Here is a 95,832-nt window from a genome sequence, read left to right on the forward strand (position 1 = left end):
CACCGTAATCGCAGCCTCTCCCAGCTCAATACTGGCCTTGCTGTCCTTAAAGTCGAAACGGGTGGTGATCTCCTTGATCACCTGATTCACGGCATTGGTCATCTCTTGCATATCGGTTTCACTTACAACGTCGAAACTTGGCATAACGGGTTCTCCGGTCTGGTATGTTCAAAGATCGGGCGGCGGTTAAATACTAAAACCTGCAGCTTCGCCCTTTTGATTTTGCATCGGCATATACATGCCTGATTGCGAAGAAAATGAAAATTCTGCCCTCTGATGCTTTGACAAGCAAACAGAGTGACCTAGGTTTGCGACAACCATGGAGGGAATTGTTGTCCGATTTTTTTAAATTTGGTAATTCAAAATCGGCGAACGACGCGGAGCAACCCGGTCAAGAGGACACCCAGAACGGAAAACTGCTCGCCCTGCTCTCCTCAGGCCGCCATTATCTTCTCGCCGCTATCGTCTTGTCCGTTGCCCTTGTCCTGCTGCTCATCGTCGGCAACAACTCCCATGCCAGTGTACGCCTGGCCAGTGCCCATGAGGAGTGGCTGCCGGCAGACACCACAACCATCGACAATACGGTCGAAAAGAAGCGCGTTATTCAGCTGCAATCAGGCGACCATGCTGTTGCCGGCTTGCAGCGCCTGGGTTTTGACCTGGCGACCTCCCGCAGAATGGTTGCTGTTGCACTACCTGTTTATAACCTGCGTGATATCCGGGCCGGCCAGAAATTCAAACGGATTGACTCTGCCGATGCCATTGACGTTTATTACAATATCAGTGGCGAAGAACGCCTCCACCTGCATCAGCAAAAAGATCAGGAGTGGCAGTGCACGAAGGAAGTACGGGAAGTCCTGACCCGGCAAAGGGTGGTTGCCGGCACCATTGACGACAGCCTGTTCGGAGCTGCAGATCAGGCTGGTATGGATCAGCGCACAACGATGAATCTGGTTGATATATTCGCATGGGATATCGACTTTGCCAGGGATATGCGCAGCGGTGACTCGTTCGATGTGGTCTATGAAGAGCACTTTGATGATGAAGGCAACATCCTGGACACCACCATCCTTGCCGCCGAGTTCGTCAATCAGGGTACCCACTATCGCGCCGTTCGCTATGTAGACAGCAGTGATAAAGCCGAATACTTCACGCCCGATGGCAAGAGCATGCGCAAGGCCTATCTGAAAGCGCCTGTTAAATTTTCACGCATCTCATCACGTTTCCAGACCCGCCGCCTGCATCCTGTGCTGGGCTATACCCGTGCCCACCGCGGTGTCGACTATGCCGCTCCCACCGGTACACCGATTCATGCCATCGGCGATGGCTATGTCAGTTTCGCCGGCTGGAAAAACGGTTTCGGACGCTTCATTCTGATTACCCATAACAATCGCAATCACGCTACAGCCTATGGTCACATGCATGGCTTTGCCCGTAACATCAAGGCCGGCGTCAGGGTGAAACAGGGACAGGTCATCGGTTATGTGGGAATGTCCGGCCTTGCAACCGGCCCTCACCTCCACTTTGAATTCAGGGTACGGGGCGTGGCCGTCAACCCGTTAACCGTCAAACATCCACCGGCACAACCGGTGGCCGGCAGAGAGTACCATCGATTCCAGCAGCAGGTCGCACCGCTGCTTACCGAGCTTGATGAACTTCAGGCACAAGCTACATGGGGCTGATATGAATCATCACATTACAAACCGACAGGCATGGCTGACAAAGGCGCGCGACGTTTTCGATATAGAAATTGCCGCGCTGACGGCACAACGTGATCATCTGGATGATGCATTTATCCAGGCCGTTGAGGTTATCCTCACCCTGCAGGGGCGCCTGGTTGTCGTCGGCATGGGCAAGTCGGGCATTATCGCCAAGAAAATTGCCGCCACCTTTGCCTCCACCGGCACGCCGGCATTTTTCGTACATGCGGCTGAAGCCCAACACGGCGATCTGGGCATGATTACCGGCGATGACGCCGTGCTCGCCCTCTCCCACAGCGGTGAAACGGCCGAGGTATGCGGGCTGCTGCAGGAAATCAGACGCAGAGGCGCCCATGTGATCGCCATGACCGGCAATCGAACCTCCACTCTGGCCAGATATGCCGACACGGTACTCCATATCGATGTGCAACAGGAGGCATGCCCGCTGAACCTTGCCCCCACAGCATCCACCACGACCACGCTGGCACTCGGTGATGCACTTGCCGTGGTCGTATTAAAAGAGCGGGGATTCCGTGAAGAGGATTTCGCGCGCGTACACCCGGCAGGCAGCCTTGGCCGCAAACTGTTGCGCGTACAGGATCTCATGCATCAGGGAGCCGAGCTGCCGATGGTGGCCGATGACGAGAGCCTGCGCAAAGCGATCATGGTGATCAGTGCCCATCGCCTCGGTATTACCGGCGTCACCCGTGAAGGCAGACTGGTTGGCTGTCTGAGTGATGGCGATCTGCGCCGCATCCTTGAATCGGGCCATATGGACCTGGACGCGACAGTCCATACACTGATGCATCCGAATCCGACCTGCATTGATGCCGACCGGCTGGCCAGCGAGGCTCTGAGGCTGATGGAAGAGAAAAAAGTTCTGGTACTGTTTACCCGCGATGATGAGGGCATGGTCAACGGGATCATCCACATGCATGATATCCTGCACGGAGGCGTTAAATGAGCACGCAACATGGTTATGATTTTCCGTTCGAGGCCGCACGCCAGATCCGCATGCTGATCCTTGATGTGGATGGCGTGATGACCGATGGCTCTATCATTATGGACGGTGCCGGCCATGAGCTTAAGGCATTCAACGTACGTGATGGCCATGGCATCAAGCTGTTGCAACGGGCAGGTATCGATGTCGCCATTATTACCGGCCGCACCTCCGAAGTGGTTGCAGCCCGGGCCCGAGATCTTGGCATTGAATATGTTCTGCAAGGCTGCCTGGATAAGGCGGCTGCACTTACGAATCTGCTTGCCCGCTGCGGCCTGACCGCGACTCAATGCGCCATGATGGGAGATGATGTACTCGACCTTCCCCCCATGTACAGCACCGGTTTAAGCCTGGCCCCCTCTGATGCACATGCGGCAGTACTGGGCTATGTCGACTGGATCTCTGACTACAATGGCGGACGCGGTGCCATCCGGCAGGCAGCCGAGGGCTTGATTCTGGCCACCGGTGCCTGGGATCAGGTGATTTTCAGCCGTTACAAGGTATCCCCGCAACAGTGCGGCTGGGATACGCCGCGCGCTGTGCAATGACCCGCGCGAAACCCGACACATCTGTATGAATACAATCGTATGGCGGTGGCTCAAATGGGGCAGCCTGCTGGTGGCAGCAGGCAGTGTTGCAGTGGCGGTATTTATGGTGACCACCGCAGGCCCCGGCAAACCGGCCGATGATAAAAGCAGCGGCAAACCGAACACCGAAGTTGACAGCCCCGTACTGGTGGAACGGAAAGATGGACGCGTCATCTGGCAGCTGCGGGCCAGTGAAGCAACCCAGCAGCTGGATGGCCAGATGCATCTGATCAAACCGCTGCTGCGCCTCTATACCGAAAGCGGTAAGGAGGTGCTGATCAATGGTGACCAGGCCTGGTTCAGCCCGGTCGCACGCGATATCAGGTTTCAGGATCACGTCACTGTTGTCTATGAAACGTGGACCCTGACAACCCGGAACCTGATCTATGACAGCACCCATGATCAGATCAAGGTCCCGGATCCGTTTGAGATTCATGGCAAAACTATCACTGCGAAAGGAAAAGATATGACCCTTAAGCGACAGAGTGAAGAGATTGAAGTCAACCAGGGCATCTGGATTGAGGATACCGATCCGCAATGGCAAGGAGTGACACCATGAGCCGTGCTACCATACTGGCAGATATGTCCCTGTCTTTCATCAGGGGCAAGCATTCGTTCAGGCTGCTCCCCCTGCTGCTGGCAGGCATCATCACATACATCCCTGCCCCCTTATGGGCCGCAAACAACACCGTCCAGATTGATGCTGAGCGGATGAATATGTTCCATAAAGACAATCGGGTTGAGTTTTTTGGCAAAGTCCACCTTGTCCGCGATACCATGGTTCTGGATTGTGATCACCTGACAGCCTACTACGTCGATAACAAGCTGACCCACGCCGATGCCGAAGGGCATGTTGTGATTGTCCAGGACAAGGTGCACGGTCACTCGAACAAGGCCAGGCTCGATCAGCTTAACGGCAAACTGACCCTTTCCGGCAAGGCCGTGCTGGACCAGGATGGTAACAGGATTGAGGGTGAAACCATTGTTCATGATATGAACCGGAAAGATACAGTGGTCACACCGGGCGAGAGCGGACGGATCCATATGCGCATTGAATCAGACGAGGGCAATAACAGTGTCATCGTTCCCGGCACAGGAGCCGGAAAATGAGTACCGTCCACCACCTTTCCGCCCGCGGACTTTGCAAAACCTACCGAAACAAGCAGGTGGTATCGTCCGTCGATATCGATATCTATTCAGGCGAGTGTATCGGCCTGCTTGGCCCTAACGGCGCCGGCAAAACCACCAGCTTTTATATGGTGTGTGGCCTGATCCCGGCTGATCACGGCCATGTGATGCTGGATGATCAGGATATCACCGGCAAACCCATGCACCTGCGGGCCAGAAGTGGTATCGGCTACCTGCCACAGGAGGCCAGTATTTTCCGAAAACTGACCGTCCGTGAAAACCTGCTCGCTATCTTTGAGACCCTGAATATGCCCTCCATCCGCATCGAGGAAGAGCTCGAATCGTTACTGGTGGATCTTGGTATTGAAGCAGTACAACACCAGAAGGCCTACACCCTCTCAGGTGGCCAGCGGCGACGTACCGAAATCGCCCGTGCTCTGGTCACCAAACCAAAATTTTTATTGCTCGACGAACCATTTGCCGGCGTTGATCCCATTGCAGTTGAGGATATTCAGGCCATCATTGCCGAGCTGCGTCGCAAAGGGATCGGCATATTGATTACAGACCATAACGTGCGCGATACCCTGGCTATTTGCGATCGCGCCTATCTGATGAGTGCCGGCCAGATCATCGTTCGTGGCAAGCCTGATGAGATTATATCGCACCCGGATGCACGCCGGCTGTATCTGGGAGAAAGTTTCTCCATGTAATTGAATCACCGCAGTGAACCCCATCCCGATAAGGAGCTTATGCAGCAGATGAACTTTGGAACCAAGGCCACAGAACCAGTGATTATCGCAGTAACCGGTGCATCAGGCTCCTGTTATGCTTTGCGACTCATTCAACGCCTGGCTGCTGCCGGCGTCCCACTGCATATTCTCCTCTCCGATGCGGCACGGGTGGTGCTCGATCAGGAGCTGGACCTGAAACTGCCCGCTGATCCGGCCGGGACGGCCGCCGCACTGGCTGAGCATGTGTCCGTCGATGCAGACAACATACACTGCTACGCAACCAGAGACTGGTTTTCTCCCGCAGCATCCGGCTCTGCCGGCATCCGCAGAATGATCATTATTCCCTGCTCGATGGGAACACTCGCTCATATTGCCAATGGTGCATCGGATAACCTGATTGAACGGGCTGCAGATGTTATGATCAAGGAGCGAGGACAACTGATTCTGGTGCCCAGAGAAACGCCGCTTTCGGCAATTCACCTGGAAAACATGCTGAAACTTGCCCGCCTTGGTGTAGAAATCATTCCTGCCATGCCGGGCTTTTATCATCGCCCGGAATCACTTGATGATATCATCGACTTTGTTGTCGATCGCGTACTCCATCATATTGAGATGCCCAATCCGGCCGCTAAAAAGTGGGGTATGGCATGACAATCAGCCGCATCCTGTTTCCGTTTATCATTGCTGCATCGATGTCCGGCTGTGTTGCACTCACCGCTGTCTCAGCCGTTCCCTCTGCCCTGATTGGCGTCGTCAGCGAACAGTTTGGTGGTCAGGAGGCCAGCTTCGCCTATTCCATGCGCAGAACGATTGCATCGATTCAGGCCTCTCTGCAATCGATGGAGCTGGATATTGATATTCTTGAACCGCAGGAGAATGGCGGTTACCTGATTGGATTCAGCAATGATAACCTGGATGGAAACATTACCCTGCGTCGTCAAACCGAACGGTTAACAACGCTGTACATCAAGGTGAGAACCAATACCAGAGAGGAGTCCGTCGAACGGGCCATCATTGATCTGGTTGAACAACGGTTGAAGTCACTTCCGGCCAAAGCCGAATTTGACAAACGATCGTATCAGCCCCTGATGAAAAAGCCGGCACCTGACTCAAGCCGCGTTGCCTGGTTCAGACCCGGTGCCAAACTTTCAGCGGATAAGAGTGGCAAACAGGACTGGCTGGTCGTCAAACTGCCTTCAGGAAAACTCGCATACCTGAAGGGCTCTATTACACAAAAATAACAGATACCCCCCCGGAGGAAACATGACAAACAATCAACAAGCCCTGGACGACATTGCAGGCAAGATTGCGGCAGGCGTTCGCATGCTCGGCGGCCTGAAACAGGGTGCAGAAGAGCAGGTTCGTAACATCGTTGAGTCAGCCCTGTCACAATTCGATGTGGTCACGCACGAGCGCATGCAGGTGCAGGAAGCCATGCTCAGAAAGGCCAGGGAAGAATTGACTGCCCTCGATGCACGCGTGCATGAGCTGGAAGCCCAGGTCAGAACGCTGATCAAATAAGTCAAACGGGTGTACGCATCGCGTTCACCCCACAGGCAGATAGACAAAAGCGTGCAAGGGAAATCCTCTGCTGCGCCATAACCTTCAAACAAGGCGGTGTAGATTGACTATCTGCGACCTGACTCAAGCGGCGGAATCCCGATTGATCCGCAATGCTGCCTTTAAGTGAGAGGCTGATGTTAAACCACATCCGCCTCACACGGGCATTACTAAGAAACCCGAAAGCCATCGGCACCCTCGTACCAAGCTCCCGTTATCTGGCAGCAAGCATGGTTGAGCTGTTACCCGTTGGTGATCAGGCCGCCATTGTGGAATTCGGAGGCGGTACAGGGCCCGTTACTCAGGCCATGCTCGCCTCCGGGTTCCCGCCAGAACAACTGTATGTGTTTGAGTTGTCCGATCAGCTCAGTGATCATCTGCGCCGCCGCTTCCCGAAGGTCAACATCATCCACGCATCCGCGGCGGAGATCACCTCGCTTGCCTGTCCTGTTGGCGGCATCATCTCCTCCCTGCCCTTGCGCAGCCTGCCTGAGACAACTGTCCGCGAGATTCTTGAAGCATCAGCAAACAAGCTGCAAGCGGGCGGTTGCTTCGTACAGTTCACCTATGACCTGATGCATTATCATCCGCTGTTTGACACCAATTTTCATCACCTGAGCAAAAAAGTGGTATGGGCGAACCTGCCCCCGGCACGTATTGATATTTTTCGAAAAAGAGCCGGCGCCGACTAAAACTGCCAGCCGTCTGTGCGACGATTTCACAGCGTGATGCTTCCGACTAAGGAATCGCCCATTTATTCAGTGCCTCCATGCAGGCCAGGGATGGACGCCACAATCCGGCAGCGCGCGCTGTTACGCAGCACTTATCAAAAGGGTACTAGTCGCCACCCTCAGAGTTGATCCACTTTGACATCGTGACAAACATTTGATTGATATTAAATGGCTTGGAGATGTGATCATTCATGCCCGCCAGCAAAACCTTCTCCTTATCACCCGCCATGGCATTCGCAGTGATTGCAATGACAGGCAACTTATCAAATCTGGCCTGATTCCTGATATGGCGGGTGGCGGTAAACCCATCCATGACCGGCATTTGGCAGTCCATCAACACACCATCAAAAGCCTGAGCAGAGAGCGCATCCAGCGCTTCCTGTCCATTATTGACCACCACCACCTTCATGCCTGCATGATTTAGCACATCCTCCAACAGACACTGGTTGATTTCATTGTCTTCAACGACAAGGATCCTTGCTCCATACAGGTGCGTAATCGCCTCAGGGATAGCTTTCGTCGTATCGGGCGGCGGCGAAATATTATGTTCGTGTTGCAGCTGCAATTTTACGGTGAAATGAAATGTACTGCCTCTGTCCTTTGCGCTCTCAAGCCATATTTTTCCCTGCATCATTTCAATCAATTGTTTGGAAATCGCCAGCCCCAGACCTGTTCCGCCATATTTACGAGTGGTCGAGTCATCACCCTGCGAAAATGGCTGGAACAGCCTGGACTGCTGGTCAGGAGTCATGCCGATACCGTTATCTTTTACGGTAAAATGCAGGATGACAAAATCGGAATCCTGATGTTCAAGTTCTGCCGAGATCACCAGTTCGCCACCTGCATCGGTAAACTTGATGGCATTGTTACCAAGATTCAGCAAAATCTGACGTAATCGCAACGGATCACCGATCAGCCGGGATGAGGGGATGTTGGCATCCATTTTCAGTCTGAGTGCCTGCCGCTTTTCAGAGGTACTGGGCTCCAGCAAAGCGACCACATTGTCAAACAGCTCATCCAAATCGAAGTCGATACTTTCCATGTGTAACATGCCAGATTCAATTTTGGATATATCCAGAATATCGTTGAGTATTCCAAGCAGGTTTTCAGCAGAGTGGTGTACTTTTTCAATATAGCTTCGCTGCCTGGGTGACAAATCAGTTTGTAGTGCCAGATAGGCCATCCCCATAATGCCACTCATCGGAGTACGAATCTCATGGCTCATATTGGCAAGGAAGTTACCTTTTGCCCGGGATGCTGCCTCTGCCGCATCCCGGGCTTTCGTCAGCTCAGCCCCGGATTGCTGCAAGGCTGAAATTTGTTGATGGATGATTTCCCTGCTATCACGGTTTTGTAGCAGCGTACCGATCAATTGGGAAAGCACAGTAAAGGAACCTGTATACTCCTCAGCGGGGATATCATATAGCCGATGATTCTGCATCGAGACAATACCGATCAATAATCCCTTTCGTCGATTGTCAGAATCGGAAAGCGGGCAAACCAGCAGCCGATAGATATCGAGTTGTAACAAATCTTCCTGATCACTGCACACCAATATTTTTTTGACGGTACTACTTTCCGTTGAATAACCATAGCTCACCAGCCACTCTGCAAAACGGGACCAGTTCACAGCCTCGTTCAGGGAGCTTGAAACTGCCACTGGCCGGTACGTGAGGTGACCGGCATCGTTGTACAACCAGAAGACCCCTGTCTCCAGCTCGAAGATATCCACCACTGCCTCGGCAGCAATCTCGGCAAACTCGGTGATATTTTTTTGTCCGAGCAACTGTTGGCTATATCGATAGATGGACTCAAACCTGGCCAGCTCACGTTCCAGCCTGTAACCGGTATTAATCAGCTTTTGTTCAGTCGAGGAAAAAATGGATTTGCGACGCAATGCCTCGTACTTTTTCTTTAACTCCAGGTACTCCAGTTCGCTTATCATGTTCCCTATCCGTTCATGATGTCATCAAGCTAAAGCGGATGCGCGCCATCTTTATCGGCGATACAGCGCGTAAATGGCGGTTGTGTAATTGTGATAGGTATTCGCACGTCCAAGCCTGGCGAACTCACCGAAGCCATAAATACCCAGCCACGGCGGCACTACACCTTCGTTTGAAAGAGGATGCTGCATGCAGTGCACCAGTTCATCCTTGATCACCTTGGAGAACAGGAAGCGGCCACGGGCCAGGCAATCCGCATGGAATACAGCCACCGGAGTTCGCCCCGCCCCCTGCTCCACGACCCACTCCATCATTTTGTTCATTTCGGAGAAAATCAGTTCCTCATCCCTGACCGTAAGGTATAACCTGGTACCTTCCGGGCAATCGGTGGTGTAATACATCACCCCATCGTCATCGCGCCGGGTCACCACCCGAAGAATATGATCATTTCCATACTCTTCTTTGAGGCTGTCCGGTAACTCCTCCGCCAATGCCCCCACAGGAATGGTATCACCGCAAGTCGCCGACACAGGTAATCCAAGCCGCTCGGTATAGAGCTCCCAGGCAGGTCGTCCGTTCAGCTCAATAATGCGATTCCCCTCCGAGCGCGTCACCACCATCGCTTCGCCAGTCGCCAGAAATCCGTGCGTTGCCCGCGTCACCACCTCCAGAGTCGGATCGGCAAAGCCGATGGCTAACGCTGAATGCTCAAAGACCCGATCATCCATGAACTGAAAACTGATCACCCCTTTCATATTATCCGCTGAGGTAGCTCCGAAAATGGTAACTTCGGGACTCAACTGCGACTCAAGCCCGGCAATACATTGATCGTTGGCAATATCGATCCCCGAAGCCATAAAATAGATCATATTGATCTCAGGATTTTGGGCATTGAGTTGACGTCCAAGCTCCTGACTTTTTTCATAGGAGTTGCTGCCAGTGATGCCATCGACATGCGCGACAGCGATCTCACCCGGCGCCCCGCGAACCGCCATGATTGCAACATCCTTCATCGATTCGCTAACGCCTTCCTTGCCTACAATGCCACAACATGACGCACCTGCTATGCGTGCGCCGGGAGCCATGGTGCGGGCCTGGTCCAGCAAATCCTGAAAGTTATGTCCCATGGATGAATAAATCACAACCAGATCACAATCAGTCTCCTGCCCCTCGCCAAAGGCAGCCTCCATACATTCCGTGATGGCCCGCTTCGAATTCACCATGCGTGTACTTGCAGAATAGAAACTTAACATATCGTGCTCCCTCTGTTTTCAGAGACCAACCGGAAAATCATATATCCTCGCCAATTTCACTCCGGGAAGCAGAGACTCGTGCGCAGGAATCCGTCGGGATGACGGGTAGTATTGAGTAAAATATTTCAGGTAAATGGCCATTTAAAATGAGCAGCAATTCATATGCCATCGAATGAGGATCAGGCCTGTTCACCCCGTCGCAGTCACGTCGATTCGTCCGATGTTTTTTTCCGGTGCGGCAAGAATTTGCGCATGTGGCATAGATGTTGCGCCCAACAGACCGCAGCAACAGAAGTACTGATGTGTCAGTGCTTCCTTGCGGGCCATGGCCGGATAGCCGGATTGAACGGCTTTACCGGCGCCCGGTGCGCTGCAGGATAATGCAGCGAGTCAAATCAGACGCGCAAGTGTTTGATTTGTAAGAAAAGGTAAAATAACCCGGGCATCATGCACGCGCCCATCGGGCGGTCCTTGACCGTCCAATCGGCTCCCTGCCTCCTTGTCACGCTTTTGCCTTGGTGAGGTGATATTTGCCAGGAGGGCAACAAATCAGCATTTCCCTATACGACCGCGCAGCTTTCTGTTTGCGAAATCAATACTGCCACCATTGATTCCGAGCTTCCCCCATGCTCATGCAAACTGGAGAGAATTCGCTGTCGTGTTTATATCTCCGTGATGACAGCATCTTCTGGCAGGCGTGACTTCGGCAACCGGACATTAAAATCGTCATCCCCCCTGTATCCCAGGGCCGCCAGCACGACACTCGTCATCCCCCGTGCATGCAAGTCAAGCTCCAGATCCAGTCGTACAGGATCAAACCCCTCGATGGGAGTTGCATCTATTTCAAGCGCAGCCGCCCCGAACAGCAGTGTGCCAAGTGCAAGGTATACCTGTTTCTCCATCCAGCACTGCATATCTTTGCGATCAAATCGGTGATGGTGAATATAGTAGTTTCTGCCTTTACTTTGTGCCGCCCTGGCCTCTTCTGTTGGTAAACGACCATCCACCACCTCCTGCTCCAGCAACCTGGCAACATGTGCATCATCCAGCGTGGTCCTGGCACAAAATACAATGACATGAGAAGCATTCAGAATTTTTGGGCCATTGGAGATATAGGCCCCTTCACTCGCAGCTCTGGCAACACGGGCCTTTGCCTCCGGGCTGGAAGCAATGATGAAATGCCAGGGCTGCGAGTTCACAGAGGAAGGAGAAAAACGCAGCAATATTTTAAGTTGCTCAATGAGTTCAGCCGGTATCTGACGATCCGGATCGTAGCCCTTGCAGGTATGCCGGGAAAGCGCAATATGAGAAATATCCATCATTCCTCCAATATCTGATTCAACCCTGATATCTTTTTAAATGCCCTCATGATAGTCAACCGGCGGAACACACTCTGCTCACCCTTGGCAGTACAGTCGAACTGTTCTGTTATAACGCCGTTGATCGTCTACAATCAGCTCATGTTAGCACGGTTATGCAGTGCATCCCTGCGCGGGCTGGATGCTGAGGCTGTTGATGTGGAGGTAGACCTCTCCAAAGGCCTACCCTGCTGGTCGCTTGTAGGTCTGGGTGAAGCGGCCGTCCGCGAGGCACGTGACAGGGTCAGGTCTGCACTGGTGAATTCAGGCTTTGAATTCCCGCTAAGGCGCATCACGGTAAACTTGTCACCAGCCGACAGGCGCAAGGATGGATCTCACTTCGACCTTCCCATTGCCATCGGCCTTCTGATTGCATCCGGACAACTGAATGTGCGGGATATCACCGCACTCCAGCAGCCGGCCCCGGCCCCCCTGCTTCCACTTCCTTTTATGCTTGGTGAACTGGCACTGGATGGGCGTCTGAATCCGGTATCCGGCGTCTTGCCGCTGATCATGTTTGCCCGCAAACATGGCTATCGCGACATTATCGTCCCGACGGGCAATATCGATGAAGCCACAGCGATTGATGATGTGAACATCTATCCTGCCGCAACGCTACTGGCCGTTGCCCGCCACCTGAGCGCACATACCATACTTGCAAAGGCGACTCTTAAGGAGACTCCTCCTCCCCCGATCATGACCGCCGATATGGCCGATGTACGAGGTCAGCAACAGGCCCGCCGGGTACTGGAGATTGCGGCAAGCGGCGCCCATCATCTGCTTATGACTGGCAGCCCGGGGGCAGGAAAAAGTATGCTGGCCCAGCGCCTTCCCGGCATTATGCCACCACTGACACGCGAGCAGGCCATGGATGTGACCCGCATCTATAGCATTGCAGGAGATTGCAGCCGCCCTCCGATGTGTCTGCAGCCACCGCTGCGACAACCCCATCACTCGGCCTCGGATGTTGCCATGATCGGTGGTGGCAGCAATCCCAGGCCCGGAGAGATATCCAAAGCACACTATGGCCTTCTCTTCCTTGATGAGCTGGCCGAACATCGACGTGTTGTGCTTGAGACACTGAGGCAACCTCTGGAGGACGGTAAGGTGCGCGTTGCCCGTGCCGCCGATTCGGTTGAGTTCCCGGCCCGGTTTCAGTTGATCGCGGCCATGAACCCGTGCCCGTGCGGATACCTGGGCCACCCCTCACGCCCCTGTCGCTGCAATGCATCACAAATTAACCGTTATCTCAGCCGAATCTCGGGCCCCCTACTTGATCGCTTCGATCTCAGAATTCATGTACCTCCGGTTGAACATGAGGAGTTAGCCCGCATGCAGCAAGGGGAGCCCTCATCGGCCATTGCCAAACGCGTGATGGCTGCACGTGACATTCAATACCGTCGTCTCGGTCAGGGAAAGGTCAATGGCCGAATGACGACGCGCGAAATCGAACACTATGCCCGTCCGGATGGAGAGGGTGCAAAGCTGCTGGATCAGGCAATGCGCCACTTTTCGCTATCCGCCCGCAGTTATCACCGCATCCTGAAGGTTGCCAGAACCATTGCCGACCTGGCTGCAAGCGAACAGATTAACAGAAACCATATCGCAGAAGCACTTCAATACCGAGGCGAAGCATTGTTTGAACAGCGCGCCATCTAGGGCTTGTTGCCCCCTTCTCCATCGCCGCATTTCACCCGGGATATCTGTCTGGCGTTGCTGATCTCATCAGGTATGATCGTGCCGGATGAGGGAGATGCTGATATGTTGCGATCCGGGCAAAAATCAGCTCGCAATGGCAAAAGCGTGGCAAAGAGGCAGATTGGACGACCAAAGGCCGCTCGCAGGGCGAGGCCGTGTGCCCGAATCATTTTGCCTTTGCTCACAAATCAGCACATTCTCAGGCATGCATCCGTGTAAGGAGGGGAAGCGATGTTTTTCAACCTGTTTAAACATAATCTGACCACTGTAGAGCTACAGGACCTGATCTCTAAATTTCTTATGCATATGGTCTGGGTTGACGGCAAGGCTGACCCCAAAGAGCTGGAAATCGTCGTAAGAGTTCTGACCCACGATTATCATACCGATCCGCGCATGGTCCGCAGGGAAATTGAAACATTCAATCCGAGAAAATCATCATTGAATGCGATTGCTGACAAGTTACGAACGAACCTTCCGGTCAGTGAACGCATCCAGTTACTGCGTGATATCTGGGCTATTGCCCTGACACACGCAGGGCCGCTTACCTATGAAAGAGAGCTGTTCTACCGGGCCGCCCGTCACCTTGGCATACCGGACAATGAATTTCTTGAGCGCTGTATCAAGGTGAAATCCAGTCACTGAATTTGCTGCATGATGCCGCTACGGAGATACTGACTGATTGCCACATGGTAAAGGCCGGCCTGCACAGGCAACAGCGTGAGGTTAACTGTACTTTTCATTATCATTCAACCACTTGCGTAATCAATTTGACTCCCTGCATCATGCAGATCACTGTTTGATTCACTTACACGGGCAATCCTGCATCAGCCCAAATGTCAGGCAGCCCATCATCAATCATAGCCCCCATCATGTCACAGGTGATACACGGCCCTGTGATTGTGAAAATATGCTGACCGCCCCCCTGCTCCGGCTGGCCATCATGATCTAATCCGGTCTTGGTTTTAACGCCGTCAGATCACATCATTCGCCTGTTCCGGATTGCCAGACGCTGATGCAGGTCATTACGCCTTTATCCACGCAGGAGGTACACCATGAATATAAAAACTGGAAAACGCATCGTAAGCCTGCTTGCGATATTCTGCTCCCTTCAATCTGCGACAGCCGATGAGATCGATAAAAGTATGGAAGTACTGATTGTGGATGACTCAAGTCTGATGCGAACGATCGATCGGAATCTGCTGGGCGAGATCGGTATCAAACATGTAACGGAGGCGGGCAACGCTGAATTCGCACTTGAGTCGCTTAAATCGCGGCACTATGACTTTGTACTGCTCAGCTGGCGACTGAATGGCACCAGTGGATTAAACGTGCTGAGTGCGATCAGAAATGATCCCGATACCCGATTGCTGCCGGTCATCGTAACCTTCGATACAAATGAAAATACCCCGGACAATATTGCTACTGGTACACAGGCAGGTGTAAACAACTACCTGACCAAACCATTTACCGCCAATGACCTGAGAGCAAAACTCGAACATACCTTTAATTTACGGTAAGGAGCGGTTGATTCAATTCAACGCTTTCGAACGAGCCATGGACGACTGTCACATTCCGGCAGGATGCCGTGATGGACGGCTTTGCCGCCACGAGGAGAGGCACACCATGATGCTGCGAGTCCAATCAGGCTTATATGAGCCCGTTTTAGTCCGTCACAACAAAATCACGTATCGGTTCTGACATCAGCAGAACGTCGATCGCCATGTTCATCGCATGAGAGCTGCATCGGACATCATTGGCGGCTATTCACAGAGCCTGTGGATAACCCGGTGGATAAACCTGTGAGAAGGCAATGTTTTATTACATATTTGTGACAGGTCATGATTTAGTCTAAATTTTATGCATAAAACTTTACCTTTATTTTAAAAGCATTTGAAACACTATATTAATGTTAATTATAGTTTAAGCCGTTAACCTTCCCGTCTTCAACAAGCTTCCCGGATGCGGTGGAAAATCGTGTAAATCCATGCTTGTATACAGCACACTATTTCGCTAAATGACTTCACCTCCGTCTCCAATGCCCCGCCGTTCTGCAGGCCAATACGAAACCCCAACACCGATATCCACTCAATATTTCACCGCTTTTGTTTGAGATCCCGCCACGCATCCACCATATTTGCAGTCATGAATTCAGCTTCAGAGCCATTTCATTACCCGATTCCTGCCGGACCTGTAACGATTGAACTGGAAATCAAGCGCAGTCGATTTGTCACAGATATTGCAGCTGCAGCCACAAGGGCAGAGGCAATGGCTTTTATCGATCACATCAAACTGACACATCCCGATGCCAGCCATCACTGCTGGGCATATATTGCGGGGCATCCGGAGAGTTCGAGTGAACGGGCTTCATCCGATGACGGTGAACCGCAGGGCACTGCCGGAAAACCGATGCTCCATGTCCTTCAACATAAAAACATTGGTGATATTGTCGTAGTCATCAGCCGATATTTTGGTGGCATCAAGCTTGGCAGCGGTGGACTGGTACGAGCCTATGGCAGTGCCGTACAACATGGCGTGGATGCTCTCCCACTCACCCGGCGTGTCACCACACGAGCCGCCATGATCCATATACCCTTCGCACTGGAAAACACGGTGCGCCGGCTTCTGCAAACGAAATCGATCAGCATCAAACAGGTCGACTATCAGACAGAGGTAATCTTTACTGTCGCAGTTCCCTGTGGAGATGAAACGTCACTACTGCAGGAAATGATCAATCAAACGAATGGAGCGGCAACGATCATCATGGCGAAGAAAGAGTAAACAGCGACGAAAAGGATCATCTGACTGCCCTCTAAGGAGATGCTGATTTATTGCCATCCTGGCAAAAATCAGTTCGCAAAGACAAAAGCGTCCATGGCCCGCTCGCAATCGCTGGATGAATCAGCGATTCCCTAACGGGTCAAGCGCCGGATCAATGCTTCATGGTGAGGATACAGCGCCAGCAGCTCATCCCCGGACGGCAATTCAAAATCAGCAAAATCAAAACCGGGAGCTACCGTGCACCCCACCAGAGCAAAACCATCTGCACTCACGGATGCTCCAAACCAGTGCCCCGTCTCAACCACATGCATCAATGAATCTCCCCGCTCCGGATTCCGGCCCAGCTTTTTTTCGCTGTAGACACCATCCGGAGTAATCACATGGACAGTCAACCCATCACCATCGTAAAAATGCCACAACTCATCCTGACGAATACGGTGCAGGGCTGAAAACTCATCGCCGGCAAGAAGGAAGTAGATACTGGTGCAAAAAGCACGTTCTCCATCAAAACGGGATGGCAACCCCGAGACAGGAATCTGTTCGCTGGCACGGTATATTTCCCTGTACCAGCCTCCCTCCGGATGCTTTTGCAGTTCAAGTACATCAATCCATGTCGCGGCCCTCGATAGTGCGCATGCCCTCTTGTCGCTCATCAATGGAAAATCCCGGACAAGGCCAGGCTTTGGCCATGTATGGCCGGCACAGGACAGCACAGGTCATCCATATGCATACACATCTGTACCTCCTCCACCCGGGCCATCAGGACTCGTGATGCTTTTCTTCAAGCTCAATCGTCATCGAGGGATTGTACTGCCCGTTCTTCAGGTTCACATATACCTTGCCACCAGTGGCCAGCACCCCGCCAAAACGGGAATCCGGATGCGTAATAATCTCATGCAATTCACGACCATCCCAGGCCAGCACAGTTGCCGGCGAACCATTATCCACAATCCATAACCAGTGACGCGAATCATCCCATGACAAATCTTCCGGATGGGTCAGCTGGTTATTCATCCAGGTATCCACCGTCGGCCTGGCACCATCATGCAGTTGCAAAATACGCCCGCTCTCCGACTCCGCCAGCAACAGGGAACCATCAGGTAAGCGTTCAATATCATGAATTCCTGCAAACTCAGTTGCTCCAAGCTGATGAGCCATGGCAACCGCATCAGCAGGATCCACCGGTAACCAGCCATTCTGACGATGAAAAACAGTCAGCTCGCGCTTCTCCAGATCAAGGCGATAAAGCGCCCCCGTTGACGATGCATCCGCCAGATATGCAAAGTGACCATCGGCGGAGAAAGCCATCGCACGATGATTAAAAGTGCCGGCAAAATGATATGTAGCCAGTGAATCATGACTGCTGGATGAGGCGACAGGGTCAACCGTCTGCTCAATTGGAAACTCATCCGGCTGTGCCATACGCCAGATCACTCCTTTCGGATCATCTTCGGCAATCCACAAGGAACCATCCGGGGCAAATATCACGCCATTGGCATTGCGCATCCCCTGCACCAGAATCTGGGTACGACTGCTGCTGAGTCGTATCGCAATCAGCCCGGCCTGTGCACTTTTGTCGCTACGCTCACCACTTGTATAAAGCCAGTCTCCAGCCGGAGACACCGCAATTTTGTTCGGTGTAATATGTTTCCATGCGCTCAGCGAATGAAAGCTCCAGCCAGTAGCCAGCTTCATTCCGGAACCATTGATCTGACAACCTGTCAGCATCACCATCATCAAAGCCAGAATTCGTAGATATTTCATCGGCTAAATGTGTACTGTTCATGCTATCCGGGCAAGTAAAAGTGCAGCGCCGGACAGCAGAAATCAGTTTCAACCCTCATCATCATGACAGCGCTTTCTGATCGTCCGGGGCATACCATAATCCGGCAGAAGTGCCGGGTGGCAGTCTTTACCGCTGTCAGGTATGCCCGCCGCAGTATGCTACCCCTGACACGGATACAGCCGTTTGTATGCAAAGGAAAGAAAAGCCATTTTACTTGCATCCCGAATGTACCAGCTCAGCGATCAACCACCGCTTAACTGGTCTCTCGAATCATCATATCAAGCAACCGCACAACCTCGGCTGAAAGCGGAGCGATCGATTCAACCGTGGCAATCGCTGCACTCTTCTTACCCGCGTTATATTGCTCCACCGCCTGGCGTCCCAGCGAGTGGACCTTCTCGTGCGGAGCCTCCAGCTGCCTGAAGACCTTGCTATCGCCATATTCGCGCTTACCCAGATCGTCATACCATTTACCCAGACGGCAATCATGATGACTGGCCACCGTGGCAAGATCGATGTTACCGCGATCAAGCACCATATTCACCAACCGCTTCTTCCAGAGAATATGATCGGATTTGGCCAGACGAAGAATAGCGCCTCGCAACTTCATCGTCGCGAATGACTGAATCTCGGAGGTAAGCTTTCCTTCGAGCGAGTCGGTATCCTGTAACGTTTGCTCGACAATCCGACGGGCACTGCTAACCATGCCGGCGGTCTCGGCAACCGATGCAGCCACTTCCTGAGCTGCATTCGACTGCTCATGCGTACCATGGGTAATTTGCTCCAGCTCGGCTGCAATATTGTGCAGAGCCTCTCCCATCTCATTCATGCGCTGGCGGACCACATTCATATCCTGTCGTCCAAGCCCGACCGCCTCCGTAATCGCCCGTGTGGCATGAGCAATGGCAGAAACATCCTGCTGAATCCGGTGAATTTTTTCGACGATGTTGGCAGTTGCCATTTTGGTCTGCTGGGAAAGCTGCTTTACTTCATGCGCCACAACGGCAAAGCCTTTACCGGCCTCTCCTGCTCTCGCCGCCTCAATGGTGGCATTCAGGGCCAGCAGATTTGTCTGATCGGATATTTTTTTTATCACCGTCAGAATACCGTCAATTTCTCTTGATGCTGCCGACAAAGCTTCAACACGTTGACCGGCTTCCTCAACCCGCTGATTAATATTTCCAATCGCCTCAACCGCATGCATCACCGCATTGGATGCTTCCTGACTCTGCCTGTTGGCATGATTGACACTCTCATTCACCTGATCAATGCGCTCACCGACATGAACGACATTGGAACTCATCATCTCACTGGTTTCCGCCATCGTCATCGCATGACTATCCAGTACGCTCACATCCTGTTGCAGATGTCCCATGGATATAGTGGTTTCAAACGCATTCATCGTCATGCCGACCATCTTGTCGAGCTGATCAAGCATTCGGGCCTCCAACTGGGCTGCCAGCTGATTTGCCTGTCTGGTCAACTCATCATCCCCACTGGCCCGACAGGTAAAGTCACCATCTGCCAGCCGTGAAAACAGTTCTAATAGTTGCACTTTATCCTGACCCGCCATGAACGCCTCCAGAAAGGGTTGTACGATTACAAAGGCGCAGCAAAAAGCGGGCCAGCAAGATCAAATTGCTTATTATAAATATCACATTTTTCGCCACCGGGAATCATCAGAGGATGTCTGCACACAATTTTCGCAACAATTGAAGCGCGCCACGGCGTGCTCTATACAATCGAGGATCTGACGAGCTCCCTTCAGCCCTTCAAATTCCAAAGAAAATGCGCGTATTTCCATGCAGAACAAAACCAGCCAGTGACCGAGCCTGCGCCACCCGATATGGAATCAGGGCACAAGCCCCGATGAACAGATCATCCACTCAGGCCCGGCGCATGAAAATGGTGAAATCATTATCGAGATAGTCATCAATCAACGTGCAATCCGGCGTGATTTCCCGACACCAGGCAAGCACTCTGTCCGGCTGATGGCTTTGCAGATCATGGGCATTCAGGTGGCGTGCATCCAGCAGGTTAAACGCGACCCCACGTCGACAGACCTCATACATGCGTGCGATCACACGCTTTGCATACGCACCGTCATCGAGCAGATTCTCATTCAATGCACCGGATAGAATCACCCAGTCAAACTGCTGCTCGGTGAAATCAATATCGAACAGATCACCGACAAAAAAGTGACCGTCCTCATGCAGAAGTTTTGCCTCAGCCAGCAAATCGGCTGAAAGATCAAGACCTGTGTAATCCAGCGGACAGCCCCGCTCCTCACTCCAGCGTTTGAAGTCGCCAAATCCACAGCCGACATCCAGTACTGAATCACCCGCAGCCATACCAATGGCGGCCAGGTGCTGAAATCTCAACTCCTGCACCTCACGACTACTCCAATAGAGTGCATTGGCATGGTAACCATGCCGCTTGAGACTATCCCGATGCTTATCGACGATACGTTTACGCTGTTCTTCTTTCATATGATGAGTACACCTTGGGAGATGCTGATGTATTGCCATCCTGGCAAAAATCAGTTCGCAAAGACAAAAGCGTTGTTTTGTCTTTGCTTACAAATCAGACACTTACGCATCTGATTTGACGAGCCATCCATGGCTCGCTCGGATGCGCCGACACATCAGCGCTTCCCTTGAGAAAAAATAGCTGCAAGTGGCAATGATAAGTTATCGTTCGGCAGTGAACACCATCTTTTATCGAATATCTACGATACAAAGACTGGCGTAATACAGAATAGAATTTACCCCGGAGCAGTCATGAGTCGACCCCTTAAAATTTTTATGCGCGGCAAACGTGTCACGGTTCTGCAAGAGATCCTTCGCAGAATGGGATATCAAATGGATGAACAGCCGGGCCTCTTTGGCGTTCACACCCGTGATGCGGTCAAGGCGTTTCAAAAGCAGCACAACCTTAAACCGACCGGCATGGTCGATGATGAGCTGTTTAAACTGATGCAGTTCGGACAGGCGGGTATCGCCGAGCCGCAAGCAACCGATCAAGCTGAGCACACAGATACGAATCAACCAATCAATCAGCCTCAGCTGGATGCCCTGATCCGGTTACTCATACGCAAAGGAGTCATCACTGATAGCGAACTGAGTGCGGAAATGGCCAAATCACTTCCCAGCGCCCTTTACTAGTACCTGTTATCCCTGATGCTGCGACCCGAATTTACCAGTGACCTGGCCAACAAACTGATGGATGGCGCCTGGATCAATCTGATCAGCGCCCATGGCCAGGGGCGCAGAAGAACCCTTGCCGATCTGCGCCGTCACCTCCCGGCTTCACTGCCGGTCGTATTGATCGATCTGAAGCTGCATGCAGAGCAGCTGCCGGTACTTCTGTCCAGGCAATCAGCCATCACCGGACCAATGCTGCTGGTCATTCACAATTTTCATCTGTTACAGAACCCCGACCTGATCGGGCAGCTGCAGGAGCTGAAAAAGATCCACGGGTTAAGCCTGCTCGTCACATCCGAGGTCAAGTGCGATCATTTCCCGCTGGATACCGAGGATCTGATGCTTCCGCCACTGCAGAGAACAGAAATCGCGAATGAACTGCAGCGACGTGGCATCGATGCGGATTCGGCACTGATCGAGCAGATCATCCGGGCCGATATGCCCTGCAGCGAACTTGAAAAAATCATGGCGCCCTGAAAATCAGGACGCCACCTTTAAGGTGATGCTGATTGATTGCCATCCTGGCAAAAATCAGTTCGCAGAGACAAAAGCGTGAAAAAAGGCAGCAAGCCGATTGGACGGCCAACGGCCGCCCGCAGGGCGGTCAGGATGGGCGAGTCATTCGTTCTTTGCTTACACATCAGGCACTTACGCGTCTGATTTGACCCGCTGCATCCTGCCGCTCACCGGGCGGCGGCAAAGCCGTCCAATCCGGCTATCCTGCCGGATTGTGGCATCCGTCCATGGCTCACTCGGAAGCGCCGGCACATCAGCGCCTCCTTACTTCATGCCTACTTGGTCAGTGAGATAAACAGCTCGGGCAAACGCTCCGGCAAACGATCAATATGATCGATAATGGTGTACTGGCGCCCGAAGATATCGGCCACATATTCATCCGCCTTCGGATCGAGATTAATGCAATAGCTGTAGATGCCATCCCGATCCAGTTCATTCACCGCCTGCCTTGCATCCTGAATCAGCAGTTGCTGATCATTCACATCAATATCGGCCGGCTCACCGTCAGTCAAAATCAGCATCAGCTTCTTGTCAGCCTGCTGTGCCTTCAGATAGTGCGCCGCATGCCGCATGGCTCCACCCATACGGGTGGAGTAACCAGCTTCCATCGCAGCCAGCCGAGCCTTGACATCATCATCCCAGTTCTCAGTAAAACCCTTGATGTGGTAATAGCGGACATCGTGACGGGTATTGGAATGGAAACCGCCAATAGCAAAGGAGTCACCGACCTGTTGAATCGACCAGGCAAGCAAAGATACCGCCTCCTGACTCAACTCAAGAATGGTCTGATTGCACCCCTGAGCCTGTTCACTCAGCGACTGCGACAGATCCAGCAACAGGGTGACCGCAATATTCCGCCCATCGGTACGGTGCGACATATTGATGCGCGGATCAGGCGCACAGCCCCCCTTGAAATCAATCAGTGAACGGATCGCCACATCCAGATCCAGCTCCGATCCGTCTTCCTGGTAGCGAATACGGACCTTGTCCTGCGGCTTGAGCATATCAAGCATGGCTTTCAAACGCCGGGCCAGCTGACTGTGTTTTGCCAACAACTGATCAATCTTGCCGGCATGGCCACGCGGATGCAGCGTTTCATAGACACTGACCCAGTCAGGACGATATGTCTTCGAATTATAATCCCACTCGTGATAACGCCGGGGCGGCAACCCCTTCAGCTCTTCCTCTTCGGACTTGCGCTTGTCGAGATGCTCAAACATCTCATCTTCATCACTCTCTTCGATGTAGATCCACAGGTGGCGGTTGTCATCCCGATAAGTCACTTCGGTATTTTCGAAATAGATCTTCGGTGAAAGATCACGCTGTCCGCGCGTGCGGGCAATAAAGGAGAGTGCAATCGAGGCAATATCGCGACTACTCGATTCGCCCTTTTCCATCGCCGCAAAAAAACGTCCGACAAATTCACGCACATCGGCGTTTTCATACTGGTAATCCGGATCAAGGATGGCACGGGAAACCATGGCAAGCCGGAGCCGGAAGATGGAAATCCCCTCCTCCTCGAGCTTCAGATCCTCTTCTTTCGGAATCGGATGCAGTGCCAGGAAGAGTTTGCGCAACCCTGGATAACGTTTGCAGGCCAGATAATCCACACGCGAGTCTTCGAATATCTCGACACTGACGCGCTGAAACGGACTCCAGTTATCGACAATCATCTTCTGGGACCAGCAACGATGGGCAGCCATATGGGCCAGCGCCGCGCGGTATCGATCAATGCCCTTGATGCCCTGATAGTCATCATAAACATCCGGCAGGCGGATACCGAGCTGATCAAAATACGGCATCGGCTTGCGCAACTCATCAAATGCCAGTGAATAAGGGACAAGATAATCTGAATCGTTCCACAATGCGCGCAGATAAGTATCGAGCTTGCGCTCGTTATCCACCAGCAATGTACCATGACGCTCACGCTGCATCACAGCCACAGCATCGGCCGATTGCAGGCAAAAGTAGTCTATCTGGCGATCAGGATGGTTGTTATAGTTTTTAATGCCGTATTCAATCCAGTTACGGAACCCCTCCAGTGACAGTGCACTTAACAAACGTGGTGCCTGCTGAAGCAGATCAGGAAGTCCCGGACTGGGAAAAGTGGTATGGTGACCATGCACAGAGCCGGAGGTTCGATCCATCATATCGCGAATCAATTCGATATAGCGCATGAAGAGCTCATGACTCTGCAGGCGGCGCGCCACCGCCCCGCTTGTTTGCAGGAATGGAACCATCGCCTTGAAATTGGTATGCGTCGACATGTAGTGGGCAAATTCGCGCAGATCAACCAGCACCCCCTCACCGAGCTGTGCTGCTACCCCGGGCGCCTCTTCCAGGTAAACCAGCAATGGTTCGGGACCACGCCCCATCTTGCCGATAAAACGGGCATTTTCTATATAACTGTTGATTCCCTCTTCTGACAGCAGGGCCCGCGCTTCTTTCATGCACTCATCGAAAACCCGGTCAACCTGGGCAAAATTACAGCCCAGCTTCTGCCAGTACATTTTCACAACCATGTTTCTTTCGAATGTTTCAGTTAACGCCATTACCGACTCCCGTTATCCGCCAGTACTGATATATTCAGTACATCCTCGCACCCCACAGAAGGGCCTGCCATGATCCGACACGCAAACATTTGGCCCTGAAAGCTGGCGCAAAATAAAGCGACATATTTTCAATTCATTGCCGTGCCTAGCGGGCAAACACTGTTCTGTGCGGTTCAGGGCAGCCAGTGCCACCCTGAACCATCCACTAAAGTTAAGCGAATGTGGCCGCAATCGCGTGATCGAGCGTATCGCGAATATCGGCATCATCGGTAATCGGACGCACAAGTGCCATACGGCAGGCGGCCTTTGCCTCAACCCCACCTCTGATCAGGGATGCAGCATAGGTCAGCAAACGAGTGGAGATTCCCTCATCAAGACCGTGACCTTTCAGGTTGCGGGCCGCAGTACCGATCGCAACAAGTTTTGCCGCCAGTTCAGGCTCGATACCGGTCTCTTTGGCAACAATGGAGGTTTCCACATCTGCGGTCGGATAATCAAACTCAAATGCGGCAAAACGCTGCTTGGTTGACTGCTTGAGATCTTTCATCAGGCTCTGATAACCGGGGTTATAGGAGATCACCAGCTGGAAATCAGGGTGGGCAGCAACCAGCTCCCCTTTTTTATCCAGTGGCAGGGTGCGACGGTGATCTGTTAACGGATGAATGACTACCGTGGTATCCTGGCGTGCTTCAACCACCTCATCGAGGTAGCAAATCGCACCAATACGGGCTGCCGTGGTCAACGGACCATCGAGCCAGCGGGTACCATTGGCATCAAGAAGATAACGCCCGACCAGATCCGAGGCTGTCATATCCTCATTGCAGGCCACAGTAATCAACGGCTTGCCCAACTTCCAGGCCATATGTTCAACAAAACGGGATTTACCACAGCCGGTTGGTCCCTTTACCATCACAGGAAGGCGGGCGGCGTAAGCTGCCTCGTACAGCTCCACCTCATCGCCCTGCGGCTGATAGAATGGCTCTTCAACTACTTTATACTGTTCCTTGTCGGTCATCATTCGTGAAATCCTCCTGCAGTCGTATGGTCGTATGATAAACGGTACATTCAAAAAATCATGCTTATAATAATTATGCGAATCATAGTCTCTGCTTATATCCAATCCGGCTAAGGAATCGCTGATTCATCCAGCGATTCCGTGCGGGCCATGGACGGACGCCACAATCCGGCAGGATAGCCGGATTGGACGGCTTTGCCGCCGCCGGGTGAGCTGCAGGATGCAGCGAATCAAATCAGACACATAAGTATCTGATGTGTAAGTACAGGAAAAATGACTCGGGCATCATGCCCTCGCCCTGCGGACGGACAAAAAAAATGCCCCCACCGAGGTGAGGGCATTTTCCATTGCATCATGCAGGCTTACTTGTGTACGCCCAGCTTGTCGCGCCAATCCGGGAAGAGCTTGTCCGCATCTTTCGGGAAAGACTCGAATGCGCGTGCAAACTCAGGGTGAGTCTTGGCGTACTCGATCGGATCAGCACCGGTCTTCCAGCACTCATATGCCTGACCAAGAGAGATACCACCGGCAGCAGGGCTGTCGATGTGGCCGAAGGAACCGCCACCACAGGTATTGATCACGTTGCCGTGGCCCAGGTTTTCGAAGAAGCCTGGCAGACGCAGTGCATTCATACCGCCGGAGATGATCGGAGCAGTCGGCTTCATGCCATACCACTTCTGGTAGAAGTATGGGCCCTGGCACTCGTCACGCTCCAGCATGTATGCCAGTACGGTTTCCTTAGCGTGGCCTTCCATCTTGCCGTAGCCCATGGTGCCGGTGTGGATACCGGAAGCGCCCATCAGACGGGACAGCTTCATGTAGCACAGCGGATCCATGCCCATTGGAGACTTGTAGGAGGTCACAGCGCCGTGACCAGCGCGGTGGAAGTGCAGGAAGGTGTCCGGGAATGCACGACGTGCAGTGGTCACACCAGCAGGACCGGTTACGAAGCCGTCGATCAGGAATGCAACGTGCTTTTCGTTACCATACTTGGCGAACTCGCCCAGAATGTACTCACCGCGCTTGATGCACTCACCATGGAAGTCGGCAGTCGCGTTGGCAGAGAACAGCTTGGCCTGGCCGGTTTCCTGCTGAGCACGATCCATTGCTTCAGCAACCTTAGGAATCACAACTTCCATCGGGCAGAATGGCTGGTTAGCCTGTGGCTCATCGTTCTTGATGAAGTCGCCACCGAGCCAGAAGTCATAGCATGCCTTGGCAAACGGCTCAGGACGCAGACCCAGCTTAGGCTTGATGATGGTACCGGCGATGTAACCGCCGTCCACTTCCGGACGACCCAGAACGCGCCACAGATCAGCAATACCTGCAGAAGGACCGTCGAACTTCTTGATCATCTGCTCAGGAACCAGGAAGTCCAGCATACGCAGACCAACATGGTCGCCCATGCCCTGGTTGTTGCCGAGGATCAGAGACCACATGTGAGATACGTTGTAGCAGCCATCGATCAGGTTCGGGTCGAACAGCTCAACAGGGTAAGCAATCTTCATCAGACCGCCGCCCTTGACAGGGTCGTCGCCGAATGCAGTTTCGTCTACTTCATAAACCAGTGCGTCAACGCCGCGGGTAAAGTCGTCAGTCGTGGATACTTCCACGTTGGTACCGGTAGAAGATTCAGCAGCAACATGTGCAGCAACTTCCAGGAAGCCATAGCCTTTTGCCGGAATCAGCTTGTATGCAACAAGCAGGTGCTTGCCGCCAGCAATCAGGTCCGCTTCATTCAGGCCCAGATTGGCGTAACGATTCGATTGATCCATTAGAGAGTACCCTCCAAATTTAGTGTGTAAACTAAGGAAGCTTGCGCCCCACTCCTTCGCGGCAGACATCTTAGACCTCTTCAGCGATGTTGGGAAGTTTAAAAGTTGCTTTCATAAAGTAAAATAAAAGGTTATGATGTGATACATAAATAATTCCTATGGGTGGAAAAATGAATATCACACTCAGACAATTAAGAATCCTCGAAGCAGTTGTAGAGCATAACAGCTATACCGATGCAGCCAAGGCACTGTTCATGTCTCAGCCGGCTATTTCGATGCAGATCAAACAAATGGAGCTACAAATCGATCTCCCTCTGTTCAATCGGGAGGGCAAACAGGTCATTCTAACCGAGGCAGGCCATGAGCTGCTTCACTACGCACAGAAAATCCGTCAACAACTGGAGGAAGCCGAGCTGGTACTGCAGGAGCTCAAGGGATTAAAACGGGGAAGACTGCACCTGACCATGGCATCAACAGCCAACTATTTTGCTCCCCAGCTGATTGCCGCATTCCACCGGGTCTACCCGGGTGCCCAGGTCACACTGGATGTAACCAATCGAACCGGACTACTTGAGGCGCTCGACAACAACAGCACAGACATGGTCATTATGGGAAGACCGCCTGTCGGTCACCAGCTGACATCAATCCGCTTTATGGATAACCCTCTGGTCATCATCGCTGCCCCCAGTCATCCGCTCACCCGGCAAACAAAAACGATTCCGCTCAAAGACCTTGCCGATGAACTGTTTATTGTTCGCGAACGGGACTCTGGTACCCGTATTGCTGCCGAGCGGTTTTTTGCCAGCCATGATATGCAGTTGAAAACGGCCATGGAAATGAACCGATCGGAAGCTATTAAACAGGCGGTCATGGCGGAACTCGGACTGGGTATCGTATCGTTACACACGATTGAGATGGAGCTGGCGCTTAAACGTCTGGTCGTACTGAAGGTCGAGGATTTTCCGATCATGCGCCACTGGTATATTGTCCATCGCGACAGTAAACGATTCTCCGCCATTCCCGAGGCATTCCTTAACTTTGTGGCCAGTGAGGCCTCCACCCTCCTGCAAATTCCCGCAGTCTAGGCCGGCCAGGACGGATACAATGACTTGTGCAGCGTAGCCGTGAGAGCAACAATCGACCGGCCTCTTCTGCACGACCAGTTTCCATGCCGCTGCTTTTACTTCAGATTTGCGCCATGCAGCGCGACGCTATATATATAGATGAAATTCACAGCAGCGGTTTCACCTTTGATGACAGGGTGGCCTCTGTATTTTCCGATATGATCAACCGGTCGGTCCCCGGCTATGCCCAGACCCTGCAGATGGTGGAGCTGTTATCCCATCAGTATGCACAGAATGGTTCCAACCTTTATGATCTTGGTTGCTCCCTCGGCGCTGCCACCCTGGCCCTGCGTCGTGGCAGTCGTGAGCGCCAGTGCAGGGTCATTGGCATTGATAACTCTGCCGCCATGATTGATCGCTGCAGGCAAATACTGGGTCATGAGGATATCGAGCTTCACTGCCAGGATATTCTGGCCACACCGATTGAAAATGCTTCTGTCGTGGTACTCAACTTTGTTCTGCAATTCATTGCGATTGAACAACGCCAGCAACTGCTGCAGGCCATTTGCACCGGACTCAGGCCCGGCGGCATTCTGATCCTTTCAGAAAAAATTTCTTTCCCTGATCCCCGCGAGAACCGTTTGCAGATTGAGTTGCATGAAGCATTTAAACGCGCCCATGGTTATTCCGAACTTGAAATCAGTCGCAAACGCACAGCACTTGAAGATGTTCTTATACCGGAACCACTCTCTACTCACCATCAGCGCCTTGCCGATGCAGGCTTCTGCTCATCGCATACATGGTTCCAGTGCTTTAACTTCAGCTCCATGATTGCCATCAAATCCGTATGAATACGCATTCCGCTCAAGCTGCCGGCTGGCTGCAGCCGTTAACTGCAACCACAGCTCTCACCCCTTATCACACAGGACTGGCGGAGGTGCTCACACGCGCCTTTACTGCATGCGAACAACATGGTGACTATGCTCGCTGGCAGCAGGCCATCGCTGCCTTGCCTGGCACCCGGCCCTCGTCGACTGAACTGGATACCGATGCCATTCGCATCGGTCTGAGCAGCGACCTCAACGATGAGGAGAGGACGAAGCTGGTCCAATCTTTACAGCAGCTGCATCCGTGGCGAAAAGGACCCTTTGACTATTTTGGCACCCGTATCGAAACAGAATGGCGATCTGACTGGAAGTGGGATCGCCTGAAAGATGCGATCACCCCGCTTCACGGGCGCACTGTTCTCGATATCGGCTGTGGCTCCGGCTATCATTGCTGGCGCATGCGGGGAGCTGGCGCAGAACATGTCATCGGCATCGACCCGACCATCCTGTTCCTGATGCAGTTTCGTGCAGCCCAACGCTATATACAGGATAGCCGTGTACAGTTCTGGCCCATTGGTATCGATGATTTACCTGCAGGCATGGCCTGCTTTGATACAGTTTTTTCGATGGGCATCCTCTATCACCGCCGATCACCGATTGACCACCTGCTGCAACTTAAGGATTTGTTGCGCAAAGGTGGAGAGCTGGTACTGGAAACACTTGTCGTAGAAGGAGATGAGCACCATTGCCTGCTTCCGGCTGACCGTTATGCAAAAATGCGTAACGTCTGGTTTCTTCCCTCCGTCGCCATGCTGGTACGCTGGCTTGAAAGAAGCGGATTCCGTGATATCCGCCTGGTTGACACCACCCCCACCACGACGGATGAGCAACGATCAACCGACTGGATGCGTTTTGAGTCGCTGGCAAACTACCTGGATCCGCATGACCCGACCCGCACCATCGAGGGCTATCCTGCGCCTCTGCGGGCAACAATGACTGCCATCAAATAACTGCCCGCTGCATGCATTATCGCCCTGGCTGGCCGATGCCATCAAGACGATTACAGCACGCTCCCGATGGTCGCGCATGCAAGCAGTGAATACATATGCATCGCCATTTTCAGCCCGGAAATGTTGGCAGCACGATTCGAATCACATCGAGAAGGCGTGCATGTGGCACAGGCTTAACCAGCCACCCGGCAGCACCGGCCTGCCTTGCACTGGCTCGCTCATGTTTCTCGGTTTCCGCCGTCAATATCAGAATCGGTACCCCCTCGAATCCGGGCAGCGCCTTGACCTTACGAATCAGTGTAATGCCGTTATCACCGGGCATATGCAGGTCGGTAATGATCAGGTCATACACCGCCACCGGATCCGCCTGCAACAATGCCATGGCATCCTCGGCGGACTCTGCAGTATCCACCTCAAAGCCCATGGAGGTCAGCATCACCTTCATGGTCATCAATATCGTCGGTGAATCTTCAACCACCAGTACCTTCATCTCGTCCACACTCCATCATAGCTGTGACCACCAGCCAGTTACGGCTCATGATCCCAGATACATCCTGTATACAATCACATCAACAAACAGCCTGGGAACACTGAAAGAATCAATCTCCCTAACCGCGAACCAGTTGAACCAGCTTCTCTCCCATCGCATGCAGCGGTATCTGCTCTTCTGCCGCCCCGATTTTCACTGCAGCTCCCGGCATTCCCCACACCACCGAACTATCCTTGTCCTGAGCGACGGTCCGGGCTCTTGCTGACCGCATATTTTTCAGCCCCGCAGCACCATCTTCGCCCATACCGGTCATCAATGCACCCACAGCCTTCGCACCAGCATGTTGCGCGACCGAATCAAACAACACATTCACTGACGGACAATGACCACTCACCTTATCCTGCCCGCCCAAACGGCAAACAAAGCCGGCGCCCTGCTTTTCGATATAGAAATGCTGATCACCGGCACCCACATAGATATGCCCCTTACAAATCTGTAACCCGTCACTTGCAGCCACCACTCGCATTGCGGTGGATTGATCCAGCCTGTCAATAAATGAGGCGGCAAACACCTTGGGGATATGCTGCACGATCAATACCGCCGACAGGTCAGCCGGCAAGGCCGCCACAACCTGGCGCAGTGCCTCGGTTCCGCCGGTGGATGCTCCGATGGCAATAATTTTATCGAGCATGGCATGGTGCGGCCTTGCCTCTGTCGGCGGCAGCTTCGAAGCCCGATTTACTGCAGCAGGCGATGCAGCCGATACTGCACCTTTGTCAGCATATTTGACCGCTGTTTCCCGTACCTGACGAATCAACTTATCTGCAAACACCCGGTCATCCCTGACAATCCCCTTCGCCGGCCGCAACAGCAGCGCTACCCACCCGGCACGGATCGCCTGTCTGCCGACATCACCTGATGGCAGCAACCGCTCAGACAGCAATACAACCGGCATGGGTGCAGCTCCGGCCAAATAGTTCAGGAAGCCCTCTGTCTGCTCTGTATCATGGTGATCTCCCAGCACCAACAGCTCCGGCTTGCGCACTTTTACCTGCATGCGGGCCATCATCGGATCACTGGCGACTCCAACCACCTCGATATGTTCCGCCTGACTCAATATATCTACCATCGCCATGCGCGCATTGGCATCGCCTTCAATCACCAAAACCCTGAGCACAGCCTTCCTTTTCTCTCCCTGATCAGGAGCCGATGCAAACCGATTAGCCAAGAGAAAACTCCATCACACAACTTAATTTATTGCGTAACTGTGGCCAGTTCACCGGCTTGCTGACAAAGTCCGAAGCCTCTACCGCCATGGCACAATCCAGTGCTGCCTGTCCTTCCAGAGCGGTAACAATAAAAATCGGCAGCGTATCGCCGCCGGGCAGCGAGCGAATCACCTCACAGGCAGCAAAACCGTCCATTTCCGGCATATCGCCATCCAGCATCAACAAGGCAGGTGAAAACTCGCGACAGGCCTCCACGGCCTGGGCACCATCCGATGCTGTCACCACACTGTAGCCATTCGCCTCGAAAAATTGTTTCAACAAAACACAAAACATCGGATCATCATCAGCCACAAGAACAGTGGCTCCTTTCTCAATCAGATTCATTCCACTTACCTGCCCTGATCTGTATCACCGTTACTCCCTCACAAAGGTTTATCATGGTTGCACTCATCCTGATGCGAGCCGATCAGGGAAGCGCGATTGCTTCGGTGTTGCCATGACCGGCCGCCAGATCGACTACGCAAACGCCTGATTGTGAGCCCCAATCACGATTTACCTCGGCCGACTGATTGTTCCGGAACCGCCTAGCGAACCTCATCCAGCCAGGCTGCCGAAAACGCCTGCTGCACCTCACTTACAGCCATCCGGAAGGCATTGAAGGTACCTGCAGCCGCTTCGATATCACCCTGCCTGCCATATATCTCAAGCTGATGACAAAGCTCCGCCAGCGGTTTGGCCATCACCGAGCTGCTCGCACCTTTCAACCGATGTGCATTGCGACGCAATGCCTCGGCGTCCTCACTGGCAAGGGCCGCTTCAATGGCAGCCACCTGTTTAGGCAACTCATCCATGTATGTATCAAGAATCATACCAATCCCGAAACCGAGATCTTCGCGCAGCTGACGCAGTGCTGCTTCATCAAGCACCGACAGATCTTCCCCGGCCTCATTTGCGGCCTGCTCCTGCGCCCTTACAACCGCCTCTGTTTTTATATGATCAGCTCCAATGATGACATCAGCATCCACCTCTTCCGGTAGTGGCAACCACTTTTCCAGCATCTCCTGCAGCGCTTTACCAGTCAGCGGCTTGGTTAAATGATCCACCATGCCGGCCTCAAATGTCTGGGCACGATCATCCAGCAATGCATGCGCAGTCAGTGCCACAATCGGAACCGGTACATCTCCGCCAAAAGCTTCCAGTGCACGAATTTCCCGCGTTGCTGCGATACCATCCATTTCGGGCATCTGCACATCCATCAGAATCAGGTCATAGTCATAGCGGCCGAACATATCGACCGCCTCCAGCCCATTGGCTGCCACATCGACATTGACCAGCCCCTGATGCGCCAGCAATCCGGTGGCAACCTGTTGGTTCACCGCATTATCCTCGGCCAGAAGAATGCGTTCATGTCGCAGGGCAAAATGACGCGGCTGCTCCGAAGCGGAAGCTGTTGTCCGCATCCCCATCACCGTCAGCAGGGTTTCAAACAACTGCCTCTGATACAGCGGCTTGTGAATAAATGCATCCAGTCCGTACTGCTGACAAAGACCGGGGTCAAAACTGACATCCAGCGATGATGTCAGTATCACTTTCAGAGAGGAAAGCGTATCCCGTTGCCGAATAACCCGGGCCAGGCTGAGGCCATCCATATGGTCCATCTGCTGATCAATCAGAATCAAATCAAAGCTTTGCTCCTGCAGCATATGCAGAGCATCGCTACCGCAATCGCCGGCCTCCACCTGCATGCCCCAGAGTGAAAACATATCGACCAGCATTTGGCGGCAACGGCTGCTTTCGTTGACCACAAGGATGCGCCAGCCTGAAAATTCATCCCGATAACAGTGCGGTCCATCTTCTACAGCCACCCCTTTGGCCAGCGTCAACTCAAAATAGAAACATGAGCCCTTGCCCGGCTCGCTCCTGACCGCGATCTCTCCGCCCATCAAGGCAACGAGACGCTTCACAATCGATAACCCCAAACCGGTACCACCATGTTTGCGGGTATCTGTACCATCTGCCTGGGTAAACTCATCAAAGAGCCTGGCCTGATCTTTGGCCGAAATGCCGGGGCCGGTATCACACACCTGAAACCGGACTGTCATCGCCGATTCTGTCTCGCTCACCAGATCAGCGGCGATCATAATTTCACCCGCTTCAGTGAATTTTACGGCATTGGATAACAGATTCATCATCACCTGTTGCAACCGGTGTGCATCCACCAGCAACAGGTTCGGCAGCAGGGGCAGCTCCCTGACAATCAGCTCCAGTTTCTCCTCACCCTTATGTAGTTTATTGGTAAACAGCTTGGCAACACGCTCTATGACTTCATTCGGACTGGTATCGGTCGGCTTCATCTCCATCAACCCCGCCTCAATCTTGGAGTAGTCAAGAATATCGTTGAGAATCGTCAATAACGCCTGGCCACTGTATTGAACGGATTTAAGGCTCTCCCGCTGCATCGGCTGCAACTCCGAAGAGAGCACCAGCTCGGTTAAGCCGAGCACGCCATTCAACGGCGTTCTGATTTCATGACTCATCGTGGCCAGGAACTGGCTCTTGGCAACACCGGCCTGCCTGGCCTCGATGACAGCCGCTTCCAGCTTGCTGTTCTGCGCCTCAAGTGTTGCTGCCAGCTTTGAAAGCTCTGAGGTCCGCTGCTCCACTTTACTTTCCAGCTCCACATTCATGCGCTGCAACTCTTTGCGGGATGAAGCCATATGAAACAGAAGCTGGCGCAATGCATTACCAAGGCGACCGATTTCATCGTTGCTCTTCACCGGAAAAACGACTGATTCATCACCGTAGCCAAGTCGAACGGCGACTTCGATCATCTGCTGGATCGGCCTGACCATACGCCGGGCTAGCAGATATGTGATCAACCCCAGAGCGAGTGCCAGCGCCAGCGTCATCCACAACATCCTGTTGCGCAACCCCAGTGATTCGGCGCGCAACTGATTCAGCTCGGTATATGCCCCCAGTTGCAGATATGATGCGTGTGGGTCATGGTGATCATCAAGGTGAACGCGGCCCAGCTGCAACACAACCCCTCGCTGATCGAAAAGATATTCATCCGTATTCTCGCCGCGAAAACTGTAGCTGCGGTGCTCACTCGCACCTGCCAGATCATAATCCCCCTGCAACGTGGAGACTCTGCCATACTCAAAGGCCATCGCTTTTGAATCATTCGGATGAATCAGATAATCACCATGCTGGTTGGCCAGAAACACATTGTGTTGCGTTCCCTCCCCCAGCAACACGCTGGAAAAGAGTTTCATATCGACACTGATCACGAGAATCGCCAGCAGCCTCGCCCTGCTGTCATAGACAGGGGTTGAAACCCTGAGCATGGGCCTTGCCGGCTGACTGATCTGCCCGCCCTGTTCCCTGTCGAGCGTTACATCGGAAAAACGGATCTGACCTGCCTTGAGCTGAAGACTCCCCTTGAAGTAGCCACGACTGCCTTTCGGCTGCAAATGATTTTTTGCAATCACTGAAATTTGGTCACCGATTCGCGCCACCCGTACAAGCTCGCGTCCATCCGCAGCCAAACCGATCAACCGGATCTGATAGTACATGTCACGCTGGGTCAAAACCGTTTTAAACAGCGATTCAATATCCCGGAAATTCATCCAGCTGATATCTGCAACGCCAGGCTGATTGGTCAGGAACGAGCCCAGAATTTTAATCTCCTGTGCATTGGCCAGAAAGGTCATATCATTGCGAATCAGACGAATCTGATTTTCCAGTGCTGCCACATCCTCATTCATTTGCAGCGAGAGATTATGCACCGCCTCTTTTTCAAGCAGGTCATCCGACTCCAGGTAGGCCATCCAGGCCACCCCGATCACACCGAACAGGGTAATCACAAAAGAAAGCAGAGCGAATTTGACTGGCAGTGATATATACATGGATGCAAGTTCCCCGACTTTCGGCAGATGATAAGCCTCCCTGTATAGCAATGCTGGTGCCATCCGCATCATCGCATGAGACCAATGGGCTTCTTCCTGATCCTTTTATCCCCTCCTGATTCCGGTCTCTGCTGGCCGAATCAACACCTCCCACGCTTTGGCATCAAACTTTCTTATCCGCCCAGTCACCGGGGGGAGGCGCGGCGACTCTGTCAGCACTTCCATACGATCCATGGACGGACGCCACAATCCGGCAGGATAGCAGTCAATCAGCACCTCCCTGGTGATGGCCTATGCCAAGGAGTGAAGCGTGCGAAAAAATCTTCCCGTTACCCAACTGGAACATGTCATGAATAGCGATGAGGTTCTGGTATCCCGTACCGACCCGAAAGGTATCATCACCTACGCCAACAAGGCTTTTTGCGATATCGCCGGATACGCTGCCCATGAATTGATCGGAAAACCCCATAACATCGTTCGACATCCTGATATGCCACCAGCTGCATTCAGAGATCTGTGGGAAACCCTGCAAGCGGGCAAACCGTGGAGCGGCATTGTAAAAAACAGATGCAAAAATGGTGATTTTTACTGGGTGGTCGCCAATGTATCACCGGAGTATGACAGCGACAGAAAACTTACCGGCTATATTTCGGTACGCACAGCCCCGACACGGGCACACATCGAGCATATTGAACAAGTTTACCAGCATGTGAATGCTGGCAAGGCCCGGCTACCGGCCACATTGCAAACCCGATGGTATAAAAAAATCCCGTTAAAATTTGTGATGATTGCATCCGCAGTCACCTCTATTACAACCATCATCACCTTGAGCGCGCTGTCACTTCATACCCTGCAACAACAAAAAATGGATGCCGATCTGCGCACAGACGCATTGCCACTGATCAGCTCGATACGCAATGTCCTTGAGGTGCTGCCACAACATCGGGGCATGAGTCACGTCTGGTTACACGGTGTAAAAGAGAACGAGCGTAAAATCTTTGAAATTGAGCAGAACATAGACACCGCCATGCAACAGCTACTGTTGCAAAGCGAAAGTTCGCAGATCGCAGAGGCAGGCAGTGCGGTGAAACAGATACAGAGCGACTGGAATACCCTGAAAGTTCGCTGGAAAAATGAAACCGCCAACAAGAGTTTCGAGCAACACTCGGCATTGATTCATCAACTGCTGGCGTTATCTCAAAACACTTATCATCAGGGAAAAATCGTCAGTGATCAGGCGCTTGATATCATCCACCTCGGTGGCTTTATGTCGGAAACAATACCTGAACTGAACGATGCACTGGGACGCATCCGTGGCATCGGTGCCGGCATTGCGGCATCAGGAAAATTCAGCTCCGATCAGCGTGATACCCTGATCAGGCTAAGCATTCAGGCAGAGACATTGCGTGACGGACTTGTTGATGAGCTGGAGCATGTTATCACGCGATATAATCCCTCCCTGAACAAGAGCCTGTCACCACATATCGATGCATTAAAATCCAGCAGCGATGTTTTTTTCAACAGGGTACACAGTCAGATACAGCAGCCGGACAAAGTCATACTCGACAGCACACAGTTCTTCGATCAGGGCACCAATGCCATTCAAAAGTCACTGGCACTGTTTGATGCAATGAATCATAACCTCTCCTCCCTGCTGATACGTGAACAAGCCGAGGTCACTCGCAGCTACCATCTGACCATCGCCATGGCCGGTAGCGGCATCCTGTTATCGTTACTGCTGGTCCTGTTTATGATGCACAAAACCTTTGGCCCGCTCAAAGGCATTATTCGCGGCATGCGCCGAATTGTGGAGGGCAATTGCAGTCAGATGCCGCGCAAATATGCCCATGATGAACTCGGCGATATCGTTGATGATATGCGCGTCATGCAGGCGATTCTGCAATATGAGGTATTTGAAGGTAAGGCTGCAAACGCAGCACGGGAAGCAGAGCAACGGCAAATGGCTGAAGAAAAGAAACAGGCCCAGGAAACCCTTGCCCGTGACTTCGAGAACAAGGTTGGTTCACTGATCGCAGGACTCAGCAATGAGGCATACAGGGTCAGCAAAGAAGCCCGCGACATGGGAAGTATTGCAGAAAAGCTTGCCACCCAGAGCGGCAATGCCCTCTACGCTGTCAATATGGGCAGCGGTAATGTGAACAGCACAGCCGCAGCCATTGAGGAGATGTCCGTCACCATTGCCGACGTATCCAAACAGATCGGGGACAGCAGGGTCGTATCAAGTCAGGCCGTGCTACAGGCAGACTCAGCCACCCGGATGATGAATCACCTGGACTCTGTAGCCACCGAGGTCGGATCGATCGTGAATACCATTCGTGAGATTGCCGAACAAACCAACCTGCTGGCACTGAATGCCAGCATTGAGGCGGCCAGGGCGGGTGATGCCGGGCGAGGCTTCTCGGTTGTGGCCGGAGAGGTCAAAGAGCTGGCCAACCAAACCGCCAGAGCAACCGATAACATTCGCCGTCAAATTGATGAAATCCAGACCGAAAGTCATCAGGCCTCCGAGGCCATCGAAGCCATCTCGCAAACCATCAAGGCCATTAACCAATACAGCACTGCTATTGCAGAGGCCATGCAGCAACAAACGCTTGCAAGTCAGGAGATATCGAACGCAGCTCAACAGGCCGACAGCAGCATTCACGATGCGCGTGTATCCGTGGAGGAGCTGGCCAATGCGGCAGAAAATGTCGATCAATCCTCGGGCGAAATGACCAGCTTAACGGAACTCATGCTGCAACGAACTGAAGAGGTACAGCATGGTATCCGGGAATTTGTCGACACGCTTCGCCAGCGTGCATAAACCCTTGATAAAACAGATCCGGCCCCGCCTTCCGCCACACCACACGATGTCACGGAAGACGGGGCCGGATGTATATCAGCAAGAGTTACAGGTGAATAATATGCTTACGATCCGGGCCGGTTGAAAGCATGGTGACCGGACAATCACACACCTCTTCGATGCGACGGAGCAATGCCTGTGCATTGGCAGGAAGCTGATCCAGCGCTGTTGCGCCAAATGTCGACTCATTCCAGCCAGGCAGCGTTTCATACACAGGGGTCACCGCCTCCAGTCGCTTGCAGCAGGCCGGCACAGACTCGATACGCTCTCCATCCAGCTCATAGGCAACACACAACTTCACCTCGGCAAGACCATCCAGCACATCCAGCTTGGTAATAGCCAGACCGGTTACACCATTGATGCGAACCGCATGCTGAACCACCACGGCATCAAACCAGCCGGTACGACGGGGACGCCCGGTGGTTGAGCCGAACTCGTGCCCCTTCTCTGCCATATGTTTACCAGCCTGCTCGGCATCACACATCCCTTCAGCATTATACAGTTCAGTCGGGAACGGACCTGCGCCCACACGAGTGGTATAGGCCTTGCAGATACCCAGCACCTCATCCACCTGTTTAGGGCCAACACCCAGACCGGCAAGGGCTGCACCGGCAACGGTATTGGATGAGGTGACAAACGGATAGGTACCATGATCCACATCAAGCATGGAGCCCTGTGCACCTTCATACAGCACCGAATCCCCTGCCTTGATGCGGCGTTGCAGGATCAGCGGCACATCGGCGGCCAGCGGCAGCAGACGCTCCCGGGCCAGATCCAGTGCACGCTCGACGTCTGCACGCTCAACCGGAGCTGCATTCAGATAGCTGGTCATCATGAAATTGACATATTCCAGGTTGGCATCGATACGGGCATCGAGATCATCGGAAACCAGATCAACCAGACGGATACCGCGACGAGCCGTTTTATCCTCATAGCACGGGCCAATGCCCTTGCCAGTGGTACCGATCTTGTTTTTACCCTTGGCAACTTCACGCGCTGCATCCAGTGCACGATGGTATGGAAGAATCAACTGGCAACGCTCGGAAATCTTCAAACGCTCTGAAACCGGAATCCCCGCTGCCAGCAGCATATCCATCTCCTCGACCAGGCGGAACGGATCAACGACCGTACCGTTACCGATCAGGCAGAGGGTGTTGTCATGCAGAATGCCCGAGGGAATATGATTCAGTACCGTCTTCTGATCACCGATCACGAGCGTATGGCCGGCGTTGGGGCCACCCTGAAAGCGGGCAACGACATCCACATCCGGTGCAAGCAGATCAACGATCTTGCCTTTACCTTCATCACCCCACTGAATTCCAATTGCAATTGTATTTTTCATCTCAATCCCCAAATTGTTTCACCACAAAGGCCCAGGGCACAAAGGGTTTCATCTATCAATCTTATAATCACTTTTGCCAACAGAAATGCATACAGCAGCTGCTGTCAGAGTGCATCCAGCCAGGCCCACAGGTCACAGGAGAATCCGGTCGCAGCCATATCACGACCATGTGCAGACATCATTGCATCATAACGACCACCATGCAGCAATGCGTGCGCAACACCATCGGCATAACCGGTAAACAGGATGCCGCTATGATACAGGAAGCGCGGCATCACCGCTGCATCGGCATGCAGCTGAACATCACCCTCCATCCGTTCACCCACCTCATCCACCAGTGCCAGCAGCTCGTTGGCAGCATGAAGGAAATGTGCACCGAAATCATGGCGCCTTGCATCAATCCATGCCCGATCCGCTACACCGGTGGCCAGATCAAGCAGTGCGGCCCGGACCTGCTCGGTCAGTGGCTGATCCTCAAGTGCGGCCTGCAGATCATCCGGTGAACGCCGGCGCAACAATGATGTCCACGATGCCAGCGACATCGTGCTGCCCGCGACCAGTGCCTCCAGCAGACCGATATGGCCGACCAGCAACACAGGACTTTTGAACCCCGCCGACAGCATACTGTTGGCAGCCAGGTGCAGCACTTCAGCATCACCACTGGAGCCGGTGACACCAAGACACTCGATGCCCGTCTGCCACTGCTGACGGGAGCCGCCACGCAGTTCAGGCCGCGCCAGCATCACCGGACCGGAGTAACTCAACCGCAACGTCTCGGCATGCAGCAACCGTGTGGCAGCAATGCGGGCAATCTGCGGCGTAATATCGGAGCGCAATGCCAGCAAACCGGCACCGGCCGGATCGGTAAACACCACCGTCTGATCGGCCAGAAAACGGCCTGCACCGGACTTCAATGCATCCGGACGCTCCACCAGCGGTGGAATCACCTCTTCATAACCCGCCTCTGAAAACAGCTCCAGCAAGCGTAATTGCAATGAACGCAGTGACTGTGCACGCGCTCCAAATGTATCATCAAGACCTATAATCGGACGATTTGTCATGCCCCTATAACCTCACAACTCGCCCAGCTCAGCAAAGCGAACCATTAACATATTCGGCAGTTCCGAAAGCTGAGCCAATACCTGCTCATCCGGAACTGAATCTACCTGTATCAGCGCAACCGCATTGCGCACATCTTCACGTCGGCCAAGACGGAAGTCACCGATATTGATATCGGCACTGGCGAGAATCGAGCCAATCGCTGCGATCACGCCGGGCCTGTCCTCATTCTGCAAAAAGATCAGGTTTCCAGCCGGTGCAACTTCGATCCCACACGTGTCAAAACTGACAAGACGAGGACGTTTCTCATCAAACAGAGTGCCGGAAACACAACGGCTTCCCTCATCCCCCTCCACCTGCAAACGAATCAGCGTGGAAAAATTATCGGAATGCTCACATGCCGTCTCAACCAGCTCAATCCCCCGCTCCCGGGCCAGCATGCCGGCATTGACTTCATTCACCTCTTCCATGCTCCGGGAGAGCAACCCCTGCAGCACGGCATTCACCAGCGGCTTGCGATTCACCGTAGCGGCATGCCCCTCGAACTGCAGGCTCAGACGTGAATACCCGGGCCGCATGGTCTGGCCAATAAAGCTGCCCATCCGGCTGGCAAGCAGCAGATATGGCGCCAGCTGACGCTTCTCCTTCTCCGTCAGCGATGGCACATTCACCGCATTGCTCACCGCGCCGGCAAGCAAATACTGACTCATCTGCTCGGCAATCTGCACCGCCACATTTTCCTGTGCCTCATCGGTCGATGCACCAATGTGTGGAGTAAAACTGACATTCTCCAGCTCAAACAGAGGATGTTCGCGCACCGGCTCATGCTCAAATACATCCAGAGCCGCTGCCCGCAAATGGCCGGATTTGCAGGCCTCATACAGCGCATCCTCGTTGACAATACCACCGCGGGCGCAATTGACAACAATGGATCCTTTTTTCATTGAGGCAAGAATCTGCGCATCCACCAGATTACGTGTTGCCGGCAGCAGTGGCACATGAATCGTCAGCACGTCGACCATCGCTGCAAGTTCGGCCACCGTCGCCACCTTGGTCACCCCCATGGCAGCAGCCCGCTCATCGGAGATAAAGGGGTCATATACATACACCCCCATATGCAACCCCTTTAAACGATCGCAAACGATGGCACCAATATTACCGGCACCGATCACACCGGCCTTTTTGCCGGTCAGTTCCATGCCCATGAAACGTGATTTCTCCCAGCGTCCGGCGCGTGTGGAGGCCGTTGCCTGCGGAATCTGGCGCGCAGCAGCAATGATATGGGCCACAGCCAGCTCGGCAGTGGTGATGGTATTTCCGAACGGCGTATTCATGACCACAATGCCACGGCGCGAACAGGTTTCGACATCGATATTATCAACCCCGATACCAGCCCGGCCAATCACCTTCACCCGTTTGGCTGCATCAAGCAGGGCTCCCTTCAGCGTCGTGGATGAGCGGACAGCGATCCCGTCATAGTCGCCGGCAATGGCAAGCTTTTCCTCATCGGAAAGACCGGGCCGATAATCGACCTCCACGCCGCGTGCCCTGAAAATCTCAATGGCACGTTCACTCATTTTATCGGCTATCCAGACTTTGGCCATGACACATCTCCTCTCACATCAAAATTGCTAAGACTACCGCAACGACCGACGCCCCCGCTAAGGAAGCGCTGATTCATTCGGCGCTTCCGAGCGAGCCATGGACGGCTCGCCAAATCAGACGCGTAAGTGCCTGATTTGTAAGTAAAGACAAAACCACGCTTTTGTCTTTACGAACTGATTTTTGCCAGGATGGCAATAAATCAGCATCTCCATAACGGACTGCGTCAGGCCTCAGGGAAACGCCCGACCAGAATGGCCTGCGCTGCCGCCACACCTTTGCCCATATCGACCGGATATCTGAAACGATTCAAGGCAATTTCCAGCGCACTGATAGCCGTCACGACATCGAACACATCATGATAACCCAGATGCGCAATACGAACGATCCGGCCACTCAACTGCCCCTGCCCTCCGGCAAACGTGACACCCATTTTGTCGCGCAGAAACCTGACGAAATCACCGCCATGAATCGACTCGGGAATATATGCCGCCGTCGCCGATGTAGCCGGCGCCCGCGATACCTGCGCCAAACCCAGGGCCGCAATCCCCGCACGCGTGGCTTCTGCCATCAATGCATGACGGGCATATATCTGCTCCAGCCCCTCCTCCAGCATCATCTTCAGCACTTCATTCAGCCCGACAATCAATGAGGTGGCAGGCGTCCATGCTGTTGTGTCCTTGCCCTTCACCTGATTCCGGCGTTCAGTTTCAAGATCGAAATAAAAGCGACTGCAACGGGCCGAGGCCGCAATGTTCCGGTATTTTTCCGAACAGGCGATCATGGCCAGCCCCGGTGGCAACATGAATGCCTTCTGCGAAGCCGATATGACAACATCCAGCCCCCATGCATCCATGGGCATATCCATCACCCCGAGCGCGGTGATGGCATCCACCACCGTCACACAACCATCCATGCCGGCGGTCAGTGCTGCAATTTCGCGAATCGGGTGATCAGTGGTGGTCGATGTCTCGGATGCCTGAACAAACACCCCTTTGGCCTGCGGGTGGGCTGCAAGTGCTGCTTTGATATCAACAACAGTGACCGCATCGCCCCATTCGGCCTTCACCTCAACCGCGTGAACGCCATATTTTCCGGCAATTTCGCCCCAGCGCTCGCCGAACTTGCCGCCATTCACATAAATAATCGTATCACCGGGTGAGCAGAGATTGGCAAGCGATGCTTCCATCGCCCCCGTACCCGAAGAGGAGAGCAGCAATACGTCATGAGCCGTCTGAAATACCTGCACCAGCATCGCCCGTGTTTCGGCAAAAACAGCAGAAAACTGCGGCGTCCGGTGATGAATCATCGGATGAGCCATGCGCAGCATCACACGTTCAGGAACAGCCGTCGGACCGGGAGAGAGCAAATACTGTTTAATCAACCAAGGAGCTCCGGTGTCAGGATTAGCACACCTGAGTCGGAGTGCGTGGGTACTCTATAGCCGCCCCCTGATGGGTCAATGTTCAATCATGGCCAGCTCATTTTCATGGCAAATCGATGTGCGGAACGCCCTTTGAACCTCTCACCCGTCGCCGGATAGTGATTTATTTCATGCACTTCGCTGAGCGGATGGATATAGTTCAGCCATGGCGAATTTTCAATTTCAATTCATTGATACACCGGAGCAACTGGAAAAGGCAGCTGCAGCAATGGCAGCCTGCCCGGTACTCTGCGTGGATACCGAGTTTCATCGCGAATCCACCTATTATCCGGAGTTTGCACTGTTGCAGATTTACGGCAACCAGCAATGCTGGGTGATCGACCCGATTGCACTGACCAATCTCGACCCGATTTGGGATATTATGCGCAACCCGGCCATCCTCAAGGTCTTTCATGCCGCCCGTCAGGATGTCGAGATCATCTTCAAGGAAGCCGGCGCCCTGCCTCTTCCCATGTTTGATACCCAGGTTGCCGCAGCCCTGCTCGGATATGGCCAGCAGGTTGGCTTTGGCAATCTTGTTCAGCGCATCACCAAAAAAGCTCTGGCCAAGGGAGAGTCCTTTACCGACTGGAAGGCCCGCCCGCTCACCAAAAAACAGCTCGAATATGCCGCAGATGATGTGATATGGCTGATGCCGGTTTACCAGCACCTGAAAGAACGGCTTGAGGCCACCAGGCGAGCTGAATGGCTTGAAGAAGAACAGCAAACACTCTGCTCCCCTGCCACCTATCAACCGGATGACAACGATGCATTCTGGCGGGTTAAGGGCGTCAACAAACTGAAAGGCCGCCATCTTGCCGCCCTGCAGGCCATGTCGGCATGGCGTGAACGCAACGCCCGGCAGCGTGATATTCCGCGTCGCCGTATGATTGCGGATGAACCGTTGCTTGAGCTTGCTCGCCGGGACACCCTGAACATCGACACCATGCAGCGCATTCGCGGGCTCAATGCCGGCTTCATCAAGCGCTTCGGCGATGAGCTGGTTATCTGCTGGCAACAGGGTATGAACACCGAGGAGTCGTCCTGGCCGGTCGTTGAAGCCCGTAAAGGCAACACATCCGGAACCGACCTTCGTTTGGAGATGCTCGATACGCTCGTGCGCCTTAAAGCCGAAGAGGGCGAAATTTCAACCACCATTCTGGCCAGCAAATCCGATCTTTCCGAGCTTGCCTCCTGGGGCTATCGCTGCAAGGGGGAACCGCCGGAGGTCAGCTGTCTGCACGGATGGCGCTATGAGCTGGTCGGCCATGATCTTCTCCGGCTGCTGCGCGGTGAAATCTGTCTGCATCTGAATCCGAAAACAGGGATGCCAACCATCTCTCCGTGTGTGCCACCACTTTGAAACGCTGTTACTCGATCGACGCATTGTCGGCTGCCGGTGACAAGGCATGGCGACTGCAGGATGACGGCCAGTGGCGTCCCTGCACCTATGCCGAGCCGCTGCAGCCGCATGATGCCCGCATCACGGACAACAAAGAGGCCGAATACTGGCCGGGGCGCCGCCTGAAAAAAGACAATCAGGGCGCATTGATCCCTCAGCAGAAAGCCGGCGTGTTTGACTTCCTGATGCGCGGCATCTTTGCCCATGTGGTCACCCATCACCTTGAAGAGGTCACGCTACCGGAGCGCAAGCAGATGGAGTGCTGCATCGCCGACTCCCCTGCCGGCACACCGTGGCTGCTCTACCTGGATGCCGATGGCGGCTTTCACACCATGAATACCGCCACCCACTCGATTATCGGCAACCTAAATATTGCCGTACGCGGTGAAATCTCTTCAAGCCCCGACTTCACCGGCCCGCTGGCTGTCACCGATGAGGGACTGATGGACCGAACCTACCGCCAGTTTCTCGGCGGCTGGCTGGAACATTTGAACACGTCGCGCATGAATGTTTTCGTCCCGGATGTTGAAAAACTGAAGGAAGAGGCCGACTACATCGAGGCCATCCGCAACTGGCGCCACGAATAACACCGACAAAACCTGCTGTTCACACCGGCGCTTTATCGTAACTTGCCCCTACCTCGTCATTTAGTAACCTCTGCTGATGAATATCATCACTGCAAATTTAAATGGCATCCGGTCTGCAACCAAAAAAGGATTCTGGGAGTGGTTTGAGCGCCAGGATGCCGACATTCTGTGCCTGCAGGAGTTAAAAGCTCACGCCCACCAGCTCCCGCCTGAATCATTGCATAGCGACTATCACCGTCATTATCACTTTGCTGAAAAACCGGGCTACTCCGGCGTTGCCCTCTATTCACGCACACAACCGGATGCCGTTCACATCGGACTGGGGGCGATCGATCCGACCACCGACTGGTCCCGCTTTGATCGCGAAGGACGCTTTGTCATGGCTGATTTCGGCAAATTATCCGTCATCTCCGTCTATTTTCCATCCGGTTCCGGGAGCCCTGAACGGCAGGCGGGAAAAATGGTCTTTCTGGAGCAATTCCTGCCTCTGATCCGACGTCTGCAGGATGAGGGGCGTGAACTGATCATCTGCGGCGACATCAATATCGCCCATGCCCCGATCGATCTGAAAAACTGGCGGGGCAACAGAAAAAACTCAGGCTTTCTGCCCGAAGAGCGGGCATGGTTTGATCAATGGCTGCAGGCTGGCTTCATCGACCTTTTTCGCCAGCTCTATCCTGAGCAGGAACAATACAGCTGGTGGTCCAACCGTGGCCAGGCTCGCAGCAACAATGTCGGCTGGCGCATCGACTATCATATCTGCACCCCGGCCGTAGCCGCCTGCGGCAAAGCCGTCTCTGTTTTCACAGACAGCTGGTTTTCCGATCATGCACCTGTGCTGGCGATGTTCGACCTGCCCTGCGCTCAATCCGCGTCAGCACCCGCATAATCGCCATTGCACTCATGAGCTTATATTAGTATATTATGCTATATCTCCGACAGACAAATCACGCAAGGAAGTGAACCGAATGAAAATCATAATCGTAGGTGGTGTTGCCGGAGGGGCAACTGCTGCCGCACGCATCAGACGCAATGATGAGACAGCCGAAATTCTGATGATTGAGCGAGGCCAGTACATCAGCTTTGCCAACTGTGGCCTTCCCTATCATATCTCCGGCATCATTGAGGAACGTGAACAGCTTCTGGTCAGCTCCGAGCCGGCCTTCAAAGCCCGTTACCGTGTCGATGTACGCAGCCAGACCGAAGCGATCGCGATCGATCGCAAGGCAAAAACCGTTCGCCTGCGTAACCTGGCCAATAACGAAGAATACGATGAGAGCTACGACAAGCTGCTGCTCTCGCCCGGTGCTGAACCGATTCGGCCGAAGTTGGCCGGCATTGATTCACCACGCATCTTCGGCCTGCGTAATATTCCCGATCTTGACCGCATCATGGCCCATCTCAAAGAACACCAGCCGCGCCGTGCCGTCGTCATCGGCGGCGGATTTATCGGTATCGAGGTGGCCGAAAATCTGCATGAACGCGGCATTTTCACCACCCTGGTGGAAGCTGCCGATCAGATTCTGACACCGCTCGATTATGAGATGGCTGCCATTGTCCATGCCCATATGCGTGACAAGAATGTTGAGCTCTATCTTGAGGACAAGGTCGAACAATTTGAGGACCGGGACGACCACACCATCGTTTACCTTGGCAGCGGCCGCAGACTACAGGCTGATCTGGTGGTACTGGCCATCGGCGTACGCCCGGAAACAACACTGGCACGGGCATGTGGACTCGAGCTGGGAGCAACCGGTGGCATCCGGGTCAACAATCACCTGCAAACGTCCGACCCGGATATCTATGCCGTCGGTGACGCCATTGAAATTACCCAGAGCATCAGCGGCAAGCAGATGCTGATCCCGCTGGCTGGTCCGGCCAATCGTCAGGGGCGCATGGCTGCGGATAACATCATCTTCGGCAACATGAAAAGTTACCGTGGCACTCAGGGCACGGCGATTCTCAAGGCCTTTGATCTGGCTGCGGCCTCCACCGGCCTGAATGAAAAGCAACTGAATGCGGCAGGCATTCCATACTTAAGCTGCATCACCCACAGCGGCTCGCATGCCAGCTACTATCCCGGCGCCAAACAGATCAGCATGAAACTACTGTTCACCGACAAGGGGCAAATTCTCGGAGCTCAGGCCGTCGGTGCCGATGGTGCCGATAAGCGTATCGATGTCATTGCCACAGCCATTCATGGCAACATGACCGTCGAGGACCTGGCCGATTTCGAGCTGGCCTATGCACCTCCGTTCGGCTCGGCCAAGGATCCGGTGAATATTGCCGGTTATGTGGCTGGCAATATCCTCAATCAGTCGCATGAGATGATCGACTGGCGGACATTGCGCAATCTGCTCGATAGCAAAGATCCTGACCTTCAACTGATCGATGTGCGTACAGCCGATGAATTCAGCTTTGGTACCATCGCCACAGCCCGCAATATCAATGTCAATCAGCTGCGCGAACACCTTGATGAGCTTGATCGGGATAAACCGGTCATTCTTTTTTGCCAGATCGGACTGCGTGGCTATCTGGCCTATCGCATTCTCAAACAACACGGGTTTACCGATGTCAGAAACCTTTCCGGTGGCTACAAAACCTATGCATGGGCCGTTGATAAACAGGCCAACCCGGATATTTTCGACTACGAGGATATCAAGCGTCGCAGCCCCGAGGAGATTGAAGCGGAGCGCAATGGCAGCTGTGCTGTCAGCGCGGCCCTGATTGCCCCCGGCTCAACCGGTGAGGTCCACAGCCTGAATGCCGTCGGCCTGCAGTGCCCCGGCCCGATCATGAAAACCTATAAGGCGATGGAGGCGATGGAAGCAGGTGAACTGCTCGAGGTCACAGCCTCTGATCCCGCCTTCGGTCGCGATATCCGCGCCTGGGCCAGAAAAACCGGCAATGATGTGCTCTCTGTGCGGGTCGACAAAGGGCTGGTAATTGTACTGCTGCGCAAGAATGCAGCTGCTCCGGTTGCGGCAGCCACTCCATCATCAGAGAAAGACAAGCTTACGCTGGTGGTCTTTTCCGATGATCTCGACAAGGTCATGGCGAGTATGATTATCGCCAATGGCGCGCTGGCCATGGGCAAGCCGGTCAGTCTCTTTTTCACCTTCTGGGGGCTGGATGTCATTCGCCGTGTCGATGCACCGCATCTGAACAAACCGATGATGGATCGTATGTTCAGCACCATGCTGCCAACCGATGCTGATCATCTGAACACCATTTCGAAAATGGACATGCATGGTCTGGGCGCAAAAATGATCCGTAAGGTCATGTCCGACAAGGGCGTGGAATCCCCCGGCAATCTGCTGCACAGTCTCGTCGAGGGCGGCGCTCAACTGATCGCCTGCCAGATGTCGATGGATGTGATGGGCATTCAGAAAGAGGAGCTGATTGACGGCGTCGAAATCGGCGGTGTCGCGGCATTTCTTGGCGAGGCAGGTGAATCAGGCACAACGCTGTTTATCTGACCGGTAAAGCCATCGTATGCATCATGTGCGGCCGGTGCGCATTACTGGCCGCACATTCCGTTGAGCGGATGCCAAAAGCGCAACTCAAGCACCGGCATGGCTGTCAATTGAGTCAGCTATCAAGCAAGGAACTGCCCCCGCTTCATCCATATGTGGCAGGAACATATCAGCGATCTTTTTAAAGCCCTGTTTGGTGGCGTGGATCTCATCGCGCCACTCACCGGACTGAAGTGTGCCGGTGGTTTCGACTTTCACCATGTTGCTCGTGCTGGCGCATACAGCATCAAGCATCTCGTTCAGCCTGGTGATCATGATCTTCACCACCGCTTGCTGTATCGCTCCGGCAGGAATCCCCTTCTGATCCATATAGGGCTTGATCCATGGCTTCACCTTGACTGTGCCAAAGATAAAGGAGGCCGGCTTGTCGGTAGGGATCGGGAAGTCGTAACCGTGGGTGATAATCTTTGCATTCGGGCAATACTCATCGCGAAACAGAATCAGTTCACGGTAGGCCAGTCGAATCTGCTCCAGCCTGAGCTCAAACCGCTCTGTTCGGATACAATCAGCAGGACTCATGCCGGCAGTCCATCTATTGAGCAGATGAATCATGTCGTGTTCACCGACAATATCGTTGCCGCCTGCCGAGAAAAGAATGATATCCGGCTCTTTGCTCATTGCTTTCAATTGACTCAGCACATCATGAAAGCGGTGGCGCTGATCCTGAGACATCATCGCTCCGGCCTCATCGCCACTGCACTCCATTCGGAAGATATTAAACAGATGCGTCTGCTCAATGTGATCGATGATATTGGTGCCGGTATGCGATACCGGCACCATGCTGGCCGGATAGCCAAACCATGAATCGCCCTCGCTGATCACGGTCTTGCGATGGCTCTGTGTATGAAGCATCCCTTTAAAGTCTGAAAAACGTACGGCGGAATCCATACTCTCCTCCCTCTCCGGTGTGGTAAAATAATCCATGGCGCATGCGGGTGAGCCCTCCAGCATCAGTGGATACCGACCCTTTTGTTCAGAATATATCAATCACATATGTGGCAGAAACATCCGTGCAAATAGCCAGGCCAGACACCGTACCGATGGTCTGCCCTTCCCGGACCGCTGCTTCTGGTTATGATTGTAGTTGCGCCCGGATCGTTTTGCTCAACGCATCAATCTCATACGGTTTGTAAAGCACCGCTTCTATCACGGCAGTGATATGCCCCAGCCTCTCTTCTTCCCTGTTGTAGCCGGTGGTAAAAATCACCTTAATATCAGAACGAATCGCCCGCATACGCTCCACCGCATCAACACCACCAAGATTCGGCATCATGATATCGGTAATCACCAGCGAAATTTCATCCTTATGCGTCTGAAATATTTTCACCGCCTCCAGTCCATCGGATGCAAGCAGCACCCGATAGCCCAGTACCTCAAGCACCTCCTTACCGACCTCCAGCACCTGCTGTTCATCATCCGCAAGAAGGATCAGCTCTCCGCAACCACTTTCGCCATCTACAACCCGCTGCAACCGGTCACTGTTTTTCTCCTCGGGCAACAGAGGCAGGTAGAGACGGAAGGTTGTCCCCGCTCCGGGCACACTCTCCACCTCAATAGCACCATGATGGGTCTGCACCGCTCCTGTTACCATGGAAAGACCGAGCCCGGTCCCCTTTCCTACCTCTTTGCTGGTATAGAATGGTTCGAAGATGTGAGGCAAGTGATCCGCATCGATACCGGTGCCATTATCGGTCACGGAAAGGCAGGCGTATTCACTGGCATGAAGCTCCGGATGCCTGTGCAGAAAAGCCGAATCGGCCAGGAAGCGTTTGAGCGTGACGATAATGATCGGATGCGATAACCCATCCACCGCATCACGCGCATTGTTGACCAGGTTCAGCACCACCTGCTGAAGCAGCGTTGCATCCCACTCAACCACCATGGCGATCGGATCAATCTCCATCGTCAGCGTCACATTCTCGGGCAGGGACACCCGATGCACCTTAAGCGTCTCGCGGATGAAGACAGGCAAATCAAATGATGTTTTCTGAATAATGCCCTTTCTGGCAAACGAGAGGAGGTTTTTAATCAGATAGGCACTGCTGAAAGCGAGCGTTTCAATGCTATCGAGTTTTTTCAACACCACATCGGCATTGGCCACCTGTTTTCTGGCCAGATACAGATTACCGGTAATGCCGGCCAGCACATTGTTGAATTCATGCGCAATCCCTCCCACCAGCGTACCCAGTGCTTCCATCTTCTGCGCCTGATAAAACCTGCTCTCAAGCGCCTCATTTTCGCTCAGATCCAGCTGCAAGCCGATATAGTTGGTAATCTCCCCCTGTTCATTTCTGATCGGTGAAATGGTCTCCATGGCAGGATAAAAGGTGCCATCCTCTTTTCTGTCGATCACTTTCCCCTGCCAGATATGCCCGGCCGTAACCGTCTGCCATATCTCCTCATAGAAATCCGGGGCATACTTGCCGCTATTCAGAATGCGTGGCGTTTTTCCGATCACGGCATCCGCGTGATAACCGGTGAGCTGGGTAAAGGCGGGATTCACATACTCGATCACGCCATCAATATCGGTGATCATAATTGCCTCTCCGGCCTGCTCAACCACCTGAGCCAGCTTGCGATAGGAGGCCTCTGATTGTTTACGCTCGGTCAGATCAAGACCAAAGGCATAGTTTTTGTCACCAAGCGCGACAAATCCCCACAGAATGGTTTTCTTCGAACCATCCCGGCAGCTTACAACCGTTTCCATCGCCTCAATTTCCGAGCCCTCTTCAATTGCGCGCGCGACCCTTCGCTGCCACTCGGCTTCAAGCTGCTGCCGATACTTTGGGTCCGGATAAGCAATGGGCCACCACTCTGCAACAGTTGGCACCTCTTCCATGCTGTAGCCGAACCATTCGATAAAGGTGTGATTGATATATTCACAGCGCTGCTCAAGGCCCGTCGACACATAAATGGCCAGCGGCAATGTTTCAGCCATGGCGCGGAAGGTTGCTTCACTGTCCTTAAGCGCCTGCTCTGCCTGTTTCCGGGTATCGATATTGCTGATAAAGCCGTACCAGAGCACGGAACCATCCTGCTGCTTCTCAGGAATCGCATTGCCATATAACCAGTTCACCGTGCCATCAGGAAAGCGAATCCGCCACTCATGATACCATGGCAGTAATGTGGCAGCCGAGTGATGGATGGAGGCAAGCGCATCGTCATAATCATCCGGGTGAAGCGTCGCAAATACGGCTGATGCATCCGTGCGCACCTCTTCCGGTGTCACACGAAAAATATCCCGTATTGCCTCGCTGGCAAAGGGTAAACACGAGCTTCCATCCGGACGCAAGAGAAACTGATAAACCATGCCCGGCACACTGCTGGCCACCTTCTGCAGCTGACTGAGCGATTCTTCCTTCACCTCCTCCAGCTGTTTACGCAGGGTGATATCACGCATCACCTCCAGGTGAATTACCTCTCCCTGCCGCTGCATGGGTACTGCATGCACCTCCATCCACAGATGGCGCCCCTGAAGCCCCACCACTTCACAGACCATTTGCATCGATTCACCGGCCAGCACTCGTTCATGCAGCTGCTGAAATGGTTGGCGGAACTCAGGCGCAATAAACGGCAACACGGCCAGCCCCTGTACCTGCTCCAGTAAATCCGCCTGCAGATAGCCAAGCCCTGCAGGATTGACCTGAATCAATGATCCGGAAGCATCAATCACAGCAATACACTCCGGTTCATTTTCAACAATCGTGCGGAGATATAGCTCCCGCTCCCGCAACTGATTGGTCCGATTTGTAACCTCCTCCTGCATACGGGAGGTATAACCGGTGCCAAGCAACAGCAGAGCCCCCATAAGGCCCACCGCAAGTGCCCCGCCGCCAAGAATCCCCCAGCTCTGCCAGCCCCGGTGCTGCTGCAGATAAAGTGGCGTCGGCACCGTTTCCAGCTGATAATGGCGAGCACCGAATTCAAACTTCTCGACAAACGATGGCGTCATGTGATTTGAAGAAAAATGATCATAGACAACTTTTTGTGCATCCAGATCGATCAGGCGGGCAAACAGCAATGGCTGTGACTGCGGCAACAGTGCATCCATAAAATCTCCCATGCGCAGCACGGATGAAACCGCTCCGATCGGGTGATCCTTTGGCACAGCCATCAGCAACAGTACACCTTCCTGCTGCTGCTTCTCCTGCACCAGGTGCAGAGGTGCAGAAGTGATGGCTACTCCGAGCTGAATCGACTTGTTAAGGGCTTCAGCTCGCGATGGATTCGACATCAGATCAAAACCAATGGCCGCCCGATTACCCTCAACCGGCTCAATATAGGTGACAGGAAAATAGGACGGGCGCGCCCCGGCTCTCTGCAGATGACCTGCTGCATCACGCTCACGAATTTCAAAGTTCGCTATTTCAGCACTTTGCAACGCCTCGAAATGCGCCCGGTTGCTCTCCTCCACCCTGTATTCCCATGAGATCGCCTGAATCATCGAGAAACGTTGCAGTGATTTATCCACAAACAGACGAAACTGCTCGCGCGTCACCGGGGCACGCTGATCCAGCAAAAACAGGCTCGCCACCTGCTCAACCAGCGACTCCTGCCCGTTAAAGCTTGAGCGGATCTGATCTGCCAGCTGAGACGATTGCTGACGAAACTGGGCCAGTGAGTCGGTGTGCTCCCACTGGTTGGCCTTAAAATAGATCGCCACAAACAACACCAGTACCACCAGCATCGGCAGAGCCACGGTAAAAATACGGCTCCGCCACTGCTTGCGCGGCTCTCCTGCAACAATCATGACCAGCGGGAATGCGATCACCAACCCCAGCGCATCACCGATCCACCAGCTGGCAAACATCTCCACAATCCCTTCATGATCTACGACGCCAAGCAGCCATAGGGCGCTAACAGAAAGCGTTGCACTGGTCAGGCACAGTACGGGCGAAAGCAGTAAAAAACGCGAAATATCAGAACCTTGCGACAGAGGCGTCGGGTAACCTATCAAGTGGCGCAACGCCCTGCCTGCGATGCCGGCCTGCAACATCGATGCAAGGGCAATCATGAAGGCGATCTCAAAACTCAACACACCCGGCCGGGGACTCGTCGAATAAGAAATCCATAAATTGAGCAGCAATGAGCCGATAAAAATTGCAGGCAATACTTTTCTGCCGGCAATAAAGGCAGCTGCAATGGCAATGCCGGCAGCAGGAAAAATCGGTGATGCGTAGCCCGGTGGCAGCGCCAGCAGCAGCGCCAGCTTGCCGGTCACCACATACACCGCGACCAACCATACATGCATCATCCGGCAAACCTCAGGTGATCACCATGCATGGAGAGTGCGCCTCCAAAACAATGAATCCGGCATCCAGTCATCGGCGGCTCCTGCCCCCTTTGTTGTTCTCGTAGCGATGCTTGTGAGCCATATTGCGATCGTCAGCTGTACTTTGACACCATATACCCTAACGCCCAAATTGACAGGATGACAATATATTTTACCTGAGCTTATACCCTTCCAGACACCATACCTCAGATGAATAAAATCACAGGTTATTTCAATCGATCATCAAGTTGCTCACGCAGCGGCTATCCCCTCCCCCTGACACCATACGGATATACAGCAGCGCATATCCGGACAGAAAATCCATCCACCAGAATCACCACGCACAGCACCTTCATCAACGCATTGAGAGCCAGCCCGGGCAGCTACCTCCATTCACCCCAACTCAATGGATTCGCCATATTCCACCGACCAGCTTCCGGCTTTGCTCGATGACGAGAGGAATATAAACCAGCCGCACGTGCGACACTGATTCAATAGGGCGCGCATCAATCTGAAGCCGTCGGACTCTGTCACTGCACGTCCTCATGCCTTGAGGCGGGATTAAGTCAACTGCTCGTTCAGCGCGCCTCCTCCGCAAGATCGAAGCATGCCGGCATTGATCAATGTCGGCCGCTCAACGCCAGTGCCCTCACTCGATTTCGTCTTTCAGTGCAATGATGGCCATGATGGTGTCCTGGGCGCGGTTGGCGAATTCACCATGTAGCATATCCAGCGAGGCCGACTTCTGGTTCGCTTCAGCCTTTCTGACCACTTCTCCGGCGCAAAGATGGAAACTGGCATGTTTGCGCACCAGATCGGGGTAATGCACGGTATTGCTATGGGCTTTACCATCACCGTAAATCCATTTACCCAGTATGCAGAGATTATCCTTGCAGATCACTGCGCTATCGAGCTTTTCGGTGCTTGAGCCGTTGATAAAGTCGTGCAGGCGTTTCTTCCATTTGAGGTGAGCCAGAATGGCCTCATTAAAATGGGAGGTCTTCCATATAGCTGCAGATCCCGTATCGATTTTTGAGACAGCCGTACGATCGATTTTGAAGGCGGCAACCGAATTATTCAGGCGATCAGCTTCTTCTTCCAGCGTTTCAGCGGCAGCTGCAGCCTGCTCAACCAGGGCTGCGTTCTGCTGTGTCATTGTATCCATCTGCGCCACTGCCTGGTGCACTTGCTCGATGCCGATGCTCTGCTCCGACGATGCGGTGGTGATCTCACCCATGATGTCAGTCACCTGCTTGATCGAGGTGACAATCTCTTCCATCGTCTCCCCGGCCTTAGCCACCAGCTTGCTGCCGTTCTCCACCTTTTGTGCAGAATTATCGATCAGGCCCTTGATCTCTTTCGCCGCCTCGGAGCTGCGCTGCGCCAGATTGCGCACTTCGCTTGCCACAACCGCAAAGCCCCGTCCCTGTTCGCCAGCGCGCGCTGCCTCCACTGCAGCATTCAATGCCAGCAGGTTGGTTTGGAAGGCGATACCATCAATGACGCTGATGATATCGACAATCTTGTTGGAAGCTTCGTTAATTTCGTTCATCGTTGTGACGACTTCTCCTACCACGGCGCCACCCCTGATCGCGATGTCAGAGCTGCGAATCGCCAGCTGGTTTGCCTGCCTGGCGTTATCAGCATTCAGTTTCACAGTTGAGGTCAGCTCTTCCAGACTGGAAGCTGTCTCCTCCAGGCTACTGGCCTGAGACTCGGTACGTTGAGATAAGTTCTGGTTTCCTTTGGCGATATCTACCGTGCCGGTATTGATGCTTTCTGCTGCATTCATGATGCCATCCACAAGCGTTCTAAGATTTTCGGTTGTGGCATTGATTCCTTCCTTGGTCTGCCCGAACAGGCCCGGATAATCCCTGGCAATGGTCTGGGTCAGATCGCCCCTGGCCAGCAGGTTGGCTACATGCATGATATCTTTCAGGCCCGACTCGGTGATATCCGAAAGCTGATTCAATAATTCGGCCAGCGTTTTGGCATAACCCTTGCGGCCCTTCATATCAGCTCGTACGGTGAAGTCGCCCTGCCCCGCACAGAGTCCAATATGTAAAACATCCTCAACGATTTTGCTCAGTTCAATCACGGTGTTGTTGATGCTGTCTCTGGATTTTCCGAACAAGCCGGGATACTCATTGGTAATTTTCTGCGTAAGATCTCCGTTGGCCAGGGCTGTAGTGACACGTGTCATGTCCTGCAGACCTGTTTCAGTCACTTCGGAGAGCCGGTTCAACAGCTCGGCGAGCTCCCTGGTGTATCCCTCCTTGCCACTCGTCTTCATTCTGGTACTGAAATCACCGCGCATTGCGGCCGCCTCAACGACCGCCTTAATTTCGCCTACGGTCGCACGCATACTCTGCTGCACGGTTTTCAGTGACTCCATGAGCCCCCCCATCTCATCGTGCCGACCGATATCGATATCCGAAGTGAGATCACCACGGGCAATGGCTGCGGCAGCATTTTGCGCGACCGTCAGCGACCTGGAGATGTTGCGCATAAGCTGAAATCCGATCAATGAGGCCAGTCCAATGGCCAGAGCGATGGCCATCAGCGAGATGAGAAGCGCATGGTTGTTGTCCAGATTCATGACACTCAATGCTGTGAATCCGACAACTGCGAGTGCTGTCGACATAAGGATGATCAGGATAAACAGGCTTGCTTTGGTGGTGAAGCTTTTCAACATTTTATTCTCCTAAGTAGTCGTTTATTAGAAGCTTTTAAGCGGGTTTTACCCGCATACACCGGTTTGGCCGTGGAGCGGTGATTGATCTGTGAGTCGCTTGATCAGTATTTCATTATCCAATATCAGTTTGTATCCATAAAATTTATCTGGTTAGCAAGTGTGGTGCCTACTGATCAGAATCAGCCCTGAAGATGATCGCGCGAGTCGCTTCGCCTCTGATCATAAAATGTGTATCTGTAGCGTGCAGGTGACGGTTAATACGGGTGGCAGGCGTGTCTGTTTCAACTCACGCCCGTTCTCTAACCGGTATCGCATCAGCCGGCTGAACCGGATCAATCTGCAGCACGAGCCCCCTCCCGTACGATGCGCGCTAAAATTCAATGGCGCACGAATACCCGGTGGAACCATTGGAAGGATGATTGTCACTAACAGAGCAACATCCGTTTTATCTCTGCGCTTCGCATTATTTATAGGGAGATGCTGATTTATTGTCACCCTGGCAAAATTCAGTTCGCAAAAACAAACGCGTGGTTTTAGCACTTCCTTATGCAATTAGTTAAGCCAGGCACCGCTTAAAAAATGCGCAAAGCAAGACCAGGCACCGACACTTTTCACGCATCCATTCCCCTGACTTGAGGCTTGTTAATTCAGCCCCTCTCGATACTCTGGCGGTGATCAATATGGATCGCGTTCCGGAGATCGGTAAGTTGCTTTCCCGGTGTGCAATGGGGGCGGGATGTCTAAACATATCCATTTTAAGACCGCAGCCATTCTGTTTGGCGGCTTACTCATCTCCATTATCCTTTTTTTATTCATAAAAAGCTGGGAAGAAAAAAACCGGCTACATGAGTTCAGATACAAAGCCGCCGATTACGGTGCTGCAATTCACACCGAGTTTGAGCATATTCAGAAAGCGGTTGGACTGGTACGCTATCTGATCGAACATGATATCAATATTGAGGATGATAACCCGACAAAGCCGGATGATTTTATGCCGATGGCAGAAAAAATCATTATCGATGACCCTCAACTGCACAGCATTATCTGGTCGGTTATTGACCAGCAGCACGACAACCACTTCAGGATACTCTACATTAATCAGGGTGAGAATACGGATATTGCTCATACTGATATCAGGCCGGGAGATTACTACGATCCGTATATTGAATCGGCACTGGCAAAATCACAGGGCTCGCCTGTGGCATTTGTACATCAGGATCATACGGCTGATGGTCATGACCTTAGTTTTGTTGCCCCTGTCTATGATCTCAAATCATCCAGCAAAGAGGTGCTCGGTGCTCTGATAGTGGAGTGGCATATCGATGGATTGATCGAGCGCGCCAGCAGAAAGCTGCATGTTTCCTCTCAACATACGTCTCTTTACATCGTCAGTGATGACCGGGAAAAGCAAGCTGTCTATACCCGTTTATCCGACCATCACTCCCCTGCTGCAAACACAGCGCATACTGATATCACCGACACCATCAAATTTGACTTTGCCGGCCAGCATTGGCAGCTGGAGGTAGAGGCCACTCCGAAATATCTCCATGAGCACGCCATTGCACTGGCATGGCAAGCATTTCTATTCGGCATATTACTGACTGTTTTTTTCGTCTGGTACACGCACACAACCAACATGCAAAAACAGCGGATCGAACAGCAGGTTACCCTGCGAACCAGGGAGCTGACCCACAGCAAAGACACCTTAAAACGCATCATCGACAATTTACAGGACACCTATTATCAGACCGACATTAACGGATACATCACCCTCGTATCTGCATCCATCCATGACCTGTATGGCTTTACGCCTGAAGAGATGATTGGAACCCCCATCACCGACTATTTAGTTGCCCCCACTGATCGGGCAGGACTCCTGCACGCGTTGTCCGAAGCAGATGATGGAAAAATCCGGAATTATGAAATCAACGGAATACGCAAAGATAAAAATCATGTATGGAGCGCAATCAATGCTCAATTCCTTTACGACGAATCCGGTGCCATCACCGGCATAGAAGGAACAATCAGGGACATCACCGAGAGGCGCCTTAACGAGATCGAAAAAGAACGGATGCAACGTCAGCTTGAACATACCCAACGGCTGGAGTCTCTGGGCGTCCTTGCTGGCGGCATTGCCCATGATTTTAATAACCTTCTTGCGGCCATCATGGGCAATGCATCCCTGGCCAATCGCACAATCGCTGAAAAGCCACATGAGAGCCGTGAGTATCTGGCGCAAATCGTCAGATCCTCTGAACAGGCCGCAGGACTATGCCAGCAGATGCTGGCTTATGCCGGGAAAGGCCAGTTTGTGATTGAACCTATCAACTTATCCGCCCTGGTGAATGAAACCAGCAAACTGCTTGAGGTATCGATTCCACCATCGATCCACCTTAACTATCGCCTGAATGACAGCATTCCCTATATCAATGCGGACAAAGCCCAGTTACAGCAGGTGATCATGAACCTGATTACCAATGCCAGTGAAGCCATCGGGGAACATAACGGCACCATAAATATTTGGACCGGGATCTTTTTTGCTGACTACAGCTTTCTGCAGGGATGCGTATCCACCACACAAAAACCTTCACCCGGATTTTACTGTTTTATAGAGGTCATTGATGATGGCTGCGGCATGGATACTGAAACCATGTCAAAAATATTCGACCCGTTTTTTACCACCAAGTTTACCGGGCGTGGCCTGGGTATGAGTGCTGTCGTTGGCATTATCACCGGGCACTCAGGCGCCTTAAAATGCATCTCAACGCCCGGTAAAGGCACATCGTTCAGAGCCCTGTTCCCTGTCAGCCAGGAACAACCGGATCTGACCGCCTCCACTGAAGCAGGAATTATAAAAAGCCACTATAGCGGCATTGTGCTACTGGTTGATGATGATCTGATCATCCGGGAAGTTGCCAGCATCATGCTGATGGAGATGGGATTCAACGTCGTTCAGGCAATCGATGGCCTGCATGCCATTGAAACGTTCCGCAAGATTCATCATGAGGTGACATTTGTACTCATGGATCTTTCCATGCCCAATATGGACGGCTTAACCGCCTTTATGCAAATGCGGGAGATCGATGAAAACGTAAAAGTGATCATTTCCAGTGGTTATAACGAAATGGATGCGGCCCGCAAGCTGTCAGGGCACGGCCTTGGTGGCTGGCTTAAAAAACCTTATACCATTGAATCCCTCGAACAACGGGTACACCAGATCATGCGTAACCCGTGATCCCTGTGAGCAATGAAAGTCAGTTCGTTTCTTACATGGACATGGTCTGGTACGTCATGCCCCCGTGCCCCTCTTTCGACCTGCCTCTCCGGAAACACCGGGACCAGATAGTTTCGAGAAGAGATTAACACCCATAGCACCAATGAATATAGCACTGCAATCACCCGCAAGCGCTCCGGCGATTACGGGTGCTTCTTTTCTACTTCATGCTTCAGTCACCATCTGGTATGAGCCATGCGCACCGGGGTCAACACCGGGGTCAGGCATGAGTTATTGAGTTATTTCTAAGAAACTTGAGCTTTCCGGCGAACTCATCATCCGACCTGGCACGCTCAACAACCTTGCTTACCATCAGGCTTAGGGACGAAGGGTCGCGTTTCATTCTTCTTGCCAGCTCAGCCAGAGGCGACTGTCCGCACTCCAGAAGGACACCGGGGTCAGGCATGAGTTATTGAGTTATTGAGTTATTTCTAAGAAACTTGAGCTTTCCGGAGAACTCATCATCCGACCTGGCACGCTCAACAACCTTGCTTACCATCAGGCTTAGGGACGAAGGGTCGCGTTTCATTCTTCTTGCCAGCTCAGCCAGAGGCGACTGTCCGCACTCCAGAAGTAGCCAGCCCGCCACACCTCTCGCCTGTGCCAGTAAGCGCTTGCGACCCGGACCACAAAGCTCCCCGCTCTCAATGCCGAACTCCCGACAAACCGATGCAATCACCGCATCAACAGAGAGTGTATCGCGAACCCTTTCCCCGCATTGATCCATTACCCTGACAACAAACTTATCGTCGCCAATCACCCGGCAATCATCATCCCCATGGTGAAACTCACCCTTATGCTCGCCGTCAAGCGCTGCATCCACAAACCGGGCATACATCACTCTCGCGCGATCTGATTCGGGGGCGAACTGCGAAAGTACAGCTTTAGTCGTTAACCATGGAATCTTTTCATTTCCAATATATGCGCGATGACCGCTCCACTCGTAATCCTCCGGTGACGCTACCATTCCGGAGCGAACAGGGTTAAGGTGAATATAGCGTACCAGCTCCAGAAAATAGCTGTCTGCATCCACCAACAGTGCTTTATAGCGGCCCTGAAACAGATGACCCGATTGACCCTGCCTCTGATTAAACCAACGGGTATATCGAAACGACAGGTTTTGCATAATCTTCGCAAGAGGGACAGCGCCAACCTGCAGCAACAGGTGAACATGATTGCTCATCAGGCAATAGGCATGAATGCGATGACCGTATCGCTCCACGCCCTCCTGGATCAGGTAGTAAAACCGGCTACGATCTGTCGTATCAATAAAAATCACCTGCCCGCCATTGCCGCGCAGCATTACATGATACAAACCGCCATCAACATGAAGTCTGGGTTTTCGTGCCATAGCCTTATCATAGCATGATCCAAAATAACTCAACAACTCATGCCTGACCCCAGCATGACCCCAGCACTGATTTCGTTTACGCAAACCAATAGTCAAGAAGTCAAGCCAGGCACCGGCACACAACAGGATCAATAAATCGATTCAGCAGAAAATGCGTAAAGCAAGGCCGGGTACCGAAATCCGGTTGACTCCAAGAAGCGGGATGGGCCATCCCATTATGCCAGGCACCGACACCGTTGGTTAACTGAAACTACCATGAGAAGTGAAATGAGAAACAATAATAAAAACTTGAAACTTACTTCCCAATTACACTATAGTGACTCATGCTTAAGGAGCACAGGAGATAGTGATGACATACCGTGAAATAGACTATCTTGATAAGATAGAAAAGCTTCAGGAAGTGTATCCCATGTCGGCAGCAATGGCAGAAGCGATTGGGGTTTCAAGACGTTCGCTTCTCAATTGGCGAGACAGGCCGGAGTCGATCAAAACAGAACACCGTTTTAATATTGATGTGCTTTTCTGCAAGCATTTCATTATTCCTGAATGGGATAAAAAAGGAGAAACGTTTACCCCGACTCTTCTGCAGGATGATCTCTCGGGAAATGATGCGCTGCTGATGCCCTTTCTGCGACGTTTGAGCTATGGCACGATCGAAATTGAGACAGGTATGTCGAAAGATGATTTCGAGCGCGCAGTGGATGCAAAAAAGTTACCGAAAAACATGAGCATCGAGACATTCCACGAAGCAGTGAACACCTACCTCACCCATAAATGGTTGTGGCACAAATGCATTGATCGTGCCGAGCGCTTTGTGATTACAGAGGAGTCAGTCAAAGGGTTGCACGGCGATTTCATGCGCGGAATTCGTGAAGATGCAGGATTTTATTCTCAGAAGATTCGTGTGATGGGCGGTCTGGATGCACTGCATACCACACTGCCGGAGGATATCCCCGAAGAGATGAATCGCTGGGCCTACAAGTGCAGTGATGCAGCAACCATCGAGGCAATAGCCAAAGCGCATGCCTGGTTCATTGCGATTCATCCGTTTGGCGATGGCAATGGTCGTGTCGGTCGTGCACTGATTCTGGCGCAGTGTCTCAATGCCGGTCTTATGCCTCCACTGTTCGATAGTGAAAACCGGGCCATCTATTATGCCGCCATGGAACACGCCATGGTGCATGGCAGACATGCGCCCCTGATTCGCCTGTTCCATGAATCAGCTATCCGGGCCAGATAAGCATTTATTGCCGCGAGCAAAAAAATGCGCAAAACAAGACCAGGCACCGCCCCCCGGCACCGCCCCCCGGCACCGCCCCCAAAGCTGACAGCCTGCGGTTCCCCCCTTGCAGATCTGCCGAGGTGACCTGAATGCGCATGGAAAAGAGCAACAGCGTGACAAAGAGGCAGCAAGCCGATTGGACGGCCAACGGCCGCCCGCAGGGCGAGGCTGATTCATCGAATCAGTTGCTGATCAGTGTATGCGGTGGCGTCAGTTCATGAAGTGGCCAGCGCGGACGGGCATCCCATTCGGCAGGTGCCGGGGCTCCGGCGCCATAGCGGGCGAACGCCGCATAGGCGATCATTGCGGCATTATCGGTGCAGTGACGCAGCTCCGGCAAAAACAGCTCCACGCCCTTGCCACGACTGGCCAGCAGTCCACGCAAGTGACTGTTGGCAGCCACACCACCGGCAATCACCAGTCTGGGAGCCCGCTGCTGCCGGCAGGCACGCAGCGCCTTGCTGACCAGCACATCGCAAATGGCCTCTTCAATGGCTGCCGCCATATCCCGGCGATCCTGATCGGAAAGCGCTTCACTCCCCCCCAGCTTGCGAACAGCATACATCACCGCTGTTTTCAGGCCGGAAAAACTGAAGTCGAGATTATCCTTGTTCAACATCGGACGAGGCAGCGGAAAACGGCTGGCATCCCCATCTCTGGCAAGGCGGGCCACCTCCGGTCCTCCCGGATAAGGCAAGCCGAGCAGGCGGGCCGACTTGTCAAAACATTCCCCTGCCGCATCATCCAGCGTCTGACCGATCAGACTATAGCTACCGATCGCATCCACACGCACCAGCATGGTATGGCCACCTGACACCAGCAGCGTAATAAACGGGAAGGCCGGCAGCTGCCCAGCCAGTCCCGGTGCCAGAAGGTGGCCCTCCATATGATGAACAGGCAGCACAGGAATGCCGTGCACACAAGCCGCAGCTCGTGCAAAAGAGGTACCGACCAGCAGCGCCCCCATCAGTCCCGGCCCGGAAGTCACGGCAATCGCGTCAATGTGATTCCAGCCGAGATCTGCCTCCTGCATCACCGCATCCACCATCGGGGGCAATGCCGCCAGGTGCTCGCGCGATGCCACCTCCGGCACCACACCGCCAAATCGGGCATGCGTCTCAATCTGCGAAGCAATCTGTTCGGCAAGAATGCGCCCGCAACCGGTTGCCGCATCCCCGGCATAAAGGGCGACAGCCGTTTCATCGCATGAAGATTCAATGGCCAGTATGTTCATCTCAAATGTCCTTTTGCTGCCTGTTTTTAAGCCGGCTGCCATAGCCACCGCCACCGGGTGTTTCTACCCGTAACACATCACCGCTGACCAGTGTCTGCGTACATTTGGCCGGCAATGAGCGCCACGCCCCATGGTGATAAAGCATATTGCGCCCGCTGCTGCCATCTTCCCCGCCAGCCAGTCCGAACGGCGCGGTCTGACGTCGCTCACTGAGCAGCGAGAGGTGACACTCCTGCAGCACCTCCCACTCCCGCACCAGCCCGTCACCGCCACGATACATACCTTCACCACCGGAGCCTCGCCGCACGCCATATGTACGCACTCTCAGCGGATAATGCATTTCCAGCACCTCCACCGATGAGTTTTTGGTGTTGGTCATGTGGCACTGTACCGCTGATACCCCTGCTCCGGCAGCATGTGCCCCCATGCCTCCGGCCAGCGTCTCGTAATAGACCCACTCAGCGGAACCGAAGATCACATTATTCATCGTTCCCTGTGCCGCTGCCGGAATACGTTCGGGCAGCGCCTGTGCCAGTGCCCCCAGCATCACATCGACAATGCGCTGGCTGGTCTCGACATTACCGGCCGCAACCGCAGCTCCTTCGCCGGCATTCACCAGTGATCCGGCCACGGCCGTCAGGGTAATCGGCTCAAAAATTGCCGCAGTCTGCGGCACATGGGCAGGCATCAGGCAGCGGAAAACATAAAACACACTCGCTGCGGTTACCGCCAGCGGACAATTCACCGGCCCGGCCGTTTGCGCTGCCGATCCGGTAAAATCGACATGGGCCCGCTCGCCATCAATCGTCACACATACCCGGATGACAAGAGTCCCCGAACCACAGCCATCATCCTCCAGCACATCCTCAAACCGGTATATGCCATCGGGAATGGCTGCAATACACTGTTGCCCGTAACGGGATGAAACCTGCATCAATGCATGGAACATCGTCGCCAGCCACTGCGGAGCAAAGCCTGCCAACCGCCTGGCCCCGATAGCGCACGCTGCACGCTGGGCGGCAAGATCAGCCAGCCGTTCATCCACCGAGCGTACCCGCTGACGAAAGGCATCCATCAACGCCCCCTGTTCCTGCCCCGCCTTAAACCAGTAGCAGGGTGCAATCACCAGCCCCTCATCCTCAAGTCGTGTTTCGAGCCCCATTGATCCGGGAGAGCGGCCGCCAATATCGGCATGATGTGCCCGTGCCGCACTGAAACCGGCAAGCTCTCCCTGAATAAATACCGGCATCACCACGGTGATATCGGGGAGATGCGTCCCGCCCAGACGGGGATCATTAAAGACCACCACATCCCCTTCCTGCCAGTGAAAACGGCCTGTCACCTCACGCATGGCAAAAGCCATCGATCCCAGATGAACGGGAATATGTGCCGCCTGTGACACCAGAGCGCCACTGCGATCGAACAGCGCACAGGAGTAATCTTCCCGATCCCGAATATTGGGGGAAACAGCGCTGTGTCTGAGTACCGCCCCCATCTCTTCACAAATAGCGGCCAGCCGATGGGTAAACAGACTGACAGCAACCACATCCGTATTCATACCAGCGTCTCCAGCAGAAGATGACCGTGCGGCGACAATTGCAGCTGCCAGCCGGCTGGCAGCCAGGTGGTGGCAATATCCTCAAGCACCAGCGCAGGTCCGGTCAACTGCATCCCCGGCAGCAGCGCCGATCGCTGATAGGCAGGAACGGACATGGCGGTAGCGACATCCCCGACTGCAGCATAAACATCTGTAAAGGTGGAAGGCAACGCCTCCCCGCCCACTGACTGCATCGTTGGCCAGGCGAGTTCGGTGCGATCCACACAGGCAGTCAGGCGGACCGTGATCACCTCAACCGGCCGATCAAGCAGATGGCCGTATGCCTGACGATGTGCCCGGGCAAAGCGCTCCAGCAACAGCGCGATATCCACCGGCTCATTTCCATCCGGTAGCGAAATCAAGAGATGAAATCCCTGCCCTGCATAACGCATATCCACGCGCCGCTCAAACAACAGGGGCAATCCCGGCATCTGTTGCCGGGCCTCATCACTGAGCTCCCCGAACAACGAGGTAAGCTGAACCACCGTATCGGCATGCGCAGCATCCATACAACGGGTGCGGGAGAATTCACTCTGCTGCCTGCCAGCCAGCATGCCAAGCGCTGAAAATGCACCGCTGGCAACCGGGATAATCACCTTGCGCATCGAAAGTTTTTCGGCCAGCGCACAGGCATGCAAACCGCCCGCACCACCGAAACAGAGCAGTGAAAAATCGCCGGGATCATAGCCCTTCTGCACAGAAACCACGCGCAGGGCACCGGCCATATGCTCCTCGGCAATATCGATGACGGCACGGGCCGCCTGCAGGGGCGTCAGCCCCAGGGCCCTGCCATAGCGCTCAAATGCCTCTGCTGCTGCCTGACGATCAAGCGGCAATGAACCGGCCAGACGTGCATCAGCCGGAATACGCCCGAGCAGCAGGTTGGCATCGGTCACCGTCACCTCTTCTCCTCCGCGCCCGTAACATACCGGGCCGGGGAATGCGCCCGCTGACTGAGGCCCCACCTGCGGCAAACCGGCCTCATCGATCCATGCCTGTGACCCGCCGCCGGCACCAATGGTATGAATATCGAGCATCGGCAATGAAACAGGCAGCCCTGCCAGCTTGCCTTCGGTGGTCATCAGCGGCTCACCGCACATCAGGGCCACATCGGTGCTGGTTCCGCCCATATCAAAGGTCAGTAACTGATCGGTATGCAATTGCCGGCCCACGCGTCCTGCTGCCACCAGACCTCCGGCCGGGCCGGAAAGAAGCAGCCTGACGGCGTGCTCACCGGCGGCTTCCGCCTGCATCACCCCGCCGGCAGAGTGCATCACATAGAGATATTTGGGGCTCAATACATGCTGCAAACGGCGAAGGTAGCGTTGTACAAGCGGGCCGACATAAGCATTAAGAAACGTGGTTGCCGCGCGTTCGTATTCACGATACTCAGCCAGCACCTGATGCGATGCCGAGGCAAACAGATGCTCCGGCAATGCCGCAGCCACTTCACGCTCATGGGCAGGATTCAGGAATGAAAACAGCATGCAGATCGCTACCGCATCATAATTACCCGCACGAATGTAGCCGCATAACTGCTTCAGGGCCCCATGATCAAGCGGCTCGGCCGGCGCCCCTGCCGCATCAATCCTGCCGGCAAGACCCACACAATCATCACGACCAAGCCATTGCTCCGGCAGCTCCGGACAAAGCTGATATAGTTCAGCTCGGGTTTGCCTTCCGATCGTCAGCAAATCTTCAAAGCCTGCATTGGTGACGAAGAGTGTTTTCACACCTTTGCGCTCCAGCACTGCATTGGTGGCTACGGTGGAGCCGTGGACCAGGTGCAATTGATCCGCCTGCAATCCCATTTCGGCAATGCCCTGCTCAATGGCAAGCGAGGGATCGGTTGGTGTCGACAACACCTTGTGAAAACGCAGCCCTTGCGCGCTGTAATATACAAAATCGGTAAAGGTTCCGCCGGTATCTACGCCTAAAAACATGGCGCGATAGTATCGCCTTCCGGCCACAGCTGTTAGGGATAATCTGAGTCACAATATCCCGGCAGGGATTCAGCACGAAAATGGTTGAATTGCAGGAAAAATTGAGATCACGCTTTTGCCGTTGCGGAGTGATGTTTGCCAGGATGACAATAAATCAGCATCTCCCTAGATTTACCGGCTTCAGGCAAGCGGCAATCCGGTCCGTCATCAAGAACCGGCATTTCACCATTTCAATCATGGAGCAATCAATGAAGTACAAAGCAATCGCCCTGCTGGCAGCAGCCATTGGTATCAGTCATACAGCCCTGGCCGATGAAGCATTCTCCATTAAGCCGGGTTATATGCTCCTCTCTCCATCCGGTACATTCGGCACAACCATCAATAACGCCGGCAACCAGATGGATGTCAAAAAGGATCTGAATTTCGGCAACAGCAGCCAGGCATTCGGCGAAATTGATATCAACCTTGGCGATTCCACCCTGGCGGTCAGCTATGTCCCGTTCAATTTCGGCGGCTCATCGACGCTCACCCGCAATGTCACTTATAACGGTCAGACCTATACCGCGGCCACCGCCACATCGAGCTCCGTGCAGGGCAATATCTTTGATGTCGGATATACCTATTACCTGCTTAACATGGATGATCTCCCGTCGCGCATTCAGATCGGTATCGAAACAGCGGCCAAAACCATCAGTGCCCAGGCATCGGTCACCGGCGCCGGTGTGACCTCCAGTAAAAGCATTACCCTGCCGATCCCGACCCTCGGGCTGCGAGGACGTGTGGCGCTGGCGGATTTTATTGGTGTCACGGGCCGCATCGGGTATATCGGCTATGCCAACAATGCATTCACCGATATGGAAAGCCAGATTGAGTTCTCTCCGCTGCCTACACTCGGCATCTTTGCTGGCTACCGCTATATGAAACTGAAAATCGATAACAGTGGCTTTCTTGCCAACATGACCATGAAGGGACCGATCGTCGGCGGCTTCTTCCGTTTCTGAACGGTGAAAATGTATCGCAACGCATCATCTGCATGCACGGATAAAACTCCGGAGAAGATACCGCTCATCAGCATCTCCCTCATATAAAAAGGCCGGGGCAATGCCCCGGCCTTTTTATATTCCATACAATCAGTAACTCTTGCGGAACTCCGTAGAGTGACATGTCGGGCATGGTGGCACACGCCCTGTTTTTTTGAAGTGCAGTTCATGGCCACAGCTGCTACAGGTCAGCGTTCCGGCACTGGTAATCTCACCCGACCGGCAGGAGAGCGCCTTCTGTGTCCTTGCTGCCACTGAACTCAGCACATTGCCCGTAGCTGCCAACAACGTGGAAAGAGAGGCCAGCGCGCCTGCGCCGACGCGTGAGGGATTGAGCTTCTCGCGCGCCTCCTCCCGCATGGATTGGGCAATCTGTGAAAAATCACGCTCCAGGAAGGTCTTCAGATTCTTGCCCTGCTCCTCGGTAAATGCACCTGCAGCCGTCAGCTGCTGGCGTGCTTTTTCCATCGCAGTGCTGGCAAATTCACCCGTCTTCTCGGCGCCTGACTCGAACACTTCCTTAAATTGCTCTGCCAACCGGTCATACTGATCCACCGCCTCATCCAGCACATCAGCCTCCTGCTCCTGATGATCCATATGGGCAATCACAGCCTCGCTGAACTCCGAGGTCGACAGACGGGTTGCACCATCCATCAAACGGTGGAAATCATAGGTCACGGTCTTCGCAGATATGGCCCCATTGATTCCCCTGATCACCAGATCCGCCGCTTCACTCCATCCCATATAACGCAGCATCATCTCACCGGAGAGCGTCATCGATGACGGGTTGACCATGTTTCTGCCTGCATATTTCGGTGCAGTGCCATGCGTTGCCTCAAAGACAGCATGGCCGGTTGAGTAATTGATATTGGCACCCGGTGCGATACCGATCCCTCCCACCTGTGCAGCCAGTGCATCGGAAAGGTAGTCGCCATTGAGATTCAACGTCGCGATCACATCAAACTCGGTCGGGCGAGTCAGCACCTGCTGCAATGCGATATCGGCAATCGCATCCTTGATGACAATGCCATTCGGCAGCCTGCACCATGGTCCGCCATCGATCTCTTCAGCACCAAATTCACGCTTGGCCAGATCATAGCCCCAGTTACGGAATGCTCCTTCCGTGAACTTCATGATGTTACCCTTGTGTACCAGGGTCACACTCTTGAGATCATGATCAATGGCATATTGAATCGCTGCACGTACCAGCCGCTCGGTTCCCTCCCGGGAAACCGGCTTCACGCCAATGCCACTGCTTTCGGGGAAACGGATCTTTGCCACCCCCATCTCATTCTGCAGAAATTCAATGACCTTTTTAACTTCGGCACTGCCCTCTTTCCACTCGATACCGGCATAAATATCCTCGGTATTCTCACGGAAGATCACCATATCGACATCTTCAGGGCGTTTCACCGGACTGGGGACACCGGTAAAATGTTTCACCGGACGCAGACAGACATAGAGATCGAGCACCTGACGAATCGCCACATTCAGCGACCCCATACCACCACCGACCGGTGTCGTCAGAGGCCCTTTAAGGCCGACAAGATAATCGGTGATCGCGTCAAGAGACTCTTTTGGCAGCCAGGCATCATCACTCTGCCCGTACAGATTCCACGCCTTCTCGCCGGCATAAACCTCCATCCAGGAGATCTTGCGACTGCCGCGATAGGCCTTCTCAACAGCGGCATCAAGAATGGCCTGTGTTGCTTTCCAGATATCGGGTCCGATACCATCGCCTTCAATAAAGGTGACAATCGGATCATCCGGAACCAGCAGCTTGCCATCAGCACCCATCGTAATTTTATTACCATGTTCGGGCACACGAATTTTCTCAAAAGCCATATCTTCAACCTCGCTTGCCCTGACTCCCGGGAGTCAGCACTATTTGTTTAATTGTTGTTTGATACGAGCTGCTTCCTGCGCATTGCGACGCGCTTCCAGCGCCTTGTTACGCGCCCTGTCATATTGTTCTGCGCGCATCGCCTGCGCGGCCTCTTCCAAAGCCTGCTCTGCGCTCTGCAGATAGCGATCCGCCTTTTGAGGGTCACCGGGCAACTGCTGTGCAGTCCTGATGGCAGAACGCGCATCGGACATTTCCTGTGCGGGCGGCTGCATTGCACAAGCGCCAAGCAGCAGCAACGTAAGCAACAGACTGAATTTCATGCCTTGCATCATCCCGTGAAAGCTTGCCGTTGTCAATCTCTCTCTCATCACATCAACCATCAATTTCATCAATCTTTTCGGCATCAAAGCCTCTGAAACACGCCCTGCCCTCCGGGCATGCGAGCACCACACACACTCATTTATCGCACAGCGGTCCGGACACTGTTCCCCGAAGTCGAATCATCGATTATGATAGGCGGCTTACGCTCGGGCTTACACAGAAATGTGACCATAACATAGCGGAGGATTGCATGGCAAAAGTACTACTTGTTGACGATGATGACCTGCTGCGCTGCATCCTGACCGAGGTCATGATCAGCCAGGGATATGAAGTCATCGAAGCTGCCGATGGCAGACCCGTTGCTGACATGATCATCCGCGAAGAGCCCGATATCCTCATTACCGATCTGATCATGCCCGAGCAGGAGGGACTGAAGACGATTCAACAGGCACGCGCCCTCCGCCCGCAACTGCCGATCATTGCCATTTCGGGCGGAGGCAGAACGGTCAGCACCGACTTTCTGCAGGTCGCGCTCATCATGGGAGTCAATGCAACACTCACCAAGCCTTTCGACCACAATCAACTTGTAGCACTGGTTGATCAGTTCACCGGCAAGGCAAAAGCCGCATAAGCCACGCAGAAAATCGGGGCGGCTCAATTCACTGACAATACAAACAGCCGGACCAGTTCAAAGCATCCGAAAAGCAAAACGCCCGACTGTCACAGCCGGGCGTTTTTTTATTTTCCAGGGAGATGCTGATTTGTTGCCTTCCCGGCAAGCATCAGCGATTCCTTCACTCAGCTCTCCTGAAGCACCCTGCGCTTACGCAGCCCCAGCTCCTGCCACTGTGCATCAGAAACCTCGCTCGGTGCATTGGACATCGGATCTGCAGCCTTCTGGGTCTTTGGAAAGGCAATGACATCACGGATGGAATCAACGCCGGCCATCAGAGACAACACACGATCCAGACCGAATGCCAGACCACCATGCGGTGGTGCACCATACTTCAGAGCCTTGATCAGGAAGCCGAACTTGTTCTCCGCCTCCTCATCGGTGATGCCAAGCGTTCTGAATACGCGCTGCTGCACCTCGGGATTATGGATACGAATGGAACCACCACCAATTTCCGTACCATTCCATACCAGATCATAAGCCTGTGAACGCATATTGAGCGGATCGGTCTCAAGCTTGTCGAGATCCTCGGCATACGGAGAGGTAAATGGATGATGCAATGCCTCCGGACGCTTCTCATCAGGATTCCATGCAAACATCGGGAAGTCGACCACCCATACAAAGCGGTGATCACCCTCTGCTACCAGCCCCATATCATGGCCGACCTTGACGCGCAGGTTACCCAGCGCATCGTTGACGATCTTGGTTTCGCCGGCACCGAAGAAGAGCAGATCTCCATTTTCCGCACCACTGATCTGCAACAACTCGGCCAGCACATCCTCCGGCAGGAACTTCACAATCGGGGACTGCAGGCCACCGGCCAGATCGGAAAGGTCATTCACCTTGATCCATGCCAGACCTTTAGCGCCATAGATCGAAACAAATTTGGTGTAGTCATCAATCTGCTTGCGAGAAAGTGCGCCACCAGCCGGCACACGCATCACCTTCACCAGCCCGCCGTTATCGGCCGGCTCACGGAATACCTTGAACTCCACCCGCTTCATCAGCGCGGTAATATCCACATGCTCGAGACCGAAGCGGATGTCAGGGCGATCCACACCATATTTATCCATCGCTTCTGCATAGGTGATGCGCGGGAAGGTTTCCGGCAGATGGATGCCGACACCGGCATCAAACATCGAGCGCAACAGCCCTTCGGCGACTGCCATCACATCATCCTGACTGACGAAGGAGAGCTCGATATCGACCTGGGTAAACTCAGGCTGACGATCGGCGCGCAGATCCTCATCACGGAAGCAGCGGGCAATCTGGTAATAGCGGTCCATACCGGCGACCATCAACAGCTGCTTGAAAATCTGCGGGCTCTGCGGCAAGGCAAAGAAAGAACCGGGATAGACACGGGAAGGCACCAGATAATCACGTGCACCTTCAGGGGTCGACTTGTTCAGAATGGGCGTCTCGATCTCAAGAAAGTTCTGGCTGTCGAGAAAGTTGCGTGCTGCATGGGTCACACGATGGCGAAGCGCCATAAATCCCTGCATTTTCGGGCGGCGGAGATCAAGATAACGATACTCAAGTCTTGCCTGCTCACCTGTATCACAGCTGTCATCGATCATAAACGGCGGGGTTTCGGAGCGGTTCAGCACGACAATCGCCGAGGCCTTGATTTCGATGGAGCCGGTTGCAAGCTTTGAGTTCACGGTCTCTTCGGAACGGGCAATCACCTGCCCTACCACCTCAATCACATCCTGCTGACGCAGACTATGGGCCAGCTGATGTACGGCAGGATCATCCGGATGCACCACAATCTGCACCAGCCCTGTGCGATCACGCACATCGATAAACACAACGCCGCCGTGATCACGGTTGGTTTGTGCCCACCCGTTCAGACGTACCGTCTGTCCGATATGATGAACCCTGAAATCACCGCAATGTGTGCGTGGTAGCATGTTGTCTGCCTCCGAGATGAATATAATAAATATAAAACGTAAAAGGTCGCGCAGACTAGCGTCGGCTGACTACTCAGGCAAAGGAATGAATCAGCCCCGTGCAACCAGCTGCGGCAACCCCCATGATCAGGCCACCACATGCCGGTTATTGCAGACAAATCGCAGCCATCTTTTCACACCCGCTGCACCACCCGATATTTCCGCTTGTATGCCGGCATCGATTAACCTAAAGTGCGGCGCGTTTTTACGGAGGATTAGTCATGGCTAAACGTTGCGAAGTATGTGGAAAAGGCCCGATGAGCGGCAATAATATCAGTCACGCACACAACACGACCAAGCGTCGCTTCCTGCCCAACCTGCAGCAGGTCCGCGCTGTCGTTGATGGCCAGGCTCGCAAGGTCAAGGTTTGCTCCAGCTGCCTGCGTTCCGGCAAGATTCAGAAAGCCGCCTGATTCACACACCCAACCATAAAAGGCCTTTGTCCTGCATGGACAAGGGCCTTTTTTATTATGATCCAATCTCATATCCTGCCTTTTCAGGCGGGCTCTTTTTTTATTGTCCCGTCAGATACATGATGACGGCCACTATTCATGGTCACCACCCCATTTCAGCGAGCCATCAGCGCATAACATGAGGCTCATCGCACATGTGCGGGAAATATGGCTAAGGAAGCACTGATCAATTCAGTGCTTTCCTGGCGGGCCATGGATGGCCTGCCAAATCAGACACGTAAGTGTTTGATTTGTAAGCAAAGGAAAAATCGCGTTTTTGCCTTTGCGGACTGATTTTTGCCAGGAAGGCAATAAATCAGCATCTCCCTAAAGAAAACTTCTGATTCCCTGTCGTTTTAAAGGCAAAGAATAGGACAAAGGAAAGCCGCCCCCGATATGTTTGCCCTGCGGATTCCTTCATACGAACCATTCGCTACAGCCACTGCATCCGCAACCTGTTTAAGAAAGCACTGATTAATCCGGCCGGATTGGACGGCTTTGCCTTTACGGACTGATTTTTGCCAGGAGGGCAATAAATCAGCACCTCCTTAAGGAAGCGCTGATTAATTAGGCGCTTCCGAGCGAGCCATGGACGGCTCGCCAAATCAGACGCGTAAGTGTCTGATTTGTAAGCAAAGACAAAATGACTCGGGCATCATGCCCTCGCCCTGCGGGCGGCCTTTGGCCGTCCAATCGGCTTCCTGCCTCTTTGTCACGCTTTTGTCTTTGCGAACTGATTTTTTGCCAGGAGGGCAATAAATCAGCATCTCCTTAAGGAGATGCTTTTTTGACCGGCACTGGTTCCCGACTGCCGCGATGAACCTAAAAAAAAAGGGAGCATACAGCCCCCTCTTTTCAGTCAGTACTCATGCCACACTCAAACAGCGGCAATCAAATCCATTTCAATGCGCGCACCAAGCGGCAATGCTGCAACCGCAACCGTTGCCCGTGCCGGCCGATGCTCACCCAGCCAGGCCGCATAGATCCCGTTCACCAACGGAAAGTCGCCCATATCCGTCAAAAAGATATTCACCTTCAGAATATCAGAGAGTGAAACGCCCGCCTCATTCAGTACAGCCGTCAGATTACGCGTCACCTGTTGCGCCTGTGCCTCGACATCATCCGCCACCAGCTTACCGGTAGCCGGATCCAGTCCAATCTGCCCGGATGCATAAAGCACACCACCATGCACCACTGCCTGGCTATATGGCCCTACCGCCCTTGGCGCATCGGCCGCATCAATCATTGTCAAACCACTCATTCAACCTCTCCCTCATCACCTGAAGATTTCCTGCTAAACAAATTGCGCAGCGTCGCACCAAACGGGCGACCTGCCGGCTTACCACTTAGACCAACCTGATTTCTGCGCACCACGATACTGACACCATCCACCGACTTGATCGCACGCATCACACGAGCCAGATGCTTGCGATCCTCAACCTCGACAAGAAACAGCAACTCGGTCATGGAACCGCCACGCTGCGTCAGCCTCAAATCCTCAATACTGGAGCCTGCCTCGGCAATATTGCGGGTTACATTCGCCAGCATGCCGCGCATATTGCGCGAGTGCACCTCAATGCCCGTCCGGAACAACTCACCTTCCTGCGCCTGCCACTGTACCTCAAGAATATCGCGACCATCATCCTTAGCCAGCACAGGGCACTTACGGTGATGCAACACCATGCCCTCACCGATCACCAGCTGTCCCAGCACCGGATCCCCCGGAATCGGATGACAACAGTCGGCCGCGTGCATCATGGAGCGACCCATCCCCTTCAGCTTGAGCGGCATGAAGCGATCCTGATCCGCCGCCTCAAGCAAACTGTGAATGGCAATCTCGCCACGACCCAGACGCGCCTTCAAATCCGCCTGATCCACACAGGCCAGCTTCTCAAGCACGGCTTTACCGACATCTTTCTTGCCGATCGCCTCGCGCAGAATCTTTTCGCCCATGCGAAGACTTGCTTCCCGCTCCTGACGACGGAACCACTGCCTGATCACCTGACGTGCACGCGGAGTTTTAACATACTGCAACCACTGACGACTCGGTGACTGATCAGGACTGGTCATAATCTCGATCTGGTCACCGTTATGCAGACGGGTGGAAAAATCAGCCACCTCGCCATTAATACGTACGCCCACACAGTGATGGCCGACATCGGTATGCACGGCATAGGCAAAGTCGAGCGGCCTTGCCCCGCGTGGCAAGGCGAAGATATCGCCATCACGACTGAAGACGTAAACCTCCTGCACAAACAGGTCCAGACGTACATTTTCGAGAAACTCGCCGGGGTTATCGGTCTCCTGAATCAGTTCGGTGAGCTGACGCAACCACTTGAAACTCTCCTGGCCGGCCGTCTCACCTTCCTTGTAAGCCCAGTGCGCCGCCACACCATCCTCGGCGTAGCTGTGCATGGCATCGGTGCGAATCTGAATCTCGATACGAAAATTCTCCGGCCCGATCACAGCCGTATGCAGAGACTGATAGCCATTGGGCTTGGGCAGAGCGATATAATCCTTGAAGCGACCGGGAACAGGCCGATAGAGACTATGCACAACACCCAGCGCCTGATAGCAGGTGGACATATCATCCACAATCACCCGGAAAGCGACCAGATCATAGATCTCGTCAAAGTTCACATGTTTGCGCTGCATCTTCTCGTAAATACTGTAGAGATGCTTCATGCGACCGTGCACACGGGCATTTAGCCCCTTGCGCTGCAACGCCTCCTGAATCAGCGCCTCCAGCCGTTCGCGGGTCTGATTCAATATCTCAAGACGATCCTGCATCTTGTCGAGCAGTGCATGATAGGCCTCTGTTTCAAGATGAGAGAAGACCAGATCTTCCATCTCCTGCTTGATCCAGTGAATACCCAGCCGGTGCGCAAGCGGAGCATAGATTTGCAGCGTCTCTTCACCAATGCGACGCCGCTTCTCGACAGGCACAAACCCCAGGGTGCGCATGTTATGCAAACGATCAGCCAGCTTGATAATCAGCACGCGTAAATCCCTAGCGGTTGCCAGAATCATTTTACGAAAGTTTTCGGCCTGCTTCTGCTCGGATGAATTAAAGTGAATCTGACCGATTTTGGTCACACCATCCACCAGGTTCGCTACACCGGCACCAAAGTTCTGCTCAATATCCGCCAGGGTTACACTGGTATCCTCAACGGTATCATGCAGCAGCCCGGTAATCACAGAAGCCTCATCCATACCAAGGCTGGCAAGGATACCGGCTACAGCGAGTGGATGACTGATATAGGGCTCTCCCGAACTCCTGACCTGACCTGCATGAGCATGCGCCGCAAACACATATGCGCGGTTGATCAGGTCAAGATTGGCCCGGGGCGCGTACGAAGCAACGCGCTCGGTAATTTCAAAAATGCGACTCACAATTCAGCGGTCGTTGCCGTTACGCAAAAAATGCAAGTCGCAAAAATAATCAGGCCGCCCGATTCCCCGCATCATCGCTGAAGCTTGAAACGCGACGACGCTGCTGGTCATCCTGCTCAAAAAGCATGTCCCATGAGACAAAACCATCACCCATTTCACGCAGAGCGTGCACGGCCGGCTTGTCGCCTTCGGTCTCAATCAGACCAGGCATACCGTTCTGAATCTGGCGGGCACGCCTTGCTGCCAGCAACACCATCTCAAAACGATTTGGATAATAACGAATACAATCTTCTACTGTTACGCGAGCCATCTGGCTTACCTCCGGTAAAACTGTGCTTGAAGCTAGGAATAAAGGAAAAAAATGCAACCACGCATCATGATATCACGCGGACAGAATCATTCGCAGGCGCCGGTAAAAATCCCCTTCAATTCGCCCAGGGCTCGTTCGAAATCATCATTCACCACCTGGTAAGCGGCTTCTCCCGCATGGGAGATCTCCTCCTCGGCTGCAGCCATGCGCCGATCCACGGTCGCTTCATCATCCTGACCGCGACCGGACAGACGCCGGCGCAACTCTTCCAAAGATGGGGGCAGTATAAAAATGCGAATCGCCCCCGGAATCTTTTCAGCCACCTGCCGGGCTCCCTGCCAGTCAATCTCCAGCAGCACATCCCGCCCCAGCGCGAGCTCGGCCTCCACATCGGCCTGCCGGGTTCCGTAACGGTTACCATGCACATTGGCCCACTCCAGAAAGGCCCCCTGCTGCCGCTGCTGGTCAAACAGCTCCACGGTTAGAAAGCGGTATTCACAACCGTCCCTCTCACCCGGACGAGGCTGCCTGGTCGTACAGGAAATCGACAGGGTAAGGCCGGGACAAGCCTGCAGCAACGCCGCACAGAGACTGGATTTCCCTGCCCCCGACGGGCCGGAAACAACAAATAATCGCCCGCTCATAGCTGTCTCCCTGTCAAACGCTGATACTTTTCCTCAAGCTGGGACCTGGACTCCATGCGCCCCGGATTTACGGGGATACAATCGACAGGACAGACCATCTGACACTGCGGCGCATCGAAATGACCGACACACTCGGTACAGAGTTCAGGATCGATTTCAAATATTTCCGCGCCCTCGAAGATCGCCAGATTGGGACACTCCGGCTCACATACAGCACAATTGATACAATCCTCGGTAATCATTAAAGCCATTGCATTGCCTCCAGCGGCCGAACACTAGGAGGCCTGTTGTTAAATTCAATCAGCCACTCTAAAACAGCACAGACCTGAAACGATCATTCTGACCGCCCTGATGGCACGCTGCATGCTGCGCAAAAGCGCCGGCATCAGGCACCAACTGATCTATACCAAAACCGGCATGTACCGCATAATAGGCCGCTCATGGATACATACACATCGAAGAATGCAGGCAACGACAATCAGCTTATGGCCTATGCCGAGCTGGTGCAGCTCAGCCCGGATAACAAAAGCCACCTTCGCCATTATGCCGCCCTGCTTATCGAACACGGGCAAAGCGCAAAAGCCACCGAGCAACTGCACCGGCTGCACCACCTGTTAACGAAAGAGGGGCAACTGGCACAGGCAGAAGCACTCTGCCGTCAATACCCGCAACTCAACAGCACACGAAAGGAACTTCGCCGCCATATCACCTCTCTGGAAACGCTGCTGCCAGGCGGGATGCAAAACCGACTATGGCAACGCCTGCACCAGAAGCGACTACAGGAGGGGCAGTACCTTATTCATCCGGGTGAACGCAGTGACGCCCTGTTTCTTGTCCGCGAAGGCGAACTGGCCGAGTTCACCAATGGCGACAATGACACCCCGATACTGCTCAACCTGCTTGCTGCCGGAGAGATCATCGGCGGTCACATCCTGTTTCAACAGTCACAGCAAAAGACCTATGTCATTGCCAACAAGCAGAGCACCATTATCCGACTACCTCACAGCAAGATGATCAGTGCCATTGAAAGCCATCCGACATTGAAAATCGCGCTTCAGCAACGACAGCACGACCGCAACCTTGCCATCTGGATCTCCACCTGCCCGCTACTGCAACACATCCCGTTGAAAATGCGCAGGGAGATGGCTGGTGAAAGCCACCTTCAAACATATGAGGCAAACACGCTGATTCACAAGGCCGGCGACAACCTCAGCCATGTTGAACTGATCATACAGGGCAGTGCCAGCTACCTTTTAAGGAGCGGTGAGATCACCAAACACCTGAAATCACTGACGCCCGGCTCACTGGTCGGAGCCATGGCAAACATACAGGACAACAGATGCCCGGCTGACCTGGTCAGCAGTCAGGAGGTCGAAATCCTGCACATCCCTCAAGCGGTTTTTAATAAAGTGGCTGACGCATACCCTCCACTCAAAAAACAGTTGTTTACCTATGCTGAAAAACAGCAATTACATCTGATGCAAAGCCTGGATGAGCTGCAAACCCAACAATGGAATAAAGAGCAGGAAAAACGCAAGCCATACGAGCTATAGGCTGCTGTCACAGCGCGTGAACACACAAACAAAAAAGGCGCCGAATAACTTCAGCGCCTTTTAATGATTTAACCTCTGACCGCCTTGACGATCAACCAGCCGATCCCGACCGCCACGATACCGGTCAACCGTAAGGAGGCCGGCGGCATCTCCGGCAAGCGCCGCATCATATTGATCATCGCCTGGGGAAAGAGCGCATAAAGCGCACCTTCAAGGGCGAGCACCAGTCCCAGTGCCGTAAACAGATCATCCACCAAGGCGGCCCTTCTGATCAGCGCGAGTGCTCAAAGAAACGGAAAAACTCCGAATCAGGCGAGATCACCAACCGCGAACCATCCTTGATCGACTTGCGATAGGCCTCAAGCGAACGGGTAAACGCATAGAAGTCCGGATCCTTCTGATAAGCCGAGGCATACACAGCGGCCGATTCAGCATCCGCATGACCACGCAGAATTTCAGACTGCTTGTAGGCATCAGCGATAATCAGCTTGCGGTTCTTTTCTGCACCGGCACGAATCTCCTTGGCAGCCTCTTCACCTTCGGAGCGGTACTCCTTGGCGATACGGTTACGCTCGGACTTCATACGCTGAAAGACAGCCTCGGAGTTCTCAGATGGAAGATCTGCCCGCTTGATGCGCACATCAACAATCTGCAGACCAAGATCACGCACCTCTTTATCCGCACGATCACGAATGGCCAGCATCAGCTCGATACGCAGATTCGCCTGCTCACCACCGGAAACGATCTCATGCAGTGTATGTTGACCAAGCACCTCACGCACCTTGCCGCGTACCACGTCTTCCATGCGGGAAGCCACACCCTGCTGGGTACGGGCCACCTGATAAACAAGCAGAGGATCGGCAATCTTCCAGCGGGTGTAGTTATCCACCATGATGGACTTCTTGTCCTTGGTAATCACCTCATTCGGCTCGGCATCGCTCTCCAGCAAACGACGATCGAATGTCTCAATACTCTGCCATGGCCACTTAAAGTGGAGACCAGCTTCCTTCACCACATCCTTGGGATTACCGAACTGCAGCACCAGTACCTGCTGACGCTGATCCACCACATAGGCACAGGCTCCGGTCAGGAAAAATGCTGCCGTCAGAAAAAGCGCCATCAATGTCTGTTTCGGACTCATTTCGTCACCTCCACCTTACCGGTCTGACGGTCGAGCGGCAGATATGGCAATACCTGCTTGGCGACTGCACCATCCACAATGACCTTGTCGACACGGGTCATCACATCCTCCATGGTTTCCATATACAAACGTTTGCGTGTGACATCCGGAGCCTGTTTGTAAGCGGCTAGCAAGCTGTCAAAACGGGAAGCCTCACCTTTCGCACGCTCCACCACTTCCTGGGCATAGGCCTCGGCATCGAGCACCATCTTCTTCGCTTCACCACGGGCATTAGGGATAATGTCGTTGGCATAGGCTTCCGCCTCATTCTTGGCGCGCTCCTTGTCCTCACGCGCACTTGCCACGTCCTTGAACTCCTTGATCACGCGCTCAGGCGGCTGTACATCCTGCAACTTGACGGTGGCCACGGTAATGCCGGATGCATATGAGTCGAGAATGGACTGAATCAACTGTTCGGTTTCAACTTCAACCTCAGCCTTCTTGGTGGTCAGCACATCATCAATCATGGTACGACCGATCACCTCACGGATCGCTGAGTCGGCTGCATCCCGTACGGTCTTGGCCGCATCATCAATATTGAACAGGTAGTCCTCTACACTTTTGATCTTGTATTGCACGATGAAGGAGATATCGACGATATTTTCATCCCGCGTCAGCATCAGTGATTCATTGGTACGCTTGCGAATCGCGCCATCGGCAAAGTGGCGGAAACCGATTTCAAGACGCTGTACGCGCGTCACCGGCAACTTCTCGATTGTTTCCACAGGGTAAGGAATATGCCAGTTCAGACCCGGCCCCTTGGTTTCTGTGTGTTTACCAAAACGAAGCACTACCGCCTCTTCGTCAGCAGCGACCATGTAAAAACCGGAAGCGCCCCATACCAGCATCATGGCGCCAAGAATTCCGGTCAACATCCCCTTGCTGAGCTCCGGCCCACCGTCACCGCCATTGCCTCCGCGCCCACCGAGCACAGAACCAAAACGCTCCTGCATACGGCGTACTACTTCATCAATATCAGGCGGGGTTTGCTTACCGCCGCCACCACCACGGTTACCCCACGGGTTCTGGTTGGAACCATTCTGGTTGCTCCAAGGCATACCTGACCTCCAAAATCGAAAACGCGGCGGAGTGTATCAGCTCACATCTCCATTGCACCCCCTATTCACACATGGGAATGGGGGCCAATCAAGGCTCCGAACACGATTTCACCTGCATCCCCCCGATAAAATGAGGGAGCGAATACATTAGTATATGATGATGCATTGTCAACCTGTTCCTGCATGGCGACAATGGCGCGATACCGACTGAAGTCCATGCCATGCCTCCCTAGCCAGACAGCCTGGTCACTTCAGAAGATGCTGATTTCTCACTCTTTCACATGGCACCGGCTTCAAGCTGAGCAATCAACAGCTGAAGCACTGCCACCACCGAACAGGCCTGAATATCATGACGGCTACCTGAGAGCTGCAGCCTCCGGCTGATGGTCGGCTGGCCCGGCTGTGCAACGGCAATCCATACCGTACCGACAGGCTTGTCCGGGGTGCCGCCAGCGGGACCGGCCACACCACTGACCGCAACACTGACAACCCCTTCAGCGATCGCACCTTCGGCCATGGCGCATACCACCGCCTTGCTCACGGCTCCATGGCTGGCAATGCATGCTTCCGGCACAGCAACCAGCTCATGCTTGGCCTGATTACTATAGGTCACCCAGCTGCGATCAATGACAGCCGATGCTCCGGGCACACGGCATAAGCGGGCGACCAGAGCGCCCGCCGTACACGATTCCACACTGCGCAAGCCAAGACCGCGTCTGCGCAACAGTGCGATCACCTGCTCCTCTATCATCAACCCTGTATCATTGAGCAATACGGATGTATCCGCCGGGGGCTCAAGAGAGGCCGACAACCCGGCCTCAAGCGGCAAGCGCTGTGCCTCACCGCTACATACATACAGCGGTCGCATCACATCGCCCCGGTTAAAACAGGTAAGATAGTGGTGCCGCTGAAAAACGACATCCCCGACCGGAATCAATACGGCAGTATGTTCACCCCGCCTGAAGCAGCAACCCTGTCGATCTGGATTATCCAGTTTAAACGAGGAGATAACATGATCCTGCGAAAGTATCCGGTGAATATATTCCAGCTCATCTGACTGCCCGACAAACAACTGCCAGTCAGCCAGATCATGGCGCCAGTCGTCATGGTGAAGCCATTCAACATGCACCGACGCTGCTCCGGCAGCCATCAGCCAGGCACGCAACCAACCGGTCGTCACACCTGCTGATGCAAGGCTGAACATCCCCTGCTCACTCAACACCAGCGAGCACTTCATCGTCCGCCCACTCCGGCAAAATATGCGGCGACAAACAACAATCCCCCGCCCAGCGCACCGGCAACCATGTCATCAGCCATAATCGACCACCAGGCAGGCCCCACCCTCTCAGCCCATGAAACCGGCCAGGGTTTGAAAATGTCAAAGAGACGAAAGGCGATAAAAGACGGCAGAAGGATCACCCAGCTGATTCCTGTTATCGCAGCCACCATCGCGATACAGAGCCACTGACCGGCCCACTCATCGATCACAATCCAGCCGGGGTCCTGATCCTCCAGTTGCGGCAATACGATGGCACATACCCCACAGCCCAGCCCCAGGATCAATATGGCAGCCCAAAACAGGCCGGCGACACCAAACCAGTCAAGTAACAGCCATGCCGGCGGCAAAGCGGCAAGAGAGCCCCAGGTACCCGGCGCTTTCGGCAACCAGCCGCTACCGAATCCCGCGGCAATCCAGCCTGAAAAACCATACGACTTAACCAAAGTGATCATACCCTCTCTTGCCCACGCTCACAGCCTGCCCGTTCAGCCTGATTGTCACACCGGCGCCTGCAAAACAGCGACCGATTTTGACGGCAAACGGAAGGTTCACTCCCTCAGGGGCGGTACACAACAGTGCATAATCCTCCCCTCCGTACGCCACCCGCTGTAAGGCGACATGCTCCCCCAGTGTATCGACCAGCTGCGTCCAGCCGGGCAGAGAAGCCATCTCAATCTCCATCGCCAGCGACGATGCCCGGGCGATGTGGGAAGCGTCCTGCAACAGACCGTCACTGATATCCATACAGCAACGCACCCCGGCCTGCCGCAACCGGATGCCATCTGCCAGCAATGGTGTTATGTTTTTGAAGTCATCGACAAAACACCCGTCTTTTTCACCTGTTAGCCACTGATGTAAACCTGATGCATGAAATCCTGCACGGCCGCACAGCCAGACCAGATCACCGCTGTTGGCCATGTCACGCCGCATTGCCGTCCCTTCAGGAAGTGCTCCTGCCACGGTCACCGCCAGCGCGTTACTTCTGGAACGGGTGGTATCGCCCCCGGTCAGTTCAACCCCGTAACGGGCAAGTGCCGCAGTAGCTCCCTCCCCCATCTGTGCAACCGACTCCGCATCGGTCGCCATCACATTAAGCCAGCAACTGACCGGTTCTGCCCCCATGGCGGCAAGATCCGACAAGGCCGAGCAAACGGCTCGATCAGCAGCAATCGACAACGGCAAATCATCCGGCCAGTGGATACCGGCCAGCGAACTGTCTGTGCTGACCACCAGCTCCATACCTGCAGCCAGACGATGCACCGATGCATCATCACCGATGCCGAGCCGGGTAAACGGGTGACGAGCCCCGCCCTTGCCGGCAAAACAGTCACTGATCAGATCAAACTCACCCCGCGTCATAATACTCTCTGCTGATCCACACAACGCCGTGCATGAAAGAATCCATCATGTGCTTCAGCCGGGAAAAGACGTGTCGAATGCCAGTCCAGTCCGGTCATCGCCAACACCTGCTCATTTTCCTGACGGTGAATCGAGCAGACTGCATACACCACTGCCGCATCGGATCCGGCCACACGCAGTGCTTCAGTCAGCAGTTCTGCCTGCTGGCGGGAAAGTGCAGCCACTGACTGCTCATCATGAAGGAATTTGGCATCGGGATGGCGGCGCAGGATGCCCGATGCTGAACATGGAGCATCCAGCAAGACGGCATCAACCGATGCATCTGCCAGCGGCAGCACTCCGCCATTGGCCTGAACCACCTGCACATTGCGACAACCCAAACGGTTGAGATTTTCCATCAGACGGGGAATGCGTCGCCCGTTGAGCTCAACAGCAATGATCGTAGCCGCCGGAAAACGATGCGCCAGCAGCGCCGTTTTTCCACCCGGTGCCGCACACACATCAACGATGAGGCCGGATGGATTAAGCGGTTCAAGTGCCATCACTGCAGCCTGAGCGGCCTGGTCCATCACGGTAAAATCACCGGCTGCATAACCGGGTAACGCAGTGATATCGGTTCCGGCCGGCAGCAGTACGGCATAAGGGCTGAGTTGACCGGCTGACACCTCAATACCGGCGGCCATGACCTGTTCGATCCATGATTTCCTATCGACAAAAAGTGCCAGTGAGAGTTTCGGCACCTCTTTCAGGGCCTGACACAAGGCCTCGGTCTGCTCTGCCCCGAAATCATCCCGCCAGTGGCTATAGATCCATTTTGGCAATTCGGCGCGCTGATTCGGCTTCAACTTCTTCGGCGCTTCGTTTTCACCCACTCGCCTGAGCACGGCATTGACAAAGCCACCGGCTTTGGGGCGCAACTGCAGCACGGCAGCCACTGTTTCAGACACCGCCGCATGAGCCGGCACACGCATATGCCTCAGTTGATAGCTACCCACCAGCAGCGCCATACGGGCCACTTCATCCGGACGGGTACGACAAAAGCGCGAATAATCAGCCTCAAGCGAGTAATAATAGCGCAGCACGCCGTACACCAGCTCATGCAAAAACCTGCGCTCGCGATCATCCAGCGATGCACCGAAACGATCCATTGCGCTATCGGCCTTGTCATGACTGACAAACAGCTCCTCCAGACACTGAATCGCAGCTTTACGTACTAACATGTCATTGCTCCTGCCAGTGCGCAGAAGCCCGGCGATAGTTTATCGTTCAAGAATCAGCCGGAAACCGCTGTTATTATCGAATTTGTCGGCATCGTTCCACAAGCGGCCGGTCGTGGTAAGCATGGTCTCCGCATCATACCAGGAACCACCACGGAGTACGCGAGTCGTGCAGTTGCCCTTCAGGTTGGCAGACCCATCCTCCGGTGTACCGGCAAGCGTGTCATTCCAGCAATCCTGCACCCACTCCCATACATTACCGCTCATATCATACAGACCAAGATCATTGGCTCTCTTTTCACCCACCGGATGGGAGGTGTATTTGCTGTTACGCATATACCAGGCAATCTGATCCAGCTCACCTGTCCCGGCATATTGCTGCAACTTTCCCCCGGAACGCGCGGCATATTCCCATTCAGCCTCACTTGGCAGGCGGAATGTTTTGCCACTTTTGCTATTAAGTTTGTTGATAAAGGCAACCGCATCAAACCAGCGGACCCGCTCAACCGGATAGCGGTCCCCTTGACTGGAACCGGATGGATTGTCACCGGAAATCTTCCTGTACTGTTCCTGAGTCACTTCATAGGCAGACATCCAGAAATCTTTGGAAAAACATACCTTTTTACTATCAGGCGATAATTCGGAAGAGGATGCCCCGAACTGAAAACAGCCAGCCGGCACACGAACAAATGTCATTCCCGTCGTTGGCTCGGTGACACTTTCTGCTGCTGCAGATCCGATCATACAACATCCCAGCAACCATGCAGCCACCACTCTGAACATCACCATCCCCCCCGTACTTTCCCCGTCAACAGTTGCAGCTTAAGAGCACTCAGAGAGTCAGGCAAGCTTAAGCCACGGGCGAATGATGCGTTTGTACGGGGAGGTCACAACAAAAAAGTACCTCATGACCTTTCGGGACATGCTACGGACCTGCCCTGTTTACAGCACACTGCTTCCGCCTGCCCGCCCTGAATGCTTGCCTGATATACAGCCAGAATGCAGAAACTACTGCCGGGGTGACACCTGCAATTGGCCCTCGAACAGGGTATAGTCATTTTGATCGGCCTGCTCCGCAGCAAGCCGGATATGTTTCGATCCGTCATGGTGGCGGCTTGATTGTGCCAGCTGTTGATATAGCCCTTTGTAATAGGCATCCGGGATCACCAACACCCTGTAGCGAACAGCAACCGTGTTTCGCGACAGTGGTGATGCAATAAATGCCCGCTCCTCACCCGGCATCAGACGGGTATCCGACAACTCTTTCCAGCCATGATCGAAAGCCACCTTGCGCCAGATTTCCCATTGCCAGCTTCTGATCACAGCACCGGCGCGATCCACTGCCTCGGCGCGGATGACCACCTTCGGAGTCACATAGGTTGGAAAGGCATGACCAATCCACTTCGATCGCATGCGCAGTACAGCTGTATTGCCACTGCGTGCAATCGATATATCAAGCCCGCTTCGCACCATGCCGGCATCATGGATGCCACGGAACTCATGCCTCCGGTCAGGCATATGGCACTGCTGACAGGTAATTGACCGGCGGCCGAAATCGCTGTTCTTCCACTCGTTTAACGTGTTTTCAATAGGCTTTCCATTGATCGCCATAGAGGCAGGAAACTGATGACAGGAGGCACAGAAGGATGAACTTTCAAATGCATTGATGGCCGTGAATCCCTGATGCGCCGCACCGGATTGAGGATCACTTCCGCTTCGCAGCGGCGGACCGAATCGCTGCCAGCCCCGTACATGGCAGGCCGCACATGTCACACCGGCATGACGGAGCGGCAAGGTAGGCTGATCCATATCTGCATCCGCATTAAATCCATCCTGATGAGCGAGCATAAGCGCCAGCGATGAACGCACCCCCTGCATATCAGCATACCGCTGCTCCTGCAGCGGTGCATGACATACAAGACAGCCATTGGCTTTTTTAACACCAAGCGATGGAAACTGACCAATCATGCCGGGAGAAAATGCATGGGCATGGCGGCTTCCCCGCCAGGCATCAAACTGGGAACGATGACACTGTGCACAGGCTTCCGGATGCAGATCAGCCTCAAGTGATGACCAGTGATCAGGTGCAGCACGACCATCGGATGCCGATGGATTCTGCCAGTAACCGGCAGGTAGTGTGCCGGCTGCCTCCTGTTTAACACCTGCCCCGATCAATAGCAGTGCAGCAGCAATGAGAGATGCCTGCACAACGATTGTGGACGACATACGCAATCAGCGTGACAATGCTACAACAGCTTCCAGATACGCTTGCCCTTGAAAAGAACCTGCTCCCACTGCGATTTAATGCCGCTCGGGGTTTCTGCAGCACCGGTAATCAGGTAGCCCCCGCGCTGCATGCAACGGGCCAGCCGGTCAATCACATGGCAACGCTCTTCCGGCGTAAAGTAGATCAGCACATTACGGCAGAAAACCACATCAAACGGGCCGTGACTTCTTGCCTGCATCATAATGCGCTCTTCAATCAGATTACTGGTTTCAAAACGGGTCATGGCCTTGAGTTCCGGCTTTACATTCCAGCGGCTGCCATCCTGATCAAAATAGCGCAGCAAGAGCTGCACCGGTAACCCCCGCTGCACCTCCATCTGTGTATAGCTGCCGGTACGGGCATAATCAGCCGCCTTGGCGGAGAGATCTGTGCCAAACACATGCACATTGCCGCGTTCGGGCACACACTGGCTTGCCGTCATGGCGATGGAGTATGCCTCCTGTCCGGTCGAAGAGGCGGCCGACCATATTTTTATTTTCCCGATCTTTCCCTTGGACCGGATCAGTTCCGGCAAAATCATGTCGCGCAATGCATCAAACGGATACTGATCACGGAAAAAAAGCGTCTCATTGGTGGTCATGGCATCCATCACCTGATTGGCCAATACGCCGTTTTCATCGCGCCGAACAGACTGGGAGAGAACGTTAACATCGGCCAGGTTATGTTCGCGCAGCAGCCGCGTCAGCCGCGATTTCAGCAGATACTGTTTATCATCACTCAGTGACAATCCCATTTTTCGCAACAGAAAGTCACGCATGTACCGATATTCCGATGCGTCCATTACCTGGCTCCTCTTTCTGTACTGATTTGTGCACCATATTGATTGAGCAGTGGTGCAACCTCACTCAACGGCAATACCTGATGGGCGGCCCCCGCTTTTACTGTAGCCCCCGGCATTCCCCACACGGTACTGCTTGCTTCATCCTGAACAATCACGAACCCGCCGGCAGAAGCTAGCGCAGCTGCGCCTGCAGCACCATCCGATCCCATACCGGTTAACACCACCGCCAGCGTACGCACCGTCGGTGCCAGCCGACGCAGGGAAAAAAACATCGGATCCACCGCCGGTTTGCAGTGGTGAACCTTGGGCCCATCCACAAGCGATGCCTTAAATATACCGCCAACCCGGTTGACCTCAAGGTGAACATTACCCGGCGCAAGATAGACATGTCCCGCCAGTAACGGCATCCCTTCTTCCGCCACATGACATGTCAGTTGTGTCTCGCGATCCAGGCGCTCGGCCAGCGAACGGATAAACAGCCCTGGCATATGCTGGGTAATGACAATCGGTGTACGCATGCTGGCGGGCAAAGGGGTAAGCACGGCAGAAAGCGCCTGCGGCCCTCCGGTACTGGTACCGATGGCAATCACATCCGGGCGGAATGAGAGTGGTGGCGGCGAAGAAATCGCGACAACGTCTGCCTGCCGGGGACGATCGACAGAGGCTGGCGGTGAAGCTCTGCTGCGCAGCTTGCCACTCTTTCCTTTTGTCACCACGCTGATACTGCGTGCAGCCTGCAGACATGCCCGCAGCTGATCCACCAGTTCCTGCCTGTCTTCACTGCTTGCAGCCCGCGGCTTTAAAATAATTTCGAAGGCTCCTGCCTCCAGCGCCTCCACCGCCCGACCGGCATTGGACACCGTTTCACTGGTGACAATCACCACCCGGGTATCCGGCGACTGATCATGCAATGCATTGAGAACATCGATACCATCAAGATGCGGCATCTCGATATCCAGCGTGACCAGATCAGGCTTTAACTCTTCAATGCGGCGAAGCGCTGCTTTACCGTCTGCTGCGGCACCCACCACCTCGACCCCATCGATCTCACTCAAACAGCGACGAAGGAACGTCCTGAAAACCATCGAGTCATCAACGATCAGGGTGCGCAATGCATGCGTATTCACCTGAAACTCACTCGGAGCCAGGATCTGAGACCTCAAGACCGATCATCATCAGCTTCCCTGATACCATTTCACGGTCAAACGGCTTCATAATGTATTCATCCGCTCCGGCAGCGAGCGCCTTCATCATTGATCCCATACCCGTCTCTGTCGTCACCATAATCACCTTGGGTGAGTTGCCGAAACGACTGTCCTCGCGCATGGCCACCAGAAAATCGTAGCCGTTCATGACCGGCATATTCCAGTCGAGCATCACCACATCCGTATCCGGGTGGGCCTCCATCTGCTCCAGCGCCTCAAGCCCGTTTTCGGCTGTCACTGTTTCATAACCCAGCTGATTCATAATGCGGCCGAGCGCCACCCGCACCACTTTGGCATCATCAACTATCAGAGCTTTCATACCACCCCCGCTTTCGAGACATCATTTAAGATCATCCATTTCAGCATCTGAACTGAAACAGTTGTGTTACTATGGTTCCAGTCACCGGGGCAATGCAGCCCCCGCATTGGACGTGCATCCACTAATTCAACAGAGCCGGTATCTCCTGCATCTGCTGATCGGCTATCGTCAGGGTAATAAAGCGCTCCACATCGACAAGCACCAGCACATGGTCATCACGCTTGAGCACACCGTCACTCACCATTTGCCAAACCCTGGCCAGCGTTTTGGGCGTCTTTTCATAGTGTTCGGGATTCAATTCAATCACTTCACCCACAGCATCCATCACCAGTCCGAAGTCTTCTCCGCTGACCGTTTCAACAATAGCCACACGGTAATAGCTTCCCGTCCTCGGCGGTAAACCAATCACCCGCCTCACATCCAGCTGAGTAATCACCCGGCCGCGCAAATTGATCAACCCCATCACAGCATCCGCTGAAAGAGGCATATCAGTGTATTGCATCGGCGTCACGACTTCCCGCACATGCCGGACGGGTAAACCAAGCCACTGGTCCCCCACCCTGCAGGTCAACAGCTCGGAGCTGCATATACCGACCTTCGATGTCGGCACGACTGCATTCTTGCTCATCGTGTCACCTCACCTGATATAATCTGTGCATCCTCAACAGCCGGCGGCTGGCCCCTGTGTGCATGTGAAGCGAGCACGTCCCGCAAATGTTCCACCAGCGAGTGGCGATCGAATTTAACCAGCACCTCATCAAAATTCCGGCGCTGTTCCTCATCATTCTCATCCGGTGGCGTTGCCGTTAATGCCACCACCGGCAGATGCTGCAGCTGCTTGTTACTGCGAATCCAGCCGGCCAGCTCATAGCCATTCATCTTTGGCATTTCCAGATCTGTCAGAACAATATCCGGGACTCTCTCTTCGAGAATTTTCTTCGCCTGCTCACCATCACAGGCAATCCAGACCTCAAAGTGCATCGACTCAAGCACCGGTAACACCAGATTCCGGAAAAACGGTGTGTCTTCCGCAAAAAGAATGCGGCTACGCTGCTGCGATGCACCACCGGCTTTGCTCTTGAACCAGTCAGGGACAGCCCGCTTGATCACATCAAACACATCGACCACTTCCGCCACCTGATTCTGAATCACCGCAGTGCCAAGGAAGAACTCATCCTGCACCGGTTTTTTAATCTCCAGGGGCACCTCGATAATATCCTCGATTTCATTCACCTGCAGGCACATGCGGTGATCGCCATCCGAAAGAATCAGTCCGTAGACCTCTTCACTCAACTCATCGGGCTGGCCGATCAAATCGCCCCAGCGCAATACGCGAATCACCTCACCATGCCGATACTGCAAGACTTCAGAGCTGCCCGAACGCTCAATGCGCTCACGCGGAAAGTGCTCCAGGCGCTCGATCAGTGCCATCGGAATGGCATAGCGCCCGTCTGCATGGGTAAACAACAACACATGCTGAAGATCATTTTCCTGCCTGATCTCCTCCTCCTGCCTGATGCGCGCCGATGCCTCCATCTCATCGGAGATTTTCATCATCTGCGCCAACCCGTTGCAGTCGAGAATCGGAATCACCGCACCATCGCCCAGAATACTGCAGCCGCCATACTGGCTGAGGTTACGGAAGTGAATGCCTAGCGGCTTCACAACGATCTCTTCCGAACCGAAGATCGTATCCACCAGCAGCCCCAGTGAACGCTCACCGGCATCAATCACCACAATGGAACCGGCGTTACGACGCTGTTGATCAAGCTGCAGTGTTGAAGCCAGATCAAGCACCGGCAGCAAACGACCACGCAACCGGAAAAAGGGCTGATCGCCAATCATCCGCCACTCTTCCGATGTGGCAGGTGCACTGAGCAGCTCACGAATACTGATTTGCGGGACGGCAAATCGCCGTTCACGGCATCCGATAATCATCGCTGAAATAATCGCCAGCGTCAGCGGAATACGAATGCGCAGCGTGGTACCACTACCGATTGTACTGCTGATATCGACGCTGCCACCCACCTTCTCGATTTCGGTGCGCACCACATCCATACCGACGCCACGACCGGAAAAGTTACTGACCGTTTCCGCCGTCGAAAGTCCTGCATTGAATATCAACTGCAACGCCACCTTGTCATTCATGGCGGCAGCTTCATCCTCTGTGATCACGCCCATGGCAACGGCCTTGGCCTTGACCTTGTCGGCCGGAATACCTGCACCGTCATCCTCGATCAGGATAACGATATAACCGGACTCCTGGGCCGCATTCAGGCGAATCGTGCCCACAGCGGGTTTACCGGCAGCGATGCGGACAGCCGAAGGCTCGATCCCATGATCGCAACTGTTACGAATAATGTGTGTCAGCGGATCTTTCAACGCATTGAGAATCGTGCGATCGAGCTCGGTCTCTTCCCCCTCCATCTCGACCACGATCTGCTTTTGCAGTTGCTTACTGATATCGCGCACAACCCGAGGCATATTGCCCCAGATCGTCTTGATCGGCTGCATACGGGTACGCAACAGCTGGGCCTGCAATCGTTCGGTGACCTGATCCACCTCCCGGCCCACGCGCATAAATTCCATTGACCCGGATGCGGCAACCATCTGCACCAGACGGTTCCGGGTAAGCACCAGCTCCCCCACCTGATTCATTAATGAATCCAGCAGCTCCACATCCACACGAATGGATCCGGCACCGGCGGCAGGCTTCCGGCCTGCGGCATCTTCCCCTTTCTCAACCTCTTTAGCTGATACGGCTGGCAACGGCTCTTTTTCAACCTTCACCTCGGGCGGCGTACGCAGAGCCGGCGGCGGCGCACTCAATGGCTCAGGCGCAACAGGTGCAGCGGCGGGCGCAGCAACAGAAGCAACCTCCTCCATATCCGGCTCAACCGCTTCGGGCTCCGCTGCTACCGCCTTTGTTCTGATGCCGCCAGCCGCTATCACAGCTTTCGCGGCACCGAGTATTTTCAGTGCATCCGCCGGCGTCAGCGCATCCAGCTCGCGCAGTGCAGCAAATCCGGCGGCCACAGCCTGGGAGGGAGTTAGCCACCCCTTGTCCCGCAACTGGCTGTAAACCGCATCGTCAAAACCTTCGAGCCACATCTCGGGCGTTATATCGCCTTCGGCAACCATTCCCGAATCCTGATTCGCTGCAACAACCGGTTGAGGAGCCACTTTCTTCCCGGCAGCCGGGGCAGCAACAGGTTTCGCTGCCGGTTGCTGGGATCCGGCCATCACCTCAACCAGTCGTTCAGCAGCCTGCAAGCGCCGAATCAGGGCGCTGTGATCAATATCCGGCTCGACACCATCCGACTGCAACCCGTCAAGAATCGCATTGATCGCATCTGCACACGAGAGCAACAGGGAGACAATATCATCATTTACCTGAAACTTCAGTGCCCGCACCTTGCCGAGCAGATTTTCACCTGCGTGTGCCACCTTTTCCAGGCGGGTTAAACCGATAAAGCCACAACTTCCCTTCACCGTATGAATGATACGAAATATGGCGTTGACCAGCTCTTCATCGCCCGGATTGGCCTCAAGCTCCATCAACTGCTCTTCGATCGAGGCCATATTCTCGTTACTTTCGGTCAGAAACTCCGATAACAGCTCTTCATCCACCGGCAACTCCTTTCTGCCCCGCAGCAAGAGAGGCAGCCTTGTCCAACAAACAGGTCATCAGAATAACATACTTCCGACTGTCTCAATCAATGCATCAGGCTCAAACGGTTTCACCAGCCAGGAGGAGACACCGGACCCGTGCCCAACTGCCTTTTTCTCTTCCCCTGACTCGGTGGTCAGCATGACAATAGGCGTTTCAGCATAAGCGGCTGTTTCCCTCAGTCGCTTGATCATGCTCAGCCCATCCAGATTCGGCATATTCAGGTCTGTCAGAATCAGATCATAGGGCCGATCCATACTGGCCAGCGCCATATCCAGACCTATTTGACCGTCCTTGGCTTCATCCACAAGAAAATCAACTGCGGCCAGCGTCCGCTTGACCGTAATACGCACCATGGTTGAGTCTTCAACAATCAGAATTCTTGGTGCTCCACTCATAACTCCTCCCTGAGTACTGTGCGCTCCTCTTCCATCACGTAGCGCTTTTCCACTTCACTCTTCCACAAGGCTGAGGCCGGTGCGGCCGGTGCCGCCGATCCCCAGTCCTGCAAACAGGATTTCACATTATTCAACCGCTGCATGACCCGATCGATATTCTGCAGGTCTGTCAGTGCAGCCATAATCAACTCTTCAATTTCAGGACTGACACCGAGGTCGAGAATCTGGGTTAACTTGATCAGGCCATCTTCGGAGCTTGATTCAAGCAATGAAACTGAACCCTCCACCTGTCGCTCAAGTACTTTGATCAACCGCCTGTCGGCTGTTTGCGGCCAGACTGAACTATTCATCACTTCACCCTCCACTGCTGCTGGTTCGATCACTGCCACAGCGCCACATGCCATCTCCGCCCCGACCCGATCCGTTTCTACTTCTGCTGTTTCCACTGTTTCCACTGTTTCCACTGTTTCCACTGCTTCCACTGCTTCCACTGCTTCCACTGCTTCCACTGCTTCCACTGCTTCCACTGCTTCCACTGCTTCCACTGCTTCCACTGCTTCCACTGCTTCCACTGCTTCCACTGCTTCCACTGCT

Annotated in this window: 80 protein-coding genes (1 of these 80 running past the window's edge); 30 read left to right on the plus strand and 50 right to left on the minus strand. The window is 53.8% G+C overall.

Annotated elements, in window-relative coordinates:
* On the minus strand, window positions 1–144 hold the start of the coding sequence (locus FEF65_RS05635) for a YajQ family cyclic di-GMP-binding protein (protein ID WP_138238822.1). The gene continues 342 nt to the left of window position 1, outside the view; the window shows 144 of its 486 coding nt (coding positions 1–144); its start codon is at window positions 142–144; the stop codon falls past the left edge of the window.
* A 188-nt stretch (window positions 145–332) separates the two neighbouring features.
* Between FEF65_RS05635 and FEF65_RS05640 the strand changes: the two genes are divergently transcribed.
* The 10 genes from FEF65_RS05640 (at window position 333) to FEF65_RS05685 (ending at window position 7,398) form a co-directional block, all read left to right on the plus strand.
* Window positions 333–1,682 carry a peptidoglycan DD-metalloendopeptidase family protein gene (locus tag FEF65_RS05640; protein ID WP_238701205.1) on the plus strand — a complete coding sequence of 450 codons (1,350 nt, stop codon included), beginning with the start codon at window positions 333–335 and terminating at the stop codon, window positions 1,680–1,682.
* Window position 1,683: 1 nt separating this feature from the next.
* Window positions 1,684–2,664: a KpsF/GutQ family sugar-phosphate isomerase gene (locus FEF65_RS05645; protein ID WP_138238824.1), complete on the plus strand. Its 981-nt coding sequence runs from the start codon at window positions 1,684–1,686 to the stop codon at window positions 2,662–2,664.
* A complete protein-coding gene (locus tag FEF65_RS05650) occupies window positions 2,661–3,248 on the plus strand; it encodes a KdsC family phosphatase (protein ID WP_138238825.1) in 588 nt (195 codons plus the stop codon). The genes FEF65_RS05645 and FEF65_RS05650 overlap by 4 nt, the downstream gene beginning before the upstream one ends.
* A 25-nt stretch (window positions 3,249–3,273) precedes the next feature.
* Window positions 3,274–3,846 (plus strand): LPS export ABC transporter periplasmic protein LptC, encoded by a 573-nt coding sequence (lptC, locus tag FEF65_RS05655; protein WP_138238826.1) that lies wholly within the window; start codon window positions 3,274–3,276, stop codon window positions 3,844–3,846.
* Window positions 3,843–4,397, plus strand: a complete 555-nt coding sequence (locus FEF65_RS05660) for an LptA/OstA family protein (protein WP_238701206.1) — start codon at window positions 3,843–3,845, stop codon at window positions 4,395–4,397. The genes lptC and FEF65_RS05660 overlap by 4 nt, the downstream gene beginning before the upstream one ends.
* Window positions 4,394–5,125: an LPS export ABC transporter ATP-binding protein gene (gene lptB, locus FEF65_RS05665; protein ID WP_138238827.1), complete on the plus strand. Its 732-nt coding sequence runs from the start codon at window positions 4,394–4,396 to the stop codon at window positions 5,123–5,125. The genes FEF65_RS05660 and lptB overlap by 4 nt, the downstream gene beginning before the upstream one ends.
* A 48-nt stretch (window positions 5,126–5,173) precedes the next feature.
* Window positions 5,174–5,797, plus strand: coding sequence for a UbiX family flavin prenyltransferase (locus tag FEF65_RS05670; protein ID WP_138238828.1), 624 nt, complete (start codon window positions 5,174–5,176; stop codon window positions 5,795–5,797).
* The gene (locus tag FEF65_RS05675) at window positions 5,794–6,387 is read left to right on the plus strand and encodes an SH3 domain-containing protein (RefSeq protein WP_238701207.1); all 594 of its coding nucleotides are present in this window, start codon (window positions 5,794–5,796) and stop codon (window positions 6,385–6,387) included. Before FEF65_RS05670 ends, FEF65_RS05675 begins: the two co-directional genes overlap by 4 nt.
* A 22-nt stretch (window positions 6,388–6,409) precedes the next feature.
* Window positions 6,410–6,667: an accessory factor UbiK family protein gene (locus tag FEF65_RS05680; RefSeq protein WP_138238829.1), complete on the plus strand. Its 258-nt coding sequence runs from the start codon at window positions 6,410–6,412 to the stop codon at window positions 6,665–6,667.
* Between the two features lie 269 nt (window positions 6,668–6,936).
* Complete coding sequence (locus tag FEF65_RS05685) at window positions 6,937–7,398, plus strand: class I SAM-dependent methyltransferase (protein WP_138238830.1); 462 nt, start codon at window positions 6,937–6,939, stop codon at window positions 7,396–7,398.
* A 145-nt stretch (window positions 7,399–7,543) separates the two neighbouring features.
* Here the strand turns inward: FEF65_RS05685 and FEF65_RS05690 are convergent, their stop codons facing one another.
* The 3 genes from FEF65_RS05690 to nfsB all read right to left on the minus strand — a co-directional run bounded on the left by FEF65_RS05690 (window position 7,544) and on the right by nfsB (window position 11,952).
* The gene (locus FEF65_RS05690; protein WP_138238831.1) at window positions 7,544–9,382 is read right to left on the minus strand and encodes a GAF domain-containing hybrid sensor histidine kinase/response regulator; all 1,839 of its coding nucleotides are present in this window, start codon (window positions 9,380–9,382) and stop codon (window positions 7,544–7,546) included.
* 51 nt (window positions 9,383–9,433) lie between these two features.
* The gene (locus FEF65_RS05695; RefSeq protein ID WP_202978235.1) at window positions 9,434–10,633 is read right to left on the minus strand and encodes an FIST signal transduction protein; all 1,200 of its coding nucleotides are present in this window, start codon (window positions 10,631–10,633) and stop codon (window positions 9,434–9,436) included.
* 662 nt (window positions 10,634–11,295) lie between these two features.
* Complete coding sequence (gene nfsB, locus FEF65_RS05700; protein ID WP_138238832.1) at window positions 11,296–11,952, minus strand: oxygen-insensitive NAD(P)H nitroreductase; 657 nt, start codon at window positions 11,950–11,952, stop codon at window positions 11,296–11,298.
* 141 nt (window positions 11,953–12,093) lie between these two features.
* On the opposite strand from nfsB, the gene FEF65_RS05705 reads away from it, so the two are divergent.
* From FEF65_RS05705 to FEF65_RS05720, 4 genes are all read left to right on the plus strand, one after another.
* Window positions 12,094–13,650 (plus strand): YifB family Mg chelatase-like AAA ATPase, encoded by a 1,557-nt coding sequence (locus tag FEF65_RS05705; protein WP_138238833.1) that lies wholly within the window; start codon window positions 12,094–12,096, stop codon window positions 13,648–13,650.
* Between the two features lie 270 nt (window positions 13,651–13,920).
* On the plus strand, window positions 13,921–14,331 hold the full coding sequence (locus tag FEF65_RS05710) for a tellurite resistance TerB family protein (RefSeq protein ID WP_138238834.1): 411 nt from the start codon (window positions 13,921–13,923) through the stop codon (window positions 14,329–14,331).
* Between the two features lie 410 nt (window positions 14,332–14,741).
* Window positions 14,742–15,206: a response regulator gene (locus FEF65_RS05715; RefSeq protein WP_138238835.1), complete on the plus strand. Its 465-nt coding sequence runs from the start codon at window positions 14,742–14,744 to the stop codon at window positions 15,204–15,206.
* A 625-nt stretch (window positions 15,207–15,831) separates the two neighbouring features.
* Window positions 15,832–16,467 carry a YigZ family protein gene (locus tag FEF65_RS05720; RefSeq protein ID WP_138238836.1) on the plus strand — a complete coding sequence of 212 codons (636 nt, stop codon included), beginning with the start codon at window positions 15,832–15,834 and terminating at the stop codon, window positions 16,465–16,467.
* Between the two features lie 131 nt (window positions 16,468–16,598).
* Here FEF65_RS05720 and FEF65_RS05725 read toward each other — a convergent pair whose 3' ends face one another.
* From FEF65_RS05725 to FEF65_RS05740, 4 genes are all read right to left on the minus strand, one after another.
* Window positions 16,599–17,120 carry a cupin domain-containing protein gene (locus FEF65_RS05725; RefSeq protein ID WP_138238837.1) on the minus strand — a complete coding sequence of 174 codons (522 nt, stop codon included), beginning with the start codon at window positions 17,118–17,120 and terminating at the stop codon, window positions 16,599–16,601.
* A gap of 106 nt (window positions 17,121–17,226) precedes the next feature.
* Complete coding sequence (locus tag FEF65_RS05730) at window positions 17,227–18,231, minus strand: NHL repeat-containing protein (protein WP_138238838.1); 1,005 nt, start codon at window positions 18,229–18,231, stop codon at window positions 17,227–17,229.
* Between the two features lie 275 nt (window positions 18,232–18,506).
* Window positions 18,507–19,826 (minus strand): methyl-accepting chemotaxis protein, encoded by a 1,320-nt coding sequence (locus FEF65_RS05735; protein WP_138238839.1) that lies wholly within the window; start codon window positions 19,824–19,826, stop codon window positions 18,507–18,509.
* A gap of 313 nt (window positions 19,827–20,139) precedes the next feature.
* Window positions 20,140–20,742, minus strand: a complete 603-nt coding sequence (locus FEF65_RS05740; protein ID WP_138238840.1) for a class I SAM-dependent methyltransferase — start codon at window positions 20,740–20,742, stop codon at window positions 20,140–20,142.
* A gap of 291 nt (window positions 20,743–21,033) precedes the next feature.
* Here FEF65_RS05740 and FEF65_RS05745 point away from each other — a divergent pair, with 291 nt between their 5' ends.
* On the plus strand, window positions 21,034–21,417 hold the full coding sequence (locus tag FEF65_RS05745) for a peptidoglycan-binding domain-containing protein (RefSeq protein ID WP_138238841.1): 384 nt from the start codon (window positions 21,034–21,036) through the stop codon (window positions 21,415–21,417).
* A gap of 15 nt (window positions 21,418–21,432) precedes the next feature.
* On the plus strand, window positions 21,433–21,933 hold the full coding sequence (locus tag FEF65_RS05750) for a hypothetical protein (RefSeq protein WP_138238842.1): 501 nt from the start codon (window positions 21,433–21,435) through the stop codon (window positions 21,931–21,933).
* A gap of 314 nt (window positions 21,934–22,247) precedes the next feature.
* Here FEF65_RS05750 and FEF65_RS05755 read toward each other — a convergent pair whose 3' ends face one another.
* From FEF65_RS05755 to FEF65_RS05765, 3 genes are all read right to left on the minus strand, one after another.
* Window positions 22,248–24,524, minus strand: coding sequence for a nitric oxide reductase activation protein NorD (locus tag FEF65_RS05755; protein WP_138238843.1), 2,277 nt, complete (start codon window positions 24,522–24,524; stop codon window positions 22,248–22,250).
* Window positions 24,525–24,735: 211 nt separating this feature from the next.
* Window positions 24,736–25,539, minus strand: a complete 804-nt coding sequence (locus FEF65_RS05760) for a CbbQ/NirQ/NorQ/GpvN family protein (RefSeq protein WP_170304423.1) — start codon at window positions 25,537–25,539, stop codon at window positions 24,736–24,738.
* A 362-nt stretch (window positions 25,540–25,901) separates the two neighbouring features.
* On the minus strand, window positions 25,902–27,314 hold the full coding sequence (locus FEF65_RS05765) for a ribulose-bisphosphate carboxylase (RefSeq protein WP_138238845.1): 1,413 nt from the start codon (window positions 27,312–27,314) through the stop codon (window positions 25,902–25,904).
* A 170-nt stretch (window positions 27,315–27,484) separates the two neighbouring features.
* On the opposite strand from FEF65_RS05765, the gene FEF65_RS05770 reads away from it, so the two are divergent.
* The 3 genes from FEF65_RS05770 to cmoB all read left to right on the plus strand — a co-directional run bounded on the left by FEF65_RS05770 (window position 27,485) and on the right by cmoB (window position 30,215).
* Entirely contained in the window at window positions 27,485–28,399 is a 915-nt protein-coding gene (locus tag FEF65_RS05770; RefSeq protein WP_138238846.1) for a LysR family transcriptional regulator, read from the plus strand.
* Between the two features lie 113 nt (window positions 28,400–28,512).
* Window positions 28,513–29,229, plus strand: coding sequence for a carboxy-S-adenosyl-L-methionine synthase CmoA (cmoA, locus tag FEF65_RS05775; protein ID WP_138238847.1), 717 nt, complete (start codon window positions 28,513–28,515; stop codon window positions 29,227–29,229).
* A complete protein-coding gene (gene cmoB, locus FEF65_RS05780; protein WP_138238848.1) occupies window positions 29,226–30,215 on the plus strand; it encodes a tRNA 5-methoxyuridine(34)/uridine 5-oxyacetic acid(34) synthase CmoB in 990 nt (329 codons plus the stop codon). The genes cmoA and cmoB overlap by 4 nt, the downstream gene beginning before the upstream one ends.
* A 109-nt stretch (window positions 30,216–30,324) precedes the next feature.
* On the opposite strand, the gene FEF65_RS05785 is transcribed toward cmoB, so the two are convergent.
* From FEF65_RS05785 to FEF65_RS05800, 4 genes are all read right to left on the minus strand, one after another.
* Complete coding sequence (locus FEF65_RS05785; protein ID WP_138238909.1) at window positions 30,325–30,705, minus strand: response regulator; 381 nt, start codon at window positions 30,703–30,705, stop codon at window positions 30,325–30,327.
* A 118-nt stretch (window positions 30,706–30,823) separates the two neighbouring features.
* On the minus strand, window positions 30,824–31,933 hold the full coding sequence (locus tag FEF65_RS05790; protein ID WP_138238849.1) for a chemotaxis protein CheB: 1,110 nt from the start codon (window positions 31,931–31,933) through the stop codon (window positions 30,824–30,826).
* Window positions 31,926–32,318, minus strand: coding sequence for a response regulator (locus FEF65_RS05795; protein WP_138238850.1), 393 nt, complete (start codon window positions 32,316–32,318; stop codon window positions 31,926–31,928). The genes FEF65_RS05790 and FEF65_RS05795 overlap by 8 nt, the downstream gene beginning before the upstream one ends.
* 200 nt (window positions 32,319–32,518) lie before the next feature.
* Entirely contained in the window at window positions 32,519–35,842 is a 3,324-nt protein-coding gene (locus tag FEF65_RS05800) for a hybrid sensor histidine kinase/response regulator (protein ID WP_161595187.1), read from the minus strand.
* Window positions 35,843–36,152: 310 nt separating this feature from the next.
* Here FEF65_RS05800 and FEF65_RS05805 point away from each other — a divergent pair, with 310 nt between their 5' ends.
* Window positions 36,153–38,666: a methyl-accepting chemotaxis protein gene (locus FEF65_RS05805; protein WP_138238852.1), complete on the plus strand. Its 2,514-nt coding sequence runs from the start codon at window positions 36,153–36,155 to the stop codon at window positions 38,664–38,666.
* A gap of 85 nt (window positions 38,667–38,751) precedes the next feature.
* Here the strand turns inward: FEF65_RS05805 and FEF65_RS05810 are convergent, their stop codons facing one another.
* The 4 genes from FEF65_RS05810 to FEF65_RS05825 form a co-directional block, all read right to left on the minus strand.
* Complete coding sequence (locus FEF65_RS05810; protein ID WP_138238853.1) at window positions 38,752–40,047, minus strand: adenylosuccinate synthase; 1,296 nt, start codon at window positions 40,045–40,047, stop codon at window positions 38,752–38,754.
* Between the two features lie 104 nt (window positions 40,048–40,151).
* Window positions 40,152–41,108: an ATP phosphoribosyltransferase regulatory subunit gene (locus tag FEF65_RS05815; RefSeq protein WP_138238854.1), complete on the minus strand. Its 957-nt coding sequence runs from the start codon at window positions 41,106–41,108 to the stop codon at window positions 40,152–40,154.
* A gap of 12 nt (window positions 41,109–41,120) precedes the next feature.
* Window positions 41,121–42,710 carry a phosphoglycerate dehydrogenase gene (gene serA / locus FEF65_RS05820; RefSeq protein WP_138238855.1) on the minus strand — a complete coding sequence of 530 codons (1,590 nt, stop codon included), beginning with the start codon at window positions 42,708–42,710 and terminating at the stop codon, window positions 41,121–41,123.
* 224 nt (window positions 42,711–42,934) lie between these two features.
* Entirely contained in the window at window positions 42,935–44,092 is a 1,158-nt protein-coding gene (locus FEF65_RS05825) for a pyridoxal-phosphate-dependent aminotransferase family protein (RefSeq protein WP_138238856.1), read from the minus strand.
* A 205-nt stretch (window positions 44,093–44,297) separates the two neighbouring features.
* On the opposite strand from FEF65_RS05825, the gene rnd reads away from it, so the two are divergent.
* From rnd to FEF65_RS05845, 4 genes are all read left to right on the plus strand, one after another.
* Window positions 44,298–45,494, plus strand: coding sequence for a ribonuclease D (gene rnd, locus FEF65_RS05830; protein ID WP_138238857.1), 1,197 nt, complete (start codon window positions 44,298–44,300; stop codon window positions 45,492–45,494).
* On the plus strand, window positions 45,476–46,120 hold the full coding sequence (locus FEF65_RS05835) for a hypothetical protein (protein WP_238701208.1): 645 nt from the start codon (window positions 45,476–45,478) through the stop codon (window positions 46,118–46,120). The genes rnd and FEF65_RS05835 overlap by 19 nt, the downstream gene beginning before the upstream one ends.
* Before the next feature lie 76 nt (window positions 46,121–46,196).
* Window positions 46,197–47,009 (plus strand): exodeoxyribonuclease III, encoded by an 813-nt coding sequence (locus tag FEF65_RS05840; protein WP_138238858.1) that lies wholly within the window; start codon window positions 46,197–46,199, stop codon window positions 47,007–47,009.
* 79 nt (window positions 47,010–47,088) lie between these two features.
* Window positions 47,089–49,599, plus strand: coding sequence for an FAD-dependent oxidoreductase (locus tag FEF65_RS05845; protein WP_138238859.1), 2,511 nt, complete (start codon window positions 47,089–47,091; stop codon window positions 49,597–49,599).
* Between the two features lie 84 nt (window positions 49,600–49,683).
* Here FEF65_RS05845 and FEF65_RS05850 read toward each other — a convergent pair whose 3' ends face one another.
* From FEF65_RS05850 to FEF65_RS13725, 3 genes are all read right to left on the minus strand, one after another.
* Entirely contained in the window at window positions 49,684–50,544 is an 861-nt protein-coding gene (locus FEF65_RS05850) for a hypothetical protein (RefSeq protein WP_138238860.1), read from the minus strand.
* Between the two features lie 184 nt (window positions 50,545–50,728).
* Entirely contained in the window at window positions 50,729–54,910 is a 4,182-nt protein-coding gene (locus FEF65_RS05855) for a PAS domain S-box protein (protein WP_138238861.1), read from the minus strand.
* A gap of 667 nt (window positions 54,911–55,577) precedes the next feature.
* Entirely contained in the window at window positions 55,578–57,623 is a 2,046-nt protein-coding gene (locus FEF65_RS13725) for a methyl-accepting chemotaxis protein (protein WP_138238862.1), read from the minus strand.
* 736 nt (window positions 57,624–58,359) lie between these two features.
* Here FEF65_RS13725 and FEF65_RS05865 point away from each other — a divergent pair.
* Window positions 58,360–60,858 (plus strand): response regulator, encoded by a 2,499-nt coding sequence (locus tag FEF65_RS05865; RefSeq protein ID WP_138238863.1) that lies wholly within the window; start codon window positions 58,360–58,362, stop codon window positions 60,856–60,858.
* 448 nt (window positions 60,859–61,306) lie between these two features.
* Here FEF65_RS05865 and FEF65_RS05870 read toward each other — a convergent pair whose 3' ends face one another.
* Window positions 61,307–62,248 (minus strand): transposase, encoded by a 942-nt coding sequence (locus tag FEF65_RS05870; protein WP_138238864.1) that lies wholly within the window; start codon window positions 62,246–62,248, stop codon window positions 61,307–61,309.
* Between the two features lie 349 nt (window positions 62,249–62,597).
* Between FEF65_RS05870 and FEF65_RS05875 the strand changes: the two genes are divergently transcribed.
* The gene (locus FEF65_RS05875; protein WP_138238865.1) at window positions 62,598–63,488 is read left to right on the plus strand and encodes a Fic family protein; all 891 of its coding nucleotides are present in this window, start codon (window positions 62,598–62,600) and stop codon (window positions 63,486–63,488) included.
* A gap of 223 nt (window positions 63,489–63,711) precedes the next feature.
* Here the strand turns inward: FEF65_RS05875 and tsaD are convergent, their stop codons facing one another.
* Genes tsaD through FEF65_RS05890 form a run of 3 tightly spaced genes read right to left on the minus strand, consistent with a single transcriptional unit; the run spans window position 63,712 to window position 68,304 of the window.
* Window positions 63,712–64,764, minus strand: a complete 1,053-nt coding sequence (gene tsaD, locus FEF65_RS05880; protein WP_138238866.1) for a tRNA (adenosine(37)-N6)-threonylcarbamoyltransferase complex transferase subunit TsaD — start codon at window positions 64,762–64,764, stop codon at window positions 63,712–63,714.
* Between the two features lies 1 nt (window position 64,765).
* Window positions 64,766–66,322, minus strand: coding sequence for a hydantoinase B/oxoprolinase family protein (locus FEF65_RS05885; RefSeq protein ID WP_138238867.1), 1,557 nt, complete (start codon window positions 66,320–66,322; stop codon window positions 64,766–64,768).
* A complete protein-coding gene (locus FEF65_RS05890) occupies window positions 66,319–68,304 on the minus strand; it encodes a hydantoinase/oxoprolinase family protein (protein WP_138238868.1) in 1,986 nt (661 codons plus the stop codon). The genes FEF65_RS05885 and FEF65_RS05890 overlap by 4 nt, the downstream gene beginning before the upstream one ends.
* Before the next feature lie 248 nt (window positions 68,305–68,552).
* Between FEF65_RS05890 and FEF65_RS05895 the strand changes: the two genes are divergently transcribed.
* Window positions 68,553–69,305: a porin family protein gene (locus tag FEF65_RS05895; RefSeq protein ID WP_138238869.1), complete on the plus strand. Its 753-nt coding sequence runs from the start codon at window positions 68,553–68,555 to the stop codon at window positions 69,303–69,305.
* A 129-nt stretch (window positions 69,306–69,434) separates the two neighbouring features.
* On the opposite strand, the gene icd is transcribed toward FEF65_RS05895, so the two are convergent.
* Together icd and FEF65_RS05905 are read right to left on the minus strand one after the other, a co-directional pair.
* Window positions 69,435–71,189, minus strand: a complete 1,755-nt coding sequence (gene icd, locus FEF65_RS05900) for an NADP-dependent isocitrate dehydrogenase (RefSeq protein WP_138238870.1) — start codon at window positions 71,187–71,189, stop codon at window positions 69,435–69,437.
* A 39-nt stretch (window positions 71,190–71,228) separates the two neighbouring features.
* A complete protein-coding gene (locus FEF65_RS05905) occupies window positions 71,229–71,570 on the minus strand; it encodes a DUF4398 domain-containing protein (RefSeq protein WP_238701215.1) in 342 nt (113 codons plus the stop codon).
* A 191-nt stretch (window positions 71,571–71,761) separates the two neighbouring features.
* On the opposite strand from FEF65_RS05905, the gene FEF65_RS05910 reads away from it, so the two are divergent.
* Window positions 71,762–72,142 (plus strand): response regulator, encoded by a 381-nt coding sequence (locus FEF65_RS05910; protein WP_138238871.1) that lies wholly within the window; start codon window positions 71,762–71,764, stop codon window positions 72,140–72,142.
* 167 nt (window positions 72,143–72,309) lie between these two features.
* Here the strand turns inward: FEF65_RS05910 and aspS are convergent, their stop codons facing one another.
* Window positions 72,310–74,094 (minus strand): aspartate--tRNA ligase, encoded by a 1,785-nt coding sequence (gene aspS, locus FEF65_RS05915; protein ID WP_138238872.1) that lies wholly within the window; start codon window positions 74,092–74,094, stop codon window positions 72,310–72,312.
* Window positions 74,095–74,354: 260 nt separating this feature from the next.
* Between aspS and rpmB the strand changes: the two genes are divergently transcribed.
* Window positions 74,355–74,546, plus strand: a complete 192-nt coding sequence (rpmB, locus tag FEF65_RS05920; RefSeq protein WP_138238873.1) for a 50S ribosomal protein L28 — start codon at window positions 74,355–74,357, stop codon at window positions 74,544–74,546.
* A gap of 916 nt (window positions 74,547–75,462) precedes the next feature.
* On the opposite strand, the gene FEF65_RS05925 is transcribed toward rpmB, so the two are convergent.
* From FEF65_RS05925 to FEF65_RS05945, 5 genes are all read right to left on the minus strand, one after another.
* Window positions 75,463–75,846, minus strand: a complete 384-nt coding sequence (locus FEF65_RS05925; RefSeq protein ID WP_138238874.1) for a Rid family detoxifying hydrolase — start codon at window positions 75,844–75,846, stop codon at window positions 75,463–75,465.
* Entirely contained in the window at window positions 75,843–77,978 is a 2,136-nt protein-coding gene (locus FEF65_RS05930; RefSeq protein WP_138238875.1) for a RelA/SpoT family protein, read from the minus strand. Before FEF65_RS05930 ends, FEF65_RS05925 begins: the two co-directional genes overlap by 4 nt.
* Window positions 77,979–78,027: 49 nt before the next feature.
* The gene (gene rpoZ / locus FEF65_RS05935; RefSeq protein WP_138238876.1) at window positions 78,028–78,288 is read right to left on the minus strand and encodes a DNA-directed RNA polymerase subunit omega; all 261 of its coding nucleotides are present in this window, start codon (window positions 78,286–78,288) and stop codon (window positions 78,028–78,030) included.
* Window positions 78,289–78,374: 86 nt separating this feature from the next.
* A complete protein-coding gene (gene gmk / locus FEF65_RS05940; protein WP_138238877.1) occupies window positions 78,375–78,932 on the minus strand; it encodes a guanylate kinase in 558 nt (185 codons plus the stop codon).
* Window positions 78,929–79,183: a YfhL family 4Fe-4S dicluster ferredoxin gene (locus tag FEF65_RS05945; RefSeq protein WP_138238878.1), complete on the minus strand. Its 255-nt coding sequence runs from the start codon at window positions 79,181–79,183 to the stop codon at window positions 78,929–78,931. The genes gmk and FEF65_RS05945 overlap by 4 nt, the downstream gene beginning before the upstream one ends.
* A 189-nt stretch (window positions 79,184–79,372) precedes the next feature.
* On the opposite strand from FEF65_RS05945, the gene FEF65_RS05950 reads away from it, so the two are divergent.
* Entirely contained in the window at window positions 79,373–80,485 is a 1,113-nt protein-coding gene (locus FEF65_RS05950) for a cyclic nucleotide-binding domain-containing protein (protein ID WP_138238879.1), read from the plus strand.
* A gap of 68 nt (window positions 80,486–80,553) precedes the next feature.
* On the opposite strand, the gene FEF65_RS05955 is transcribed toward FEF65_RS05950, so the two are convergent.
* The 16 genes from FEF65_RS05955 to FEF65_RS13610 form a co-directional block, all read right to left on the minus strand.
* The gene (locus FEF65_RS05955; RefSeq protein WP_138238912.1) at window positions 80,554–80,739 is read right to left on the minus strand and encodes a DUF2065 domain-containing protein; all 186 of its coding nucleotides are present in this window, start codon (window positions 80,737–80,739) and stop codon (window positions 80,554–80,556) included.
* 17 nt (window positions 80,740–80,756) lie between these two features.
* The gene (hflC, locus tag FEF65_RS05960; RefSeq protein WP_138238880.1) at window positions 80,757–81,626 is read right to left on the minus strand and encodes a protease modulator HflC; all 870 of its coding nucleotides are present in this window, start codon (window positions 81,624–81,626) and stop codon (window positions 80,757–80,759) included.
* A complete protein-coding gene (gene hflK, locus FEF65_RS05965; protein WP_138238881.1) occupies window positions 81,623–82,723 on the minus strand; it encodes an FtsH protease activity modulator HflK in 1,101 nt (366 codons plus the stop codon). The genes hflC and hflK overlap by 4 nt, the downstream gene beginning before the upstream one ends.
* A 277-nt stretch (window positions 82,724–83,000) precedes the next feature.
* Window positions 83,001–83,960 (minus strand): CinA family protein, encoded by a 960-nt coding sequence (locus FEF65_RS05970; protein ID WP_138238882.1) that lies wholly within the window; start codon window positions 83,958–83,960, stop codon window positions 83,001–83,003.
* Window positions 83,957–84,454 carry a phosphatidylglycerophosphatase A family protein gene (locus FEF65_RS05975; protein WP_138238883.1) on the minus strand — a complete coding sequence of 166 codons (498 nt, stop codon included), beginning with the start codon at window positions 84,452–84,454 and terminating at the stop codon, window positions 83,957–83,959. Before FEF65_RS05975 ends, FEF65_RS05970 begins: the two co-directional genes overlap by 4 nt.
* A complete protein-coding gene (thiL, locus tag FEF65_RS05980; protein ID WP_138238884.1) occupies window positions 84,438–85,361 on the minus strand; it encodes a thiamine-phosphate kinase in 924 nt (307 codons plus the stop codon). The genes FEF65_RS05975 and thiL overlap by 17 nt, the downstream gene beginning before the upstream one ends.
* On the minus strand, window positions 85,358–86,581 hold the full coding sequence (locus FEF65_RS05985; protein ID WP_138238885.1) for an RsmB/NOP family class I SAM-dependent RNA methyltransferase: 1,224 nt from the start codon (window positions 86,579–86,581) through the stop codon (window positions 85,358–85,360). The genes thiL and FEF65_RS05985 overlap by 4 nt, the downstream gene beginning before the upstream one ends.
* Window positions 86,582–86,620: 39 nt before the next feature.
* Entirely contained in the window at window positions 86,621–87,361 is a 741-nt protein-coding gene (locus FEF65_RS05990; protein WP_138238886.1) for a formylglycine-generating enzyme family protein, read from the minus strand.
* A gap of 225 nt (window positions 87,362–87,586) precedes the next feature.
* Window positions 87,587–88,804 (minus strand): multiheme c-type cytochrome, encoded by a 1,218-nt coding sequence (locus FEF65_RS05995; protein WP_138238887.1) that lies wholly within the window; start codon window positions 88,802–88,804, stop codon window positions 87,587–87,589.
* Window positions 88,805–88,824: 20 nt separating this feature from the next.
* Window positions 88,825–89,646 (minus strand): CheR family methyltransferase, encoded by an 822-nt coding sequence (locus FEF65_RS06000; RefSeq protein ID WP_138238888.1) that lies wholly within the window; start codon window positions 89,644–89,646, stop codon window positions 88,825–88,827.
* On the minus strand, window positions 89,646–90,773 hold the full coding sequence (cheB, locus tag FEF65_RS06005) for a chemotaxis-specific protein-glutamate methyltransferase CheB (protein ID WP_202978237.1): 1,128 nt from the start codon (window positions 90,771–90,773) through the stop codon (window positions 89,646–89,648). Before cheB ends, FEF65_RS06000 begins: the two co-directional genes overlap by 1 nt.
* A 7-nt stretch (window positions 90,774–90,780) precedes the next feature.
* The gene (locus FEF65_RS06010; RefSeq protein ID WP_138238889.1) at window positions 90,781–91,170 is read right to left on the minus strand and encodes a response regulator; all 390 of its coding nucleotides are present in this window, start codon (window positions 91,168–91,170) and stop codon (window positions 90,781–90,783) included.
* Window positions 91,171–91,291: 121 nt separating this feature from the next.
* The gene (locus FEF65_RS06015; RefSeq protein ID WP_138238890.1) at window positions 91,292–91,798 is read right to left on the minus strand and encodes a chemotaxis protein CheW; all 507 of its coding nucleotides are present in this window, start codon (window positions 91,796–91,798) and stop codon (window positions 91,292–91,294) included.
* The gene (locus tag FEF65_RS06020) at window positions 91,795–94,800 is read right to left on the minus strand and encodes a hybrid sensor histidine kinase/response regulator (RefSeq protein ID WP_138238891.1); all 3,006 of its coding nucleotides are present in this window, start codon (window positions 94,798–94,800) and stop codon (window positions 91,795–91,797) included. Before FEF65_RS06020 ends, FEF65_RS06015 begins: the two co-directional genes overlap by 4 nt.
* A gap of 57 nt (window positions 94,801–94,857) precedes the next feature.
* Window positions 94,858–95,238 (minus strand): response regulator, encoded by a 381-nt coding sequence (locus FEF65_RS06025; protein WP_138238892.1) that lies wholly within the window; start codon window positions 95,236–95,238, stop codon window positions 94,858–94,860.
* Window positions 95,235–95,832: hypothetical protein (locus FEF65_RS13610; protein WP_238701209.1), on the minus strand; the 598-nt coding region annotated here is incomplete at its 5' end. The genes FEF65_RS13610 and FEF65_RS06025, both read right to left, overlap by 4 nt.

It is taken from the genome of Mariprofundus erugo, from assembly GCF_005818865.1.
GTDB lineage: Bacteria > Pseudomonadota > Zetaproteobacteria > Mariprofundales > Mariprofundaceae > Mariprofundus > Mariprofundus erugo.

What these genes read in the sequence shown, in the direction of transcription:
- hflK (WP_138238881.1), bottom strand. Translation starts at nt 82,723, where the DNA reads ATGCCTTGGAGCAACCAGAATGGTTCCAACCAGAACCCGTGGGGTAAC.
- FEF65_RS05905 (WP_238701215.1), bottom strand. Translation starts at nt 71,570, where the DNA reads ATGGTTGATGTGATGAGAGAGAGATTGACAACGGCAAGCTTTCACGGG.
- FEF65_RS05695 (WP_202978235.1), bottom strand. Translation starts at nt 10,633, where the DNA reads ATGTTAAGTTTCTATTCTGCAAGTACACGCATGGTGAATTCGAAGCGG.
- FEF65_RS05800 (WP_161595187.1), bottom strand. Translation starts at nt 35,842, where the DNA reads ATGTATATATCACTGCCAGTCAAATTCGCTCTGCTTTCTTTTGTGATT.
- FEF65_RS06025 (WP_138238892.1), bottom strand. Translation starts at nt 95,238, where the DNA reads ATGAGTGGAGCACCAAGAATTCTGATTGTTGAAGACTCAACCATGGTG.
- FEF65_RS05740 (WP_138238840.1), bottom strand. Translation starts at nt 20,742, where the DNA reads ATGAAAGAAGAACAGCGTAAACGTATCGTCGATAAGCATCGGGATAGT.
- FEF65_RS05885 (WP_138238867.1), bottom strand. Translation starts at nt 66,322, where the DNA reads ATGAATACGGATGTGGTTGCTGTCAGTCTGTTTACCCATCGGCTGGCC.
- FEF65_RS05770 (WP_138238846.1), top strand. Translation starts at nt 27,485, where the DNA reads ATGAATATCACACTCAGACAATTAAGAATCCTCGAAGCAGTTGTAGAG.
- FEF65_RS05870 (WP_138238864.1), bottom strand. Translation starts at nt 62,248, where the DNA reads ATGGCACGAAAACCCAGACTTCATGTTGATGGCGGTTTGTATCATGTA.
- FEF65_RS05875 (WP_138238865.1), top strand. Translation starts at nt 62,598, where the DNA reads ATGACATACCGTGAAATAGACTATCTTGATAAGATAGAAAAGCTTCAG.
- FEF65_RS06010 (WP_138238889.1), bottom strand. Translation starts at nt 91,170, where the DNA reads ATGAAAGCTCTGATAGTTGATGATGCCAAAGTGGTGCGGGTGGCGCTC.
- FEF65_RS05785 (WP_138238909.1), bottom strand. Translation starts at nt 30,705, where the DNA reads ATGAAGGTACTGGTGGTTGAAGATTCACCGACGATATTGATGACCATG.
- FEF65_RS05745 (WP_138238841.1), top strand. Translation starts at nt 21,034, where the DNA reads ATGAGTCGACCCCTTAAAATTTTTATGCGCGGCAAACGTGTCACGGTT.
- lptC (WP_138238826.1), top strand. Translation starts at nt 3,274, where the DNA reads ATGAATACAATCGTATGGCGGTGGCTCAAATGGGGCAGCCTGCTGGTG.
- FEF65_RS05795 (WP_138238850.1), bottom strand. Translation starts at nt 32,318, where the DNA reads ATGAATCTGATTGAGAAAGGAGCCACTGTTCTTGTGGCTGATGATGAT.
- FEF65_RS05685 (WP_138238830.1), top strand. Translation starts at nt 6,937, where the DNA reads ATGGTTGAGCTGTTACCCGTTGGTGATCAGGCCGCCATTGTGGAATTC.
- FEF65_RS05865 (WP_138238863.1), top strand. Translation starts at nt 58,360, where the DNA reads ATGTCTAAACATATCCATTTTAAGACCGCAGCCATTCTGTTTGGCGGC.
- FEF65_RS05895 (WP_138238869.1), top strand. Translation starts at nt 68,553, where the DNA reads ATGAAGTACAAAGCAATCGCCCTGCTGGCAGCAGCCATTGGTATCAGT.
- rpmB (WP_138238873.1), top strand. Translation starts at nt 74,355, where the DNA reads ATGGCTAAACGTTGCGAAGTATGTGGAAAAGGCCCGATGAGCGGCAAT.
- FEF65_RS05730 (WP_138238838.1), bottom strand. Translation starts at nt 18,231, where the DNA reads ATGAAATATCTACGAATTCTGGCTTTGATGATGGTGATGCTGACAGGT.
- cmoB (WP_138238848.1), top strand. Translation starts at nt 29,226, where the DNA reads ATGAATACGCATTCCGCTCAAGCTGCCGGCTGGCTGCAGCCGTTAACT.
- FEF65_RS05690 (WP_138238831.1), bottom strand. Translation starts at nt 9,382, where the DNA reads ATGATAAGCGAACTGGAGTACCTGGAGTTAAAGAAAAAGTACGAGGCA.
- lptB (WP_138238827.1), top strand. Translation starts at nt 4,394, where the DNA reads ATGAGTACCGTCCACCACCTTTCCGCCCGCGGACTTTGCAAAACCTAC.
- FEF65_RS05765 (WP_138238845.1), bottom strand. Translation starts at nt 27,314, where the DNA reads ATGGATCAATCGAATCGTTACGCCAATCTGGGCCTGAATGAAGCGGAC.
- FEF65_RS05680 (WP_138238829.1), top strand. Translation starts at nt 6,410, where the DNA reads ATGACAAACAATCAACAAGCCCTGGACGACATTGCAGGCAAGATTGCG.
- thiL (WP_138238884.1), bottom strand. Translation starts at nt 85,361, where the DNA reads ATGACGCGGGGTGAGTTTGATCTGATCAGTGACTGTTTTGCCGGCAAG.
- FEF65_RS05810 (WP_138238853.1), bottom strand. Translation starts at nt 40,047, where the DNA reads ATGAAAAATACAATTGCAATTGGAATTCAGTGGGGTGATGAAGGTAAA.
- gmk (WP_138238877.1), bottom strand. Translation starts at nt 78,932, where the DNA reads ATGAGCGGGCGATTATTTGTTGTTTCCGGCCCGTCGGGGGCAGGGAAA.
- FEF65_RS05675 (WP_238701207.1), top strand. Translation starts at nt 5,794, where the DNA reads ATGACAATCAGCCGCATCCTGTTTCCGTTTATCATTGCTGCATCGATG.
- FEF65_RS13725 (WP_138238862.1), bottom strand. Translation starts at nt 57,623, where the DNA reads ATGTTGAAAAGCTTCACCACCAAAGCAAGCCTGTTTATCCTGATCATC.
- FEF65_RS06015 (WP_138238890.1), bottom strand. Translation starts at nt 91,798, where the DNA reads ATGAGCAAGAATGCAGTCGTGCCGACATCGAAGGTCGGTATATGCAGC.
- FEF65_RS05850 (WP_138238860.1), bottom strand. Translation starts at nt 50,544, where the DNA reads ATGGATTCCGCCGTACGTTTTTCAGACTTTAAAGGGATGCTTCATACA.
- rnd (WP_138238857.1), top strand. Translation starts at nt 44,298, where the DNA reads ATGGCGAATTTTCAATTTCAATTCATTGATACACCGGAGCAACTGGAA.
- FEF65_RS05855 (WP_138238861.1), bottom strand. Translation starts at nt 54,910, where the DNA reads ATGATGCATGTATGGTTGGTCGCGGTGTATGTGGTGACCGGCAAGCTG.
- FEF65_RS05975 (WP_138238883.1), bottom strand. Translation starts at nt 84,454, where the DNA reads ATGATCACTTTGGTTAAGTCGTATGGTTTTTCAGGCTGGATTGCCGCG.
- serA (WP_138238855.1), bottom strand. Translation starts at nt 42,710, where the DNA reads ATGGCCAAAGTCTGGATAGCCGATAAAATGAGTGAACGTGCCATTGAG.
- FEF65_RS05720 (WP_138238836.1), top strand. Translation starts at nt 15,832, where the DNA reads ATGAATTCAGCTTCAGAGCCATTTCATTACCCGATTCCTGCCGGACCT.
- FEF65_RS05760 (WP_170304423.1), bottom strand. Translation starts at nt 25,539, where the DNA reads ATGACCGACAAGGAACAGTATAAAGTAGTTGAAGAGCCATTCTATCAG.
- FEF65_RS05950 (WP_138238879.1), top strand. Translation starts at nt 79,373, where the DNA reads ATGGATACATACACATCGAAGAATGCAGGCAACGACAATCAGCTTATG.
- FEF65_RS05645 (WP_138238824.1), top strand. Translation starts at nt 1,684, where the DNA reads ATGAATCATCACATTACAAACCGACAGGCATGGCTGACAAAGGCGCGC.
- FEF65_RS05715 (WP_138238835.1), top strand. Translation starts at nt 14,742, where the DNA reads ATGAATATAAAAACTGGAAAACGCATCGTAAGCCTGCTTGCGATATTC.
- FEF65_RS05925 (WP_138238874.1), bottom strand. Translation starts at nt 75,846, where the DNA reads ATGAGTGGTTTGACAATGATTGATGCGGCCGATGCGCCAAGGGCGGTA.
- FEF65_RS05725 (WP_138238837.1), bottom strand. Translation starts at nt 17,120, where the DNA reads ATGAGCGACAAGAGGGCATGCGCACTATCGAGGGCCGCGACATGGATT.
- FEF65_RS05985 (WP_138238885.1), bottom strand. Translation starts at nt 86,581, where the DNA reads ATGTTAGTACGTAAAGCTGCGATTCAGTGTCTGGAGGAGCTGTTTGTC.
- FEF65_RS05990 (WP_138238886.1), bottom strand. Translation starts at nt 87,361, where the DNA reads ATGTTCAGAGTGGTGGCTGCATGGTTGCTGGGATGTTGTATGATCGGA.
- cmoA (WP_138238847.1), top strand. Translation starts at nt 28,513, where the DNA reads ATGCAGCGCGACGCTATATATATAGATGAAATTCACAGCAGCGGTTTC.
- icd (WP_138238870.1), bottom strand. Translation starts at nt 71,189, where the DNA reads ATGGCTTTTGAGAAAATTCGTGTGCCCGAACATGGTAATAAAATTACG.
- FEF65_RS05660 (WP_238701206.1), top strand. Translation starts at nt 3,843, where the DNA reads ATGAGCCGTGCTACCATACTGGCAGATATGTCCCTGTCTTTCATCAGG.
- FEF65_RS05735 (WP_138238839.1), bottom strand. Translation starts at nt 19,826, where the DNA reads ATGGCGGGTCAGGATAAAGTGCAACTATTAGAACTGTTTTCACGGCTG.
- FEF65_RS05890 (WP_138238868.1), bottom strand. Translation starts at nt 68,304, where the DNA reads ATGTTTTTAGGCGTAGATACCGGCGGAACCTTTACCGATTTTGTATAT.
- FEF65_RS06000 (WP_138238888.1), bottom strand. Translation starts at nt 89,646, where the DNA reads ATGGACGCATCGGAATATCGGTACATGCGTGACTTTCTGTTGCGAAAA.
- FEF65_RS05670 (WP_138238828.1), top strand. Translation starts at nt 5,174, where the DNA reads ATGAACTTTGGAACCAAGGCCACAGAACCAGTGATTATCGCAGTAACC.
- FEF65_RS05705 (WP_138238833.1), top strand. Translation starts at nt 12,094, where the DNA reads ATGTTAGCACGGTTATGCAGTGCATCCCTGCGCGGGCTGGATGCTGAG.
- hflC (WP_138238880.1), bottom strand. Translation starts at nt 81,626, where the DNA reads ATGAGTCCGAAACAGACATTGATGGCGCTTTTTCTGACGGCAGCATTT.
- FEF65_RS05840 (WP_138238858.1), top strand. Translation starts at nt 46,197, where the DNA reads ATGAATATCATCACTGCAAATTTAAATGGCATCCGGTCTGCAACCAAA.
- tsaD (WP_138238866.1), bottom strand. Translation starts at nt 64,764, where the DNA reads ATGAACATACTGGCCATTGAATCTTCATGCGATGAAACGGCTGTCGCC.
- FEF65_RS05995 (WP_138238887.1), bottom strand. Translation starts at nt 88,804, where the DNA reads ATGTCGTCCACAATCGTTGTGCAGGCATCTCTCATTGCTGCTGCACTG.
- FEF65_RS05845 (WP_138238859.1), top strand. Translation starts at nt 47,089, where the DNA reads ATGAAAATCATAATCGTAGGTGGTGTTGCCGGAGGGGCAACTGCTGCC.
- FEF65_RS05970 (WP_138238882.1), bottom strand. Translation starts at nt 83,960, where the DNA reads ATGAAGTGCTCGCTGGTGTTGAGTGAGCAGGGGATGTTCAGCCTTGCA.
- aspS (WP_138238872.1), bottom strand. Translation starts at nt 74,094, where the DNA reads ATGCTACCACGCACACATTGCGGTGATTTCAGGGTTCATCATATCGGA.
- rpoZ (WP_138238876.1), bottom strand. Translation starts at nt 78,288, where the DNA reads ATGGCTCGCGTAACAGTAGAAGATTGTATTCGTTATTATCCAAATCGT.
- FEF65_RS05710 (WP_138238834.1), top strand. Translation starts at nt 13,921, where the DNA reads ATGTTTTTCAACCTGTTTAAACATAATCTGACCACTGTAGAGCTACAG.
- nfsB (WP_138238832.1), bottom strand. Translation starts at nt 11,952, where the DNA reads ATGGATATTTCTCATATTGCGCTTTCCCGGCATACCTGCAAGGGCTAC.
- FEF65_RS05755 (WP_138238843.1), bottom strand. Translation starts at nt 24,524, where the DNA reads ATGGCGTTAACTGAAACATTCGAAAGAAACATGGTTGTGAAAATGTAC.
- FEF65_RS05910 (WP_138238871.1), top strand. Translation starts at nt 71,762, where the DNA reads ATGGCAAAAGTACTACTTGTTGACGATGATGACCTGCTGCGCTGCATC.
- FEF65_RS05945 (WP_138238878.1), bottom strand. Translation starts at nt 79,183, where the DNA reads ATGGCTTTAATGATTACCGAGGATTGTATCAATTGTGCTGTATGTGAG.
- FEF65_RS05815 (WP_138238854.1), bottom strand. Translation starts at nt 41,108, where the DNA reads ATGACAAATCGTCCGATTATAGGTCTTGATGATACATTTGGAGCGCGT.
- FEF65_RS05650 (WP_138238825.1), top strand. Translation starts at nt 2,661, where the DNA reads ATGAGCACGCAACATGGTTATGATTTTCCGTTCGAGGCCGCACGCCAG.
- FEF65_RS05750 (WP_138238842.1), top strand. Translation starts at nt 21,433, where the DNA reads ATGCTGCGACCCGAATTTACCAGTGACCTGGCCAACAAACTGATGGAT.